The sequence below is a fragment of the Dyella sp. C11 genome, from assembly GCF_003121485.1.
Lineage (GTDB): Bacteria > Pseudomonadota > Gammaproteobacteria > Xanthomonadales > Rhodanobacteraceae > Dyella.
Genome location: NZ_QAVX01000015.1, coordinates 1 through 91,702 on the forward strand (window position 1 = coordinate 1; position 91,702 = coordinate 91,702).

Consider the following 91,702-nt stretch of genomic DNA (forward strand, 5'->3'; position numbering starts at 1 on the left):
TCCTCATGCAAGAGTAGGTCACCGCCAGGGGCTTTATCCCTCAAACGCCTTCCCATCCGGGAAGGCGTTTGTCTTTGCGCGCAAGGAAAATGTCGGCCGCAGGTGTGCTTCGCATGCTGCTTTCCTTCGCTTGTTCGCGCGGGTTTTCAGCCGGAATGTGCGGCGTTTTCCCGGCGCATCGGTCGAGTCGACGCGCCTTTTGAGCCGAACGTCTTCGCTGCAGGCGGCTTTTGCCCTCGCCGCGCAGTGCGATGGCTCCGCGCGCCATGCGCTGTGCAGAAAAACCTTATCGCCTATGATGCAAAGCCATCTGGCCTTCCATCTCGCGGAGCGTTCCTGTGTTTGTCCATGTCGAAACCCGCCGTCGCCAGCACGTGCAGTGGGCCACCGTGCTTCTGGTGGTCGTATGCGTGATCAGCTTCGTGGGTTTGGCGTTGATGCCGGCCCCGCAGCGCATGTCGATGTGGCTCGAGTGGGGCACGGTGCCGGCGAATATCTTCGATGCGAAGGAGCCCATCCTTCCGCAGCTGCATGATCCATCGCTGCTCCGGCTGTTCACCGCGCTTTTCATCCATCTTGCGTGGCTGCACCTGCTGGGCAACCTGCTCTTTCTTGTGATCTTTGGCCTGCCGGCGGAGCGAGCCTTGGGTTCGTTGCGCTTCCTGCTGCTTTTCGTGCTTGGCGGCATCGTGGCCAACCTGGTGGGCGCCCTGTCTCTGGCAGGCGTGCGGTCACCCATCATCGGTTGCAGCGGTGCGGTATCGGCGGTGCTCGGCACGTACATCGCGCTGTTTCCGCGCGCGAAGCTGGGCCTGGTGTTGCCGCTTGGCCTCTATCTCGAATTTGTCCGTGTGCCGGCGTTTCTGCTGATCGGCATCTGGGTGTTGCTGCAATTGCTGTTCAGCTACGCAGGCCCGAGTTACGGCGCGGTGGTGTGGTGGACGCACATCGCGGGTTTCCTGTTTGGCATCGTGTTCGCGCTGTTCTCGCGTGACGACATCGCGCGACGCCTGCGCGGCTAAAATACGGCCATGCGCAACAAGAAACTCTACAAGGTCACCTTTCTCCACCTGGGCAAATGCTACGAGCTCTATGCTCGCCATGTGGCGTCGAGCGGTTTATGGGGATTTACCGAGGTCGGTGAACTCGTGTTCGAGCCCGTTGGCGAAGGCATCCTGGTCGACCCCACGGAAGAAAAGCTTCGCGACGAGTTCAAGGACACGCGCGTGCTGCACCTGCCGATGCAGTCGGTGGTGCGTATCGAAGAAGTCGAAAGCAAAGGTGCGCTGGTGATACGCGATGCCAGTGACGGGCAGAAGATCACGCCCTTCCCGATGCCGCCACGTTCGCGCTGAGCAGCTCAAACGTGCCGGATGACGGCAATGACGATCTCGACGACGATCAGCGCGATGATCGCCAACTCCAGCAGTTCGCCGCGCTTGCTTGAGGCTTCTTCGTAAAGCGCCGCATAGCTGTCCCGGATGATGGCCAGCTTTCGATCCACCGCCTTGCTGACGTGCGGCACGCGAAACAGTTCGAGTGCGGCGGCGTAAACGCGCGCCAGATACACGTCTTCGGTCACCTGCAAGGCGTTGTCCACCTTCTCCGTGATTTCGGTGACTTCGGCCACGAGCGTATAGAGATGGCGTGCCAGGTCGGCGTATCGACGAGCCGCCAGGGGATTGGCGACGTGATGTGTCGCTTCCACCAGGTCGTACATGCGCGGCAGTTCTGCATCGAGCAGTTCGTCGTAGTAACGCAGTTCCAGCAGCTGTGCGTTGGCGACTTCGAGGATATCGACCACATCCGACTCGTCGCGCGGCTCATAGATGAAGGCGCGATCCCACGTGAGTACGGCAAGATCATCGGTGTAATACGAAAAGCGTTGTCGCAGCAGTTCCTGCCTCGCCGGTTCGGACAAGGGGCGCGATTCGCCGGCCAGCATCGGTACAAGATCGAGATCGTCGTGAAGCGTCGCCGTGCTCGTGACACCTTCAAGCGAGTGCACCAATCCAAGCAGATAGTCCTCGTGCAAGGGTTCCTGGCTGGGTCGCAACAATGCGGGGCGCATGATGCCCGTAATCTGCACCACCAGCCGATTCCATAGATCCGTGTCCGAGGCGAGACCAAGCGCCGCATCGACGGCGTTCACCCGCGCGCTGAAATCCATCCACGACAGATCATCCGCCGGCACGCTGATCGAAAACGCTGCCACGCCGAATTCGTAGAGCCTGGCCAGCGCCGTGGCTTGCAGCGCTTGCCCGGCGATATCGATCTGCAGCGCACCCAATGACAGCTCGACGGGTGGAACGCCGAACGTCATCGCTTTGGGCGCTGCTGTGGTCAGCTTGCTGCGGGCCGCTGCCGTGCGCGCCTGGCGCGCCCACAACGACTCAGCTGCGGTCAGGTCGATCGCATTGGCGATGTCGACCAGGCGCATCGCGATGACGGATGCACGGTGCACATGCGGTGCTCGAGTCATCGACTTCATCCCGGTTGCGGTGCTTCGCGTCGTTCGGCACCCATGGGCTGATTCTAGACAGCGACTGTGACAGCGGCGTCAGCCCGCAGCGAGGCCATGGTGTCGCGAGAACTGCCGGAACAGCCGGCGCGCCAACGGTGTGGGCGCCACTTGTTTGAAAGTGTGGTGGGGATCGAACCCTTCGCGCTTCATGTCGTGGTGTTTGCGATGAATATAGGCGCGCATCACATCGGCATTGAACTCGGGGTGGAACTGCGCGCTCATCGCGTTCTTGCCGTAGCGAACGAGATGATTCGGATCGCGCGCGGAACTCACCAGTACGGTCGTTCCCTTGGGCAACTCAAGCACGCTCTGCTCGTGCGTGGCATGTGCGCGAAATTCGGATGGCAGAGCACTGGCAAGCGGATCGTGCTTCGCCGCTTCCAGCACGTTGAGCGACACTGTGCCGATTTCGCGTCCACCGGGAAGGTAGTCGACGCGGCCACCCAGCGCGTGAGACATCAGCTGATGGCCGTAGCACACGCCGAACAGCGGAAGTTCCACATCCATGGCGTCGCGAATCCAGCCCGCGGTGCGTTCGCTCCATGGCGCGCGCTCGGTGACCATGGACGCGGAGCCGGTGATGAGTGCCCCTGCGACATCATTGGGAGGCGGCAGTTCTTCACCCGCCTGCACGTCGACGACGCGAATGCGCGATGGTGAAAGTTGCGCACCCAGGCGGAACCAGTGCGGAAAATCACCGTGCCGCGCGCGAATGGGATCGGGGGCGCGACCGGTGCGGATGATCAATACAGGCTTCATGCGATACGACGACAGGCGATGGTTGAACCCGGTGCCACGTTAGACGGCACCGTGCTCAATGGGAGGAATGACGGTGAGAACTTCCTTGACCGTGGTGACACCACGCGCCACCTGCGCGGCGGCTGAAATACGCAGCGGCTGCATGCCCTCGGCCAAGGCGGCGTGGCCAAAGTGGCCCAGGTCAAGTTGCGATGAAATCAGTCCGCGCAAGCGATGCGATAGCGGCATCATTTCGTAGATGCCGGTACGACCCATGAAGCCGGTATTGCGGCATTCCAGGCAACCCACGGGCTTGAACACCTTCTCCGGCACCGCGAGCGACCAGCCATGCGTCAGTGCGGTCCACTCGTGCGGGTCCTGCGTGGTGGCTTCCTTGCAATGCGCGCACAAGGTGCGCACGAGTCGTTGCGCCACCACACCAGTCAGCGTCGACTGGATCAGATAGTGAGGCACGCCCAGATCGAGCAGGCGCGTGATGGCGCTGGGTGCGTCGTTGGTATGCAGCGTTGACAGCACCAGGTGACCGGTGAGTGATGCCTGCACCGCCATCTGCGCGGTTTCCAGGTCGCGGATTTCGCCGACCATGATGATGTCCGGATCCTGGCGCAGCAGTGTGCGAACACCCGTGGCGAAATCCAGGTCGATCGCCGGCTGCACCTGCATCTGGTTGAACTCGGCGCTGACCATTTCGATCGGGTCTTCCACCGTACAGACGTTCAATTCCGGCGTGGCGAGATGCTTGAGCGTGGAATAAAGCGTGGTGGTCTTGCCCGAACCGGTCGGGCCGGTGACCAGCACGATGCCGTGCGGGCGCTCCACCATCGCGCGCCACGAAGCGTCTTCGTCGGCGGAGAAGCCGAGCTGCGAGAAATCCTTCGCCACGATATCCGGGTCGAAGATACGCATCACCACTTTTTCGCCGAACGCCGTCGGCATGGTGGAGATACGCAATTCCACTTCGCGGCCCGAGGCCGAGCGCGTCTTGATGCGGCCATCCTGCGGACGTCGTTTCTCGGCCACGTCCATGCGCGAAAGAATCTTGATGCGCGCAGTGACGGCGGTCATCACCGGCGGCGGCAGTTCAAACACCTTGTGCATCACGCCGTCGATGCGGAAGCGCATCAAGCCCGCTTCGCGACGAGGCTCCAGGTGGATATCCGACGCGCGTTGCTCGAAGGCGTACTGCAGCAACCAATCGACGATGTGCACGACGTGGCGGTCGTCTGCGCCGACTTCACCACTCTTGCCCAATTCCAGCAGCTGCTCGAAATTGAGGAGGGACGAAGTGCTTTGCCCTTTCGCATCCTGCGCGAGCTGGATGGACCGCTGCACGCCGTAGAACTCGAGCAGATAGCGATTGATGTCGATCGGGTTGGACACCACGCGCTTCACGTCGCGGCGGATCATCTGGGCAAGATCGGCGGCCCAGCTGTTGTCGAATGGCTCGCAGGTGGCAAAGGTCACTTCGCCGGGCGCTACCGCCACCGGCAAAATGCGATGACGTTCGGCGTAGGCGCGGCTGACCACCTGGGTCACCGCGGCCACGTTGATCTTCATCGGATCGATCTTGAGGTACGACAGCTGCGCCTGGCCGGCGAGCCATTCGGTCAGCCCTTCCAGACTCAAGGGCCGGCCCGGATCGCGTTGATTGGGCAGCTTGGCATTGGCCACCAGCACCAGCGGATGCAGTTCCACCGTGGCGCGGCCACTGCGGGTGCCCATGCGAACCTGCTTGGCATCTTCGGCCAACAGATAGCCGTCCACCACCAGCGTGGCCAGCATGTCGTCGAGTGCCAGCCGGTTTCGGCGGCCGAGCAGGGACACGGATTGCGGTGAAGCGGCCATGCGGCGATCTCTCCCGGTAGGCTTTTTTCGCCTCAATTCAGCGAAGAAAGCGGTCCCGGCTATACTAACCCGCTTTATTGAAGCCCACGGAAAGCCATGTCCGCGCGCACCTTCCAGGATGTGATCCAGACCCTTAACCGCTATTGGGCGGCGCAGGGTTGTGTCTTGCTGCAGCCCCTCGATACCGAGGTGGGCGCAGGTACCTTTCACCCCGCGACGTTCCTGCGTTCGCTCGGCCCGGAGCCGTGGTCGGCAGCCTATGTGCAGCCCTCGCGTCGTCCTACCGACGGCCGCTACGGCGAAAACCCCAATCGCCTGCAGCATTACTATCAGTACCAGGTGGTGATGAAGCCCAACCCGGACAACATCCTGGACCTGTATATCGGGTCGCTGAAGGAGCTGGGCCTCGATCCGCTGGTCCACGACCTGCGTTTCGTCGAAGACAACTGGGAATCGCCCACGCTCGGCGCGTGGGGCCTGGGCTGGGAAGTGTGGCTCAACGGCATGGAAGTGACCCAGTTCACCTACTTCCAGCAGGCCGGCGGCCTGGAATGCCGTCCCGTGACCGGTGAGATCACCTACGGTCTCGAACGCCTGGCCATGTACCTGCAGAACGTGGACAACGTCTACGACCTGGTGTGGACCGAAGGCCCGCACGGCAAGGTCACCTACGGCGACGTGTTCCACCAGAACGAAGTGGAACAGAGCACGTACAACTTTGAGCACGCGAACGTGCCCGAACTGCTGCGCTGGTTCGACGTGTGCGAAGGCGAGGCCAACAAGCTGATCGCCGCCAACCTGCCATTGCCTGCGTACGAGCAGGTGATGAAGGCCAGCCACACCTTCAACCTGCTCGATGCACGCCGCGCCATCAGCGTCACCGAGCGCCAGCGCTACATCTTGCGGGTGCGCACGTTGGCCCGCGCGGTGGCTGAAACGTATGTCGCGCAACGCGAAAAGCTCGGTTTTCCGGGTCTGAAGAAGAACGTCAAGGAGCAGGCTGCATGAGCGCCGCCACCAAGCCGCTGTTGATCGAACTGGGCACGGAAGAACTGCCGCCCAAGGCGCTGGACGAACTGGCTGCCGCCTTCCTGCGCGGCATCAGTGATGGCCTGTCCAAGCGCGGCGTGGAAGCCGATCTGGACAAGGCAGCGCTGTACGCTTCGCCGCGTCGTTTGGCCGTCCATATCCCTGCTGTTGCCATCAACCAGCCCGAGCAAAGTGTCGAGCGCCGCGGTCCCGCGGTGAATGCCTCACTCGACGCGGAAGGCAATCCCAGCAAGGCTTTGCAGGGTTTTGCGCAGTCCTGCGGCGTCACCGTGGAACAGCTGGAAAAGCTCGAAACCGACAAGGGTGCGTGGTTCGTGTTCCGCGCGGTGAAGCCGGGCCAGGCGGTTGCTACGCTGCTGCCGGAAATCGTTGAAGAGGCGCTCAAGGGCCTGCCGATTCCCAAGCCCATGCGCTGGGGCAACCACGATTACTCCTTCGTGCGTCCGGTGCACTGGCTGGTGATGCTGCACGGTTCGGACATCGTGGATGGCGAAGTGCTGGGTCTTACCAGCGGTCGCAAATCGCGCGGCCATCGCTTCATGCACACGCAGCCGGTGCACGTGTCCGATGCCGATATCTGGCTGGATTCGATGCGTGCGGCCAAGGTGTTGGCCGATCCGGCCGAGCGTCGCCAGAAGATCCGCGATGAAGTGTCGCGCGCTGCCAGGGAAACCGGTGGCGTGCCGCAGCTGGACAACGCGTTGCTCGACGAAATCGCCAACCTCACGGAATGGCCCGTGGCTGTGGCGTGCACATTCGATCGTGAATTCCTGGCCGTGCCGCCCGAAGCGTTGATCACCACCATGGAGACGAACCAGAAGTTCATCCCGGTGTTCGATGCCGAGGGCAAGCTCACCGAGCATTTCATCGGCATTGCCAACATCGAGAGCAAGCAGCCGTCGGAAATCCGCAAAGGCTACGAGCGCGTGATTCGCCCGCGCTTCGCCGACGCCAAGTTCTTCTGGGATGAAGACCTCAAGACCCCGCTGGCCGGTTATCAGGACCAGCTGAAGAACGTGACCTACCAGCAGGCGCTGGGCACGCTCTGGGACAAGACGGTGCGCGTGGCCGAGCTGGCCCGCATCATCGCCGGCCGCGTCGGCGTGGATGCCGGTGCCGCCACGCGCGCGGCCGCGCTCAGCAAGTGCGATCTGCTCACACGCATGGTCGGTGAATTCCCCGAACTGCAGGGCGTGATGGGTCGTTACTACGCCTCGCGTCACGGTGAATCGGCGGATGTCGCCGATGCGCTCGACAGCTATTACCAGCCGCGCTTTGCGGGTGATGCCATCGCTGCCGGCAAGGTTGGCCAGGTGTTGGCCGTGGCGGATCGCTTTGACACGCTGGCCGGCATCTTCGCCGTCGGCATGAAGCCCAGCGGCAACAAGGATCCGTTCGCGCTGCGCCGCGCTGCGCTCGGCCTGGCGCGCACGCTGGTTGAAGGCGGCCTGGAGCTGGACCTGCGTGGCAGTTTCGTCGAAGCGCTGGAGTTGCTGCCGGAAGCCGCGCTCGCTGCCGGCCTGAAGCCGGGCAAGGACGGCAAGGCACCGACGCTCGACGCCGGCAAGCGTCGTGCGGCGCTCGCTGACGAGCTGGTCGAATTCGTGTTCGATCGACTGCGCGGTTACTACTCCGAGCAGGGTTTCACCGGTGAACAGTTCGAGTCGGTGCTCGCTGTATCGCCGTCCACGCTGGTGGATTTCGACCGTCGCCTGCGTGCCGTCGGCGAATTTGGCCGTCGTCCGGAGGCACTCAGCCTTGCCGCTGCCAACAAGCGCGTGGCCAACATCCTGCGCAAGCAGGCCGAGGAAGCCGGCGCCGCACCGGTGGGTACCACGGTGGACCCGTCGCACTTCGAGGCCGATGCGGAGCGCGCGCTCGCTTCCGCGCTGGATGCGGCCCGCTCCGATAACGCGGCGCCGTTGCAGGCTGGCGATTACGCCGCCGTGCTGACGCGTCTCGCCCAGCTGCAGGCCCCGGTGGACGCGTTCTTCGACAGCGTGCTGGTGAACGCGGAAAACCCGGCCGTGCGCGCCAACCGATTGGCCTTGCTCGGCCAGTTGAAGGCGCAGTTCGGTGCCATTGCGGATATTGCCCGCCTCTGACGGCGGGTCATTGCGCCACAAAAAACGGCAGCCTCAGGGCTGCCGTTTTTTTATGCCTTGCGACGCACTCGCTTACGCAGCGGCGATCTGGCGACCGCGCTTCACGCGCTCGTGCAGGCGCTGGTTGAAGGCCACCATCGCGGTAGCGTCCACATCCGTGCCACCCGGGCCAAGGATCTCGTAGAGGTCGGCCAGCATGTCGGCGTTGTCAGCCAGGGTCAGGCGGCTCTCGGCCAGGTCGAGTTCCGACTGCAGGATGCGCAGTGCCGTGTTCAAGCGATTCGGGTCCATCGCCATGCCGCTGGCATGCAGCGTGTCTGCGGCAGTGCGCAGCTTCGAGCGATGGCGGTTGGCGGCGGTTTCCGCGTTGGTCTGGTCGTCACCCGAGTTCAGGGTGTCGTTGACCTGGATCTGGCCTTCGCCAGCGACCAGCCACACCAGGGAAATGCCCAGGGTCTTGGCCAGCGTGACGCAGCGCGCACGTGACGGGTCGGTGTTGCCATCGCGCCAGCTGCGCACGACGCCTTCGGAGAAGCCGCACATCCGTGCGATCTCCGTGACGCTGCCCACGCGCTGGATGAGCACCTTGATGCGATCCGCGAAGGTGGACGAAGACTCGGTGGTCGAAATTTTTAGCATGTTCATCGCATTTTCCTGGCGGATGGCGACTTGTGAGGGAGCGTGGTCCGAAATTCCGCACGCCCACGTGAAGCAAGCGTTACGAAAGCGTTGACACTCGCAAGAATTTTCACATAAGGTCGTAAGTTCTTGGTAGTCGAAGGCCCCTGGGGAGCAACTTCTACCGAGACCAAGAACGAGACTGTTGCGAATTGGTAATCACGATTACGCCGACTTGTTCAGCTGGCAGACAGCTTTTCCCACGGTGCAACGCCGTTGGGACAGTCACTTGCCACGGCATGACGGCATTTCTGACGTCGGTTGGGGCCGGCGTCTTACTGGGGAGAAACTATGCAGTTCCGCAAGAAAGTTGACAACAAACTTACGGTCGCCGTCCGCCTGGCGCTCTCCGTAGGTACCTTCGCGGCCATGGCACCGGCCTTTGCCCAAGACGCATCCGCCAGCCAGAACGACGCCAAGAAGCTTGAAACCGTCACCGTGACGGGCTCGCGCATTCCGCGCGTGGACATCGAGACCGCCCAGCCGGTGGTCACCATCGACCGCAAGCAGATCGAGAACCAGGGTTTCACCTCGGTCGCCGACATCCTGCAGAACCTCACCGAAGTGGGCACGCCGGCCATCAGCCGCGCCAACGCGCTGTCGTCGGGCGAAGACGTGGGTGGTTACTACGTCGACCTGCGCAACCTGGGTGCCAACCGCACGCTGATCCTGGTCAACGGCAAGCGCCTGGGTGCGAACACCTCGGGCCTGCAGGATCTGGGTCAGATCCCGGTGTCGGTGATTGAGCGCATCGAAGTGCTGAAGGACGGTGGTTCGTCCATCTACGGTTCGGACGCCATTGCCGGCGTGGTCAACGTGATCACCCGCAGCAACTTCACCGGCGCCGAAGCCAACGCTTACGTGGGCGAGTACGACCAGGGCGACGGCAAGGGCCAGAGCTACGACTTCACCATCGGTACGGCGAATGACCGCGGCTCGATCATGGCCAGCGCGCAGTACCAGAAGGACGATCCGGTCTGGGCAAAGGACCGCGAGTTCAGCGCCTACCCGTCGGGTCCGTACCATCCCACCGCCGGCTGGAGCGGCATCAGCCAGTACGGTTCGTTCAGCGGCCCCTGCGGCCCGGGCGGCGCCAAGGCCACCTGTACGCTGAAGCCGGGCACCGACCCGCGCGACATCGCCAACTACCAGCCGCTGACGTCGGACCGCTACGCGAACTCCAACCAGCAGATGACGCTGGCCACAGGCCAGGAGCGCACCTCGCTGTTCGTGGCGGGCAAGTACAACCTTGCCGAGAACATCGCGTTCAAGACGGACTTCCTCTACAACAAGCGCGACACGTTCCAGCAGATCGCGGGCTATCCGTACCAGTCCGCGTCGTTCGGCACGCCGCTGGCAGCTACCAGCTACTTCAACCCGCTGGGCACCACGCTGAACTTCGCGCGTCGTGGCTGGGAAATGCCGCGCACCACCAACAGTGAGCTGGAAACCTATCGCTGGACGGCCGGCTTCGAAGGCTTCTTCGAACTCGGCGGCCGCACCTGGAACTGGGACGTTGGTGCGATGACCAATCGCAACAACATGCTCAAGACCGGCCACGGTGACTTCAACCTGGTGAACGCCGAGCAGGCGCTGGGCCCGTCGTACATGGGTTCGGACGGCAAGGTCCATTGCGGTACCGCCGCCAAGCCGGTCAACGGCTGCGTGGCGTGGAACCCGCTGCTGCCGTACGGCCAGGCCGGCGCCGGTTCGCTGGCTGATCCGGACCTGCAGGCCTTCCTGTTCCCCGAATTCCACGACACCGGCAAGACCACCACCGTCGACTACACCGCCAACATTGCGGGCACGGTCCCGGGCCTGCCGGCCGGTGACATCGGTATCGCCGGCGGCGTGGAACATCGCCAGGAAGACGGCCGCTTCGTGCCGGACGCGTTCAACCAGGCGGGCCTGAGCTCGGGCCTGGCGGCGACCACCACGAAGGGCAAGTACTCGGTGAACGAGGCTTACCTCGAATTCGACGTGCCGCTCCTGAAGGACGTGGTGATGGCGCGCGAGCTGTCCGTCGACGTGGCCACCCGCTACTCCGACTACGACAACTTCGGCACCACCACCAACAGCAAGGCCAGCGTGAAGTGGAAGCCGATCGACGAACTGCTCGTCCGCGGCAGCTGGGCACAGGGCTTCCGCGCGCCGACCATCTCTGACCTCTACGGCGGTACCGGTTCAAGCTTCGAGTCGTACACCGATCCGTGCGATTCCAAGAGCGGTTCGGCCCGGGGCAACCCGGCGGTGGCTGCCCGTTGTACGGGTGGCTTCGGTGGCCAGCCGGCTGTGGCCGGCAACTTCGTCCAGCTCGGCCAGGCGCTGCTGCCCTGCACGACCTATCCGTGCGCGACGAACTACCAGTTCACCAACGGCTCCAACGACAAGCTGACGCCGGAAACGGCCACGACCCGCACCTTCGGCCTGATCTACAGCCCGCAGTACATCGAAGGCTTCGACGTCTCGCTCGACTGGTACAAGATCGACATCAAGAACCTGATCAGCCAGGACTCGGTGCAGGACATCCTGGACGACTGCTACGTGGCAGGCATCACGTCGCGCTGCTCCGGCTTCACGCGTGATCCGAACACGGGCGTCATCACCAACATGTTCTATGGCCTGACCAACAAGGGTTGGGAGAAGACCGCCGGCTACGACTTCGGCGTGAACTACAAGTTCTCGCTGGGCGCCATCGGCAACTTCGCCACGCGCTGGAACACGACCTACGTTGACTACCTCAACGTCAAGTCCGACAACAACCCGGAAACCAAGGTGCATCCGTACACCGGTATCGGCGCCAACTTCCGCGTGCGTTCGAACCTGTCGCTGGATTGGACCAAGGGCATCTTCGGTGCGACGTGGACCATGCGCTACTACTCCAGCATGACGGAGAACTGCGTGGCCGTGGCCATGGGCGAGTGCAACGAGCCCGACCACATCGATCCGTTCAACGGCGCGCAGCCGATGCGTCACGTCGGCAGCACCACGTTCAACGACGTGCAGTTCCGCTGGGCCATGCCGTGGAAGGGCGTGATCTCCGTGGGTGCCAACAACGTGTTCGATCGTGCCGGCCCCATCATGTATTCGAAGCCGAACAGCGCGTTCGTCTACTACGGTGGTTTCGACATTGGTCGCTTCTACTACCTGAAGTATTCGCAGCGCTTCTAAGAGCAGCGTTGCGTTAGCACACGGCGGCCCAGCGATGGGCCGCCGTTTTTGTTCACAGGCCGTTTAGGCGGCTATTTGCTGTTGCATACGCAAGCGCATGGAGCCAACTTTTACAAGGCCTTACGTTTGGGATATGCTGGAATCTTCCCCCGTGTAGAGTCGAGGCGTGTTGGGCGCCTGATGGTTCTCGCGCTTAGCCCTGACAATCGAAAGAGGTTTTCCCATGCGCCGTCTTGTTTGGTCGCTGATGTCGGTCGCTGCTCTGGCTCTCGCCGGCTGCGGCAATTCTTCCCAGTCGTCCGAAGGCGGCACCGAGGGCGGTAATGGCGCTGCCCAGCAGCCGCCGGCCCAGGCCAACCAGATCACCGGCCAGGTGTCCCTGCGCGACGCTGGCGACGTGTCCGCCTCGTCCAAGCTGGACCTGACGCTGATCGACGTTTCCAACGCGGACGCCGCTCCGCTCGCCACCAAGACGATTGAGCCGGCCAACACGCTGCCGATCTCGTTCCAGGTGCCGTTCAACCCGGCCGACGTGAACCCGAACGGCCTGTACGTGCTCAAGGCCACGCTGACCGACGGCGACCGCAAGTACAACCCGCCGCTGCAGACCCAGGTGCTGACCAAGGGCGCGCCGACCCAGGTGAACATCCAGCTCGTCGCCGAGCAGACCCCGGGTGAAAAGGAACTGGCAGCCTTCACCGCCGTGCAGAAGCAGATCGGCGGCATGAAGATCAGCAGCGGCACCAAGCTGGAAGACAAGGTCTCGCGTGGCTGGCAGGTGTTCCGCGAAGCCGGTGAAGTGAAGTTCATCCGCGAAGAAGTCGACTACGGCGACAAGGGCTTCACCAGCACCGATTACGCCTACAAGGACGGCAAGCCGTGGGTGGTCGCCCAGCAGAAGAAGTCCAGCAAGGACGCCAAGCCGACCTCGACCGAGCGCGCTGCGTGGACGGCCGATGGCACGCTGGTGCTGAAGACCAACGACCAGGGCGGCAAGACCTCCCCGCTGTCGGACGACGAAGCCGCCAGCCTGCAGAAGCAGTCGCAGACGATCCTTAACCTGGCGACGAACGGCAAGGGCAAGTAAGTCCTCGTTTCGCCTGGTATTGATTCAAGAGAAAGCCGTCCACGAAAGTGGGCGGCTTTTTTCTTGGGTGATGTTTGGGCGTATGGACGTCCAAATAGAGCGTACGCATCGCGGCGACGCAGTGCCAACTCCCTCTCCCCTTCGGGGAGAGGGTTGGGGTGAGTCCCGATAAGGGGATAAAGGTCGGGTGCTCGCGAGAATGTTTCTATCCCTCGCCGCCGCCTTTGCGATGACGCCTCTATTCTTCACCACTTTCATCGCAATGATGTTTCTACCCCAACCGCCATTCTTGCGATGACGTCCCTACCCCTCACCGTCATTCCCGCGAAGGCGGGAATCCAGTGACTTTGCCTTTTCGCTCTTTTTGGTCCTTTCCTCGACCTGGCTCGCCTGCCGCGGGCTTCCGAACTGCTGCCGCAGTCCGGGTCACTTTTCTTTGCTTGCCCAAAGAAAAGTAACCAAAAGAAAGGGCACCCCCGCTTGGCGCTGGCTGGGCGTTGCCCAGCCAGTCCGTGAGGGGCGGCCGGGCTTTTCGACCGGGCTCCTGCCCGGACGAAAAGGAATCGGCATCCCTGCCGATCCCCCTGTGGGCCTGATCGTCCACCCCTCACCGCCGCACAGGGGGCCCAAGATCAAGAACGGTGCAGACGGCTCGTGCAGCTGCGCTGCACATCGCGTCGCGGCTTGCTGCGGTCAGTTGGAAGTGATTGGAATCTCACCCAACAAAAAAGCCGCCCGCTTACGCGGACGACTTTTCTGCGAAACCAGCGTCTTTCTTAGAAGGCGTACTTCATGCCCAGGTTCACGCTGTTGTACTTCTGGCTGTTGTCGCCGAAACGGCCGCTGTAGCCGACCCAGCCGCTCAGGGCCTGGCTGAACTGTGCGCTCAGGCCGATGTCGCCGGTGCCCCAGTTCTTGTCGGGGGTGAAGCCGGCGAGTTCGAACGAGCCCGGCATGCCGTTGAGGCCGGCGGTGACGAGGCGCTGGTCAGCCTTGCTGTCGTAGTTCCAGGCGAGTTCCGCGTAGGGCGACAGCATGGTGTTGCCGGCCTGCCAGTGACCTTCCAGGCGCCAGCCGAGGGTGTTGGTCTGCGAGTCGCGCTGCTGGCTGCCGTACCACATAGCGGTGGAGTCGCTGCCGCTTTCGTTGTAGCCGTTGACCTTCACCGACTGCCATTCGAACGTGGCGAACGGACCGGTGCGCAGCGTGCCCATGTCGAACCAGTAGCCGCCGGTGATGCCGCCGCCGACGTGATTGCCATCGGCCTTGGCCGTTTCGCTGCGCAGCGCGCTGCCGAGCTGGATGTTGCGCTGGATGTCGGAGAAGTTGTCCTGGCCGAAGTCGACGTAGCCGCCGACGTAGCCACCACCCTGGTGCCACATCATGTAGCCGAGGCCGGACACGTCCTGCAGCTTGTAGCCGCCACCGCCGGAGTAGTCGGCGTTGTGCTGGCCGATGTTCATGCCGATGCCGCCCGACCAGTTGTCGTTGAAGCGCACATCGGCGCCGATGGTCAGGTTGACGTTGTCGCTGGAGGTGCGCGGCGAGGTGGCGCTGGAGTCGAAGCGCTGATCGCCGTAATCAACATTGGCCCACACGCGGGTGTCGCTGCCCTGGCCGTCGGCGAGCATCTGGTTGCGGACGGCGCGGTTCTGGGCCTGGATGGAGGCCAGCGGCGCTTCCGCCAGCAGCGAGGCGTAGCCCGGCGCGCTGAGGATGGAGACGACGTACTGGCCCAGCATCACGTCGGCGGCGGTGGTCGGGTGCACGCCGTCGGCGAACAGGTAGGTCTGGTTGGTGCCGGCCGCATAGGTGTACGGCAGGCCCGAGCCGACCGGACCGCACTGCACCGAACTGGAACCCACGCCGCAGGCTTCGTTGGTCACGTTGGTGAAGCCGTACTTGCCCGGGTTAGCGATCACTTCGTTGAGCAGGCTGAAGGTGTCGACCGGGACGATGCCCTTGCCGAGCTGCGCGATGCCCGCGTTGAGCGTGCCGTTGAACACCAGGCTGAGGCTGGTCAGCGACGAGGCTGCGCTGGCGCCCTGCTCGAGGGCCGACGGGGTCAGGCCGATGTTGGGCAGGTTGAACACCAGGATGTTCTTGGCGCCGGCGGCCTGCATCTGACCGATCAGCTTCACTTCCTGCTGGGCGGCGGCGGCGACGTTGGCAGCGGCCTGGTCGGCGGTCTGGAAACCCGACACGCCGGCAGCGGCCAGCACCTGCTGGGTCACGGCAGCGGTCACGGCCTGGGTGATGGCAGGGAGCTGCTGGGCGATGACGCTGGGCGGATAACCCGCGTTCTGCAGGGCCTGAACCTGCTGGGCCACGTTCGCCTGAATCAGCTGCTGCGCCGTCGCACCAGCACCAGCGGCGGTCGCGGCGTAGAAGATGTCATTGGCGCCGCCCCAGATGGAGTACAGCGCCTTGCTGTCGAACTTGCCGCCAGCGAGGTAAGCGTTGACCTGGGTGGTGATGGTCGGCACGGCGGAAGGCGTGCCCGGCGAGTTGGTCAACACGCCTGCACCACCCCACGCGTAGTCGGTGCCGCCTGTCAGCGAGGCGGTCAGGCCGTAGCCGTAATGGCTGGCCACGTTCTGCACGGTCACGGCACCCGGGTTGGTGGTGAATTCCAGCGGCGGCTGGATGGCCGGGTTGGTGGCCAGCGAAATGTTGCCGGCGTCGCTGAGGCTGTCGCCGAACACGACAACGCTATCGAACTGGGACTTGGCAGCGAAAGCAGGGGAGCTGATCAGCAGCGCGGCGGCGATGGCGCCAGTGATGGTGCGAGTACGAAGCATGTCGGTAACACTCCTTGAACCGGGGCGGTGTTTGTTATCACGGCGTTACGGTAATGCATGCCCATACGTAAGCGCATGCTGCGCCGCACCGCGAAAAAAAGCCTTACATGGCTAGCATTGCTCTTCTTGCAGGAGCGCCCTCGGGCGCGACCGCTGGCCCCGGCCTCGAAGACGGGGCGCTGGTCGCGCACAAGTGCGCTCCTACAGGGTGTCTATCAGCGCTTCAGGGCTTTGGAGAAGGCGTCTGCAAAGGCGCTGTTGCCAGGGGCTGGCGCTGTCGGCTTGGGTGCGCCGCCGCCCGGACGCGGGCCGCGGTTGTCACGCGGGCCGCCACGGGAGGGCTCGCTACCGCCGGCCGGACGTCCGCCACGGACCTGCTGGCCCGGCTCGTCGTCCAGGCGCATGGACAGGCCGATGCGCTGGCGCGGCAGGTCGACCTCCATCACCTTCACCTTCACGATGTCGCCCGCCTTCACGGCGTCGCGCGGATCCTTCACGAAGGTGTGCGAAAGGGCGGAGACGTGCACAAGGCCGTCCTGGTGCACGCCGATGTCCACGAATGCACCGAAGGCCGCCACGTTCGTCACGCGGCCTTCCAGCACCATGCCGGGGCGCAGGTCCTTCAGGTCTTCCACGCCTTCGGCGAAGCTGGGCGCGACGAATTCCGGACGCGGATCGCGGCCCGGTTTTTCCAGCTCCTTGAGGATGTCGCGCACGGTCGGCACGCCGAACGTTTCGTCGGTGAACTGCTCGGCCTTCAGGCTGCGCAGGAAGCTGGTGTCGCCCATGATGGAACGCACTTCGCGACCGCACTGCGCAATGATGCGCTCGACCACCGGATACGCTTCCGGATGCACCGAGCTCGTATCGAGCGGGTTGTCGCCATTGGGCACGCGCAGGAAGCCTGCGCACTGCTCGAACGCCTTGTCACCCAGGCGCGGCACCTTCAACAACGCCTTGCGATTGGCGAACGGGCCGTTGGCATCGCGATGCTTCACCACGTTCTCGGCGACGCTGGCGGAAAGGCCCGCCACGCGCGTGAGCAGCGCCGCGGAAGCGGTGTTCACGTCCACGCCCACGGCGTTCACGCAGTCTTCCACCTTGGCATCGAGCGCGCGCGCCAGCTTCACCTGGTTCACGTCGTGCTGGTATTGGCCAACGCCAATCGCCTTGGGTTCGATCTTCACCAGCTCCGCGAGCGGGTCCTGCAGGCGACGCGCGATGGACACGGCGCCACGCAGGCTTACGTCGAGATCGGGGAATTCCTTGGCGGCGGTTTCCGACGCCGAATACACCGAGGCGCCTGCTTCGCTCACCACGACCTTGGAAAGCTTGTGCTCCGGATGCGTCTTGGCCAGGCCCTTGATCAGCTCGCCAGCCAGCTTGTCCGTTTCGCGCGAGGCGGTGCCGTTGCCGATGGCGATGAGATCCACGCCGTGCTTCTGGCACAGGCGTGCCAGCGCAGCCAGCGATTCGTTCCACTGGCGACGCGGCTCATGCGGATAGATGGTGTCGGTGGCGAGCAGCTTGCCCGTGGCATCGACCACGGCCACCTTCACGCCGGTGCGGATGCCCGGATCGAGACCCATCACGCTCTTCGCGCCAGCCGGTGCGGCAAGCATGAGGTCCTTGAGGTTGTCGCCGAATACGCGGATCGCTTCGTCTTCCGCGCCTTCGCGCACGCGACCGAACAGGTCGAGCGTGAGATGCAGGTGCAGCTTCACGCGCCAGGTAAGGCGCACCGTCTCGCGCAACCACGTATCGGCAGCGCGGCCTCGATCAACAATGCCGCTGTGCGCGGCGACGCGACCTTCGCCTTCGAGATGGCCTTGTTCCATGTCGAGCGCGGGCGACAGTTCCAGTTCGATCACGCCTTCATTGCGTGCGCGCATCAATGCGAGCAGGCGATGCGAAGGAATCTTGCCGATCGGCTCCATGTGGTCGAAGTAGTCGCGGAACTTCGCGCCTTCGTTCTCTTTGCCTGCGACCACTTTCGCGCGAATCTGACCCTTGTCCCATAGCCAGTCGCGCAGTTCGCCGACGAGGCCGGCGTCTTCGGCGATGCTTTCCATCAGGATCGCGCGTGCGCCGTCGAGCGCAGCGCGTACGTCAGCGACACCCTTCTCTGCATCGACATACGAAGCGGCCAAGGCATCCGGTGACTGCGTGGGATCGTCCCGCAGGGTGAGGGCGAGCGGCTCCAGGCCCGCTTCGCGCGCAATCTGCGCCTTGGTGCGACGCTTGGGCTTGTACGGCAGGTACAGATCTTCCAGGCGCGCCTTGGTGTCGGCGGTGAGGATGTCGTGCTTCAGTGCATCGCTGAGCTTGCCCTGTTCCTCGACGCTGGCGAGGATCGCGCTGCGGCGTTCTTCCAGCTCGCGCAGATAGCGCAGGCGTTCTTCCAGCATGCGCAGCTGCGTGTCGTCGAGGCCGCCGGTGGCTTCCTTGCGGTAGCGGGCGATGAAGGGCACGGTCGCGCCGCCGTCGAGCAAATCCACCGCGGCATGAACCTGGTCCGGCTTGGCGGCGATGTCCTGGGCAATACGTTGTTCGATGCTGAGCATGAGGCTGAAACGTTTCCTGAGCGTTCGACAAGGCGACAAGCCGCCACGCGGCCTGCCGGGCTGTCGATCATAGCAAGTCGATGCGTGCTTACCCGCGCGCGGCGGGTGCCTGTTCCGGACGAAGGGTCAGAAAACCCGCGGCACGCAGTTCCGTGGCCGCATCGTCGCGATCGCCGGGATATTCCGTGGCGAGTCGACGGTAGTGGGGCAAGTGCCGCGGATGCATGGGCCGCGTATCCAGTTCGCGGGCCACCGGCATCAGGGCAATCGCCGGTTGAGGCGTCACGCGCGGTTCGGTGGCGTGGTCGTCGGGTGTGCGCCAAAAGCTGAATACGGCAAGGACTGCCACGATCACCGCGAGCGTGATCGCCGCTGCCAGCCAGTGGCGCGGCCGCACGGGTTCATGCGCTGGCTTCTGCGCAGCGAGCACAACGATTTCCGGCGCCGGTGCGAGATCGTCATTGCTGGCGGTATCGGGCAATCGTTCGGGCGAGTATGCGGAGGGCACGCGATGCACATCGCCGATGAAGCGATAACCCAGGCTGTGCACCGTGGCGATGTAGTGGGGTTGTGCGGCGCAATCGCCCAGCGCATGTCGCAATTGCGAGATCACGCGGGTGAGCACGCCGGGCGTGACATGCCGATGCCCCCATGCGGCATCGAGCAGCGCGTCTTTGCCAACGACTTCGCCGGCCTGCTGAAGCAGGACCATCAGCACCGCGTAGGCCTTGGGCTCCACGGATATCGCCATGCCCCCGCGTTCGAGCCGATGTGCGCGCGGATCGATGACGATGTCATCGCACTGATAGATCCAGTCGCATTCAGGGTGGGACTGGGCCATGACCTTGCCTGGTACGTGGCCCCCTGTATCGCAAGCATGCGCTTATTGCGCGGCTACGCGCATCCGCCATAGGTCATAACGCGCAGCGCAAAATTCGCCGCAACGATGGACGTCCATTTGATATGTGCAGCGAACGAATGGCATGTGTCGTGCAGCAATGCACCGCTCATATGCAACGCGTGCGTGAACGCGATGTTCCCGTCGCGTCAGTTCCGCCGTGTTTCCACGGCGGAACGATTCTTCGTGTGTGCAGTGCTCGCGTATCGCGAATCAGGCATTGAACGAGCTGTTGTCGCGCTGCTCGGTGCGCTGCGTCTGCGCGGCGACGTCCTTCGCGCGGCCATTGAGCACCAGCGTCTGCGCGATCAGGTCGTGCAGACCCTGCTTGCGCTGTGTCCATGCCACCATCAGGAAGCCGACGAAGAACGTCAGTACGCTGAGGATCTTCGCGAAATAGCGCCCCGTGGCGCGCAGGAAGCTGATGCGCTTCCCCTCCATGTCCGTGACGCGGATGCCCAGGGCCAGCTTGCCCAGCGTGGCCTGCAGCGACGAGCTTTCCATCAGCGAGAAGTACAGCCACGACAGCAGCGTCTGCGCGAACAGCGCCGGGCCCAGTGCGTGCATGTAGGTGTCCATCGCCTGGATCATCAGCTGCGGATCGCTGTTGGCGGCGTGGATGGCCTGCGTATAAGTCTCCGCAGCGTGATCCGCACCGAGCATGCTGCTCAGGATCATGTTGGGAACCCACAGCACGATACCGTCGATGATGTAGCTGCCTACACGCTTCCAGAAGCCCGCGTAGTCGGTCAGCGAGGCGACGGCGCCGGCATTCGATGCGTATGGCGTGGCGGGCGTGTAGGGCGGTACCGGAGGGGCTGGTGGCGCAACCGATGCCTCGGCGCGTTCGTCAGGGAACAAGGTGGAAAGGGGTGCCCAATCCGTCATGCCTTCATGCCAGCCCAGATCGTCGGGGCTGACCTGGCCGCTGCGCAGCCACTGCCGCACGTCGACTTCCTTGTAAGGGCCATGCCGCTCGCCGTCCCGCCCGATCCAGACTTCCATGGTGTGCTCCGAGATGAACCGTCAGGCCCGCATGATGCCATGCGGGCCTGCCCTCTTGGAGCGCAGGGGAAAGGAAATCAGGCCGCGTCGCGACGCTTCAGGTGCACCAGCAACAGCGAGATGGCGGCCGGCGTGACGCCGCTGATGCGTGAGGCCTGACCGATCGTTTCCGGCAGCGCGCGCTTGAGCTTCAACAGTACTTCGGCGGAGAGGCCGCGCACCTTGTCGTAGTCGAAGCTGGTGGGAATGCTGGTCTGCTCATGACGCCGCTGGCGCTCGATCTCCTCGCGCTGGCGTTCGAGGTAACCGGCGTACTTGGTCTGCACTTCCACCTGGGCAGCGACATCGGCGTCGTCCACGGCGGGGCCGATGCCGTCCACGGTCGTCAGCTTCGCGTAGTCGATCTCGGGTCGACGCAACAGGTCGAGTGCATTCGTCTCGCGGCTCAGGGTGATGCCGAGTTGGCTCGCGATGGTCGCGCCCAGTGCGTTGGCCGGTGCTGCCCAGAGCGCGCCAAGGCGCTGCGTCTCGCGTTCCACGGCGTCCCGCTTGTTGCGCAGCGCGTCGTAGCGGGCCTGTGGCACCACGCCGAGGCGGTGGCCGGTTTCGGTGAGGCGCAGGTCGGCGTTGTCTTCGCGCAGGTACAGGCGGTACTCGGCGCGCGAGGTGAACATGCGATAGGGCTCGATGGTGCCGTTGCTGGTGAGGTCGTCGATCAGCACGCCGATATACGCCTCGTCCCGACGGGGGTACCACGGCGCCTCTCCCTTCACGGTGAGGGCAGCATTGAGGCCGGCGATCAAACCCTGTGCGCCCGCTTCCTCGTAACCGGTGGTGCCGTTGATCTGCCCCGCGAAATAGAGCCCCGGAATGCCCTTGGTTTCCAGCCACGGATGCAGGCCGCGCGGATCGAAGTAGTCGTATTCGATCGCATAGCCCGGGCGCGTGATGTGTGCCCTCTCGAAACCCTTGATGGAATGCACCAGGGCCAGCTGCACGTCGTAGGGCAGGGAAGTGGAAATGCCGTTGGGATACACCTCGAAGGTGTCCAGGCCTTCCGGTTCGATGAAGATCTGGTGCGAGCTCTTCTCGGCAAAGCGCACCACCTTGTCCTCGATGGACGGGCAGTACCGCGGACCGACGCCTTCGATCTGGCCGCTGTACATGGGCGAGCGGTCCAGCGAACCGCGAATCAGCTCGTGCGTGCGTTCGCTGGTATGCGTGATCCAGCAGCTGACCTGGCGCGGATGCTCGTCTCGCGAGCCGAGATACGAGAACACCGGGGCCGGGTCGTCGCCGGGCTGCTCTTCCAGGCCCGTGAAATCGATGCTGCGCAGGTCGATGCGGGGCGGCGTGCCGGTCTTCAGGCGATCGGCGGCCACCGGCAGCTCGCGCAGCTTCTGCGCCAGCGTGGTGGCCGGCGGGTCACCTGCGCGTCCGCCAGCGTATTGCGCCGGGCCGATATGGATCTTGCCGGCCAGGAAGGTGCCGGCGGTCAGCACCACCGCGCGCGCGCGGAAAGCCAGGCCCATCTGGGTCACCACGCCGGTGGCGCGGCCGTTCTCCAGGATCAGGTCGTCCACCGCCTGCTGGAACAGCTCCAGGTTCGGCTGCGTCTCCACCATGCGGCGGATGGCGGCCTTGTAGAGCGAGCGGTCGGCCTGCGCGCGGGTGGCACGTACGGCCGGACCCTTGGAGGCGTTCAGCGTGCGCCACTGGATGCCCGCGAGGTCCGCCGCATGGGCCATCGCACCGCCCAGCGCGTCGATTTCCTTGACCAGATGGCCCTTGCCTATGCCGCCAATGGCTGGGTTGCAGCTCATCTGGCCAATGGTTTCGATGTTGTGGCTGAGCAGCAGCGTACGCGCGCCCGTACGGGCAGCGGCAAGCGCGGCCTCGGTGCCGGCGTGGCCGCCACCGACCACGATCACGTCGTAGGAAATCGGATGAAAGAACATAGGGACTGCCCTGAAAGCGCAGGTTTGGACCAATCTGGACGCATATGGTAACGCCACGCCGTCGCGCTGGCGCTTGGCACGCTTCCTGCTTTAACTTCCATGCACTTTCCACGGGCAGAAGCTGCGCGATACGCGCGCCGAGATCGAACGACAGGGGTTCGATCGCGTGCCGGGGAGAGGAAGCAAGAAGGCGCCCCTCGGGGCGCCTTCGCCTTTTCTGAGCTTTGAAGAGGACCTTCAAGCGCTCTATGGAAGATCTGGCGCCCGGCGGTCTCAGGAACAGGGGGAATCCAGGATGACCGTGTTGCCGGGCGCCAGAAACCGAAACTGGCTGGCAGCAAGTTTGTGCTGCTCGTTGAGAGGGATATTTACGCCTAACGCGTGAACGTGGAGTGACTAAAACGCTTGTTTGTGCCGAGTTTTTTCAACAGGTGACGCACAGCGTCAATGCGTGATCCATCACCAAAATGAATGTGATCGATGTCACGTTGCTGGCACGGCTGTTGCTTTTATCCCCAAGCCAAACAAGGCGACGTTGGGGGACGGAATGTCATGGAACTCAGTAACGATTTCCAGCCGATGTATCAGCACCACGATCTGTTGATTGAACTTGGCCGCGTTGAAATGGCCATGGATGTCCTGGAAGAACGTAGCGAGAACGAGCGTCAGGCCCTGCGCCCGCGCCTGGTTTCGCGATGGAACCGGCTGCGCGACGAACTGGCGCGTCTGGCGGTCTAGTCGTCGCAGTTTTCGCGACGATGGTGGCAAGCGGGTGCGCACCGGGGGGTAGCACCTGCCATCTGCAAGTCCTGCTTTATCAGGTTACATCCTCTCGTTTTATCGCATTACGCCCGGGTGCCCCGTCCAAGGACGGGACGCACTCGGGCGTTTCTTTTTGGACGTCTATCTCAACCGTGCTGCATGCTGCGCACGATCTCGCCCAGGTTGCGTGAAAGGTTGGGCTGCATGGCCAGCATGTCGATGGCCGCGCGTGCGGCAGCATGGCGCATCGGTTCCAGTCGCTGCCATCCATTGAAGGCCGTCGCCAGGCGCGCGGCCACTTGCGGATTGAGCGCATCGAGCTGGTGAAGCCGCTGGGCCAACAGTTGATAGCTCGCACCGTCCGCGCGATGGAAACCATCGGGATTGCCACGTGCCCAGGCGCCAAACAGCGCGTTGATGCGGTTGGGATTCTTCAGCGTGAATGCCGCATCCTTCTCAAGCGTCTGCACGCGTTCAAGCGCGGCGTCACCGGGCAATTGCGTCTGCACCGAGAACCACTTGTCCATGGCCAGCGGGTTGTCGGCATAGCGTTCGCGAAAATGCGCCAGCGCCGCATGCGCCTGCGGGGCGTTGCCGCGCACCAGCACGGACAAGGCGGCGAGGCGATCGGTCATGCTGGGCGCGTTGTCGTATTGCAGTGTGGCCAGCGTATGCGCATTCCACGGATCGACCGCTGCGATCAGTTCCAGCACGCGTCGCTTCAGCCTGCGGCGAGCCTGGCTGGCGGCGTCCAGATCAATGCTGGTGCGCGCGGCGAGCACGTCATAGCGCGCCTGCAGTGATTCCCGGCCGATGCGCAGCGCAAGATGCTCCTGCAATTTCAGGCGCAACGCGTGCACGTGCGATGGATCGACCACGCGTTCGCGCTCGGCCAGTTCGATTTCACCCGGCGGGGTCAGCAGATCGGCGAGCAGCGCGTCGTCAATGGCGCTGTCGCCGAACAGCGCGGCCAGTGCGTCGCACCATGCGTCCAGCGCTTCGGTGCCATCGCCTTCGCGCAAATTGTCGAACGCGCGCGCCGCAAGCTGTTGGCCGGCTTCCCAGCGGTTGAAGCCATCCACATCGTGCCGCAACAGCAGCGCGAGTTCGGCAGGCGAGTAGTCACATTCGAGAATCACCGGCGCGGAAAAGCCGCGCAGCAACGACGGCACCGGCGCCGTGGCCACCTGCTGGAACACGAAGGATTGCTCGGCACGATCAAGCACTACGACACGCTCGGTGGCGCCCGATGTCTCCGCGCTGTCGCTCGTCAAATGCAGTGGCAACAACTGGCCGTCGTGCCCGAACAAGGCAAGCTTCACGGGAATCGGCAACGGTTGCTTGCCGGGTTGATTCGGCGTGGATGGCGTGTGCTGCGACAACGTCAGCGTAAAACTGCGATGCGCCGCGTCGTACTGCCAGCGCGCGCTGAGGCGCGGTGTGCCGGCCTGCGCGTACCACGCGAGGTACGGCGAAAGATCGATGCGGTTGGCTTCGCCAAGCGCGCCCAGGAAATCTTCCAGCGTGGCGGCGCGGCCATCGTTGCGCGAGAAGTAGAGATCCATGCCATGGCGGAAACCTTCCTTGCCCAGGTGGCCCGCCACCATGCGCACCAGCTCCGAACCCTTTTCATACACGGTGGCCGTGTAGAAGTTATTGATCTCGCTGTACTGCGCGGGACGCACGGGATGCGCAAGCGGGCCGGCATCTTCGGGGAATTGCGCACGGCGCAACAGCGCCACGTCTTCGATGCGCTTGAGCGGCGCGGAATTCATGTCCGCCGAGAACTGCTGCTCGCGGAACACGGTGAGGCCTTCCTTCAGCGACAGCTGGAACCAGTCCCGGCACGTGACGCGATTGCCGCTCCAGTTGTGGAAGTACTCGTGCGCCACCACGGCTTCCACCGCGCGGTATTCGTCGTCGGTGCTCGAGTCGGGATCGGCCAGCAGGTACTTGGCGTTGAAGATGTTGAGACCCTTGTTCTCCATCGCGCCCATGTTGAAGTCGTGCGTGGCGACGACATGGAATACGTCCAGGTCGTACTCGCGACCGTAGGCTTCTTCATCCCAGCGCATGGAGCGCTCCAGCGCATCCATTGCGTAGTGGCATCGGCCAATGGCATCCGGCTCGGCCCAGATCACCAACTTCACCGCGCGACCGCTGCCGGTGACGTAGGCCTGTTCGATCTTCTGCAGGCGGCCGGCCACCAGCGCAAACAGATAGCTGGGCTTGGGGTGCGGGTCGACGAAGCGCGCCCAGTGCCGGCCGCCGTCCAGGTCGCCGGCGCCATCGGGATTGCCGCCGGCCAGCAACACGGGGAAGCGATCGCGGTCGGCGCGCAGCGTCACCGTGTAGCTGGCGAGCACGTCCGGACGATCCGGGAAGAACGTGATGTGGCGAAAACCTTCCGCTTCGCATTGCGTCAGCAGAAAGCCCGCCTCGCGCGAACCCGACAGGTACAAACCTTCCAGCGCCGTGTTGGTGGCCGGCTGCACGCGCACGCGTGTCTCGAGAACGCTGCCGTCGTTCACACCATCCACTTCAAGCACGCTGTCGGCGTAGCGCCATGCATCCGCGGCAAGCTCCTTTCCATCCAGCGCGATGGAAAGCAGTTCCAGCCCTTCGCCATCCAGACGCACCGGCGACGTTTGCGCCGGGTCGCGCTTGAAGTGAAGGCGCGAGGTGACCTCGGTGCTGTCGATGCCCAGATCGAACGCCAGCTCGACTTTCGTCACGTGCCAGGCCGGCGCGCGATAGTCGCTGAGCCGAATCAGAGGGGCGGAGACGTCGTTGCGAAGGGTCATGGTAAAGGCCGGAACTACGGAAACGGATGAGTCAGGCTAACATGCGGGCCTTTCCCGGCAGGACAAGGCAATGGCGGAGTATCTTGCGGAACGCGGCCAGGTTGGCGATCACCAGATCGTGGTGCTGACCGACCAGGCAACGGGGCGGCGCGTGCGCATCGCGCGGCGTGGTGCGACGCTGATGAGCTTCGAGGTGCCCACGCCACAGGGCCTGCGCAACATCGCCGACGGCTATCGCGATGCCGGGGAGCTCGACACCCGTCCCAGCTCGCGCTTCGCCATCATGGTGCCGTTCGCCAATCGCATCGCGGATGCCCGCTATGTCTTCGACGGCGAACCGCACGACCTGCAGCCGGGTGTGGAAGGCGCCGCACGTGCCGCGCGCCATGGCTTTGTGCGCGGTGTCGATTTCGACATCGCGGACCTGGTTGCCGATGCGCAGGACGCGCGCGTCACCTTCACCACGCAAGCGATACGACCGGGCGTGCATCCGGGCTATCCCTTCGCCATCGACCTGGCGGTGACTTACGTTCTGGACGAAAGCGGGCTGACGCTCGAAGCGAACATGCGCAACGTCGGCAAGCACGCCGCGCCGTGCTTCTTCGGCTGGCATCCGTATTTCCGGCTGTCCGACACATCCATCGACAGCTGGGAGCTGCAGATTCCCGCCGGCGGCATCGTGCGCACCGACGAGCAGTACATTCCGGTGGCTGGCGAGCATGCGCACGTCGCGATCGACTCGGTACCCGAACTGGATTTTCGCCGCATGCAACCGATCGGTGCGCGCGAGCTCAACCATGCGTTCACCGACCTGCGACTGGATACCGATGGCCGTGCCCGCACGCGCCTGCGCGATCCGGAAAGTGGCATCGGCATCGCCATGTGGCAGGTGACCGGTGTCATGCTGGCCTTTACCGCCGACACCGTGACGCGCGACGTGCGTCGTTCGGTGGCGCTGGAGCCCATGGAAAGCTGGGCGGATGCGTTCAACCGCCCCGATTGTGCCGACACCATCCGGCTGGAGCCGGGCGCAGAGCGTCGCTACACCTGCGGCGTGGAGATCGAAAGCGCATGAGTGCACCGTCGAATCGTGCTGCGTTGCCCACGTTCGCGCAGGTCCGGGAGGCCGCCGAGCGCATCGCACCCTATGCCGTGGTGACGCCGGTTTTGCGAAGCGCGGTGTTGAACGCGTTGAGCGGCGCGGATCTTCATTTCAAGTGCGAAAACCTGCAGCGCGGTGGTGCCTTCAAGTTCCGTGGCGCGTGCAATGCCGTCTGGTCGATGGATGACGAACAGGCCGCGCGTGGCGTGGTGACACATTCGTCCGGCAATCACGGCAACGCCCTGGCGATGGCCGCAGCCACGCGTGGCATTCCTGCGCACGTGGTCGTGCCTGATGGGGCCGTGCGCACCAAGCTCGAGGCCATCGAACGTGCGGGCGCCATCCTGCATCGTTGCGAAGCGACACAGGCCGCCCGCGAAGCCAAGGCCGACGAAGTGCAGCGCGCCACCGGTGCCGAGCTGGTGCATCCGTTTTCCGACACGCGAGTCATGGCAGGGCAAGGCACGGCCGTGCTGGAACTGCTGGAGCAGACGGGCGGCGTAGATATCGTGGTGACACCCATTGGTGGTGGCGGCTTGATCGCCGGCACGGCTATCGCCGCTCACGGTGTTGCACCCAACGTGCTTGTGCACGGCGCCGAGCCCATGGGTGCCGACGATGCATCGCGATCGGTAGCGGCGGGAACGCGCGTGGGGCCATTTGTGCCGGATACGGTGTGCGATGGCCTGCGCACGCTGATCGGCGAGACGAATTTCGAGGCGCTGCTGATGCATCGCGTGGAGGTCACGACGGTGAGCGATGCCGAGGTGATCGCGGCGATGAAGCTGTTGTGGAACGAATTGAAGATCGTGGTGGAGACATCCAGTGCGACGGTGCTTGCGGCGGTGTTGAAGAGGCCGGAGCGGTTCAAGGGGAAGCGGGTGGGGTTGATTCTTAGTGGGGGCAATGTGGATATCGATGCGTTGCCTTGGTAATACCCATGCTTTGCTCCCCGTCCCCGTGTTGGTGAAGTGAGGTCTGCTCTTACTCCCTCTCCCCTGTGGGGAGAGGGTTGGGGTGAGGGGCGGGTGCTCGCGCTAACGTTTCTATCCCTCACCGTCATTTCTATCTCTCACCGCCATCTTGGCGACGACGCCCCTACCCCTCACCGTCATCCCAGCGAAGGCTGGGATCCAGTGACTTTGGTTCTTGGCTCTGTCGCTCGATTGAAGCGATTCCGCGACCTTGCCCGCCTGCCGCGGGCTTCCGACCTCCTGCCGGAGGCCGGGTCACTTTTCTTTGCTTGCCCAAAGATCCCACGGGACTAGCTTTGCGTCGAAAGTAACCAAAAGAAAGGGCACCCCGGATGACCGCGCCTTCCGGGCTTTCAGCCCTCCAGGTCCGCGTGCGGGTTACGGGGTTTGTCGACAGGGCATCCTGCCCTGACGACAAACTGGCCGGCGTCCTGCCGGCCACCCTGCGGGCTGATCCTTCACCCGCACGCCGCTGTCATACGGGGGCCCTGAAGAGCGGAGAGCGGAGAGCCAAGAGCCACTGCCACAGCTCGAATTGGCTGGGCTTTCTCGAGTGCCGGCCCCTCACCCCAGCCCTCTCCCCGAAGGGGAGAGGGAGAAAGCGTGGAGCGCGTGGCTCAAACCTTCTTGATGAAACACGTCTTCAACACCAGCGTCGACTTGCCATCGCGGCATTCGATTTCTTCCGGGTTGTCCTCGTCCACACGAATGGACTTGAACACCGCGCCGCGTTTCAGCGTCTGCGATGAGCCTTTCACTTTCAGGTCCTTGATGACCTGCACGGAGTCGCCGTCTGCGAGCACGGTGCCGTTGCTGTCCTTGACGTTCATGGGATGCCTCCTGGACGTTCATGGGATGCCTCCTGGTTGATGCAAACCGGCCATGTTAGCCGCGCGCGGCGCGCAGGTTGCGCAGGCCCATGCCGCTCACGGCGATCAAGCCGAGCAGGATGAACGCGATACCTGCGAATTCCATGGCGCTGGGTTGCTCGTGCAGGATCATCCATGCCAGCAGCACGCTGACGATGGGAACGCCCAGGCTTGCCACGCTCGCGATGGCGGTGGGCAGGCGATGCAGCACGATCAGCCACAGGCCCCACGCAAGGCTCGACGCCAGCACGACGCTGTAGGCGAGGCCGGCGATCAGATCCCACGTCCAGTCGAACGGTCGTTGCGGCACGCATAGCGCAACGACGATGAGTGCCAGCGCGCCAAACAGCATTTGCCAGGCGGTGAGGTTGAGCGGCGAAGGCTTGTGGCGCAGAAAGGCACGTTTGCTGAGTACGGTGCCGAACGCCCAAGCCAGGCCTGCACACACCGCCAGCAGAGTGCTGCGGGTGCTGCCCAGGCCATGCCAGGGCTCGATGATGCACACGAGTCCAATGGCGGCCAGGCCCAGGCCGATCCAATGCCGACGTGTGATGCGCTCATCCAGGATCACCCGTGCCAGCAACACCGACCAGAACGGCATGGTGTAGGCGAGCAATGCCACGCGACCGGCGCCACCGCTTTCCAGCGCCAGCTGTCCCAGGCCCTGGAAGGCGGTGGTCTGGCACAGGCCGATGGCGAGGGTCGGCAACAGCGGCGGTGGCCGCAGCGACTGGCGCGTGATTGCCAGTGCGGCAAACAACACCAGCGCGCCCAGCGAGTAACGCAGCGCCGAGAAGTTGAAGGGCCCGGCGTGTTGCAGCACCTGCTTCATCACGATCCAGCTGTAGGCCCAGATCAGGATGGTGGCAAGCAGGGCCAGCACGGCGCCGCGGGAAGATGGCTTGATGGTCATGGGTCTGCGGGATGGCCTGATCGAGGCGCCTTGCCCAGCGCATCTCGGTGGGATAGCGTCCTGCTGTCGAAGCAGGGAGCTTAACAAGGGAGGCCCCGTGACTGCAGCGCGCACAAGAAACGTGTTCGTGGCCTGCCTGGGTCTGCTGGCCGTGCTCGCCATGGTCGTGCCGTTGTCGACACTGCTGCCGATGGTGAAGAACGGCGAGCTGCCATGGCTGCGCCTGTTTCCCCTGTTGATCGGCATGCTGCTTCTGTTCCTCGACAGTGTGGCGCTGCTGTTTCGTCGGCCCGAGCATGGATGGGTCTTCGCCCTGGCTGCCATCTTCCTGCTGCTGGGCATGTGGTGGCTGCGGGAAAGTTCGTCCGTGTGGCCATGGTTTGCCGTGATCGCCTCGGCGACAGGCGCGGTGTACGGTTTTCGCAAGGAGCGCGGCGACGAAGCCGTGGATTGATATGGCGACCAAGGCAAGACAGCGCTGCCCCTGGGGCAACAGCGAAGACATGCACGACTACCACGACACCGAGTGGGGTGCGCCGCTGCACGACGACCAGCGACTGTTCGAGTTCCTGTGCCTGGAAGGCGCGCAGGCGGGGCTGTCGTGGCGCACCATCCTGCTCAAGCGTGACAATTATCGGCGCGTGTTCCACGATTTCGACATCAAGCGTGTAGCCGCCATGAAGGAGCGCGAGCTGGAGAAAGCGCTGCTTGATGCAGGCATCGTGCGCAATCGTTTGAAGGTGTATGCAACGCGCGACAATGCCATCGCGGCGCTGGCGGTCATCGACGAATTCGGCAGCCTCGATGCGTACCTGTGGTCGTTCGTGGATGGCAAACCCATCCGCAACGCATGGACGGGTCAGGGCGACGTGCCTGCAAGCACGCCCTTGTCGGACCGCATGAGCAAGGCGTTGAAGAAGCGCGGCTTCCGCTTCGTCGGCACCACCATCTGCTATGCCTTCATGCAGGCCACGGGCATGGTCAACGACCACGTGGTGGGTTGTTTTCGTTACAAGCAGGTCTGATCCGCTACCCGTAACGAAGTGGCGGAGGAGTGGCTCCTCCGCCGGGAAGATCAGTTCATCAGCGTCTTGAAGCGCGGATCGGACACGGCCTTCTTGATCAGGTCCTGCACCGCCGGCCCCAAGGCTTGCGCCGTCTGGTTGCACGCGGTGATCGCATCGAAGCCGCTCTTGAATTCGTACTTGTTCTCGACGGACAACGAGTTGCCGTTGTTGGAATTCAAGGTGAGCGAAAGATCCCACCAGCCGCTCGTCAGGCCGGCGCTGGAAGAAAAGGCGATCTTTTCCATGCGTCCGGTAACGACGGCGTTGTCGCCGTAAACGCCCGCCAGTTTGAATTCGTCGTTGAAGGCCTTCTGCACGAATTGCGGAATGGTGGCGCCGTCGGACGCCTTGATCGGGCCCATCAAGCGGCAGTTCGCGTCGTAGGTGGCCGGTGCGTCGAGCGAGGCCACGTTCAAGGTCTTGCCTTGGTACGTCTTGAGAATCATGTCGTTGTCGACGGACACCGAGTAACGCGCAGGCGTCATCGTCGAACAGCCGGACACGACAAGCATCATGCCTAGAAGGGCAAGCCGAGACTTCTTCATGTTTTCCCCCTGTTGACCCCATGGCTGGACGCGCTCTGAAGGCGCGTTGCAACCGCCGCGGGCGATGGCCGCGGCGAGGAGCACTCTAGCCAAAGGCCATGCCGGAAGCGAGCAGGGTTTCATCGGCTGAAAGTGGGGTTGCGCCACCGTTGTTCCCTGGTGATGCGCCACACGTTGAGCGGCGCCCTTCGACGTCAGCGACGACGCGAGCCCCGCAGGCTGTCGATGGAAAAACTCGCCATCTCGCCACCACCTGCCAGGCGGCGCGACTGCCCCGGCGGCGGACCCCAGGCGTGCGCCGTCACCACTTCCCACGTGGCGGGAATGCGGCCATCGACACGCATGGTTTCGTACGCGGCCAGCATGCGCTGGTAGTGCTTCTTGCCGAGCAGGTGGCGCTCGCGTTCGCGGTCGGCATTGGTGGCGCCCAGGCCTTGCAGCTCCTTGAGCAGCATGCGTGGTTCGCTGTAGGTGAGCGTGTAGCGATCCACGTCGAGCACGGGATCGCGCAGGCCGGCGCTGATCATGGCGTCGCCCAGATCGTGCATGTCCAGGAAGCGGCTCACGTGCGGCTGCTGGTCCGCTTCAGCCCATGCGGCGCGCAATTCCTTCAGCGTGTCGGGGCCGAAGGTGGAGAACACCAGCAAGCCGCCGGGCTTGAGCACGCGTACGCATTCGCCGAACAACGCGGGCAGGTCGTCAATCCACTGGAAACACAGGTTGGAATGCAGCACGTCCACGCTGTGGTCGGGCAGCGGCAGCGACGTGGCCTCCGCGCACACGCGCTGGAACGGCTTCAGCCAGCTGATGTTCTTCTTCGCCGTGCGCAACATCGGCAACGCCATGTCCATCGCGATCACCTGCGATTTCGCGTAACGCTTGCGCAGCAGCGCGGTGCCGCGACCCGTACCCGCGCCGACGTCGATCACGCGTTCGGGCGTTTCCAGATAAAAGCCCAGGCGATCGAGCAGCAGTGTCTGCACTTCACGCTGCAAGGCGTCGTGTTGTTCGTAGCTTTGCGCCGCGCGGCCAAAATTGCGGCGCACCTGCGCGCGGTCGAAATGCGAGTTGGTCATCGAAAGCTGTCCAGCACGGGCGTCAGCGCAGCGGCGACGTCGCCCGCATAACCAAAGAAGGGCGCATGGCCGGCGTGCGCGATTTCAGTGAAACTGCCACGCGCCTGTTCTGCAGACCACGCCATGGCCGGCGGCGGCACGATGCGATCACGGCGTCCAACAATCCATGCGTTGGGCATGGCAAGCGTAGCGAGCTCGGCGCGACGGTCCGCCGTGTCGAGAATGCGGATGCCTTCCTGCAGCACACGCAGATCGGGCTCGCCGCGCTGGAAGATCAAGCTGCGCAGGTGGCGCACTTCCGCCATCGGGTCGCGGCTGCCCATTGCTTCCAGTGCAATGAAGCGCTCCAGCGTGGCGTGGTAATCGGTTTCGAGATCCGTGGCGAGCTGGCGCACCAGTTTGGGATCGCTGCCATGCGGCCAGTCTTCGCTGCGCGAGAACTTCGGCGTGCCATCGATCACGCCCAGGCCGCGCACGTGATGCGGATGCTCGATGGCCCCCGTCATGGCGACGAGGCCGCCGAGCGACCAGCCGATCCAGATGGCTGGTGGCGTCATTTGCGCAATGGCTTGCGCGCAGGCGGACGGCTCCAGCGGCACGCTGCTGTCGCGCGAATAGCCGTGCCCGGGAAGGTCGACCACGTGCAGCGTGCAGCGATCGGCCAACTGTTCCCACAGCGGCTCCATCATGCCGCCGTGCATGGCCCAGCCGTGAAGGATCACCACGGGAATCTCGCCGTGGCCGTGCGTTTCGATGTGCAGCGTCATGCGCCCAACTCTCCCTCTCCCCTCTGGGGAGAGGGTTGGGGTGAGGGGCGGGTGCTCGCCGAGGCGTTGTTCGATGCGAGCTCGTCGCCAGATTGGCCCCTCGCCCCAGCCCTCTCTCCGGAGGGGAGAGGGAGCAAAGGCGACGGCGCTAGCGCCTTGTCCACCGCGCCACGCTCATCGAACACGAAACAATCGCCGTTCCAGTGCGCGCCGTCGGTTTCCTCGAAATATTTCAGGATGCCGCCTTCCAGCTGGAAAACGTGCTCGATGCCGATGTCCTGCATATGCAGTGCCGCCTTTTCGCAGCGAATGCCGCCGGTGCAGTACGACACCACCGTCTTGTTCTCGAAGCGCGCGCGATCGGCGGCGAGTGCCGCGGGAAATTCGGTGAAGCTGGCAATGCGGTAGTCCACCGCGTTCTCGAACAGGCCCACGTCGGTTTCGTAGTCGTTGCGCGTGTCCAGCAACACCACTTCGCGGCCGTCGTCATCGCGGCCCTGCGCCAGCCAGCGTTGCAAGGTCACCGGCGCCACCGACGGCGCGCGCCCGCCTTCCGGTCGAATGGTGGGCATGCGCATGGTGATGATTTCCTTCTTCAGCCGTACGCGCATGCGGCCGAACGGCACCGCGTCGGAGATCGACTCTTTCGGTTCCAGCCCGGCGAAGCGCGGGTCGGTGCGCAGCCAGTCCATGAACGCATCGATGGGTTCACGCGCCCCGGCCAGGAACAGGTTGATGCCTTCGGGCGCCAGCAGGATGGTCCCCTTGAGCGCCAGGGCTTCGCAGCGCTCGAGAACGCGCTCACGCAACGTGGGGAGATCGTCCAGCTGGACGAAGCGGTAGGCGGAAAGATTGAGGATCGACATGGCGGGGATGGGGTACGGCAAGGCGCCCATTATACGGGGCCGGCCGGGATGGCCCGGGAAAGGGCGTCCAGCAGGCGGTCCACGTCGCCTTTCTCGTGGGCGGCCGAGAGCGTGATGCGCAGGCGCGCCTTGCCCTGCGGCACGGTGGGCGGCCGAATGGCCGTGACCAGAAAGCCTTCCCGTTCCAGTGCCTCGGAGACTTCCAGCGCTGTTGTGGCGTCGCCCAGCAGCAGAGGCTGGATGGCGGTGGGCGACGGCATCAGGGGCAGTCCCCGCTGGGCCGCGCCGGTGCGGAATCGGGCGATCAGCGCATGCAGCCTGTCCCGGCGCCAGCCTTCCGCCTGCGCCAGGCGTACCGCGGCGAGCGTCGCCGCCGCCAGCGCGGGTGGCATGGCGGTGGTGTAGATGTAGGTGCGGGCGGACTGCACCAGGCCATCGATGAGGGCGGCGGAACCGGCCACGAACGCGCCGCTGCACCCCAGCGCCTTGCCCAGCGTCGCCATCAACACCGGCACGTCGTCCTGCGAAAGACCGGCATCGAGCACACTGCCCTCGCCACGCTCACCCAGGACACCCAGGCCATGGGCGTCGTCCACCATGAAGGTCGCACTTTCGCGCCGACACAGCGCGGCGAGCTCCTGCAGCGGTGCGATGTCACCGTCCATGCTGAAAACGCCATCGGTGGCGAGCAGCGCCGCGGCATCGGGGCGCATGGCCAGCTGGCGTGCCGCGGCGTCCACATCCGCGTGGGGGTAGCGTTTCAGTTCGGCGCCCGCGAGTTGGGCGCCATCGATCAGGCAGGCGTGGTTGAGTTTGTCCTGCACGCACACGTCGTCGCGTTGCAGCAGCGCCTGCATCACGCCGAGATTGGCCATGTAGCCCGTGGAAAACAGCAGCGCACGCTCGCGCCCGGTCCATGCGGCCAAGGCTTCTTCCAGCGCGGCGTGCGCCGTGCGATGGCCGCTGATGAGATGCGCCGAACCGCTGCCGACCCCGTCATCGGCGGCATGCTTCAGTGCATCGATCAACGTCGGGTGCTGCGCGAGGCCAAGGTAATCGTTGCTGCAGAAGGACAGGAGGCGACGGCCGTCGCGCTCCACCCACATGCCGTCGGCATGCGTGATGGTGTGCAGGCGACGACGCAGCCCGGCCTGTTCACGCTGTTGCGTGTGCAGGGCGAGCCGGTGGAGCAGGTCAGTGCGCATGACAGATCCCGGCCGTTGTAGGAGCGCACTTGTGCGCGACCGCAAAGCCACGGTGTACCTTCGTCAACCGGATCGGGTGCATGTGGATGGCGCTCCGCTTTGGTCGCGCACAAGTGCGCTCCTACAGCGAGGTGGCGCTTACGCGGCGCAGTGCTCCACGATATCCGCGTGCACCGTGCTCGACGTTTCCACCACTTCCAGCGCGTGCAGATCGAGTCGCTTGAACAGCTGGCGATCGTGTTCCACGTCCGGGTTGCTGGTGGTGAGCAGCTTTTCGCCGTAGAAAATGGAATTGGCGCCGGCGAAGAAGCACAGCGCCTGCACGGCGTCGTCCATCTGCTGGCGACCGGCGGACAGGCGGACCATCGACGCCGGCATCATGATGCGGGCGACGGCAATAGTGCGCACGAAGTCGAACGGATCGATGGCCTCGGTGCCATTGAGCGGTGTGCCTTCCACCTGCACCAGCTGGTTGATCGGCACGGACTCGGGATGTTCGGGAAGGTTGGCCAGCGTCTGCAGCAGGCCGGCGCGCTGGTCGCGCGTTTCACCCATGCCCACGATGCCGCCGCAGCAGGTTTTCAGGCCCGCTTCGCGCACGTTCTCCAGCGTGTCCAGGCGGTCCTGGTACTGGCGGGTGTGGATGATCTCGCCGTAGAACTCCGGCGCGGTATCCAGGTTGTGGTTGTAGAAGTCGAGGCCGGCGCCCTTCAGCGTCTTGGCCTGTTCGCCGTTGAGCATGCCCAGCGTGGCGCAGGTTTCCAGGCCCAGGCCCTTCACGGCGCGCACGATCTCGGCCACCTTTTCCACGTCGCGGTCTTTCGGGCTGCGCCAGGCGGCGCCCATGCAGAAGCGGCTGGCGCCGGCATCCTTGGCGGCCTTGGCGCGTTCCAGCACGGCCTCCACGCTCATCAGCTTCTGCGCCTGCACGCCGGTGTCGTAGCGCGCGGCCTGCGGACAGTACGCGCAGTCTTCCGGGCAGCCGCCGGTCTTGATGGACAGCAGGGTGGACACCTGCACGGCGTTCGGATCGTGGTGTTCGCGGTGCACCGAGTGCGCGCGATGCAGCAGCTCGTTGAACGGCAGGGCGAACAGCGCGGCCACTTCGGCGCGCGTCCAGTCGTGGCGGATGAGTTGGGCCATGGCGACAGCTCTGGGGGAAACGGGGAATGGGCGACAGTGTGGCAGTGCGGTTTTTCTTGTCAACTTACGACGGCATGTATCAGTTGACGATGCGCCGACGTATGGCTGCCGCTACCATCAGCCCATCCATCGGGAGGGAGTGGCTGGCATGAGTGAAGGACAAGGCAGTTCGGGCAACGTGCTTGCTGCCATCTGCAGTTTTTTCATCCCCGGCCTGGGCCAGCTGGTGCAAGGCCGTTTCTGGATTGCCCTGGTGATGTTCGTGCTGGCGGCGATCCTGTGGATCGTCTGGCTGGGCTGGATCATCCACCTGTGGTCGATCCTTGACGCCGCGCTGTTCAAGCGTAAAGCCTGATCCGCACCGCGCATGGATGCGCCCGCCTTCTTGCGACCCCTGGCAGGGGCGCTGCAACGTTTCGTGCTTCCGTTCCGCTGCCTGCTTTGTGGAGCAGCGGGCGACGAAGGACGGGATCTGTGCCGCGATTGCGCCCACGAGCTGCCACGCAACCGCATCTGCTGTGCACGATGCGCCTTGCCTCTGCCCGAGCCGGCGGCGCAGTGCGGCCAATGCCAGCGACGGGCGCCGCCGTGGGATGCCGCCTGGGTGCCGTTCCGCTATGCGTGGCCGCTGGATCGCCTGGAATCGCGTTTCAAGTTCAGCGCCGATCTGGCCTCGGGTCGCGTGTTGTCGGCGCTATGGTTGCGCGAGCCGCCGCCGTCTGCGCTGCCAGCGTGCATCGTGCCGGTGCCCCTGCATGCCGGGCGCCTGCGCGAGCGCGGCTATAACCAGGTCGCCGAGCTGGCGAAAGCGCTGTCGCGCCACTTTGGCGTGCGCTGGGACATGAGTGCGCTGACACGCGTGCGCGCCACCTCGGCCCAGACCGAACTCGGTGCACCGGGGCGCCGTCGCAACGTGCGCGGTGCATTCATGGCAGACAGCCGAGAGAGCTGGCCCGCGCATGTGGCCCTGCTCGACGACGTGATGACAACGGGTGCCACCCTTGCCGAATGCACGCGGCAGCTGAAACGCGCCGGCGTGCAGCGCGTGGATGTCTGGGCGCTGGCGCGGGCGCCGCGGCCGGGAGGCTAGGCTTCTCTCGGACGCGGAACGGCTACGTGCCGTAGCCCGGTTCCCCGTCGCAGCCGTCGTCCACCCATTCCTGCATCTTGCCCCGCCACAGGCGGCGGTTGCGCTGCAGCTGCGTGCCGTCCGCGCGCTGGTGGTGTTCGGTCCAGCTGTTGCACGTGGCTTCCACCCGGCTGGTGGCGGCGAATCGCTTGCTTCCCAGCACCGGTGCCAGGCATCGCATGGCGCGGCGCATGTCGTTCAGCGAGCCGCTGCCGAAATGAAACACGAAGATGGCCGGCCCGTGTTGCGGCGGAAATCGGTGGGAGTCGAGAAATCCCGGGTTGCAGGTGAGCAGCGACAGCTTGCGGTCGAAGGCATACGCCGCATGGGCGTCGTCCGTTTGGCCAACCAGGCCTGTATCCGACGAAGTGCGCACCTGGGCGCCAGCCGAGCGCAGCAATTCGACGGCGCGCGGGGGAAACGAGGCATCCACGAGAAAGCACGCGCGGCTTTCCATGCTGCCTTCGTCAGGCAGGCTGCGATTGCTGGAGCCTTCCAGTTCCCGCCACATGAGCTGCACGACTCCGTTGGATCAGGGACGCGGCAGGCCACCTTGTATGGCTCGGTGGCGACGTGGAATGTCGAGCGCTGTCATGCCAGGCAGCCATCGCCACTCGCGGCATGAATTGCGCGGAATACGAGATTCCCCGTGGCTTTTCTATCGGTCCCCTGCGCGGCGGGCAATAGGACCTTTGGGGCATACCCGGTTGCGACGGCGTCAGCGGGGGCTGCGCGCCTCGATGGCGATGCGGATGGCGTCCGCGCTGCTGTGGGCGCCAAGACGCTTGAGCAGGCTGGCGCGGTGCATCTTCACGGTCTTTTCCTCGATGCCCAGCAACTCGCCGATCTGCTTGTTGCGCAGGCCGCGCGACATGTGTTCGAGCACCTGTTTTTGCCGTGGCGTCAGGCTGTCCACCAGGGCGGAAGCATGGGAAATGCGCAGGGTCTGCGCGCGTTCGGGCGCGTCGGTCACGTCCATCTGCGAGCCGATGAAATATTCGATGGAACCGTCGGCACCGAACAGCGGCGCGATCATCACCGCATTGCGGAACAGCGTGCCGTCCTTGCGGTAATTGCTGAGCACCATCAGCACCGGTTTCCCTTTCGCAATGGCGTCGCGCAACAGGGAGCGTTGCTCGGGCTCAGTGCCGTTGCCCTGCAAAAAACGGCAGTTACGGCCCAGAACTTCACGTTCCCCGTAACCCGTGAGCGCGCAGAACGCAGCGTTCACGCACACGATGGGGTTATCCGGCAAACGCGGATTGGTCACGATGGTCGCGAGGGGAGACAGGCCGATGGATGTGAACAGGGCGCCTTCAAAACCAGGTTGATGCATCGTTTCTTTCCTCAGTCACCTTCTGCGCATACGCGTCAGATTCGAACAGAACACGTCGTTCATACCAAGCCCGACCTTGGCAGGGCGCGGCAGCAGTCACTGTCCTGCAAAAGATGGGCCGTCGGGCCTCGAACCATCGTGGTATTCACGTTGATGCGGCATGAAGCGCAGCATCGAAGGGTCGTGCCTGGACAGGGGCGGGTGCGATCCCATCATCAGGAGACGCCCCATGCTGAACTGGCCTGAATACCGCAAGCAGCTGATGAATCGCATCGGCATGATCGGCAAGCTGAGCCCGGATACTGTCGCTGGATATCAGACGCTGAGCAATGCCGGAAGCAAGACCGGTCACCTGAACGCGAAGACGCGTGAACTCATTTCGCTCGCGGTAGCGGTAACAACGCGCTGCGATGGTTGCATCACCGTGCACACGGCCGAAGCGCTGAAGCAGGGGGCCACGCACGAGGAAATCGCCGAAGCACTTGGCGTGGCCGTGGCGATGAATGCTGGCGCGGCGCTGGTTTACTCGGCACGCGTGCTCGATGCCGTGCACGCCTATGAATCAACCGCTCCCGCATAACGCGTCGCGCGATACGAATCGCCCACCACCCAGGCGCCGCACGCGATGGCCGCGGAAATCACCAGTGCCGTCCACGCGGTGCGGTCGCTTGGGTTCGCCGCGATGGCGGGCCCCCAGACGAGCAAGGTGATGATCCACAACATGGCCGCCTCCAGTCGCGCAGCGAGCGGTGCCAGGACACCGAACAGCACCGCCAGACAGGCGACGATGCTGCACGCGCCCGTGAAATACACCCAACCCAGGCGGAACGGCAGCCACGCCGGCACCAGCGCTTCGGTCTGTGCGCTGTAGAAGAAGTGCGCCAAACCGATCATGGGCAACGACAACGCGAACAGCACGCGCGCCGCACGCACGCCGTGAAGGCCGGTAACGCGGCGAAGCCAGTCGTTCCGTTCACCGATGTGAAGAGCAGACAGCACCCAGGCGCCAGCGAGCATCACCGCAATCTCGCCAAACCCAAGCCACGTGGCCTCCATTGTCGGCACCACCACGACGGCAGGCAGTTTCAACAGCACCACCCATGCCAGCAGGAAAACCGTAAGCAGCGCAGATGCCGCCTTCGCCCATGCCCTCAACAGCAGGCCCACGCCGCAGGCAAGCTCGATCAGCGCGAAGACATAGGCAATGGCCGTGGCGCCCGGCATGTGCTCGATGGGCAGATGCTGCCAGACCAGGGCGACGTCGCCGTAGATGAAACCGAGCACGCCCAGGCCGATCATGCAGAGTGCGAAAAACTGCTGCGAAATGCGGGTCTGCGGCAGCGCGAAAGCGTCGATGGTGCTGCGTGATCCGATATCACCGTCAGCCAGTACGGCCGACGATGCGTGGTGCGAACGTTCCATGCCTTGCTCCTTCACGATGGACGGACAGGGGAACAACGGTTCTTTGCAACGTGGCGGCCTGACCCGCGAGACGATGCGTGCGGTGGGCATGCCGGCCATTTAAACGGCTGGCTGGTCGTGGTGCAATCGCACTCGCCAAGAGCCGCAAGGAGCGCCCATGTATCGCCCACGACCCATCGTGAATCTGCCGCGCGACACCGACCCCGACGGCATCAAGGTGTACGCCATTTCGGCGCCGGGAAAAGCGGTGGATGTCTCGCATTACCTGCCACGCCTGCAGGCCATGAAGCAGGTGCGGCCGATAGCGTGGCGCAGCACGCCGGCGTTTGCGATCTTCCACGAGGGTGCCAATGCTCGCTATCTCGTGCTTGGCTGGTGGGGCAACGACAACGAGATGTTCATCGCGGTGGCTGCGGAAGATGCCTCCGGCTGGGTCGAGGACATGTCGCGCTACTCGTTCTGCCTGTGGGACATGGAAGTGATGTGGTACGAGCGCAACGCCTTCGTCGAGTGCATGTACGGTGTGGTGCCCAGCCTGGATGCGTATCGCGCCAGCATGCTGTGCAAGTCCTGACATGAACAGGGCATGGTGGGCCGCCAGGGGCATCGCGCGACTGGTGTTCGTGGTGCTGGTGAGCCTGCTGCTGGCGGGCCTTGGCTATCTCGCCATACTTGCCGTGATCATGCAGTTCCCGCCGCACGCCATCCGCTGACGCCATTCACGCGCGGCTGCTGTCTACGGCGCGGCGCAACAGCAGTTCGCGCTCGCGTTCGTTGCGCGTCATGGCGGCGGCACGCTCGAATTCCTCGCGCGCCTCGCCATGACGCCCCAACCTGACCAGCAGCTCGCCGCGCACGCTGGGCAACAGGTGATAGTGACGGAGCAGAGGCTCTTCACGAAGTTCGTCCACCAGCGACAAACCCACGTCCGGGCCAAAGGCTTGCGCATGCGCCACGGCGCGGTTGAGCGCCACCACCGGCGATGGCATGCGTCGGGCCAGCGTGTCGTAAAGCGCGGCGATGCGTGGCCAGTCGGTTTCCTGTGCCGTGTGGGCGCGTGCGTGGCAGGCGGCAATGGCGGCCTGCAACGTATACGGTCGTTCGCCTCCGCCCAGTTGCTCCGCGCGTTGCAACGACGCAAGCCCGCGACGTATCAGCAACTGGTCCCATCGTGCGCGGTTCTGGTCGTTCAACAGGATCGGCTCGCCATTCGGCCCTTGCCGTGCCGCGGTGCGCGACGCCTGGATTTCCATCAGCGCTACTAGACCATGCACTTCCGGTTCGGCCGGTGCGAGCCCCGCGAGCACCCGGCCCAGGCGCATCGCCTCGTCGCACAGTTGCGGACGCATCCAGTCGCGGCCGGACGTGGCGGCGTATCCTTCGTTGAAGATCAGGTAGACGACTTCGAGCACCGACGCCAGGCGCACCGACAACTCGTCGCCACGCGGCACTTCGAATGGCACCCTGGCGTCGCTGAGCGCACGCTTCGCACGCACGATGCGTTGCGCGACGGTGGGCTCCGGCACCAGGAAGGCGCGCGCAATCTCCACCGTGGTCAGGCCACCCAGCAGGCGCAGCGTGAGCGCCACGCGCGCCTCGGTGGACAACACCGGATGGCATGCCGTGAATATCAGGCTGAGCAGATCGTCACCGACCGGATTATCGAGCATGGCATCCGGGTCTCCCACGGATTGTTCAAGCTGATCCTCGATCTCGCGCGTGAGCTGGTCTTCCTTGCGTCGATGCAGGGCGTGGCGGCGCATCTGGTCAATCGCCCGATGCTTGGCCGTGGTCATCAGCCACGCACCGGGATTGCGCGGCACACCCGTCTGCGGCCATTGCTCCAGCGCCGTGACCAGCGCGTCCTGGGCCAGCTCTTCCGCCAGGCCCACGTCGCGCACGATGCGGGCAAGCCCGGCGATCAGTCGCGGCGCCTCGATGCGCCAGACCGCGTCAATGGTGCGATGGATGTGGTCGGTGGCCGTCATGGCCGTCGATGACAACACCACGCCCGATGCCGCGCAAGTTCATGCGCAGCACCGCCGCGTTGCCTCACGGAGGCGACATCACCATCCAGTGCACGCCAAAGCGGTCGCGCAACATGCCGAAGCTGGAGGCGAAGAACGTCTTCGACAGCGGCATGGCCACCGATCCACCGTCTTCCAGCAGCGCGTTGAAGTGTTTGGTCGCCTCGGCGTCATCCTTGGCGTTGAGCACCAGCGAAAAGCCGCGGAAATCCGGCTGGCCACCGCATTCGCCATCGGAAGCATTCACCAGTGACTCGCCGACCTTGAACGACGCATGCATGATCTTTTCACCGTTCGGCGGACGAGGGCCGGCGGCCTGGTCGCCCGGCTGTTCGGGATTGTCCTTGAAGCGGATCAGCGTTTGCACCTGCGCGTTCACGGCCTTGCCGTAGAAGGCGAGGGCCTCCTCGCAGCGGCCATCGAAGAAGAGATAAGCCTGGACAAGCATGTCGCGGTCTCCCGTGATGTTCAGTGGTGTTCGCCCAACGTGGCCCGCTGCTGTGCTTCCTGTTCGCGCAGCTCCGGCGTGAACTGCTCGCCGAAATCGTCGGCGTCGAACACGCGGCGAATCTCGATCTCCGAAGCCCCTTCCTCGAAGGGATTGGGGCAGCGCTTCATCCATTCGATGGCCTCTTCCAGCGAGCCCACCTGCAACAGCCAGAATCCGGCGATGAGTTCCTTGGTTTCGGCAAATGGTCCATCAATGACGGTGCGCGTGTCGCCTTCGTAGCGGATGCGTGCGCCGTTGCTGCTGGGGTGCAGGCCTTCGCCGGCCAGCATCACGCCGGCCTTCACCAGCTCTTCGTTGAAGCGGAGCATGTCGGTGAGCATCTTCTCGCTCGGCATCTCGCCGGCCTCGGAAGCCCGCGTGGCGCGGACCATGGCTACGAATCGCATGGGTATCACTCCTTGTCGGTGTCGTGGGCCGTAGAAAGGCGGCCTTCATGCACACGACGAACGACCTTGCCGGGAATCGACAGGGTAGCGGAGGGAATTTCTACGCGACGTGGAAAACCCGTCTTTATGTAGGAGCGCACTGGTGCGCGACCGGTTCCTGCCAGGTCGTACTAGCCGAAGGCGAGTGGTCGCGCACAAGTGCGCTCCTACAAAGGGGATGCCGTGTTTGGGCTTTACCTGAACGCCAACGCCAGCACGATGCCGATCCACACCGCCATGCCCAGCCAGTTGTTGTTGCGGAAGGCCCACAGGCAGGCGGCGCGGTCGTGCGTGCGAATGCGCCACAGCTGCCACCCGAACAGGCCGGCAGCGGCCAGCAGGCTCAGCCAGTAGGGCCAGCCCAGCGAGGCGCGCTGGCCCACGAACAGCATGGCCAGCAGGAACGTGGCCATCAGAATGCCCAGGATCGGCAGATCGGCATCGCCAAACAGGATGGCCGTGGACTTGGCGCCCGCCTTGATGTCCTCGTCGCGGTCCACCAGCGCGTATTGGGTGTCGTAAACCACCGACCAGATGATGTTGGCGATGAACAGCAACCAGCCCACCGGCGGCACGGTGTTCATCACCGCGGCGAACGCCATGGGGATGGACCAGCCGAACGCCGCGCCCAGCACCACCTGCGGCAGATGCGTGTAGCGCTTGGTGAACGGGTAGATGGCGGCCAGGGCGGCGCCCGCGAACGACATCTCGATGGTCAGCTTGTTGGTGAACAGCACCAGGATGAACGAGAACACCAGCAGGCTGGCAAACACGATCAGCGCCTCGCGCGGCGTCACGCGCCCGGCGGCGATGGGTCGGCCCGCGGTGCGCTCCACTTGCGGGTCCAGCTTGCGGTCGGCGTAATCGTTGATGGCGCAGCCGGCAGCACGCATGGAAAACACGCCCAGTGTAAAGATCACCAGCATCTTCACCGGCGGGAAGTCCGATGCCGCCAGCCACAGCGCCCACCACGTCGGCCACAGCAACAGCAGCGCGCCGATGGGGCGATCCATGCGGGTCAGCACCAGGTAGTCGCGCGCCTTGCTGCGATAGGCCTCGGGCAGCTTCTGCAGCAGCCAGTCCAGCACTCGCGTGGCGCGCGTGGAACTGTCCGCCGGCTGCGCCGTGCGCGCGGTTTTCGGCGCCACGCCGGGGCGCGGACGCGGGGCACTGGTGGTCGGCAGGTTGCGCCGCTGGCGCTTGCGTGAAGTGGGAGCCATTTGCCCAGTTTAACGTGGGCCATCGTCATGGGTGGCGTGACGGATGACCTGTTTCCCCTGCGCGCCGTGTCGCAACACCGTCACAAAGGGGCCTAAACTCGCGGTCTACCCGCATGGAATCACGCCGATGCCCAAGGCCCTCAGTCACATCGCCCTGATCGTCGCCCACCCCACCCGCACCGCACACCTGCTCACGGGCGTGTTCGACGACGCGCGTATCGTGCAGGAAGAAGACCCGGACCACGCGCACCCCGAGGTCATCGTCTCCGTGGGTGGCCTGGAGTTCGCCCTGATCCGCGGGCAGGGGCCGGTGTCACGCAATGGCGATCACATCGCCTTCGCGGTGACCAAGCAGGAACAGCTCGAATGCGCGCGCCGCATGGACGAGCTGGCGCTGGATTACCAGATGGCCCGCGAAGACACGGCGCTGTATTTCAGCGATTACGACAACCATGTGTTCGAGCTGGAAGTGATGGAATCGTAGACCGCTGTCGCGCACAAGTGCGCTCCTACAAGGTCTCGTTTCTGTAGGAGCGCACTTGTGCGCGACGGGACTCGCCTTACCGCAGCAACAAGCGATACGCCGGATTCTCGCTCTCATCCCGGAACGGATAACCCAGCGTATCCAGGAAGGCCTGGAACAACGCCCGCTCATCCGCCGGCACCTGGATACCGACAAGAATCCGCCCGTAATCCGCACCCTGGTTGCGGTAGTGGAACAGGCTGATGTTCCAGTCCGGATGCATGTGGCCCAGGAAGCGCGTCAGCGCACCGGGCCGCTCCGGAAACTCGAAGCGGTAGAGCAGCTCGTCGCAAGCCAGTGGTGAGCTGCCGCCGATCATGTGGCGCAGGTGCAACTTGGCCAGTTCGTCGTCGGTGAGGTCGAGCACGCCAAAGCCATGGGCGCGGAAGGCGTCGATCAACGTCTGGCGTTCGTCCCGGTGCGTGGTCTGCACGCCCACGAAGATGTGCGCTTCGCTGGCGCTGCCGATGCGGTAGTTGAATTCAGTGATGCTGCGCTGATCGAGCGCCGCGCAAAAACGCCGGAAGCTGCCGCGCTCCTCGGGAATGGTGACCGCGAACACCGCCTCGCGCTGCTCACCCACTTCGGCACGCTCGGCCACAAACCGCAGCCGGTCGAAATTGAGATTGGCGCCGGACACCACCGCCACCATCGGCTGCGCCGACGCATCATGCGTTGCGATGTACTGCTTGAGACCCGCCAGCGCGAGCGCGCCTGCCGGCTCGGGCACGCTGCGCGTCTCGTGGAATACATCGCGAATGGCTGCACAGATGGCGTCGGTATCCACGCGCACCATGCCATCGGCGTAGCGCTGGCACAGATCGAAGGTCAGGTCGCCCACGCGTTTCACCGCGGTGCCGTCGGCAAACAGGCCCACTTCGGACAGTGTCACCGGCGCGCCGGCATCCAGCGATTGCGCCATGGCATCGGAATCGCAGGTCTGCACGCCGATGACCTTGATCTCGGGGCGCAGCGCTTTCACGTAGGCGGCGATGCCTGCCAGCAGGCCGCCGCCACCCACCGGTACGAAGATGGCATGCAGCGGTCCGGGATGCTGGCGCAGGATCTCCATGCCCACCGTCGCCTGGCCGGCGATAACAGCCGCATCGTCGAAGGGGTGCACAAAGGTGTAGCCGTGTTCGGCCTGCAGCCGGGCCGCTGTTGCCTGGGCGTCGCTGTACGAATCGCCGGCCAGCACCACTTCCACGTGCGTACCGCCAAAGCGGCGCACGGCATCTACTTTCACCTGCGGCGCCGTTACGGGCATCACGATTACCGCACGAACGCCAAGCCGGGCTGCCGCAAGGGCAACACCCTGCGCGTGGTTGCCTGCGGAAGCGGCAATGACGCCGCGCGCGCGTTCGGCTTCGCCAAGCTGTGCCATGCGGTTGTAAGCGCCGCGGAGCTTGAACGAGAACACCGGCTGCTGGTCTTCCCGCTTGAGCAACACGGGTTGCCCGAGTCGCGCGGAAAGCAACGGTGCTGCTTCGAGCGAGGTCTCGCGTGCGACGTCATAGACACGCGCACCCACGGTCATGCGCAGCAGGTCATGTCCGCTTGGCGATGCGTCCGACACGCTGCGGGCAGCAAGAGCGTTCATGGCAGGGCGGCGGGATGGGTCACGTCGATCACGTCCACCAGCTTGCGGGTCTGCTTGATGATCTGCTCCACCGTATCATCCGCACCTTCCATCACCAGCGTGAGCTGCGAGACGGCGGGATCTTCCGTGGCGGCCACGGTGAGCGAGTCGATGTTGCAGTGACGTGCGGCGAACATGCCGGCGACGCGCATCAAGGCGCCGGATTCGTTTTGCAGAAGAATGGAAAGCGTGTGTTTCATGGCCACTCCGTAGTCCCTACCTATCCGTCATTCCGGCGCAGGCCGGAATCCAGTCGCGACCACCTGACACCATCGGCACTGGATCCCGGCCTTCGCCGGGATGACGAGCTTTGAACTCTCCACGGGGATGGCGAGCGTCAGAACATGTCGCTCGTCGCATCTCCCGACGTTTCCTGCGCCACGCGCGAGGGAATGAAATCCCCCGTGATCATCTGCGCATACGTCGAACCCGGCCCCACCATGGGATACACGCCGGCATCCGGATCGATCATCACTTCGAGGAACGCCGGACCATCGAAGGCAAGAAAATCGGCGATGGTGTCCGCGAGCTTGGCCTTGTCTTCCAGCCGCTGGGCCCACTCGAAGCCATCGGCCTGCGCGGCCTTGATGAAATCCTTCTTGTGCAGGCTCTTGTCCGACGAGGCAAACCGCCCGCGGAAGAACAGCTTCTGCCATTGGCGCACCATGCCGTCGCCAATGTTGTTGAGCACCACCACCTTCACGGGCAAGTGATAGGTGGTGACGGTTTCCAGCTCGCCGAGATTCATGCGGATACTGGCATCGCCATCGATGTCGATGACCACCGCATCGCGCCGCGCGAACTGCGCGCCAATGGCCGCCGGCAAGCCGAAACCCATGGTTCCCATGGAGCCGGAGGTGAGCCAATGGCGCGGTTCGCGGAAATCGAAATATTGCGCAGCCCACATCTGGTGCTGGCCGACGCCGGTGCTGATCACCGCGCGACCTTGCGTGTGCTGGTTGATGGCTTCGATCACCGCCTGCGGCTGGATCAGCGTACTGTCGCGATCGTAATTCAGGCCGTGGTCGCGCTTGAGCGCGGCGATATGGGCATGCCAGTTCGCGTAACGGCCTTCCGCTGAGAAATTCAGTCCGTGACGCAGGCCGTACTGGTGCAGCCGCGACAAGGTGGCGTCGAGATCGCCGTGATGATGCCAGTGCACGGACTTCACCTTGCCGATCTCGGCAGGGTCGATGTCGATCTGCGCGATGAAGCGTGCGTGCGGCGCGAACTTGTCGGGCACGCTGGCCACGCGATCATCGAAGCGCGCGCCCAGTGCCAGCAGGAAGTCGCAATCTTCCACGGCATAGTTGGCGTGCGCCGTACCGTGCATGCCCAGCATGTGCAGCGCGAGCGGCTCGGTGGTGTCCATCGCGCCGATACCCATCAGCGTGGTGGTCACCGGCAGCCCGAATTGCTTGACGAAAGCGCGCAGCGTGGCAGAGGCCTCGCCCGCGATGATGCCGCCGCCCGCATAGATCAGCGGACGCCTGGCCTTGGCCAGCGCGTCGAAGAAAGCTGCGCATTGCGCGTCGTCCACGCGAGCGTTCTGGATGGCGTGCTGGCGCGCGCGATAACCGGGGATCGGCAGCGTGCCTTCGCCGGCAAACGTGAGTGCGCTGTTCTGCACGTCCTTGGGGATGTCGACCACGACAGGGCCGGGTCGTCCGCTGCGGGCGATTTCGAACGCGGTGCGCAACGTCTCTTCCAGCCGCGACGGATCAGTGAGCAGGAACACGTGCTTGGCGCACGGGCTCATGATGTTGCTGACCGGCGCTTCCTGAAACGCGTCGCTGCCCAGCGCCGCGGTGGGCACCTGGCCGCAGATGACCACCATGGGCACGGAATCGGACATCGCGTCGCGCACCGGCGTCACCATGTTGGTGGCGCCCGGACCGGAGGTAACGATGGCCACGCCCACTTTGCCGGACGCACGCGCGTAACCGGCGGCCATGAAGCCCGCACCCTGCTCGTTGGCGGGCACGATCAGCGGCATCGGCTCGCCGCCCAAGGGCGACAGATGTGTCGCGTTGAAACGGAAAACCGCGTCATACACGGGCAGGATCGCGCCGCCCGAATAACCGAACAGCACATCGACGCCTTCATCGGCCAATACCTGCACCACCACTTCTGCGCCGCTCATGGACTGGCCGGCGAGAGGGTGTGTCGTCAGTGGCGTGGGCACGTCACGATCTTCGATGGCGCGGTGCAGAGGCATATTCACGGTGATCGGCTTTCCCGGTGCATCGCCGAAACGTCGGCGAGCGGCATGTCGGTTGGAAAATCCCCTCCCCTGAAAACCAGGGGAGGGCCAGGGAGGGGTAATGCGTGCGGGATGAGCACCCCTCGAGTCGAGCAAAAACGTTTGATGCTTGCGAAACCTTTCCTGCTCGTCATCCCTGCGAAAGCAGGGATCCAGTGCCTTTTGTGATCCAGCCTGCACGTTGAAAGACACTGGATTCCTGCTTTCGCAGGAATGACGAGCCAAAATACTTAACCCACTTTCTTCAACGGCTCGGCAGCAGCCTTCGGCGCATTCGCCTGCAGCCACGGCATGCGCTCGCGCAGCTTCGCGCCGACCTGTTCCACCGGATGCTCCAGGTCCGCCTGCTTGAACTTCTTGTAGTTCGGCAGGCCGGCTTCGTATTCGGCAATCCAGTTCTTGGCGAAGGTGCCGTCCTGGATGTCCTTGAGCACGCCCTTCATGCGCTCCTTGGTGGCCGCATCGATGATGCGCGGGCCGCTGACGTAGTCGCCGTACTGCGCGGTCTCGGAGATGAACTCCAGCATGCGGGTGATGCCGCCTTCGTAGAACAGGTCCACGATCAGCTTCAGTTCGTGCAGCACTTCGTAGTACGCGATTTCCGGCTGGTAACCGGCTTCCACCAGCGTTTCGAAGCCGGCCTGTACCAGCGAGCTGGCGCCACCGCACAGCACGGCCTGTTCGCCGAACAGATCGGTCTCGGTCTCTTCCTTGAAGTCGGTCTTGATCAGCAGCGCGCGACCGCCGCCGATACCGTCGGCATACGCCTTGGCCTTGGCTTCGGCGTTGCCGCTGACGTCCTGGTGCACGGCCCAGATGCTGGGCACGCCACGACCGATTTCATACTCGCGACGCACCAGCGCGCCCGGACCCTTGGGCGCCACCAGCACCACGTCGATGTCCGTGCGCGGCTCGATCCGCTTGAAGTGCACGTTGAAGCCGTGCGCGAACAGCAGCGCAGCACCGGGCTTGATGTTCGGCTCGATGCTTTCCTTGTACAGCTTGGCCTGCACCATGTCGGGCGTGAGCACGGCGACCAGGTCGGCGTCCTTCACCGCATCGCCCGGTTCGGCGACGTTGAAGCCTTCGGCGCGGGCTTTCTCCCACGAGGGGCCACCCTTGCGCAGGCCGACGACGACGTCGAGACCGGAGTCGCGCAGGTTGAGTGCGTGGGCGCGGCCCTGGCTGCCAAAGCCCAGGACGGCGATGCGGGCGTTGGCCAGCGTGTCGTTGTTGTTGCTCATGCGGTGACTCCTGCGTTCGTGTCTTCGTTGACGTGTGTGGAAGCGTGGGATGCGGATGTACTGCGTGCTGCAATGGGTTGCGTGGTGGCACCTTCGGAAGCGGAGCCCACCAGGGAGACGTACTTGGCCAGCGCGCCGCGCGTGACCTTGGGTGCTGGCGGCTGCCAGGCGGCGCGACGCGGGGCGAGGTCGGCGGTGGTGCTGATCTCGCGCGTGTCGGCATCGATGCGGATGCGGTCGCCTTCGTGCAACAGGCCGATGGGGCCGCCACGTGCGGCTTCGGGTGCGATATGGCCCACCATGTAGCCGTGCGTGGCGCCGGAGAAACGGCCGTCGGTAATCAACGCGACGTCGTCGCCCAGGCCGCGGCCGATCAGTGCGGCGGTGACGCCCAGCATTTCGCGCATGCCCGGGCCACCGGCCGGACCTTCGTTGCGGATGACGATGACGTCACCCTTCTCGATGGTCCCACCCTGCACGGCGGCGAAGGCCTGCTCCTCGCTTTCGAACACGCGCGCACGGCCTTCGAAATGGCTGGCGCCCTTGCCGGCGAGCTTGAGGATGCAGCCTTCCGGCGCGAGGTTGCCGTAGAGGATGGAGTAGCCACCACGCGGCTTCAGCGGCTGCGAGATCGGATGCACGACATCCTGGTGTTCCGCACGGGGTGCGGCGGCAGCTTCATCGAACAGGCTGCGGCCGGTGACGGTCGGCGTGTCGGTGAGCATGTCGGCGGCGATCAATTCCTGCGCCACGCGCGCGCTGCCACCGGCGCCGAACATTTCCACGGCGGTGTAACGGCCACCGGGCAGAAGATCGGCAATCACGGGCGTGTGCCTGGAAGCCGGTTCGAAATCCTCCAGCGTCCAGCGCGTGCCCGCTTCGCGCGCGATGGCGAGCAGATGCAACACCGCGTTGGTAGAACCCGCCGTGGCGGCGACCATGCGCGCGGCGTTGCGGAATGCGGTTTCGCTCAGCAGCTCGCGCGGCGTGCGGTTCTCCCTGAAGCACTCCATCACCAGCTCGCCACAGCGACGTGCGGCGGCGGCCTTGGCCGGATGCGTGGCGGGAATGTCGTTGAAACCCATCGGCGACAAGCCGAGCGTGGTCAGCACCATCGCCATGGTGTTGGCGGTGAACTGGCCGCCGCAGGCACCTGCGCCCGGGCAGGCATCGCGTTCCACGGAGGTGAGTTCGTCATCGCCGATCTTGCCCGCGCCATGCGCGCCGACGGCTTCGAACACCTGCTGGATGGTGATGGGGTGGTTGTCGTGCGTGCCGTGCGCAATCGTGCCGCCGTACAGCGCCACGCTCGGGATATTGAGTCGCGCCATCGCCATCGCGGCGGCGGGAATGGTCTTGTCGCAGCCGCACAGCACCACCATCGCATCCAGGCAGTGACCGTCCACGGCCAGCTCGATGGAGTCGGTGATCACTTCGCGACTGATCAGCGACGCGCGCATGCCGGGCGTGCCCATGGCAATGCCGTCGGTCACTGCGATGGTGTTGAATTCCACCGGCGTGCCGCCGGCGGCGCGAATGCCTTCGGCCACGTGCTCGGCGAGCTCACGCAGGTTGAGGTTGCACGGGCTCACGTTCGACCACGTGTGCACCACGGCCACGAGCGGCTTGGCGATGGCTTCGTCGTCCATGCCGGTGGCGCGCAGCATGGCGCGTGCCGGTGCGCGGTCGGGGCCGGTCTTGATCAGGTCACTGCGCATGCGTGGGTTCCGGTGAAGAAGTGAACATGAAACTTGCGGACGCTTTCAAAGACACCGTCATCCCCGCGTAGGCGGGGATCCAGCGTCTTTCGGACCGCGCAAAGGCACTGGATGACCAGCCATACGGCTGTTGGAAAAGCGCCTCCCGCCTACGCGGGAATGACGTTGCAGGAGAGGCTGAGGGTGTGGCTGGACTCAACCGCATGCGCGCCCCCAGCGAAGAAAAGCCGCCGCGTTGCAGGCGTGTTCGTCGACGGCGGCAAGCACCGCTTCCAGCACGTCCTTGGTACCTGCGCTGCCACCGATGTCGCGTGTGTGCGGGCCGCGCTCCAGCACTTCGGCCACGGCTGCTTCCACGGTGCTGGCTTCTTCTTCCAGGCCCAGCGAATGACGCAACAGCATGGCGGCGGAAAGAATGGCGCCGATGGGATTGGCCACGCCCTGGCCAGCGATATCCGGCGCGGAACCGTGGATGGGTTCGTACAGGCCACCCTTGCCTTCACCCAGCGACGCTGACGGCAGCAGGCCCAGCGAACCGGCGAGCGCGGCGGCTTCGTCGGTGAGGATGTCGCCGAACAGGTTTTCGGTGACCACCACGTCGTACTTGCCCGGCTGCGTCAGCAGCAGCATGGCCATGGAATCGACCAGCTGGTGCTCCAGCTTCACGTCCGGATATTCGGCCGCGATGCGCTGCACCGTGGTGCGCCACAGGCGCGACGTTTCCAGCACGTTGGCCTTGTCGACCGACGTGACGTGCTTGCGGCGCTCGCGTGCGAGTTCGAAGGCACGACGCGTGACGCGTTCCACTTCGGCAACGGTGTACTTGCACTCGTCGATGGCGGTGTCGATGGTGCGCGTCTTCGCGCCGAAGTAGGCGCCTCCGGTGAGTTCGCGCACGAACAGCACGTCGACGTTCTTCAGCTTCTCGTTCTTCAGCGGCGACAGCGAGGCCAGCGCCGGATGCACTTGCAGCGGACGCAGGTTGGCGTAGACGCCGAGTGCCGCGCGCAGTGCCAGCAGGCCCTGTTCGGGGCGCACCGGCGCGTTCGGATCGGACCACTTCGGACCGCCTACTGCGCCAAGCAGTACCGCATCGGCGGCCTTGCACGCTTCCAGCGAGGCTTTTGGCAACGGTTCGCCAGTGGCATCGATGGCGCAACCGCCGATCTGATGTTCTTCGAAGTGGAAGTGATGATCGTAATGCGCAGCGACCGCATCGAGCACGGCCACGGCCGCAGCAGTGACTTCCGGGCCGACGCCGTCGCCGGGCAGGGTGACGATATGCGCTCTCATAGGGTGACTCCGGCGGTGCGAGGCTCTTGTTGAGGAGTGCGGCCATGGATGGCCGCTTCTTGACCTTCGCGTTCATGGATGAACGCATCAATCAATGGCATGTGTTGCTGGAGATAACCCAGCTGGTCGACGCCGTTGAGCAGGCAGTGACGGGCAAACGGTTCGAGCTGGAAGCGGATGTGGCCGCCGTCAGGCAGGGCGATCACCTGTTCCTTCACGTCGATGGACAGCTCAATGCCCGGGTGTTCGATCAGCCAGCGGTGCTCGGCTTCATCCAGCACGATGGCGAGCAGGCCGTTCTTCAGCGCGTTGTTGCGGAAGATGTCCGCGATCTCGCTGCACAGCACCGCCTGGATGCCGTAATCAAGCAGGGCCCACGGCGCGTGCTCGCGCGAGGAACCGCAACCGAAATTGCGACCGGCGACCAGGATGTGGCATCCACGCGCCTGCGGCTGGTTGAGCGGGAACGCCGGGGTGTCGCTGCCGTCGGCCTGGTAGCGCCAGTCGTTGAAGCACAGCTTGCCCAGGCCAGCGCGCTCGGTAGTGGTAAGGAAGCGCGCCGGGATGATGCGGTCGGTGTCGATGTTCTCGTCCGGCAGCACGGCAGTGCGGGAGTGGAGGCGGGTGATGGGGCGCAGTAACGAACCTCCGAAGGACAACACGATGCGAAGCGCTTAACTCCCTCTCCCCTCCGGGGAGAGGGTTGGGGTCAGGGGCGGGTGCTTGCGGGCACGCCTATCGAAGCGTCGCTTGAAGAAGCAGTGAGGCCAGCGTGGGCCCGCTCCGGAGGCCCCGACCCGGCGCGGACCGGCAGTACACCCTAGGGCTTCATGCCGGCCCCAGCTCCCTGGTCTCACGCCGGGCGGCGATGCGACCCGCCACGGCAGAGGCTGCCGCCGTCGCCGGACTCGCCAGCACCGTGCGCGCCCCCTTGCCTTGGCGTCCTTCGAAATTGCGATTCGAGGTGCTCACCACCAGCTGCCCCGGCTGCGCGAAATCGCCATTCATCGCGATGCACATCGAGCAACCCGGCTCGCGCCACTCGGCACCGGCAGCCTTGAACACGTGATGCAGGCCTTCGCTCTCCGCGTCGCGACGCACCGCTTCGGAGCCTGGCACCACCAGCATGCGCACGCCATCGGCGACGCGACGACCGCGCAGCACATGCGCCGCCTCGCGCAGATCCGACAGTCGCGAATTAGTGCAGCTGCCGACGAACACCACGTCCACCGGCGTGCCCTGCATGGGCTTGCCCGCTTCGGCCTTCATGTAGTCGAGCGCGCGCTTTTCCTGCGGATTGCGTGCGGCCGGTACCGGCTTGTCCATGGCGATTGCCATGCCCGGATGCGTGCCGTAGGTGACGGTGGGGCGGATCTTGCCAGCGTCGATGCGTACTTCGCGGTCGTACTCGGCGCCGTCGTCCGTGCGCAAGGATTTCCAGCGTGAAACGGCTTCATCCCATGCCTCGCCCTGCGGTGCGCGCGGACGACCCTTCAACCACGCGAAGGTGGTTTCGTCCGGCGCGATCAAGCCAGCGCGTGCGCCGGCTTCGATCGACATGTTGCACACCGTCATGCGCTCTTCCATCGACAGCTGTTCGATGGCCTTGCCGCGATATTCGATGACGTAGCCAGTGCCGCCGTCCACGCCGATCTCGCCGATGATGTGCAGGATCAGATCCTTGGCGCCCACGCCAGCAGGCAGGTCGCCATCGACATGGATCGCCAGCGTCTTGGCCTTGCGCTGGAGCAGGCACTGCGTGGCCATCACATGGCCCACTTCCGTGGTGCCGATGCCGAACGCCAGTGCGCCGAACGCGCCGTGTGTGGAGGTATGGCTGTCGCCGCACACGATCGTCATGCCAGGCTGCGTCGCGCCCAGTTCGGGGCCGAACACATGGACGATGCCGCGGTCGCTGCTGTTCCAGCCATGCAGTTCCACGCCAAACTCTCTGCAGTTGGTTTCCAGCTGCGAGACCTGCGCTTTCGCCTCGGCGTTGGCGTAGGGACGCTCGCCATCGGTGCCCGGCGGCAGCGTGGGGGTGGAGTGGTCCAGCGTGGCCAGCATGCGATCCGGGCGACGCAGCTTCAGGCCGCGTTCGCGCAGCTCGCTGAAGGCCTGCGGCGAGGTGACTTCGTGCACCAGGTGCAGATCGATATAGAGAATCGCCGGCGTGTCGATGGATTCCGCAGCAACGACGTGGGCATCCCACACTTTCTCGAACAGGGTCTTGGCGGTCATGCCGTGGCTCCCAACGAAGCAGGCTGCTGGTGAGGAGTGCGGCCATGGATGGCCGCTTTTTGATCTTCGTGGTCAGGGATGACCACATCGGATACGGGCGTGAGCCAGCCCCACTGGTCAGTGGTGGTGCCATCAAACAAGCCGAAGACCGCCTTCTGCAGCGCGCGGGTGACATCGCCCGGACGACCCGCGCCCACCTGCTTGCGATCCACCGCGCGCACCGGCGTGATTTCCGCCGCGGTGCCGGTCATGAAGATTTCGTCGGCGGTGTACAGCGCTTCGCGCGGCAGGTCGCGTTCTTCCACCGCCATACCGAGCTCGCCAGCGAGCGTGATGACGGATTCGCGCGTGATGCCAGCCAGGATGCCCGCGCTCGTCGGCGGCGTGAGCAGCTTGCCGTTCTTCACCAGGAACAGGGTTTCGCCGGCGCCTTCGCTCAGCAGGCCGTTGTGGCCCAGCGCGATGCCTTCGGCGTAGCCGCCGCGACGCGCTTCAAGCGCGATCAGCTGGCTGCTGAGGTAGTTGCCGCCGGCCTTGGCCCAGCTGGGAATGGTGTTGGGTGCGGGGCGATGCCACGAGGACACGCACACGTCGGCGCCGTGCTCGATCGCATCGCCGAGATAAGCGCCCCATTCCAGCGCCATGATGGCCACGTCCACCGGCGAATCCGTTTTCGGCAGCACGCCCAGGCCACCCGCGCCGCGGAACACGATGGGACGCACGTAGGCGGACTTCATGCGGTTGGCGCGGATCACTTCGTGACAGGCGGCGTTGATCTCGTCTTCGGTGTAGCCGACGTCGATCTCGTAGACGCGCGCGGATTCGAACAGGCGGCGCGTGTGGTCGGCGAGGCGGAAATAGGCGGGGCCCTGCGGCGTGGCGTAGACGCGTTCGCCTTCGAAGACCGAGGAACCGTAGTGCAGCGCGTGGGTGCTGACGTGGACCGTGGCCTCGGTCCAGGGTTTGATCTGGCCGTTGTGCCAGAGGAATGGCGTGGTCATTACATAACTCCTTGGATCACAGGCTCGCGACCGCAGCCCGTTGTTGCACGGGTTGTTGTCGTTCGATGCGGTTGACGATGGCGAGCGCGGCATGCGCGGTCGCTTCGATGATGTCGGTGGAGATGCCCTGGCCACGCCAGTCGCGCTCGGCATGGCGCGCGGTGAGGTTGGCCTGGCCTTGCGCGTCGCCGCCCTCGCTCACGGCGCGCACCTGGAACTGCGTGACATCCAGCGTGGTGCCGGTGGCGCGTTCGATGGCGCGCAGCACGGCGTCCACCGGGCCATCGCCAATGGCGGCTTCGCCCACTTCGTGGCCGTTGTCGTGCGTCAATTTCACCGATGCGGACGCGCTGCCGCCCAGGTGCGAATTGGTGTTGAGCTGCACGATGCGCCAGGGGCCGGTCGCTTCCGGGTCCATGCCCAGCGCGATGGCTTCCAGGTCTTCGTCATGCACTTCACGCTTCTTGTCGGCCAGCACCTTGAAGCGGGTGAAGATGCTGTCCATCGCGGCGTCGTCCACCTCGTGGCCCAGGCCCTGCAGGCGCTGGCGCAACGCGTGGCGGCCGGAATGCTTGCCCAGCACCAGGCGCGTTTCGCCCATGCCGACATCCTGCGGACGCATGATTTCGTAGGTGCCGCGATGCTTGAGCATGCCGTGCTGGTGAATGCCGGACTCGTGCGCGAACGCGTTCTCGCCGACCACGGCCTTGTTGCGCGCCACGGATTGCCCCGTGAGCTGCGTCAGCAGGCGCGAAGCGGGATAGAGCTTGCGTGCATCGATGCCGGTGTCGACGCCGAAGTAAGCACCGCGCACTCGCAGCGCCATGACGATTTCTTCCATCGACGCATTGCCGGCGCGTTCGCCGATACCGTTGATGGTGCATTCCACCTGACGCGCGCCAGCGGCCACACCGGCGAGGCTGTTGGCCACCGCCATGCCCAGGTCGTCATGGCAGTGCGTGGAGAAGATCACCTTGTCGGCGCCGCGCACATGCTGGCGCAGGTAGGTGATGCGTTCGGCCATTTCCACCGGTGTGGTGTAGCCCACGGTGTCCGGCACGTTCAGCGTGGTGGCGCCCGCGGCAACGGCGGCGCTGAATACTTCGACCAGGAACTCCGGTTCGGTACGCATGGCGTCTTCGGCGGAGAACTCCACCTCGTGCGCCAGCTTTCTCGCCCGTTCGATGGCGGCGCAGGCCGTATCGATCACCTGCTGTTTGCTCATGTTGAGCTTGTGCTCGCGATGCAGAGGGCTGGTGGAGAGGAACAGGTGCAGGCGCGAATGACGCGCCGGCTCCAGCGCGCGGCCGCAGGCGTCGATGTCGCCATCGTTGCAGCGGGCGAGGCCGCACACCGTCGGGCCGCGCAACACGCGGGCGATTTCGTTGACCGAGGCGAAATCATCCGGCGAAGCGCTGGGGAATCCCGCCTCGATGATGTCCACGCCGAGCGCTTCCAGCGCATGCGCCATGCGGAGTTTCGCGCGGCGATCCATCGAAAAGCCGGGCGCCTGCTCGCCGTCGCGCAGGGTGGTGTCGAAAATGCGCACGCGTTCGGCGGCTACGTCGCCCACGTCGCTGCTCTCGTTGCTGGATTGATCGGGGGTCATCTTTGGCTCCATTGGCACGCGCCGTTGGGGCAACAAAAAACCCCGCATCCGTTTCCGGGTGCGGGGTTTTGAGTTGGGTATCTAGGTTGGTTTTGCTTTACCTGGACACACGCCCTCAGCCCGCACCTCCGTTGGTAATAAGGAGTACGAGTACAAGGGCAAGAAGGAGGTTGTTGCGAAGGCGCAGCACGCCGACGTTGGTCGGGGGACCAATGGGTTCGGCGATGCGATCGTGGCTGTTGCGCTGCGACATGCAGACGAACCTAACGGCCCGTCCGACAGGTTGTCAACAGTTTCTTTTGAAAATGTTTAAATCGTGTGTCGAACCACGCATTCGGACGTCCAGATGGCTGGACGTCTTACGCGCGCACAACACGCACGCGCACGGCGTAGCGACGATCAGCGCGAAGAGAGTGCGCCGAGATACAGCGAAAGTGCCTGTTGCAGCTGGTTTTGAGCGGATTTACGCAGGGTGGCCGGTTGCTCGCTGTCGAGCGCGACTGCTGCTTTCATGAACTGCTGAACCACCATCGCTGCGGGGCGCAGTTCGCCAGCCGCGATGCCGGGCGCGTGAATCGCTACGATCTGGCTCAAGTAATCGCGCATGCGCTGGCGAATGGTGCGACCCAGCATGGATGGCAGCGACGGCGCCATCTCGGCCAGCACGGCGAAGGCCGGATGCTGTTTGCGGTAATCGACGAATGTGCGCACCAGCTTTGCCGCAAGTTCTTCCGTGGTCCAGTCCGGTGTCTGCGCCACCAGGCGTTCCATGCGCTCGTTCAGGCCGTTGGCGAGATTGGTGATCAATGCCTCGGCCAGCGCTTCCTTGGTGGGGAAAAACTGGTACAGCGAACCGATGGAAGCCTCCGCGCGGGCGGCGATCTCGGTCATGGTGGTGGCGTCGTAACCTTTTTCGACAAAGCAGTCGGAGGCGGCCGAAAGCAGCGCCGCCACGCGTTCGTGGCCACGGCGACGGCTGGGCGCGCGGGCGCCCGGGGTTGTGTTTTGTGAGGCCACCCTCATAAACTCCAATGTGAGGTTACCCTCATATATTAGAGGTTTTCCGGACGACGTTGGGCGGTGCTTCGACCGGCCATCTTGCCTCACCGTCATTCCCGCGAAAGCGGGAATCCAGCGACTTTTTCCGGCGTCCCTGCGCGTTGAAAGACACTGGATTCCCGCTTTCGCGGGAATGACGATGAGGGGAATACCCGTCGCACAACGCCTGACCGCACGGCCCATCCCTACGTTTTCAACCCCGCACTCGTGGAGCTTCCCCATGGAAAAGCTAGATCCCCGCACCACCGCTCTTGTCCTGATCGACCTGCAGAAGGGCATCGCTCCCTTTGCTGGCGGCCCGCACACCAGCGCCGAGGTGAACGAGCGCGCCGGCCGCCTCGCCGCCCGTTTCCGTGAACTGAAGGCGCCGGTGGTACTGGTGCGCGTGGGCTGGTCGAAGGATGCCGGCGACATGCTGCATCCGGTGACCGACGAGACGCCGCGCAACTTCACGCTGCCCGACAACTGGATGGAGTACGCCGACGAGCTCAACGTGACCGATGGCGACATCCATATCGTCAAGCGCCAGTGGGGCGCGTTCCATGGCACCGAGCTGGAACTGCAGCTGCGCCGTCGTGGCATCACGCAGATCGTGCTGGGCGGCGTGTCCACCAACATTGGCGTGGAATCGACCGCGCGCAACGCCTTCGAGCTGGGCTTCAACCAGGTGCTGGTGGAAGACGCCATGAGCTCCAGCGACGCCGATCACCACCGCTTTGCCGTGGAAAACATCTTCCCGCGCCTGGGCCGCGTGCGCTCGACCGAGCAGGTGCTTGCCGCGCTGGCCTGAAGAGGCTTCGACGAAAAAGTGGGGCGGGCGTTCAGCGGCCCGCCTCGCTTGGTTCGCGGCTGCAAAGGCCGTTACTCTCCGGCGAACGGACAAGCGGGAGAGCGAACATGGTGATGAAGCGCGCGGGTTGGTTGGCGGCCGTGATGCTGCTGGGCATGGTCTCGGCATCGCATGCGTCCGACGCACACTTCGTCGCCAGCGAGGTGACGGTGAACGGTCACCGCTATCCCTTCCAGGTGTTCGTGCCCCGCGACTGGACGGCGAATCGTTCGTGGCCGGTGGTGCTGTTCCTGCATGGCAGCGGCGAGCGGGGCAACGACAACGAAGCCCAGCTCAAGCAAGGCCTGCCGCCGTGGCTCGACAAGCATGGCGCGGATTTCCCCGCGGTCGTGGTGGCCCCGCAGGCACCGGACGACACGGTGTGGAGCGGCGAGGTGGAACGCGCTGCCGTGGCCGCGCTCGAAAAGAGCATCGCCACCTACCACGGCGATCGTTCGCGGCTTTACCTCACCGGCCTCTCGATGGGCGGCTACGGTGTGTGGCAGGTCGCGGTGGACCATCCGGGCATGTTTGCCGCCGCTGCGCCCATTTGCGGCGGCATTGTCGGGCTGGACGACATGCCGGAGCTGAAGGTTTACGGTGTGCCCAAGGGTGCCGACCCGTACGCCTGGGTGGCCAGCAAGGTGAAGCCCACGCCGGTGTGGATCTTCCATGGCGCTTTGGACGACCAGGTGCCTCCGGCCGATTCGCGCGCGATGAACAAGGCGCTCACCGCTTCCGGCGACGAAGTGCGTTACACGGAATTTCCGGGTGTGAACCACGGTTCCTGGGTGCCCACTTACGATTCGCCGGAGCTCTGGCCCTGGATGTTTTCGCACACGAAGGACGGCGCAGGCTGACGTCAGCTTCACTTCGCTAACCCTTTCCCTACCGAAATTTTAGCGATCGATGTTGCACTGCCGTATGGCCTGATGCTGCGTCGACCGCTTTACCGTGCGCGGCTACGGCAAGTTCTTCCGTCGTTGGCTTTTGCGGTGCAGCGAAAAACCGCCGAAAACGTCCCTTTACAAGTTTTGATGAAAACGTTTACGTTCCGCCGCAACGCGCTGGGGGAGCGCCGCTGATTGCCGTGTCCCGGGAGCTGATGTGACCACCAAGAAGGCCACCATCAAGGATGTGGCGCGCGAGGCGAAGGTCTCGATCGCTTCGGTGTCGCGCGTGCTCAACGGACTGGGTGGCGTCACCGCGGAAACGCAGGCCGCCGTGCGCAAGGCGGCTGCCCGCCTGCATTACGTGCCCGACAGCGCCGCGCGCAGCCTCATCACCGGTCGCACCCACACCATTGGCGCCGTGCTGCCCGACCTGTATGGCGAGTTCTTCTCCGAACTCATCCGCGGCATCGATCTGGCCGCGCGCGCCAAGGGCCTGCACCTGCTCGTCTCCAGCTCGCACGACGGCGTGGAAGATGCCGCCGCGGCCGTGCGTACCATGCGTGGCCGGGTGGACGGCATGATCATCCTGTCCGAGTTCGTCGACGGCGACTTCCTCGATCACAACCTGCCGTCGGATTTGCCCGCGGTGTTGCTGGACAGCCCGGTCGACAACCCGCGCTATCCGTCGATCAACATGGACAACGTCGCCGGTGCACAGGCGATGGTGAAGCATCTTCTCGATACCGGCCACGCATCGGTGGCCTTCATCAACGGTCCCGCCGGCAACTACGACGCACAGCAGCGCGAGAAAGGCTATCGCGCGGCGATGGGCCAGCTCGCGCCCAAGGCGAAGCTCAACATCGTGGCCGGCGACTTCAGCGAAGAATCGGGCTATCGCGCCGGTCGCGAACTGCTGGCCCAGGCCAAGCGTCCGCGCGCCGTGTTCGCCGCCAACGACATGATGGCGGTGGGTTGCCTGTACGCCTTCAAGGAAGCCGGCATTCGCGTGCCCGAAGACATCGCGATCGCCGGTTTCGACGACATCCTCATCGCACGGTACGTCTCGCCTTCGCTCAGTACCGTGAGCGTCAGCATTGCGGATTTGGGCAAGAGCGCGCTGCTCCTGCTCACCGAGCTCATGGAAGGCAAGGGCCACGCCGGCTCCAACACCCGCACCTTGCGTTGCGACGTTGTCGTACGCGAATCGTGCGGTGCACATCAGACCAACGTTGCAACGAAACATCCTCCGGCGCTCGTCTGAGCGGCGGCCTTTTGTGGGAGGGGAGATCCAGATGACTAATCAAACTCAGAAAAGTAAACGTTTACTTGCCGCTGCCATCGCTGTTGCCATGGCTTCCACCGCACCGGCCATCAGCTGGGCGCAGAGCTCTGACGCGACCATTCGCGGCCAGGCTCCCGCCGACACCGACGTGGTCGCCAAGAACACCGCGACCGGTGCTTCCCGTCGTACGCACTCGGACAAGAGCGGCAGCTACGCGCTGGTCGGCCTGACGCCAGGCACCTACCAGGTGGATGCCGGCCCGGGCACCGAGCGCACGGTCACCGTGACCGTGGCCTCCACGTTCCAGTTGAACCTCGCCGCCCCCGCCGCGGCAGGCGCGGCAACGTCGGCCAGCGCCGCCAATGCCCAGAACCTGGGCGGGGTCACCGTCAACGCCACCACGCTGCAGGAAGTGAAGACGTCCGAAGTGGGCCAGCTGGTGTCGCTGCGCCAGATCGAGACCACGCCGGCTGCCTCGCGCAACTTCCTCGAGTTCGCCGATACCGTGCCGGGCATGGTGTTCACGCGCGATGCCAACGGCAACACCAGCCTGCGCTCCGGTGCACAGGCCAGCTCCAACATCAACGTCTACATCGACGGCGTGGGCCAGAAGAACTACGTGCTGCCCGGCGGCGTCACTGGCCAGAACAACAGCCAGGGCAATCCGTTCCCGCAGCTGGCGGTGGCCGAGTACAAGGTCATCACGTCCAACTACAAGGCCGAATACGACCAGCTGTCCAGTGCGGCGGTCACGGCCGAAACCAAGTCGGGCACCAACGAATTCCACGGTGACGTGTTCGGTAGCTTCACCAACACCGCCATGCGTGCGGAAACGCCGGCCGAACAGGCTGACGGCAAGAAAGTGCCTTCCAAGGAGAAGGACTACGGTTTCGACATCGGCGGCCCGATCCTGAAGGATCAGGCGCACTTCTACCTCGCCTATGAAGGCAAGGAATTCGACAGCCCGATCACCGTGTCGCCGACCGGCGATTCCACCCTGTGGGCCAACCTGCCGCAGAGTGCGAAGGACGGCATCGGCCCTGCCGCGTTGCCGTTCAAGGAAAACAACTGGTTCGGCAAGGTGGACTGGGAGCCGACGGACCGCGACCGCATCGAAGTGAGCGGCAAGTACCGCGACGAAACCGCCATCAGCGGCATCGGCGGCGCCAGCACGGCGAACTCGGCGCTCGATACGCGCAACACCGACAAGCGCTTCGACATCCGCTGGGATCACAGCACCGACAGCTGGTTCAACCGCCTGCAGGCCACCTACGAGGACGCGGTCTACAACCCCACGCCCATCACCACGGGCTACGGCGCGGCCTACACGGCTTACAACGACCAGAACCAGACCATCCTGACGGATGGCTCCTCGCCGCTGTCGTACCAGAACAAGGGCCAGAAGGGTCCGGCCATCTCCGACGACTTCACCCTCAACGACGTGCAGTGGCACGGTGACCACGTCATCAAGATGGGCGTGAAGTTCAAGTCGGTGAAGCTGACCGCGCAGGACGCGGGCGACACCAACGCGCTGTACACCTACGCCGTGGGTCCGGATGGCACCGAGTCCATTCCGTACAAGGTGCAGTTCGGTTCCCCGGTGCCGGGCGAGAGTCCGGTGGCGACCAGCCGCGACAAGCAGTTCGGCACCTACATCCAGGACGACTGGCAGGTGGACGACCACTGGACCTTCAACCTGGGCGTGCGTTGGGACTACGAAAAGACGCCGTCGTACCTCGACTACGTCACGCCGGCCGACGTCGTGTCCGCACTCTACTCGCAGGACCCGAACGCACCCGCGGGCCAGACCTACGCACAGACGCTCGCCAAGGGCGGCGTGAACATCAACGACTACATCTCCACCGGCAACAACCGCAAGGCGAAGAAGAACGAAATCCAGCCGCGCCTGGGCTTCTCCAACGACCTGTTCGGCGACGAAGAGCACGTCATCTTCGGTGGCTGGGGCCGTTCGTACGATCGCAACCTGTACGAATCGCTGCAGGTCGAGCAGACCAAGTCGGTGCTGTCGCAGCCCACGCTGAACTTCAACACGCCGCTGGTGCCGTGCGCGCTCGGCCCGTCGTGCCTGGACTGGAACCCGGCGTACCTGAACATCGCTGCGTTGCAGGCACTCGTCGCAGGCACCACCGCCGGCAAGGAAGTGGACCTGGTCAACAACAACCTGAAGGCGCCGTATTCCGATCAGATGAGCATCGGCATGCGCAACAAGATCGGTGACTGGAATACCAGCGTCAGCTTCGTGAACATCAAGAGTCACGACGGCATCGTGTACACGCTGGGCAACCGCTATCCGGACGGCAGCTTCTGGCAGAACGGCAGCCAGCCGTGGAGCTACGGCATCCCGGGCTTCGGCAGCCTGATCATCGGCAACAGCGGCCTGAAGACCAAGACCAACCAGTTCCTGATCTCCGCCGAGAAGCCCTATACGGTGGATTCGCACTGGAGCGCATCGTTCGCGTACACCTACACGAACGCCGTGCAGAACAACGACAACAACGATCCGACCGACCAGTACGCGTTCGACTTCTCCAGCATCGGCGCCTACCCGTACACGGGTGCCGGCGTGGCGCGTCACCGCCTGGTCGCCACCGGCTCGCTGGATGGTCCGTGGGGTTTCGTGTTCGGCAGCAAGCTGACGTTGGCCACGCCGATCCCCGATCTCAACCTGGCGTGCTACGGCCTGCCGGCCACGGGTGAGGAAATCGGCAGCGTGAACGGTGCCGGTTGCCAGTCCGTGTCGATCCATCCGCCCGGCGAAGGCAAGTTCCTGATCGGCGGCAAGGTGTTCGGTTACCGCGACCTGGACCTGCAGGCGACGAAGAACTTCAAGATCTGGGGCAACTTCAACGGCTACGTGCGCATCGATCTGCTCAACGCGTTCAACTGGAACAACTACGCCACCTATATCGAGAGCTGGGGTTCCAACGGCGTGTTGAACAAGCGTGCCGTGATCTACAACCCCACCGGCGACATCACCGGTTACACGCGTACCCTCAAGGTCACCGCTGGTATCAATTTCTAAGTGGCACCCCCCCAAGCCATCAGGACGATGGCATTTCATGAGGCCCGCATTTTGCGGGCCTCTCTTTGAGAGCATCATCGGCACCTGCGTGGAGGTATCGGTCATGCGTCAGGACAAACGAATCATGAGCAAGCGACTTCTGCGCGCCGTCCTGTTCGGCGCACTCACCCTCGCCGTCGGCACGGTCACGGCGGCACCCACGGCCAGTGACGCACCCAGCCTGAAGTACGGCGCATTGCCACAGGACCAGCGCGCCGCCATCGACGAGCTGGAGCAACGCACTTTCCAGTGGTTCTGGGACAGCGCCGATCCAAAGACCGGCCTGGTGCCCGATCATTGGCCGGGCGACTCGTTCGCCAGCATTGCCTCGGTGGGCTTCGCACTCACCGCCTATGGCGTGGGCGTGGAACGAGGCTACGTGACGCGCGAGCAGGCGGTGGATCGCACGCTGGCCACCTTGCGTTTCTTCAACGACGCCGCGCAGAACGACAGCGAAGACGACGCCACCGGCTATCACGGCTTCTTCTATCACTTCCTCGACATGAAGACCGGCAAGCGCTACGGCCGCGGCGTGGAACTGTCGAGCGTGGATACCACGCTGCTGCTTGGTGGCGTGCTGTTCGCGCAGACCTATTTCGACAAGCACGACGCGAAGGAAAAGCAGATCCGCGACCTGGCCGACACCATCTATCGGCGCGTCGAATGGACCTGGATGCAGCCCAAGGCGCCGCTGATCAGCATGGGCTGGACACCGGGCGGCAAGTTCATTCCGGCGAACTGGAAGGGTTACGACGAAGGCATGCTGGTGTACGTGCTGGCGATGGGCTCGCCCACGCACCCGGTGAGCGACGATGCGTGGCAGGCATGGGCCAGCACGTATCCCAAGCAGTGGGGCGAGTTCCAGGGACGCACGTTCCTCAACTTCGCACCCATGTTCGGCCACCAGTACAGCGAGTCGTGGATCGATTTCCGCGGCATCCGTGATCAATGGAGCCGCGACCACGACATGGACTACTTCGAGAACAGTCGCCAGGCGACCTACGCGCAGCGCAGCTACGCCATCGCCAACCCCAACCATTGGGAGGACTACGGCGAGAACATCTGGGGCCTCACCGCATGCAATGGCCCGGGCGACGCCGTGGTGAAGCGCGACGATGGCAGCACGCGTGCATTCTACGGTTACACCGCGCGTGGCGCAGGCCTGGATTACATCTCCGATGACGGTACCATCGCGCCGACAGCCGCTGGCGGTTCCATCGCGTTTGCGCCGGAAATCGTGGTACCGGCGTTGCTGGAGATGAAGAAGCGCTACGGTGACGCGGTGTATGGCAAGTACGGTTTCGTCGATGCCTTCAACCCGAGCTACGACACCGGCACAACGCCGAAGGAAGGTCGTGTAGTGCCAAACATGGGCTGGGCCGACGACAAGCAGATTGGCATTGACCAGGGCCCCATCGTGCTGATGATCGAGAACTGGCGCAGCGGTTTCGTATGGAACGTGATGCGCAAGAACCCGTACGTCCGCAAGGGCCTGGAGCGCGCCGGCTTCACCGGCGGCTGGCTGGATCACAAGAAGTCGTAATCGATGCCTGAACCATCCCGCCCCGGCAGCACCGTGACGAACCGGACAGTGCGCTGTCTGCGGGTTCTCGCTGTGCTGTTGCTGGCGGGTTGCTCATCGTCGAACGATTCGCGCACGCTGACCTTCTGGACCATCGGCCGCGAAGGTGAGGCCGTGGTGAAGCTGCTGCCTGAGTTCGAGCGCGAGCACCCGGACATCCACGTCAAGGTGCAGCAGATGCCGTTGAGCGCAGCGCACCAGAAATTGCTCACGGCATTCGCGGGCGATTCCACGCCGGACCTCAGCCAGCTCGGCAACACGTGGCTACCCGAGTTCGTGGCGTTGCGCGCCATCGACCCGCTGCAGCGGCGGGTCGATGCATCAACCATCGTGAAGCCGGACGACTACTTCGCGCACATCTGGTCCACCAACCTGGTGGATGGCGAGCTGTATGGCATCCCGTGGTACGTGGACACGCGCTTGCTGTTCTATCGACGCGACCTGCTGAAGGCCGCCGGGTTCGACACGCCACCACAGGACTGGGCGCAATGGCGGCAGATGCTGGCGGCGTTGAGCCACCCGGATCGCGGCATCTACGGCATCCTGCTGCCGACCAACGAGTACGAACAGCTGATGTCGCTGGCGCTCCAGCAGCCCGAGTCCATGCTTCGCGACGGCGGACGCTACGGCAACTTCCGCAGCGAAGGGTTCAAGCGTGCGTTGGCGTTCTACGTGGATACGTTCCACCAGCGCCAGGCGCCGGCCATAACGGCGGTGGAAGCCGGTAACCCGTGGGAAGAATTCGGGCGCGGGGTTTACGCGTTCTACTTCTCCGGGCCGTGGAATATTGGCGAGTTTCGACAGCGATTGCCTGCCGACGAGGGCGAATGGGCGACGGCGCCGCTGCCTGGCCCCGACAGTGCCGGCGTCGGTGCAGCCGGTGGATCGAGCCTCGTGGTGTTTCGCCATTCAAAGCACAAGGACGACGCTTGGGCCCTGATCGAATACCTCTCGCGGCCCGACGTGCAGCAACGCTTCTACGATCTGCTGGGCGACATGCCGGCACGCCGCAGCGCGTGGGATGGCGGCAGCCTGCGTACCGATCCGAAAGTGCAGGCGTTCCGGGAACAGCTGGAACATGTCAGGGCCACGCCATCCGTGCCCGAGTGGGAACAGATCGTCAACGAGATGCAGCTGGTGGCGGCACAGGCTGTCGCGGGTGAACTGACGGTGGATCAGGCCGCCGAGGAAATGGATCGCCGCGCCGATCGCATCCTGGAGAAGCGCCGCTGGATACTCGATCATCCGCGCGCCGCGAAGGCCGCACCATGAACCGCCAGCACGCGGCATGGTGGTTCCTGACACCGGCGCTGCTGGTGCTCGGCATCTTCTTCCTGTTGCCGGTGATCGCGGCATTGGGCCTCAGCCTGACCGATTACGACCTGTACGCGCTGGCGGATATTCGCCACCTGCGTTTCGTCGCACTGGGCAACTATTGGGACCTGCTGCACCAGCGCAAATTCTGGTCGGCGCTGGGCCATACGTTCTACTTCGTGCTCGTGGGCGTGCCGCTGTCGATCGCGGTGTCGCTGTGCGCGGCGCTGCTGCTCAATTCACCGCTTGTCCGTTTCAAGACGTTCTTCCGCACCGCACTGTTCGCGCCGGTGGTTACCACCGTGGTCGCCGTCGCGGTGGTATGGCGCTACATCTTCAACACCAAGTACGGGTGGTTGAACTACGTGCTCGGCCTGGTGGGGATTCACCCAGTGGACTGGCTGGGTGATCCTCACTGGGCCATGCCCTCGATCATCCTGTTCGCGGTGTGGAAGAACTTTGGCTACAACATGATCATCTTCCTGGCCGGCTTGCAGGCCATTCCACGCGACCTGTATGAAGCCGCGCGCATCGATGGCGCCTCGGCATGGCAGCAGTTCCGGCACATCACGCTGCCCATGCTCGGGCCTACCTTGCTGATGGTCGCCATCCTCACCGTGTCGGGCTATTTCCAATTGTTCGCCGAGCCCTACGTGATGACGGAAGGCGGTCCGCTGCAAAGCACCACCAGCGTGCTCTACCTGATGTACAACGAAGGCTTCAAATGGTGGAACTTCGGCAGTGCATCCGCGGTGGCGTTCCTGCTGTTCGTGATCATGTTCGTGGTCACCGCGCTCATGTTGCGCATCGGGCGTCGGGGTGAGGCGGCATGAGTCCTCGCATGGCAAAGGCACTTGTCCATGGCCTGCTGATCGGCGGCGCACTGGTCGCGATCTTTCCGTTGCTGTGGATGCTGGCGGTGTCGTTCATGCGGCCGGGCGAGGCAGGCAGCCTTCCGCCGCCGCTGTGGCCTGCGCATCCCACATGGAATAACTACGAAGTGTTGTTCCTGCGCGCGGGCGTTGGCCACTACCTGTTCAACAGCTTTGCGATAGCCACGGCCATCACCGTGTTGTCGCTCGCGTTCAACCTGATGGCGGGCTATGCCTTTGCCAAGCTGCGCTTCGCCGGGCGCGAACGTCTTTTCCAGCTCATGCTGGGCATGCTGGTGATTCCCGCGCAGGTCGCCATGATGCCGCTGTTCCTGATGCTCAAGTACCTGCATCTGGTGAACAGCTACGCCGCCGTGATCATGCCCGCCATGGCCACGGCATTCGGTGTGTTTCTCGTGCGCCAGTACGCGCGTGGCATTCCCGACGAACTGCTGGAGGCGGCGCGCATCGACGGCGCCAGCGAATGGCGCATTTTCGCCCGCATCGTGTTGCCCTTGCTCAAGCCCATCATGGTGACGCTGGCCATCTTCACGTTCCTCACCGCGTGGAACGACTTCATGTGGCCGCTGATCGCCCTGACCGGGCAGGAGCACTACACGCTGCCGCTGGGGCTTGCCTCGCTGGCGCGCGAACACGCGCAGGACAGCGAGTTGATGATGGCCGGTTCCGTGGTCACCGTGGTTCCCGTGCTGGCGCTGTTCCTCGCCATGCAGCGCTACTACATCGAAGGGTTGCTGATGGGCAGCGTGAAAGGCTGATGCGCAGCTCAGGCCAGTCGTATGCCGGAGGTCGGATCAAACATATGCAGTCGATCGAGCGCCAACGCGAAGTGCATCACGCTGCCCGCGTCGGGCAGGGCAGCGGGCGGTACGCGCGACACCAGTGTCTGTCCGTTGCGGCGAAGGTTGAGGAACATTTCGTTGCCCACCGGCTCGACAACCTCAAGCGTGGCGCTCAGCATGGCGTTTGCTTCATCGCACGGGCGAAGGTCTTCCGGGCGAACGCCAAGTACGATCTCGCGATCGATCCAGCCCAGCAGCTCCTGGCCCTGCATGGCGAGCGTACCCAGGCGCATCTCGCCGTGCGGTGTGTCGAGCAGCCAGCCGTCGCCGTGACGCAGATGACCACGCAGCAGGTTCATGGCCGGCGATCCCAGGAAACCCGCGACGAACAGGTTGGCGGGTTTCTCGTAGAGCCGCATGGGCGTGTCGATCTGCTGGATCTGGCCGCCGTTGAGCACCACGATGCGCTGCCCCAGCGTCATCGCTTCCACCTGGTCGTGCGTCACGTAGATCATGGTGGCACCAAGTTGCCGATGCAGTCGCGCGATCTCCACGCGCATGGACAAACGCAGCTTGGCGTCGAGATTGGACAGCGGCTCGTCGAGCAGGAATACCTTTGGTTCGCGCACCAGGGCGCGTCCAAGCGCCACGCGCTGGCGCTGGCCGCCGGAGAGCGCCGCCGGCAGCGCATCCAGTCGATGTTCCAGTTCCAGCTGCCTGGCCGCCTGGTGAATGCGCTGGTCGATCTGCGCCTTCGTCTTGCCGCGCAGGCGCAATCCGAACGCGAGGTTCTCGGCGACGGTCATGTGCGGATACAGCGCGTAGTTCTGGAACACCATCGCGATGTCGCGGTCCTTCGGCGACACGTCGTTCACCACGCGACCGTCGATGCTCAGCGTGCCGGACGAAATGGTTTCCAGGCCGGCGATCATGCGCAGCAGCGTGGTCTTGCCGCAGCCCGACGGGCCCACCAGCACGAGCAGTTCGCCATCGGCGATATCGAAGGTGGCTTCGGCCACACCGACGTGGCCATTGGGGTACACCTTGCTGACGCGATCCAGATTCACCGTGGCCATCAACGCGCTTCGCTCCGTTTCTCTGGTGGCTTCATGGCTCACCGTATCCGAATGTGTGCGCCACCGCTGCACATGCGTGGCGCGCTCGGCTATTCTCAGCATGTAATCGTTTACATCAAGCCGCACTGCGGCATAGGGGATCTTTCACAATGACGCAGAGCTATCGCTTTCCCCAAGGCTTCCATTGGGGCGCCGCGACCTCGGCCTATCAGATCGAAGGCTCTCCCCTGGCCGACGGTGCGGGTCCGAGCATCTGGGAGCGCTTCGCGCACACGCCCGGCATGATGGCCAACGGCGACACCGGCGACATCGCCTGCGATCACTACAACCGCACCAAGGGCGACGTGCAGCTGATGCGCGCGCTCGGCCTGCAGGGTTACCGCTTCAGCATTGCGTGGGCGCGCGTGTTGCCCGAGGGCACTGGCCGCATCAACCAGAAAGGCGTGGACTTCTATTCGCGCCTGGTGGACGAGCTGCTCGAGAACGGCATCGAGCCGAACGCCACGCTGTTCCATTGGGATCTTCCCACTGCACTGGATGATCGTGGCGGCTGGCTCAATCGCGACATCGCGAACTGGTTCGCCGAATACGCCGGTGAGATGTTCAAGGCGCTGGATGACCGCGTGAAGCGCTGGACCACGCTCAACGAGCCGTGGGTGGTCACCGATGGCGGTTACCTGCACGGCACGCTGGCGCCGGGTCATCGCAGCAAGTACGAAGCGCCCATCGCCGCGCACAACCTGATGCGCGCCAGCGGCGCCGGCATCCAGGCATATCGCGCGCTGGGCAAGCACGAGATCGGCGTGGTGTTCAACATCGAGCCGAAATATCCGGCGTCGAACAGTCCTGAAGACATCGCTGCCACGCGTCGTGCGCAGGCGTACATGAACGAGCAGTTCGCCGATCCCGCGCTGCTGGGCAGCTATCCGCCGGAACTGAAGGAAATCTTCGGGCCGGCGTGGCCGGATTTCCCCGAGGACGATTTCAAGCTGACCAGGCAGAAGGTGGATTTCGTCGGCTTGAACTACTACACGCGCGCCGTCGTGAAAAACGACCCCAACGCGTATCCGCTGAAAGCCGTGCCGGTGAAGCAGCCCAACACCACGCACACGGAAACCGGCTGGGAAGTGCACGAGCAAGCCTTCACCGACATGTTCACTTGGTTCAAGGACCGCTACGGCGACATTCCGCTCTACGTCACCGAGAACGGCTCCGCGTTCTACGACGCGCCCGTGGCCGAAGGCGATGTGGTGCAGGACCCGCTGCGCACCAGCTACCTTCGCAAGCACCTGAAGGCCATGCACCATGCCATCCAGCAGGGCGTGAACGTCAAGGGCTACTACGCGTGGTCGTTGATGGACAACCTGGAATGGTCGCTGGGTTTCGCGAAGCGCTTTGGCCTCTACCACGTGGATTTCGCCACGTTGAAGCGCACACCCAAGGCAACGGCGAAGTTCTACGCGAGTGTGATCGAGACGAACGGCGCCGTGCTGGACGATTGACGAAGCGAAACCTTGTGGGAGCGCACCCTGTGCGCGACTGTCATGCGATGCGCCATCCCATAGTCGCGCACAGGTGCGCTCCCACAGAAGGCGATGAGGAGCGACTGAGTCGATGGCAGTGTAGGAGCGCACTTGTGCGCGACCACGCCACGTTTTCAGGATGCGGTAACGGTGGTCGCCCACAAGTGGGCTCCTACAGGCACCGGGACTGCAATCCTTGTGGAGCTCACCCTGTGCGCGACTGCCAGACAACGAAATGCCTCGCCTGTCGCGCACAGGGTGCACTCCCACAGGAGGCGATGAGGCGCGACTGAACCGACGGCAGTGTAGGAGCGCACTTGTGCGCGACCATTCCACGTTTTCAGGATGCGGTAATGGTGGTCGCCCACAAGTGGGCTCCTACAGACACCAGGACTCCAATCCTTGTGAGTTTGCTCCCACAGAAGTTGTCGTGCCGCTCAGCCCGTCACGGTGTCGATGCTTTTCTGGTGCTGTTGAAGCCATGTCTTTAATGCAGCCTCGCTTGCGGCCATGGGCTCTGCATGGGCGGGTCGATTGAGCATGGCCTGGAGCGCTGGCGGCACATCGAGCTGCCGACCGATCAACGGCTCCACCACGCTGTCGAACTTCGCCGGATGCGCCGTGGAGACAATCGCCCACGGCAGGCCGGTCACACTCATGCTGTCGAGCAGGTGGGCCGCCGTCGCCGTATGCGGGCAGAACACTTCTCCGTGGTCGCGCGCGTGGCGCACGATGGTTTCGCGAATGGTGTCGTCATCCACGCTGGTGGCGTGCAGCTGAAGTCGCAGTTCGTGGTCGTGCGGGAAGGTCCAGCGCAGGCGCTCGAAATTGCTGGGTGCACCTACATCCATCGCGTTTGCCAGCGTGGCGATGGCCGGTCGCGGTGAATACGGCGAGCCGTCGAAATAATCACTGAGCGTGGCGTTGGCGTTGCATGCGAGGTGGATTTCACCCACCGGCAAGCCCATGTCGCGCACCCACACACACGCAAGCGCGTTGCCGAGATTGCCGGTAGGCACGATGAAGTTGAGCGGTACGCGATGGTCGCGCCACCATGCCAGCGAGGCATGCGCGTAATAGCTCATCTGCGGCAGCAGGCGTCCAAGGCTGATGCTGTTGGCCGACGACAGCGGCACGCGCTGCTGCAGTTCCGCATCGTTGAGCGCGGCCTTCACCATGCGCTGGCAGTCGTCGAAGGTGCCGGCCACGCGCAGTGCCTGCACGTTGTCGCCGAAGCATCCCAGTTGATGCGCCTGCCGGGGCGATACGCGTCCATCGGGATAAAGGATCACCACGCGAACGCCGGGCTGCCGGTGGAAGGCTGCTGCCACGGCAGCGCCGGTATCGCCCGAGGTAGCCACGAGTATGGTGAGTGGCGCTTCCGCGTCGCGACGCAAACGCCGGAAACAGGCGGCGAGGAAACGTGCACCCACGTCCTTGAACGCAGCGCTGGGCCCATGGAACAGCTCAAGTACGGATGCATCGTCGCGATACGCCAACGGGCGCAGCGGTACATCGAAATCCAGTGCTTCGCGGCAGATGGCCGGAAGTTCGCGGGCCAGCGATGACCCACGGAAGAACGGATCGAGCAGCGTCGTGGCGGTATCGGCCAGCGAACCTTCGGGATCGAAGTCGGAGGCATCCAGTTGGGGCAGTGCTTCGGGTACGTAAAGGCCCCCATCGGGTGCAAGCCCCGCGGCGATCACGTCTTCGATGCGCGCCGCGTGTCTTGCGCCACGGGTGCTGCGGTATTGCAACGGCTCACTCATGCCGTTTCCTCGTCGACCAGCGCGGCAGCCGGTCCATTGATGGGTGATACCAGCACGTCGCTGGCCAGGCCTTCTTCCGCGAAGGCAGCCGCCATGGCTGCCGCGGCGCGTTCGGCATCCGCACGATGCTCGTACCAGCCGAAGACACTGGGACCGGCGCCGGAAATGCTTGCGCCGAGCGCCGCGTGATCCAGAGCCGCCTGTTTCACGCGCGCGAATCCTGGGACCAGCGGCGCGCGCCTTGGTTCCACCAGCACGTCCTTCAGGCCTTCGCGTACCAGCTCCGCGTCGCCGCGCTGGCAGCCGGTGAGGAACAGGGCGAGGTTGGCGTGTTGCGCCACGACGTCGTGCAGGTCGAAACCCTTGGAGAGCACGGCGCGAGCCTCGCGCGTTTCGAGTACCACGTGTGGATGCACCAGTGCGCAATGCCAGTGCTCGGGCACAGACAAACGCAGCAGGCGATCGCGGGTGGACAACACCAGACCACCCAACAGCATGGGACCCAGGTTGTCGCCATGGCGGCTGCCGCTGGCCACGGCCTCACCATCCAGCGCGAAGCCGTAGAGCGCTTCGCGCGGCAGCGAACGTTCCAGCAAGGCATTCGCAGCCACCAGCGCGGCAACGCAGGAGGCAGCGGAACCGCCCATGCCGGAGCCGAGCGCGATGCCCTTGTGCAGTTCCACTTCGAATCCGTGGCGCAGCCCCAGTGCGCGGCGCAACGAAAGCAACGCGGCGCCGGCCGTATTGGCGGCGGCATCGAGCGGCAGGTTCGTCACGCATCCGTGGATCGCCGCGATGCGCACGGTGGGTTCGTCGATGCGGCGCACGATGGCGCGATCGCCGGCACCGGCCACGCTGTGGCCAAGAATGTCGAAGCCCACGGCCACGTTGCCGACGCTGGCATAAGCCATCGCTTGTGCGCTCAGCGCGCGTTGCGGTGCCATCACAGGTTCCATCAGTTGAGCATTCATCCGCGCATCTCCAGTGACTCGGCGATGCGCAACAGGTCGGCGAACACGCCCGCTGCCGTCACTTCCGGACCGGCACCGGGCCCTTGCACCAGCATCGGGTTCTCGCGATAGCGGTGGGTGGTGAACTGTACGACGTTGTCGGTGAGACGCGTGTGCGCGAAGGGGTGCGAGGACGGCAGCAGGGCCAGGCGCACGCTGGCATGGCCCTTGGCGTCCAGGCTGGCGACATGGCGCAGCACGCAGCCTTGCGTCTGCGCATTCGCCACATGGCGGGCCATGGAGGCATCGAGCAGATGCAGATGATCCATCACTTGATCGGCGGGCAGCTCGGCCAGTTCGCGCGGCACCAGGCTTTGTACGTCCACGTCGTCCAGCGAGAGCGACCAGCCCGCTTCGCGCGCCAGGATCACCAGTTTCCGGGCCACGTCCAGGCCGGAAAGGTCGTCGCGCGGATCGGGTTCGGTGTAACCCAGCGCGTGTGCTTCGCGCACCAGTGCGGAGAACGGACGGTTGCCGTCATGGCGATGGCACAGCCATGCGAGCGTGCCGGAGAACATGCCTTCCACCGCGAGCAATTCATCACCGGTGTCGAGCAGGTCACGCAGTGTCTGCACCACGGGCAGGCCGGCGCACACCGTGGCCTCGTAGCGGAAGCGGGCGCCGCCGCTGCATGCGGCGCGAATGGCGTGCAGGCGAGGCAGGGAACCGCTGCTGGCGAGTTTGTTGGGCGTGACGACGTGCATGCCGCTGGCCAGCCATTCGGCGTAACGCGAGGCTACGGCCTCACTCGCGCTGCAATCGATCACCAGCGCATGGCGGCCATCGTCGCCACGCACGTGCGCGGCAAATTCGTCGAGGTTGCTCGGACGCCAGGTTTGCGCGCTGTCATGGCGGCCATTGAGCTCGGGATCATCGGCATCCAGCCACATGCGACGGCTGGCGGCCACGCCGCACAACCGAAGGTCCAGGCCTGCACGCAGCAGTCGAGGCTGTGCGGTTCGCAGCTGGTCCAGCAGGGCGCTGCCGACACGACCGGGACCGACCAGGCCCACGGCGAGGACGCGCTGGCGCGCGGTGGTCGTCGGCAGCGCCATGGCATGTGGCGGTAGCGACGGTTGTTCGAGCGAAGGTGATGCGACAGCGTTCACGATGGCCTCTCCGGTTGGATGGCCCGTGCTCGCGGAGGGGAGTCGGAGTGTGCGCCGGCCCGCCTCATCGAGGGCGGGGCCGTTTGCGTCAGGAACTTATTCGCGCACGGTAACCCACCCCGACCCGGTGGTAATAGTGGTCGTGGTGGTGGTCATGGTGGCGATGGTCGTGGCGTCGGCGGACAGCAGCACAGCCCCGGCGTTGGCCGGGTTCAGGTACGTGCGTGCTGGCGCGATAAGCAGCGACATGGCATCGACGTTATGTCGATTGCTGCACCGCAGTCAACAGGTTCGTTTGAAACCTTTTGGACGTCCGGGGAACCTGTTTCAGGAATGTCACGCTCAGTCGCTGTCACCCGAGCGCCAGCGCGGCGGCTCACCCTTCAGCCAGCACACCAGCATGAGCAGGGCGGTAAGCAGCGCGGCATAGAGCACGAACAGGCCGTTTTCGTGGGTATGCACCAGCCACTTCATGCCGCATCCCAGCAACGCCGCATAGGCGATGAAAACCAGCACGCCCTGCCAGGTGGTGGGAAATCCCCAGCCCCAGCCGTAGCGTTTGGCGGGAAACCAGTACTTTCTTTCGCCCTGCATCGGTTGTCCTCAGTGAGGTGCTTGGAAAGGCGGCAATGGGCCTGCCGTCGGGGGGTGCGGTGGAACCAGGCCTACTGCAGGCAGGCCCACCCCTGGAGCCCTTCCATTATATTTCCTTGTCCACAGGGGTGATCCAGAAGGGCGCATAGATGCATCGTTTCCTCGCTGCTCGAGGTCAAGGACTGACTTATGGCCAGTGCTTCCTTCTGTATGTCGCGATGTTCCTTGTGGCGTTTTCACAGGCGATGACGGGCGGCAAGGTGATTTCGCCCAGCCGCCAGGAGGCATTCCTGGCGGTTCAACCGGCGGTGCAGAGCCATCGCAAGGAAAACTACAAGTTCAGCGACTTTACGCTGGTGCATGTCACGGAAAGCAAGGTTTTCCTCGAAGGACAGCGTTCGGGTTGGTTGACCACATGGACGCCCTACAACGAGCTGGGAAGACCTACCTCGCACATGTCGGACCTCAGTCCGGCTTACCTGCCCAATGCGATCATTTCGCTGCTGACCAAGGACGCGTTCACCTATGTGACGCTCATAGCGTTGCTCGCCGCGTTTCTCGCCGGCAGCTTCGCGTTTCTTCTGGCGCGGGAGTTGGCCCTTTCACCGCCCGCTGCACTGCTGGCTGCCCTGGGGCTGGGTGTTTCTCCCTCCCTGATCTACTGGGTCACCTTTCCCATGTTCGCCGCGGCCTACGGATGGACCATGGCCGCGCTGTACGGCCTTGTGCGATACGTGCGGAAGCCAGACTTGCTGTCGTGGGCCATCATCGCGTTCTCGGTCTACAGCCAGGTCATGTCGGCGTATCCGGTCATGGTGGTGTATCACGTCTACCTGGCTGCCGGCTTCCTTGTTTACCTCTATTGGCGGCTACCTGAATTTCCCCGACGTGGGCGGGACATGGTCCGCTTGTCTGCAGGACTGGCATCTGCCGCATGCGTCGGTTGCCTGGCAGCGTTTCCTGCCGTCATGGATACCTGGATAGCCACGGCGCAGTCGGCACGCATGCACCCGAGTGTTGAATTCCTCCGGGCAAATCTTCCACCCATGGCAAGTGCATGGGATTGGAGCCGCTTCGTGGCGTTCTGGACGTTTCCGCAAGTCATGGGGGACCCGATCGCAACCGATTTTTCTCCCCTGTTCAATGGGCGCAGCCTGGCGCCCTTTGTGGTGTTTCTGCTCTGCGCGGCGCCGTGGCGGCGCACATGGGGATGGTGGCTTGCCGTATTGGCCATGGTTCTGGCGGATGCATCAGCACCTGTTTTTGCCTTTGGCGCGGAATATCTGGGGCTGGGGCTTTCCCGCTCTGTCCCCAGCGTGCATGCCATCGTGCCGCTGGTGATGATCGCCGCGATCAGCATGGATGCCTTGCTTGCCCCAAAGGTGGCCTCGTCGTCGGGCGATGCGGCGGGCGGGCAACGCGCCCGGTTCATTCGGCTACTGCTGGCCACCGTTCTTTATGGACTTCTTCTGGCCAACGCGGTGGCGGTGTCCCATCATTTGAACGGCGTTGCCTCATATCGTACGACGCTTCTTTTTGCGCTCTACGCGCCCGTCATGTGGGTCGCGCTGCAACGGCGATGGATCGTGCTCTACGTCCTGGTCGTCCTGTTTCATCTGAGCGTATTCGATCGAACCGAACTGCTGGTTCAGTCGCGCAAGGCTATCGTGCAATCCTCGCCGTTGACGACCGAGTTGCAGCACCTGCTGTCGGATGGATCGCGTTACGCGGTGCTGAAATCTGCCGACGATTTCATGCCGGCAAACATGAATGCACAAATGCTCCTGCGATCCGTGCATACCTATGACAGCCTCTCGCCAGTCCGCTATCAGGAACTCATTCGACGGCTGGGTGGCGAGAGCGCCAACTACGGTCGAACGAATCGGGCGATTGATGCGGGCAGCGTGGGGTCGATGGATTTCATGCTGTCCAACATTGGTGCCCTGGTCACCAGGGAGCCGGTGAACTCACCGCTGGTCGAATGGGATGGGAGCTTCAATGGGTTATTGGTGTACAGCGTAAAGCATCGTTGGGGTTCCTTCGTGCGCGTGCCGATGAGTCGGGTCCGGCAAGAAGGCGATGCCGTGACGCTAGCTGACCCTTCGGCCATCACGCCGCAGGCGGCCTCCCTGGTTCGAGACCGCGGGGATGATGTCGAATTGGCGTTGCGCGATCACCTGGATACGCCATCCGTCCTTGTCATGAGCCAGAGCTACAACGCGCAGTGGCGCATGCAGGTTCGTGTACGTGAAACGTGGATAAGCGCAAGGCCGGTGTTGGTCAATGGCGCTTTCCAAGGCATCGTGTTGCCGCCGGAAGCCGACAGGGTGAAGGCCACGTTCCGTCCCTGGATTCGTTGGGCATGGCTTGGCCATGCCATGTTCGGTGCCATCGCCCTGCTGCTAATGCTCGTGGCACTCAGGAACACGTTCCGGCGCGGCACGCCCGTGCGGCACAATGGTCATACACTCGAGCCTTGAACCGCTTGCAAGCGATCTTTGATGGATCGCGTCGCCATCTTGTCGTAATTGAACCCGCCGATGACCCAGGAATCGTTCAAACCCATCTCCGTGAAGGCCCCCTCCGACAGTCGGTGGATGTTTGCCATTCGCTGTCTGGTCGATCTTCAAATGAAGACCATCGCCGAGTATTTGCGCCCGGCCATGGCCACGTTGCGCGGGCGCGTGCTGGATGTTGGAGCAGGGGAATCACCGTGGCGGGAATGGCTTCCTGCCAATGCCACGTATCACGGGATTGACGTGGGCAATGCCGATGATTTCGGCATGCAGGCGCAACGCCCCGACATTACCTACTACGACGGTCGCACGATCCCGTTCGGCGACGGCGAGTTTGATGGCGTCATCTGTATCGAAGTGCTTGAGCATGTGGAGCAGCCTGATGCGCTCATCACTGAAATTGCGCGATGCATGAAGCCCGGTGCCACGCTGCTGCTCACCGTGCCGTGGTCAGCACGACGCCATCACATACCCCACGATTACCACCGGTTCACGAGAGAACGCCTGCTTGACTTGTTCAGGGCGGGCGGCTTCTCGCAAGTCGATGTACGGGAGCGGGGAACGGACATCCTGGTCATTGCCAACAAGCTGATTGTCCTGAATGCCCGATTGATGCCGAGCCGAAACCTTTTGAGGAGCTTGTGGACGTTGCCGCTGTTCATAGGGCTTGTGCCGGTGACGCTCAGTTTTCTGTGCGTGGCGCACATCGCTGACGCTGTCGGTGCGGGCGCCAAGGAAGACCCCCTGGGGTATTTCGTGCGAGCGACCAAGGGCTGATGCCCGGCGCTTCGGCCTCATTCCAGGGGCTTGCCTCGGTATATGTGATAGGTCGGATCGTTGGTATATCCGCTCAGTTCTTCATAGTTGTTCTTGATGTATTGATCCATCAGCGGATGCGTATTCTGGTAACGCAGTTCATCGCGACCATCGAGCGGGACATCCATGATCATCAGAAAGCCGGGATTGGCGGCCTTCAGGCGATCCAGTTCCTGTTGCTGGAAATTCTGCGAACGTTTCCACGCGGTATAGCTTTCCATGGTCGGCGACCTTGCCCCGAGCACGGCATACGCGCCGGGCATCAGCGGTGCGACAAACAGGTTGCGCCCGGCGGGCGCAAGGTCAGTCTTGAGCCTGCCCAGCAGCGTGACATTGGAAACCACGCCAGGGTCCACGGAAAGTACGTCGTTACCGATGACAAGGTCAGTGCAATGGCCCGATACGCGGCATTGCCAGCCCGGGTGCTGGGGCATGACGGCAAATACGCTGAGCGCGCAGATCGCTAACGGTAACCCATATTTTGCCAAGCCTTTCGCTGTGGCAGACATTGCCAGTACGCCAATCAATGCGGGGAAAATGCCCTGTGCCAGATGACTGACGTCCGCTCGCGAATACGCGTAATGCGTATAGGGGATGGCGCAGAGTGCGCTGGCCACCACGAGAGGATGAAGGGGTTTGCCTTGCCAGCGCCGAAGAAAGACGATGGCCGACGCGACGAAGCAAAAGGCAGGCAAGAAAAGAAAGATCAGTCCAATGACAAAAGCGCGTGTCGATTCCACCAGGGCCGCGCTTTCGAAGTGCACCTTCCAGGGCCAGGGAAGCGGGAGCGGAAGATTGGTGCTCTTCACTTCGAAGATCAGCCTGACGCTGTCTATCAGGGAGGCCGTGAAATGCGGGACGAAGAGCATCGTGGCGAACATCGGGATGTACCCGACGATAACGCCTGAGAAATACGCGCCCACGTGCCGGAGCCAGAGTGCCCGTGTTGGCCGGTCCAGCATCAGGTAGATAAGTGCACCGATACCTGCCGCGAGTCCGTAGATACCGTGATTTCGGCCGAAATAGGCAGCCAGGCCGGTAAACGCCCCGGCCAGGAAGGATCGCCTGGTTGTGGGATGGGTGATCCACCAGGCCAGTGCGCAGACGAAGCCGATGGAAATCGAAATGTCGTACAACTTGTGTCGCGGAACCATCCAGATCGCGAGCGTCACAGCGCATAGCACGAGGTAGGGAAGCATGCCTCGTCGATCGTGGACTCGTGCCAGCCACGCCAGTGCGAAGCTGAGCGCGATGGCCTGGAGCAAGGCGATGGTGTAACGAACGGCGAGGATGCCGTGCGTGCCGGTCAAATGAAGCAGCCCTGCGCTGAAGTAGTACCTGCCAGGGTCATACGCCTGGTAGTCGCGTATGGGGACCTCTCCGAAACCTATGCGCTGAATGCCGTACCAGAGGTAGCCTTCATCCCCCAGGTTGAAACCCGTCCGAACCTCCCACGCAAGGCAGGCAATCGTCGCGGCAATGCCGAGCAATATGGCCCAGGAAGCTGGACTGGTCAGGTATCTACGCATGGTCTTTTGACAAGATCAGTCCTTCCCATCACTGCTTTGCACCCCAGGTGAGGGAGTTCTGTCCTGGGCAAATACAAATCGCGACTGCAGCAGATAGTTGAGGATAGCCATGAAAGGCGTGAGCAGCACCTGGCTTGTTACGGGGCCCAGATGCATGCGCACAAGCACCGTAATTGCCAGGTAGTTGAGCACGTAGCACAACAGGTAAATGGACACGAAGCTTGGGAAGCGATTCGTGCCGCGATGGGAGAAAGCGAACTTGCCGGTGGTGACGTAGTTGAATGAAACGCCCGCTATGTTCGCCGCGATGAGTGCCGCCCATACGGGAAGACCCAGGCGGATCAGCAGCGCATAAACACCAAGCCCGAACGCCGAATTGAATATCCCGACGATGACAAAGCGGACGAAGCGCCGGCCATGATTCATCGGGCGCTGCCCGCGGTCTCCGTTGGCCGAAAACCGGTCACCATGGTGTTGCCAACGTTGAAGGCAAGCCGCCACTGGCCGAGTCCGGTCGCGTTCTGGGCCTTGATCAGGCGCCGCTTCATGCCTGCGGGGATCGGAAGCAGTCGTGTCCAGTAGGACAGTGCGTAGCGATTGGCAAATGCTTTGGCGTGTACGTCCGTGTAGCCCGCACGCGTGTACAACTCAGTGATGCTGCGAGGCGAAAACAGCTGCATGTGTTCTACGTCGATGATCGGCGATCGCCGGCCCAGCGCACGATTGACGATGCTTCGGTAATCGTGGGTGACCGTGACGAAGGCGCCGCCGGGCCGGAGCAGGCGAAGCACGGACTGGGCAATGTCCAGTGGATCGCGAACGTGTTCCATGGTCATGAAACAGCACACGAGATCGAAGGACTCGGGTTCGAAATCCTTCTCATGGAAAATGCCTTCCCGAATCCATGCGCGGCGATACGGTGGAGCCGCCGCGACGGCGGACGCGGACGGCTCCACGCCTGCAACGCTGGCGAAGCCCGCGGCCTTCAGGCCATCGAGAAGAATGCCGGTGCCCGTGCCGATTTCGAGTGCTGCCCCCTGGTGCAGGCGTGCCATGAGCGACTGCATCTCGCGCAGGTACGAGGTGGCCGCATCAACGGCCTCCTCGGCACTGTCATAGTCGGCGACGTGGTAGGCATCGGCCAATGCCTCTTGAGACGGAGGCTGATCGACATACACAAGGTCACACGTGGCGCACTGGACCATGTGGTAGTTGAGAAATTCGGGTTCTTTGCGCGACGCGAAACTGAATGTATTGAGACGCGTGGGATCAATCTGCTCGGCAAGGAACTCGCGGGCATGTTCCGGCGATGCCCCGCAAACGGGGCAGGAGCGGGACAAGCGTTCCGAAAGGTGCATGCCTTGTTTCTGCGGTTCCGTTGTCATGGGGTGATTCACGGGTCGGATGAGTGGCGTGGACGTCGGTGTTCGGTGCAGGCTGATGCTTCGCGCTCATCAAAGATGAGGCTTCTGCTCCGTCACAACGCCATGCCTGATAAGCCCTGAACGGATCAGTCGCGGTCGCCCCTTCACCTCGAGCATGATTTTCCCAATGTATTCGCCGACCAGCCCCAGGCCAAAAAGGTTGAGCGAGCCGAACATCAGGATGGTGATCAGCAGCGTGGTTATTCCGCGGGGAGCGATATCGGGCCAGACGAGCCTTAGCACAGCGACAACCACCGCAGCGATGATGGACAGCACCAGCAATGTCAGGCCCGCTGTCGTGAGCATCGTCAGTGGCACATTGCTGAAGGAGAAGATTCCCTTCTTGGCCCAGTCGATATTCTTGGAAAACGTGTTGGTTGTTCGTCCGAACATTCTTTCCGGGCGAACGTAATCGACACCCGTTTGACGAAAGCCGACATAGGCGCGCAGGCCACGCATGAACAGGTCCCGTTCGGGGCAGGAAAGCAGCCACTGCACGACCTTTCGGTCAATCAGCGAGAAGTCGCCGGCATCCAGCGGTATGTTGACGTAGCTGAAGGCAGCGAAGACGCGGTAGAACGCCTTGTACAACAGTCCCCAGTGCCAGGGCATCTCGCGTTGCACGCGTCGCCCATAGACCACGTCGAAGCCTTCCTCCCACTTCTGGTAGAACTCGGCGATAAGTTCCGGCGGGTCTTGCAGGTCGCCATCCAGAAGCACGACGGAGTCCTTGGAGGACAGCTCCATGCCGCTGCGAAAGGCCATCTGCGAACCGAAGTCGCGCGAGTGCGAAATGCCGATGACGTGCGGGTCCTGCTCGGATAGCTGGCGGATCACTTCGGCGCTGTTGTCCGGACTGCAATCATTGACGAAGATGATTTCGTGATCGACGCCGAGTCGAAGGAAGGTCTCCTTCAACCGTTGGTACATGATGGGAATGGCGGGCTCGTCCTTGTAACAGGCGATGATGGCCGAGATGATGCGGCGGCGCTTGTTCGATACCTGCTTGGAGCGCTGCTTGAGATCGTCCTCGGTCAGCGTCGAAACCCAATCTGCAGTGGTACGCAATCCGGTGGCCAGGGGAATGCTGGCCTGCCATCCCAGCATGCGGGCCGCCTTGGCCGGATTGGCAAACCAGTCGGCGAGATCCCAGGTTCTTCCTTCCATGGCGCCGAATTTGGGTTCCTCCTGCACATGGAAGACGTCACGGGTCAGCTGGGCGAGTTCGGCGATGGTCGTGCACTGGCCCGACCCGATGTTGAAGCTTTCGCCGTACAGGTCCGGATTCATCTTGACCGCTGCCAGGATGAATGCCGCGCTGACGTCATCGACGTGCACGAAATCACGCGACGTCTTGGGATCGACGAACGGCGGAAGCGATCCCGACAACGCCTTGTGCAACAAATTGGGAATCAGGCGCGAGCCGTCTTCCAAAGGGCCGTAGACGGAGTACAGGCGGAGATTGACGCATGGGAAGCGATGATGCTTGCCCATGTAGCGAAGATATTCCGACGTGGCCACCTTGGATACCGCGTAGTGGCTGTTCGGCAGGCACGTAGCGTCTTCGTCGGGCGCGGCACTGTTGTTGCCATACTCGGACGACGTTCCCGCATGCACAAAGGCAGCGACGCCACGTTCCTTCAGCAAGGTAGTCAGGCTGACGATGGACTGGAAATTAGTCTCGTAGATGAGCCCCGGGTCCCGCTCGAAAGAATAGGCGCCGTAGGCGACACAATCGAAGACGGTCTGCGGTGCGACCTGGTCCAGCAGGTGCTTCAGCGCAGCCGAATCGTTGACGTTGGCGCCGATGATGTTTGCGTCGGGAATGCCTTCAAGGCGCCAGTTGCGCACGGTCTGTACGACGGCGTGGACATCCTGGCGCTGCTCGAAGATCTTTCGAAACAGGTTGGCTCCCACGAATCCTGCAGCGCCCGTGACGAGAATGGGGCCCTTCAGCGCGCGAATGTGCTGGGTCAAATCAGTCATTGGGTTCAGATACCTTCAATGGCGTCCAGAAGGCTTTGCGGGTCAAGGCCGGACTGCGCGCGCAGATATGTTTGAGACCCGTACCTGTCGTAGTGATGGGCCTTGGCATGGAGGTGCAGCATGCGAGCGGCCACGCCGTTTCGCATCAAGTACAGGCTCAGCTCGGATGCAAAGCCACCACGCGCGACGTGTTCCTCGGCGACACAGACTTTTCCGTGTGCCTTGATCGCGTCCATGAGTGCCTCGGGCAATCCCTGGGAACCCAGCGGCAGCTCCGCTATCGCCCACAGGCTGGGGCGCTCCTGCTCGGGGAGCGCCTGGAGTGCGGCTATATAGGTGGTGGCGAGCGGTCCAACCGCAACGACCGGCATGCCATGCCCATGCACCAGTCGCCGCCAGGGTGAATAGTCCGGGACGGCATAGTCGGCAGGTTGCTCGCCGCGGCCGAGTCTTAGGTAGACGGCGCTGGCCTCCTGGCCGATGCGCTCGATGACGGTGGGCACGTCTTCATCGAACACCGGCACGAAAACGCGCAGGTTGGGCAGCGTCAACAGGACGCCGTAATCCTCGATGGCGTGATGCGTAGGACCCATCACGCCGTAACCGTAGCCGCCACCATTGCCGATCAGCCGGACCGGTAGATTGTGGAACGTGACGTCGTTGCGGATTTGCTCGAAAGGGCGGGCGTAACAGAACGGCGCGATGCTATACACCCAAGGCTCCAGTCCCTGGCGTGCCATGGCGGCGGCAACAGAGACCATGTTCTGCTCGGCAACACCGGCATTGATGAACCGCTCCCCCAGTGCCGCCTGCAAGGGCTCCAGGGCCATGAAGCCCAGGTCGCCCGTGAGAAAAATCATTTGCGGACTGCTTGCGCGTGCAACCAGCGCATCACACAACTGCTTTCTCATACGCGGTTGAGTTCCTCGATCGCAAGGGAATAGTGCGGCTCCTTGAGCGGCAGGTAATGCCATTCCATGCGGTTTTCCATGAACGACACACCCTTGCCTTTGGTGGTTTCGAGCACGATGACCTTCAGGCGGTCTGCCTTGGCATTCAGGGCGGATCGCATGGCCTCGAGGTCGTGACCCGACACCACATGCAGATCGAGATCAAAACCCTTGATTCGCTCGAAGAGAGGAAACATCGAAGCCACTTCCTGGGTGTGCCCAAATCCCTGAAGACCGTTGTGGTCCACCATGACGGTGAGATTCGTGAGCTTTTGATGCACGGCGAAGATCAAGGCTTCCCACGTGGAACCTTCCTGCCATTCGCCGTCCGACGTCAGGCAGAAGGTGTGCCCTTGCTGGCCTTTCAGGCGCGTCGCCAAAGCGGTTCCTGCCGCCAGGGACAGACCATGGCCAAGGCTGCCCGTGGCAAACATGATCTCCGCAATGCCTGTCGCGGGAGGGTGACCCGCGAGCAAAGTGTCGTCCTTGTGGAAGGTGCGCAGGTCTTCTTCCTGCAGCTTGCCCGCGCTCCAGAGCGCGATGTAGAGCGCCCCCGCGGAATGTCCCTTGGAAAGTACGAAAGAGTCCTGTTCACCGATGTGTTCGTTGAACAGCAGTGCCAGCGCATCGATGGAAGAAAGATTCCCCCCGATGTGTCCCACGCCGCTTTCGTGGTGCATCTGCAGCAATCGTCGACGTATCGCTGCCAGCTGCTTGGTGTCCAGCAAGGACTTCATGGCCGTTCTCTGCATGTCTGCTTACGTTGCACAGGCTATTCCCTGCGTGGAATAACCTGCGCGCGCGGCCGGTCCCTTGACGCACAGGGCGTGCCACGCGGACGAAACCCGCTGAAGGGTAATAAAGTCGTTAAACAAGGGCGCCCCGGCAGAGTTTACCGAGAGCGCCCGCCCGACAGTGAGACTATTTTGTCAGGGCCGATCCTTAGTGCGACAGATCGATGGCGTATTCGGCCGTGCCGTCGCCGTTGTCCTTCAGCTGGCGGATGTTCTTCAGGCCGGCTTCGCGTGCCACGTCCTGCTTGTTGACGGCAGCCTTGAACACGACGTCGCCGTGCGTCTTCACCGGCACGAAGTGCCAGGAAGCGGCGGGCAGGTCCTTCGCGGTGAGCGTCTGCTTCTTCTGCAGCCACTTCGCGAGGATCTCGCGGGCACCATCGGGCGCGGCCAGCACGATGTTGTTGCCGTCCAGGCCCGGGAAGTTGCCGCCGCCGCTGGCGCGGTAGTTGTTGGTGGCGACGATGAAGAGCTGGTCCGGCTTGATCGGCTTGCCCTTGAAGGTGAGCTTGACGATGCGCTCGCCGGCGGGCTTGGTCACGTCGATCTGATAGCTCAGGTCGCCCTGGATCTGGTCGAAGTTGTAGCCGGGCAGTCGGTCGCCGATCAGCTGTTGTTCGCCGGTCTTGGACGGGTCGATCTGGTTGAAGCGTTCGGCGGCCTTTTCCAGCCACGCCTTGAGGCCGGCGCCATCCACTTTCACGGCCGAGAGCGTGTTCGGATAGAAATACAGGTCCGCCGCGCTGCGCAGCGTGAGCGGGCCCACGGCGACGTCGGTGTAGTCATCCGGGCCGCCAAAGCCGGTGCGGAACGCGGCAGCGGCGGAGAGCACCGGCAGCTTCGCCAGTTCCGGATGCAGCTTGGGCAGTTCGCTCTGCACGTAGTCGCGCATGGCCGCGTTGATCGGCGCGAGTGCAGTCATGTTGCCTTCGTCGGCAAAGTAGCTGCTCAGGTGCACGCGCGTTTCGCCGATGGGCGTGTTCACGTACTGCACGGCCGCTTCGTGCGCCTGCTGTACCAGCGGCGCGATGGCCGGATCGGCCGGCACGCAGTCGTTCTTCTTCGGACAGATGGGGCGCACTTCACTGTGCGTCTGGCCGTCGTCGATCACCCAATGGCCGTCCTTGCGCTGCAAGGCCAGGTCGATCACGCCGAGGTCCTTGCCGAAGAAGCCGCCCATCACGGCCGGCTTGCCGCGCACGAAACCGCGCTCGGCGTCCACGTCCTTCATGCCCTTGTAGTGCGGGCCGGGGAATTCGGTGTGCGAGTGACCGAGCAGCAGCACGTCGATGCCGGGCACGCCGGCCAGATGCCAGCCGCCGTTTTCCATGTCGGACGTATAGGGCGCCGTATTGAGGCCGCCATGCAGCACGGCGACGACGAGGTCCGGATGCTGCGCTTCCAGTTCCGGCAGGTATTTCTGCGCGGCTTCCACCACGCCCGTCACGGTGACCTTGCCGGCCAGGTTCTGCTTGTCCCATTCCAGGATCGGCGGCGGCGTGAAGCCGATGATGCCCACCTTCAGCGGCACCTTGTGCGTGCTGCCGTTGGGCTCGGTGACGGTGATGTCCTTGGTCACCACGGTCCACGGCTTGAAGATCGGTGCGCCGTCGCGGGCGCTGTACACGTTGGAAAGCACCAGCGGGAAATGCGGGCCGGCGCAGCGGTCCGTGTGGCCGCCGTCCACGTTCATCGGCGTGCCGGTGACCTGGGACAGGAAGCCCAGGCCGTAGTTGAACTCGTGGTTGCCGGCGGTGCCGCCGTCGTAGCCCATGGCGTCCATGGCGCGGTAGATGCCCAGTTCTTCCTGGCAGCCCACCGGCTTCACCTGGGCCTGGTAGTCGGCCAGCACGCTGCCCTGGATGGTGTCGCCGCTGTCGAACAGGAAGCTGTTCGGGTACTGCTCACGGGCGCGGCGGATCAGCGTGGCCACGCGCTCGTAGCCCACCGAGCTGTCCTCGCGCTGCTTGTAATAGTCGTAGCTCAGCACATTGGAATGGACATCCGTGGTTTCCAGGATGGCCACCTGGGCGTGGCTGCCGTCAGGCAGGGCGGCGCCGGAATGGCTGGTCGACTGGCTGGCGCAGCCCGCCAGGACGGCGGCGGCCAGGGCGGCGAGGGGAAGGAGACGGTGGGTCATGGCCTGTCCATGGGGGATAAAGCGGGAAACCTAGCAGATCGGCATGTCGCCTTGCCGGCGCAACGGCCGCTGAACCCCATGAGGGCGCCGTTTGTCCGTTGCCTGCCATTGTGCATGTGACAGTGGCGAGAACGTAGAATTGCACCCAGATGACACACCGGGCCGAACAGGGGGCCTTCGCTTCATATGCCGCAACAACCGCTTCGCTTCCTGCGAAAGAGTGGACCCTGGCTGGTGGCCACGGCCTTCTTCCTGTTTTGCGTGAACATGACCGCCATGCGCGAGCCTGCGCTGTTGCAGCAGGCGTTCGTGATCGCGTTGATGGTCTGCGCGTTCGGCGTGCTGCTGTCGGCCTTCGCGCGCCCCGCCACGGCGCTGGTGGTGAGTGGCGGCCTGTTCCTCGGGCTGAACTTCCTTTCGGTGATGAAGCTGCGCTATCTGGATTCGCCGCTGATGCCGGCGGACTTTGTCTATTACGCGCGCAGCAGCCTGCTCGAAACGCTGGGCCACTATCCGCATCTGTGGATGCTGTCGGTGGTGGTGTGCATCGTGACGCCGCTGGCGCTGTGGGCGGTGTGGCGCTTTGATCGTCGCCTGTTTGCGAACGTGAAGCCGAGCCGCGCGTGGACCATGCGCCTGAGCGGCATGGCCGTATGGGCCATCGCATTCTGGGTGTGCCTGCTTCCCAACGGGCCGTTCGCCGAAGTGCATGCGAAGAACGTGTGGGAAAAACTTTCCGACGACGCGCAGATCACCAACTTCTTCGTCAACTTCAGCGACTCGGACATCCGCATGCCCGAGATGGGTGACGACGCGCAGGCCGAACAGGACTGGGGCGCCACGGCATCGGGCGAACCGGCAGCCATTCCGCGTTCGCCGGAATCGTATCCGGACATCGTGCAGGTGCTGGAAGAAAGCACCTTCAACCCGTCCAACTTCACTCAGTGCAACATCCCCGAGTGTCGCGTGGCGATGTTCAATACCGACCCGCGTACGCGTTCGACTGGCCCGATGCGCGTGCATACCTTCGGCGGCGGCACGTGGGTGAGCGAGTTCGCCACGCTTACCGGCATGCCGCAGGACATCTTCGGCCCCGGCGGCATGTACGCACCGTACGTGCTCGCACCGCACGTGCAGGATAGCCTGCCACGCCAGCTGCAGCGCCTGGGTTACCTCACGGTGGCGATCTACCCCACCAACGGCGCCTTCCTCAACGGTCGCAACGCGTACAAGGCTTACGGCTTCGATCAGTTCTACGACGCCAGCCAGCTTGGCCTGGAAGAGTGGGAAGAAACCGACAAGCAGATGTTCGACGCCGCCAAGCGCGTCTACGACAAGGTGAAGAAGCCGGGCCAGCCGGTGTTCGTGATGATCCTGACCTTGGCGCAGCACGGCCCGCACGACACCGATCCGATGTCGTCGTTGCCGGCGCCGTTCAACAAGGGCGTGCTCAAGGGCCTGCCCACGCGCGAGTCGCTGAACTTCAACACCTACCTGTCGAACCTGCACAATTCCGATATGGCCATGCACGGACTGGAGCACGATTTCCTCGATCGCGCGCAGCCCACGGTGATCGTGCACTTCGGCGATCACCAGCCGTCGTTCAGCGGCCTGATCAAGGAGATGCCGCGCACGTGGCCGGATGGGTTGTCCTCGTACAAGGACTACCTCACCTACTACATGATCAAGAGCAACTTCCAGGCGGCGCCCATGCCGCACTACCCGATGCTCGACATCGCCCTGTTGCCGAGCATGGTGCTGCAGGCGGCCGACCTGCCGACCGATCCGTACTTCTCGGCAGCCATTTCATTGCGCACGCGCTGCAATGGCCTGTACACCGATTGCGCGCAGCCGGATCTGGTGAAGTCGTACCACGCGTGGATCTTCAATCGACTGCACGTGTACGAGTAAGGCAGGCGTCCGTGCTGCAAACAAGAGCCCGCTCCCCGTGAGCGGGTTTTCGTTTTCTGTAGGAGCGCACTTGTGCGCGACCGCCACGTGATGGCGTTCCACGCCGTTGGAAGGTCGCGCCCAAGTGCGCTCCTACATCCGCGTGGCGTGGATGCTTCCGTGTGGGAGCGCACCCCGTGCGCGACAACCTGACGGAGCGATACCGGCGAGGCGCTGCAGTCGCCCACAGGGTGGGCTCCCACAAGGTCAGCGCGCTGCTCGGGTGCAGCGAGGAAGAATGCCCGAGATCCAGAGCAAAGGCCGTTCCTTATGAGCGGCCTTTGGTTTTGTAGGAGCGCATTTATGCGCGACCGTCACGTGAGGGAGTGCCGCTCCGTTGGATGGTCGCGCCCAAGTGCGCTCCTACATTCGCGTGGCGTGGATGCTTCCGTGTGGGAGCGCACCCTGTGCGCGACAACCTGACGGAGCGATACCGGCGAGCTGCTGCAGTCGCCCACAGGGTGGGCTCCCACAAGGTCAGCGCGCTGCACGGGTGCAGCGAGGAAGAATGCCCGAGATCCAGAGCAAAGGCCGTTCCTTATGAGTGGCCTTTGGTTTTCTGTAGGAGCGCATTTATGCGCGACCGTCACGTGAGGGAGTGCCGCTCCGTTGGATGGTCGCGCCCAAGTGCGCTCCTACATTCGCGTGGCGTGGATGCTTA

General features: G+C 63.9%; 78 protein-coding genes and 1 pseudogene. 29 read left to right on the forward strand and 50 right to left on the reverse strand.

The features are described from left to right. Positions 1-338 precede the first annotated feature (338 nt). Positions 339-1,022 (forward strand): rhomboid family intramembrane serine protease, encoded by a 684-nt coding sequence (locus DK366_RS14225; protein WP_109126220.1) that lies wholly within the window; start codon positions 339-341, stop codon positions 1,020-1,022. Between the two features lie 9 nt (positions 1,023-1,031). Next, positions 1,032-1,355: a DUF1820 family protein gene (locus tag DK366_RS14230; protein ID WP_109126221.1), complete on the forward strand. Its 324-nt coding sequence runs from the start codon at positions 1,032-1,034 to the stop codon at positions 1,353-1,355. Positions 1,356-1,360: 5 nt separating this feature from the next. Here the strand turns inward: DK366_RS14230 and DK366_RS14235 are convergent, their stop codons facing one another. From DK366_RS14235 to DK366_RS14245, 3 genes are all read right to left on the reverse strand, one after another. After that, positions 1,361-2,482: a hypothetical protein gene (locus DK366_RS14235; protein WP_232821057.1), complete on the reverse strand. Its 1,122-nt coding sequence runs from the start codon at positions 2,480-2,482 to the stop codon at positions 1,361-1,363. Positions 2,483-2,560: 78 nt separating this feature from the next. Next, the gene (locus DK366_RS14240; protein ID WP_109126222.1) at positions 2,561-3,283 is read right to left on the reverse strand and encodes a glutamine amidotransferase; all 723 of its coding nucleotides are present in this window, start codon (positions 3,281-3,283) and stop codon (positions 2,561-2,563) included. A 39-nt stretch (positions 3,284-3,322) separates the two neighbouring features. Beyond that, positions 3,323-5,128, reverse strand: coding sequence for a GspE/PulE family protein (locus tag DK366_RS14245; RefSeq protein ID WP_109126223.1), 1,806 nt, complete (start codon positions 5,126-5,128; stop codon positions 3,323-3,325). 96 nt (positions 5,129-5,224) lie between these two features. Between DK366_RS14245 and glyQ the strand changes: the two genes are divergently transcribed. Continuing rightward, complete coding sequence (gene glyQ, locus DK366_RS14250) at positions 5,225-6,136, forward strand: glycine--tRNA ligase subunit alpha (RefSeq protein ID WP_109126224.1); 912 nt, start codon at positions 5,225-5,227, stop codon at positions 6,134-6,136. Then, complete coding sequence (gene glyS / locus DK366_RS14255) at positions 6,133-8,283, forward strand: glycine--tRNA ligase subunit beta (RefSeq protein WP_109126225.1); 2,151 nt, start codon at positions 6,133-6,135, stop codon at positions 8,281-8,283. Before glyQ ends, glyS begins: the two co-directional genes overlap by 4 nt. A gap of 72 nt (positions 8,284-8,355) precedes the next feature. Here glyS and DK366_RS14260 read toward each other — a convergent pair whose 3' ends face one another. Beyond that, entirely contained in the window at positions 8,356-8,928 is a 573-nt protein-coding gene (locus DK366_RS14260) for a helix-turn-helix transcriptional regulator (RefSeq protein ID WP_109126226.1), read from the reverse strand. 324 nt (positions 8,929-9,252) lie between these two features. On the opposite strand from DK366_RS14260, the gene DK366_RS14265 reads away from it, so the two are divergent. Both DK366_RS14265 and DK366_RS14270 read left to right on the forward strand, forming a co-directional pair. Beyond that, positions 9,253-12,132 carry a TonB-dependent receptor gene (locus DK366_RS14265; protein WP_109126227.1) on the forward strand — a complete coding sequence of 960 codons (2,880 nt, stop codon included), beginning with the start codon at positions 9,253-9,255 and terminating at the stop codon, positions 12,130-12,132. 223 nt (positions 12,133-12,355) lie between these two features. Beyond that, a complete protein-coding gene (locus DK366_RS14270) occupies positions 12,356-13,219 on the forward strand; it encodes a DUF1481 domain-containing protein (RefSeq protein ID WP_109126228.1) in 864 nt (287 codons plus the stop codon). Between the two features lie 776 nt (positions 13,220-13,995). Here DK366_RS14270 and DK366_RS14275 read toward each other — a convergent pair. The 5 genes from DK366_RS14275 to mnmG all read right to left on the reverse strand — a co-directional run bounded on the left by DK366_RS14275 (position 13,996) and on the right by mnmG (position 22,445). Beyond that, positions 13,996-16,020 (reverse strand): autotransporter domain-containing protein, encoded by a 2,025-nt coding sequence (locus tag DK366_RS14275; protein WP_109126229.1) that lies wholly within the window; start codon positions 16,018-16,020, stop codon positions 13,996-13,998. Between the two features lie 215 nt (positions 16,021-16,235). Next, positions 16,236-18,584 carry a Tex family protein gene (locus DK366_RS14280; protein ID WP_109126230.1) on the reverse strand — a complete coding sequence of 783 codons (2,349 nt, stop codon included), beginning with the start codon at positions 18,582-18,584 and terminating at the stop codon, positions 16,236-16,238. Between the two features lie 88 nt (positions 18,585-18,672). Beyond that, positions 18,673-19,425: a winged helix-turn-helix domain-containing protein gene (locus DK366_RS14285; protein WP_109126231.1), complete on the reverse strand. Its 753-nt coding sequence runs from the start codon at positions 19,423-19,425 to the stop codon at positions 18,673-18,675. Between the two features lie 270 nt (positions 19,426-19,695). Continuing rightward, positions 19,696-20,487, reverse strand: a complete 792-nt coding sequence (locus DK366_RS14290; RefSeq protein WP_109126232.1) for an RDD family protein — start codon at positions 20,485-20,487, stop codon at positions 19,696-19,698. A gap of 77 nt (positions 20,488-20,564) precedes the next feature. Then, complete coding sequence (gene mnmG / locus DK366_RS14295; protein WP_109126233.1) at positions 20,565-22,445, reverse strand: tRNA uridine-5-carboxymethylaminomethyl(34) synthesis enzyme MnmG; 1,881 nt, start codon at positions 22,443-22,445, stop codon at positions 20,565-20,567. 552 nt (positions 22,446-22,997) lie between these two features. Between mnmG and DK366_RS14300 the strand changes: the two genes are divergently transcribed. After that, entirely contained in the window at positions 22,998-23,183 is a 186-nt protein-coding gene (locus DK366_RS14300) for a hypothetical protein (protein ID WP_109126234.1), read from the forward strand. 170 nt (positions 23,184-23,353) lie between these two features. Here DK366_RS14300 and pepN read toward each other — a convergent pair whose 3' ends face one another. Further along, positions 23,354-26,011, reverse strand: a complete 2,658-nt coding sequence (gene pepN, locus DK366_RS14305; RefSeq protein WP_109126235.1) for an aminopeptidase N — start codon at positions 26,009-26,011, stop codon at positions 23,354-23,356. A 70-nt stretch (positions 26,012-26,081) separates the two neighbouring features. Between pepN and DK366_RS14310 the strand changes: the two genes are divergently transcribed. Then, complete coding sequence (locus tag DK366_RS14310; protein ID WP_109126236.1) at positions 26,082-27,086, forward strand: aldose epimerase; 1,005 nt, start codon at positions 26,082-26,084, stop codon at positions 27,084-27,086. After that, positions 27,083-28,048: a pyridoxal-phosphate dependent enzyme gene (locus tag DK366_RS14315; RefSeq protein ID WP_109126237.1), complete on the forward strand. Its 966-nt coding sequence runs from the start codon at positions 27,083-27,085 to the stop codon at positions 28,046-28,048. Before DK366_RS14310 ends, DK366_RS14315 begins: the two co-directional genes overlap by 4 nt. Before the next feature lie 656 nt (positions 28,049-28,704). On the opposite strand, the pseudogene DK366_RS14320 reads toward DK366_RS14315, so the two are convergent. Then, positions 28,705-28,911, reverse strand: a pseudogene (locus tag DK366_RS14320) (alkylphosphonate utilization protein); the annotation flags it as partial. A gap of 61 nt (positions 28,912-28,972) precedes the next feature. Beyond that, a complete protein-coding gene (locus DK366_RS14325; RefSeq protein ID WP_198651561.1) occupies positions 28,973-29,869 on the reverse strand; it encodes an EamA family transporter in 897 nt (298 codons plus the stop codon). A gap of 97 nt (positions 29,870-29,966) precedes the next feature. Here DK366_RS14325 and DK366_RS14330 point away from each other — a divergent pair, with 97 nt between their 5' ends. Beyond that, on the forward strand, positions 29,967-30,323 hold the full coding sequence (locus DK366_RS14330; RefSeq protein ID WP_157956548.1) for a hypothetical protein: 357 nt from the start codon (positions 29,967-29,969) through the stop codon (positions 30,321-30,323). A 1-nt stretch (position 30,324) separates the two neighbouring features. Beyond that, entirely contained in the window at positions 30,325-30,894 is a 570-nt protein-coding gene (locus tag DK366_RS14335; RefSeq protein WP_109126240.1) for a DNA-3-methyladenine glycosylase I, read from the forward strand. A gap of 50 nt (positions 30,895-30,944) precedes the next feature. Here the strand turns inward: DK366_RS14335 and DK366_RS14340 are convergent, their stop codons facing one another. The 6 genes from DK366_RS14340 to bioB form a co-directional block, all read right to left on the reverse strand. Next, on the reverse strand, positions 30,945-31,481 hold the full coding sequence (locus DK366_RS14340; protein ID WP_157956549.1) for a hypothetical protein: 537 nt from the start codon (positions 31,479-31,481) through the stop codon (positions 30,945-30,947). Between the two features lie 194 nt (positions 31,482-31,675). Continuing rightward, positions 31,676-32,557 (reverse strand): malonyl-ACP O-methyltransferase BioC, encoded by an 882-nt coding sequence (gene bioC, locus DK366_RS14345; protein WP_109126242.1) that lies wholly within the window; start codon positions 32,555-32,557, stop codon positions 31,676-31,678. After that, entirely contained in the window at positions 32,554-33,324 is a 771-nt protein-coding gene (gene bioH / locus DK366_RS14350; protein ID WP_109126243.1) for a pimeloyl-ACP methyl ester esterase BioH, read from the reverse strand. The genes bioC and bioH overlap by 4 nt, the downstream gene beginning before the upstream one ends. Continuing rightward, on the reverse strand, positions 33,321-34,211 hold the full coding sequence (locus tag DK366_RS14355; RefSeq protein ID WP_232821058.1) for a sulfurtransferase: 891 nt from the start codon (positions 34,209-34,211) through the stop codon (positions 33,321-33,323). Before DK366_RS14355 ends, bioH begins: the two co-directional genes overlap by 4 nt. 8 nt (positions 34,212-34,219) lie before the next feature. Further along, positions 34,220-35,395 (reverse strand): 8-amino-7-oxononanoate synthase, encoded by a 1,176-nt coding sequence (gene bioF / locus DK366_RS14360; RefSeq protein ID WP_109126244.1) that lies wholly within the window; start codon positions 35,393-35,395, stop codon positions 34,220-34,222. 138 nt (positions 35,396-35,533) lie between these two features. After that, positions 35,534-36,538, reverse strand: coding sequence for a biotin synthase BioB (gene bioB / locus DK366_RS14365; RefSeq protein WP_109126245.1), 1,005 nt, complete (start codon positions 36,536-36,538; stop codon positions 35,534-35,536). 148 nt (positions 36,539-36,686) lie between these two features. On the opposite strand from bioB, the gene DK366_RS14370 reads away from it, so the two are divergent. Beyond that, complete coding sequence (locus DK366_RS14370) at positions 36,687-36,893, forward strand: hypothetical protein (protein WP_109126246.1); 207 nt, start codon at positions 36,687-36,689, stop codon at positions 36,891-36,893. Positions 36,894-36,905: 12 nt separating this feature from the next. Continuing rightward, entirely contained in the window at positions 36,906-37,628 is a 723-nt protein-coding gene (locus DK366_RS14375; RefSeq protein ID WP_109126247.1) for a ComF family protein, read from the forward strand. A gap of 22 nt (positions 37,629-37,650) precedes the next feature. Here the strand turns inward: DK366_RS14375 and DK366_RS14380 are convergent, their stop codons facing one another. Both DK366_RS14380 and DK366_RS14385 read right to left on the reverse strand, forming a co-directional pair. After that, positions 37,651-38,178: a DUF5615 family PIN-like protein gene (locus DK366_RS14380; RefSeq protein WP_109126248.1), complete on the reverse strand. Its 528-nt coding sequence runs from the start codon at positions 38,176-38,178 to the stop codon at positions 37,651-37,653. A gap of 207 nt (positions 38,179-38,385) precedes the next feature. After that, positions 38,386-39,003, reverse strand: coding sequence for a LuxR C-terminal-related transcriptional regulator (locus tag DK366_RS14385; protein ID WP_109126249.1), 618 nt, complete (start codon positions 39,001-39,003; stop codon positions 38,386-38,388). Between the two features lie 229 nt (positions 39,004-39,232). Here DK366_RS14385 and DK366_RS14390 point away from each other — a divergent pair, with 229 nt between their 5' ends. After that, complete coding sequence (locus DK366_RS14390) at positions 39,233-39,583, forward strand: carboxymuconolactone decarboxylase family protein (protein WP_109126250.1); 351 nt, start codon at positions 39,233-39,235, stop codon at positions 39,581-39,583. On the opposite strand, the gene DK366_RS14395 is transcribed toward DK366_RS14390, so the two are convergent. Then, positions 39,559-40,425 (reverse strand): hypothetical protein, encoded by an 867-nt coding sequence (locus DK366_RS14395; RefSeq protein ID WP_198651562.1) that lies wholly within the window; start codon positions 40,423-40,425, stop codon positions 39,559-39,561. The genes DK366_RS14390 and DK366_RS14395 overlap by 25 nt on opposite strands. Before the next feature lie 157 nt (positions 40,426-40,582). Here DK366_RS14395 and DK366_RS14400 point away from each other — a divergent pair, with 157 nt between their 5' ends. Together DK366_RS14400 and DK366_RS21260 are read left to right on the forward strand one after the other, a co-directional pair. Beyond that, positions 40,583-40,999: a hypothetical protein gene (locus DK366_RS14400; protein WP_109126251.1), complete on the forward strand. Its 417-nt coding sequence runs from the start codon at positions 40,583-40,585 to the stop codon at positions 40,997-40,999. A 1-nt stretch (position 41,000) separates the two neighbouring features. After that, positions 41,001-41,138, forward strand: a complete 138-nt coding sequence (locus DK366_RS21260) for a hypothetical protein (RefSeq protein WP_157956550.1) — start codon at positions 41,001-41,003, stop codon at positions 41,136-41,138. Between the two features lie 6 nt (positions 41,139-41,144). Here the strand turns inward: DK366_RS21260 and DK366_RS14405 are convergent, their stop codons facing one another. The 4 genes from DK366_RS14405 to ubiA form a co-directional block, all read right to left on the reverse strand. Further along, a complete protein-coding gene (locus DK366_RS14405; protein WP_109126309.1) occupies positions 41,145-42,413 on the reverse strand; it encodes an RNA polymerase sigma factor in 1,269 nt (422 codons plus the stop codon). A gap of 64 nt (positions 42,414-42,477) precedes the next feature. Continuing rightward, entirely contained in the window at positions 42,478-42,900 is a 423-nt protein-coding gene (locus tag DK366_RS14410; protein WP_109126252.1) for a glyoxalase/bleomycin resistance/extradiol dioxygenase family protein, read from the reverse strand. Between the two features lie 20 nt (positions 42,901-42,920). Continuing rightward, positions 42,921-43,349, reverse strand: coding sequence for a YciI family protein (locus tag DK366_RS14415; protein WP_109126253.1), 429 nt, complete (start codon positions 43,347-43,349; stop codon positions 42,921-42,923). 233 nt (positions 43,350-43,582) lie between these two features. Beyond that, positions 43,583-44,608: a 4-hydroxybenzoate octaprenyltransferase gene (gene ubiA / locus DK366_RS14420; protein WP_232821059.1), complete on the reverse strand. Its 1,026-nt coding sequence runs from the start codon at positions 44,606-44,608 to the stop codon at positions 43,583-43,585. Between the two features lie 127 nt (positions 44,609-44,735). Here ubiA and DK366_RS14425 point away from each other — a divergent pair, with 127 nt between their 5' ends. Further along, on the forward strand, positions 44,736-45,092 hold the full coding sequence (locus tag DK366_RS14425; RefSeq protein ID WP_109126254.1) for a hypothetical protein: 357 nt from the start codon (positions 44,736-44,738) through the stop codon (positions 45,090-45,092). Between the two features lie 76 nt (positions 45,093-45,168). Here DK366_RS14425 and ilvA read toward each other — a convergent pair whose 3' ends face one another. From ilvA to DK366_RS14480, 12 genes are all read right to left on the reverse strand, one after another. Continuing rightward, positions 45,169-46,731, reverse strand: coding sequence for a threonine ammonia-lyase, biosynthetic (ilvA, locus tag DK366_RS14430; protein WP_109126255.1), 1,563 nt, complete (start codon positions 46,729-46,731; stop codon positions 45,169-45,171). Further along, on the reverse strand, positions 46,728-46,970 hold the full coding sequence (gene ilvN, locus DK366_RS14435; protein WP_109126256.1) for an acetolactate synthase small subunit: 243 nt from the start codon (positions 46,968-46,970) through the stop codon (positions 46,728-46,730). The genes ilvA and ilvN overlap by 4 nt, the downstream gene beginning before the upstream one ends. 137 nt (positions 46,971-47,107) lie before the next feature. Continuing rightward, positions 47,108-48,988, reverse strand: coding sequence for a biosynthetic-type acetolactate synthase large subunit (gene ilvB, locus DK366_RS14440; protein WP_109126257.1), 1,881 nt, complete (start codon positions 48,986-48,988; stop codon positions 47,108-47,110). A gap of 275 nt (positions 48,989-49,263) precedes the next feature. Beyond that, on the reverse strand, positions 49,264-50,277 hold the full coding sequence (ilvC, locus tag DK366_RS14445) for a ketol-acid reductoisomerase (protein WP_109126258.1): 1,014 nt from the start codon (positions 50,275-50,277) through the stop codon (positions 49,264-49,266). Next, complete coding sequence (gene ilvD / locus DK366_RS14450; RefSeq protein WP_109126259.1) at positions 50,274-51,995, reverse strand: dihydroxy-acid dehydratase; 1,722 nt, start codon at positions 51,993-51,995, stop codon at positions 50,274-50,276. Before ilvD ends, ilvC begins: the two co-directional genes overlap by 4 nt. Positions 51,996-52,190: 195 nt before the next feature. After that, entirely contained in the window at positions 52,191-53,288 is a 1,098-nt protein-coding gene (leuB, locus tag DK366_RS14455; protein ID WP_109126260.1) for a 3-isopropylmalate dehydrogenase, read from the reverse strand. After that, positions 53,285-53,926, reverse strand: a complete 642-nt coding sequence (gene leuD, locus DK366_RS14460) for a 3-isopropylmalate dehydratase small subunit (RefSeq protein ID WP_109126311.1) — start codon at positions 53,924-53,926, stop codon at positions 53,285-53,287. The genes leuB and leuD overlap by 4 nt, the downstream gene beginning before the upstream one ends. A 190-nt stretch (positions 53,927-54,116) precedes the next feature. After that, a complete protein-coding gene (gene leuC, locus DK366_RS14465; RefSeq protein ID WP_109126261.1) occupies positions 54,117-55,529 on the reverse strand; it encodes a 3-isopropylmalate dehydratase large subunit in 1,413 nt (470 codons plus the stop codon). Next, positions 55,526-56,530 (reverse strand): branched-chain amino acid transaminase, encoded by a 1,005-nt coding sequence (locus DK366_RS14470; protein WP_109126262.1) that lies wholly within the window; start codon positions 56,528-56,530, stop codon positions 55,526-55,528. The genes leuC and DK366_RS14470 overlap by 4 nt, the downstream gene beginning before the upstream one ends. Positions 56,531-56,546: 16 nt before the next feature. Continuing rightward, entirely contained in the window at positions 56,547-58,139 is a 1,593-nt protein-coding gene (locus DK366_RS14475) for a 2-isopropylmalate synthase (protein ID WP_109126263.1), read from the reverse strand. Between the two features lie 115 nt (positions 58,140-58,254). Next, entirely contained in the window at positions 58,255-58,392 is a 138-nt protein-coding gene (locus DK366_RS21265; RefSeq protein WP_157956551.1) for a hypothetical protein, read from the reverse strand. A gap of 146 nt (positions 58,393-58,538) precedes the next feature. Continuing rightward, on the reverse strand, positions 58,539-59,156 hold the full coding sequence (locus DK366_RS14480; RefSeq protein ID WP_198651563.1) for a TetR/AcrR family transcriptional regulator: 618 nt from the start codon (positions 59,154-59,156) through the stop codon (positions 58,539-58,541). Between the two features lie 262 nt (positions 59,157-59,418). On the opposite strand from DK366_RS14480, the gene DK366_RS14485 reads away from it, so the two are divergent. The 8 genes from DK366_RS14485 to DK366_RS14520 all read left to right on the forward strand — a co-directional run bounded on the left by DK366_RS14485 (position 59,419) and on the right by DK366_RS14520 (position 69,831). Further along, positions 59,419-59,988, forward strand: coding sequence for a hydrolase (locus DK366_RS14485; RefSeq protein WP_109126265.1), 570 nt, complete (start codon positions 59,419-59,421; stop codon positions 59,986-59,988). 107 nt (positions 59,989-60,095) lie between these two features. Continuing rightward, positions 60,096-60,887 carry a prolyl oligopeptidase family serine peptidase gene (locus DK366_RS14490; protein ID WP_232821060.1) on the forward strand — a complete coding sequence of 264 codons (792 nt, stop codon included), beginning with the start codon at positions 60,096-60,098 and terminating at the stop codon, positions 60,885-60,887. Between the two features lie 247 nt (positions 60,888-61,134). Further along, the gene (locus DK366_RS14495) at positions 61,135-62,181 is read left to right on the forward strand and encodes a LacI family DNA-binding transcriptional regulator (protein WP_109126266.1); all 1,047 of its coding nucleotides are present in this window, start codon (positions 61,135-61,137) and stop codon (positions 62,179-62,181) included. Between the two features lie 31 nt (positions 62,182-62,212). Next, positions 62,213-65,245, forward strand: coding sequence for a TonB-dependent receptor (locus tag DK366_RS14500; RefSeq protein ID WP_232821061.1), 3,033 nt, complete (start codon positions 62,213-62,215; stop codon positions 65,243-65,245). Positions 65,246-65,369: 124 nt separating this feature from the next. Further along, entirely contained in the window at positions 65,370-66,827 is a 1,458-nt protein-coding gene (locus tag DK366_RS14505; protein WP_109126313.1) for a glucoamylase family protein, read from the forward strand. Between the two features lie 3 nt (positions 66,828-66,830). Next, positions 66,831-68,138, forward strand: a complete 1,308-nt coding sequence (locus DK366_RS14510; RefSeq protein ID WP_109126268.1) for a sugar ABC transporter substrate-binding protein — start codon at positions 66,831-66,833, stop codon at positions 68,136-68,138. Then, a complete protein-coding gene (locus DK366_RS14515) occupies positions 68,135-69,013 on the forward strand; it encodes a sugar ABC transporter permease (protein ID WP_109126269.1) in 879 nt (292 codons plus the stop codon). Before DK366_RS14510 ends, DK366_RS14515 begins: the two co-directional genes overlap by 4 nt. Continuing rightward, positions 69,010-69,831: a carbohydrate ABC transporter permease gene (locus tag DK366_RS14520; RefSeq protein ID WP_109126270.1), complete on the forward strand. Its 822-nt coding sequence runs from the start codon at positions 69,010-69,012 to the stop codon at positions 69,829-69,831. The genes DK366_RS14515 and DK366_RS14520 overlap by 4 nt, the downstream gene beginning before the upstream one ends. A gap of 8 nt (positions 69,832-69,839) precedes the next feature. Here the strand turns inward: DK366_RS14520 and ugpC are convergent, their stop codons facing one another. After that, positions 69,840-70,931, reverse strand: a complete 1,092-nt coding sequence (gene ugpC / locus DK366_RS14525; protein ID WP_109126271.1) for a sn-glycerol-3-phosphate ABC transporter ATP-binding protein UgpC — start codon at positions 70,929-70,931, stop codon at positions 69,840-69,842. A gap of 149 nt (positions 70,932-71,080) precedes the next feature. Here ugpC and DK366_RS14530 point away from each other — a divergent pair, with 149 nt between their 5' ends. Continuing rightward, positions 71,081-72,433: a GH1 family beta-glucosidase gene (locus DK366_RS14530; RefSeq protein WP_109126272.1), complete on the forward strand. Its 1,353-nt coding sequence runs from the start codon at positions 71,081-71,083 to the stop codon at positions 72,431-72,433. Between the two features lie 458 nt (positions 72,434-72,891). On the opposite strand, the gene thrC is transcribed toward DK366_RS14530, so the two are convergent. The 5 genes from thrC to DK366_RS14550 all read right to left on the reverse strand — a co-directional run bounded on the left by thrC (position 72,892) and on the right by DK366_RS14550 (position 76,936). Next, on the reverse strand, positions 72,892-74,223 hold the full coding sequence (gene thrC, locus DK366_RS14535; RefSeq protein ID WP_109126273.1) for a threonine synthase: 1,332 nt from the start codon (positions 74,221-74,223) through the stop codon (positions 72,892-72,894). After that, the gene (locus tag DK366_RS14540) at positions 74,220-75,194 is read right to left on the reverse strand and encodes a homoserine kinase (protein WP_109126274.1); all 975 of its coding nucleotides are present in this window, start codon (positions 75,192-75,194) and stop codon (positions 74,220-74,222) included. Before DK366_RS14540 ends, thrC begins: the two co-directional genes overlap by 4 nt. Next, complete coding sequence (locus DK366_RS14545) at positions 75,191-76,288, reverse strand: homoserine dehydrogenase (RefSeq protein ID WP_109126275.1); 1,098 nt, start codon at positions 76,286-76,288, stop codon at positions 75,191-75,193. The genes DK366_RS14540 and DK366_RS14545 overlap by 4 nt, the downstream gene beginning before the upstream one ends. 150 nt (positions 76,289-76,438) lie before the next feature. Continuing rightward, entirely contained in the window at positions 76,439-76,591 is a 153-nt protein-coding gene (locus DK366_RS21270; RefSeq protein WP_157956553.1) for a hypothetical protein, read from the reverse strand. Positions 76,592-76,684: 93 nt separating this feature from the next. After that, on the reverse strand, positions 76,685-76,936 hold the full coding sequence (locus tag DK366_RS14550; RefSeq protein ID WP_109126276.1) for a hypothetical protein: 252 nt from the start codon (positions 76,934-76,936) through the stop codon (positions 76,685-76,687). A gap of 149 nt (positions 76,937-77,085) precedes the next feature. Here DK366_RS14550 and DK366_RS14555 point away from each other — a divergent pair, with 149 nt between their 5' ends. Further along, a complete protein-coding gene (locus DK366_RS14555; protein ID WP_157956554.1) occupies positions 77,086-79,416 on the forward strand; it encodes a hypothetical protein in 2,331 nt (776 codons plus the stop codon). A 60-nt stretch (positions 79,417-79,476) separates the two neighbouring features. Continuing rightward, positions 79,477-80,229, forward strand: coding sequence for a class I SAM-dependent methyltransferase (locus tag DK366_RS14560; protein WP_109126278.1), 753 nt, complete (start codon positions 79,477-79,479; stop codon positions 80,227-80,229). 17 nt (positions 80,230-80,246) lie between these two features. On the opposite strand, the gene DK366_RS14565 is transcribed toward DK366_RS14560, so the two are convergent. From DK366_RS14565 to DK366_RS14595, 7 genes are all read right to left on the reverse strand, one after another. Continuing rightward, a complete protein-coding gene (locus DK366_RS14565) occupies positions 80,247-81,797 on the reverse strand; it encodes a hypothetical protein (protein ID WP_157956555.1) in 1,551 nt (516 codons plus the stop codon). A 15-nt stretch (positions 81,798-81,812) separates the two neighbouring features. Then, positions 81,813-82,223: a GtrA family protein gene (locus DK366_RS14570; protein WP_109126280.1), complete on the reverse strand. Its 411-nt coding sequence runs from the start codon at positions 82,221-82,223 to the stop codon at positions 81,813-81,815. Continuing rightward, complete coding sequence (locus tag DK366_RS14575; protein ID WP_232821062.1) at positions 82,220-83,182, reverse strand: class I SAM-dependent methyltransferase; 963 nt, start codon at positions 83,180-83,182, stop codon at positions 82,220-82,222. The genes DK366_RS14570 and DK366_RS14575 overlap by 4 nt, the downstream gene beginning before the upstream one ends. A gap of 69 nt (positions 83,183-83,251) precedes the next feature. After that, entirely contained in the window at positions 83,252-85,207 is a 1,956-nt protein-coding gene (locus tag DK366_RS14580; protein ID WP_109126281.1) for an NAD-dependent epimerase/dehydratase family protein, read from the reverse strand. A gap of 5 nt (positions 85,208-85,212) precedes the next feature. Then, positions 85,213-86,118 (reverse strand): transketolase, encoded by a 906-nt coding sequence (locus DK366_RS14585; protein WP_109126282.1) that lies wholly within the window; start codon positions 86,116-86,118, stop codon positions 85,213-85,215. After that, the gene (locus DK366_RS14590) at positions 86,115-86,894 is read right to left on the reverse strand and encodes a transketolase (RefSeq protein ID WP_109126283.1); all 780 of its coding nucleotides are present in this window, start codon (positions 86,892-86,894) and stop codon (positions 86,115-86,117) included. The genes DK366_RS14585 and DK366_RS14590 overlap by 4 nt, the downstream gene beginning before the upstream one ends. 205 nt (positions 86,895-87,099) lie before the next feature. Continuing rightward, entirely contained in the window at positions 87,100-89,091 is a 1,992-nt protein-coding gene (locus tag DK366_RS14595; RefSeq protein ID WP_109126284.1) for a bifunctional 2',3'-cyclic-nucleotide 2'-phosphodiesterase/3'-nucleotidase, read from the reverse strand. 186 nt (positions 89,092-89,277) lie between these two features. Here DK366_RS14595 and DK366_RS14600 point away from each other — a divergent pair, with 186 nt between their 5' ends. After that, positions 89,278-91,002 carry a sulfatase-like hydrolase/transferase gene (locus DK366_RS14600; protein WP_109126285.1) on the forward strand — a complete coding sequence of 575 codons (1,725 nt, stop codon included), beginning with the start codon at positions 89,278-89,280 and terminating at the stop codon, positions 91,000-91,002. Positions 91,003-91,702 lie beyond the last annotated feature (700 nt).

Coding starts and splice junctions, on each gene's coding strand:
- DK366_RS14230 (WP_109126221.1), top strand. CDS start 1,032: ATGCGCAACAAGAAACTCTACAAGGTCACCTTTCTCCACCTGGGCAAA.
- DK366_RS14235 (WP_232821057.1), bottom strand. CDS start 2,482: ATGACTCGAGCACCGCATGTGCACCGTGCATCCGTCATCGCGATGCGC.
- DK366_RS14240 (WP_109126222.1), bottom strand. CDS start 3,283: ATGAAGCCTGTATTGATCATCCGCACCGGTCGCGCCCCCGATCCCATT.
- DK366_RS14245 (WP_109126223.1), bottom strand. CDS start 5,128: ATGGCCGCTTCACCGCAATCCGTGTCCCTGCTCGGCCGCCGAAACCGG.
- glyQ (WP_109126224.1), top strand. CDS start 5,225: ATGTCCGCGCGCACCTTCCAGGATGTGATCCAGACCCTTAACCGCTAT.
- glyS (WP_109126225.1), top strand. CDS start 6,133: ATGAGCGCCGCCACCAAGCCGCTGTTGATCGAACTGGGCACGGAAGAA.
- DK366_RS14260 (WP_109126226.1), bottom strand. CDS start 8,928: ATGAACATGCTAAAAATTTCGACCACCGAGTCTTCGTCCACCTTCGCG.
- DK366_RS14265 (WP_109126227.1), top strand. CDS start 9,253: ATGCAGTTCCGCAAGAAAGTTGACAACAAACTTACGGTCGCCGTCCGC.
- DK366_RS14270 (WP_109126228.1), top strand. CDS start 12,356: ATGCGCCGTCTTGTTTGGTCGCTGATGTCGGTCGCTGCTCTGGCTCTC.
- DK366_RS14275 (WP_109126229.1), bottom strand. CDS start 16,020: ATGCTTCGTACTCGCACCATCACTGGCGCCATCGCCGCCGCGCTGCTG.
- DK366_RS14280 (WP_109126230.1), bottom strand. CDS start 18,584: ATGCTCAGCATCGAACAACGTATTGCCCAGGACATCGCCGCCAAGCCG.
- DK366_RS14285 (WP_109126231.1), bottom strand. CDS start 19,425: ATGGCCCAGTCCCACCCTGAATGCGACTGGATCTATCAGTGCGATGAC.
- DK366_RS14290 (WP_109126232.1), bottom strand. CDS start 20,487: ATGGAAGTCTGGATCGGGCGGGACGGCGAGCGGCATGGCCCTTACAAG.
- mnmG (WP_109126233.1), bottom strand. CDS start 22,445: ATGTTCTTTCATCCGATTTCCTACGACGTGATCGTGGTCGGTGGCGGC.
- DK366_RS14300 (WP_109126234.1), top strand. CDS start 22,998: ATGGAACTCAGTAACGATTTCCAGCCGATGTATCAGCACCACGATCTG.
- pepN (WP_109126235.1), bottom strand. CDS start 26,011: ATGACCCTTCGCAACGACGTCTCCGCCCCTCTGATTCGGCTCAGCGAC.
- DK366_RS14310 (WP_109126236.1), top strand. CDS start 26,082: ATGGCGGAGTATCTTGCGGAACGCGGCCAGGTTGGCGATCACCAGATC.
- DK366_RS14315 (WP_109126237.1), top strand. CDS start 27,083: ATGAGTGCACCGTCGAATCGTGCTGCGTTGCCCACGTTCGCGCAGGTC.
- DK366_RS14325 (WP_198651561.1), bottom strand. CDS start 29,869: ATGACCATCAAGCCATCTTCCCGCGGCGCCGTGCTGGCCCTGCTTGCC.
- DK366_RS14335 (WP_109126240.1), top strand. CDS start 30,325: ATGGCGACCAAGGCAAGACAGCGCTGCCCCTGGGGCAACAGCGAAGAC.
- DK366_RS14340 (WP_157956549.1), bottom strand. CDS start 31,481: ATGAAGAAGTCTCGGCTTGCCCTTCTAGGCATGATGCTTGTCGTGTCC.
- bioC (WP_109126242.1), bottom strand. CDS start 32,557: ATGACCAACTCGCATTTCGACCGCGCGCAGGTGCGCCGCAATTTTGGC.
- bioH (WP_109126243.1), bottom strand. CDS start 33,324: ATGACGCTGCACATCGAAACGCACGGCCACGGCGAGATTCCCGTGGTG.
- bioF (WP_109126244.1), bottom strand. CDS start 35,395: ATGCGCACTGACCTGCTCCACCGGCTCGCCCTGCACACGCAACAGCGT.
- bioB (WP_109126245.1), bottom strand. CDS start 36,538: ATGGCCCAACTCATCCGCCACGACTGGACGCGCGCCGAAGTGGCCGCG.
- DK366_RS14370 (WP_109126246.1), top strand. CDS start 36,687: ATGAGTGAAGGACAAGGCAGTTCGGGCAACGTGCTTGCTGCCATCTGC.
- DK366_RS14375 (WP_109126247.1), top strand. CDS start 36,906: ATGGATGCGCCCGCCTTCTTGCGACCCCTGGCAGGGGCGCTGCAACGT.
- DK366_RS14380 (WP_109126248.1), bottom strand. CDS start 38,178: ATGTGGCGGGAACTGGAAGGCTCCAGCAATCGCAGCCTGCCTGACGAA.
- DK366_RS14385 (WP_109126249.1), bottom strand. CDS start 39,003: ATGCATCAACCTGGTTTTGAAGGCGCCCTGTTCACATCCATCGGCCTG.
- DK366_RS14390 (WP_109126250.1), top strand. CDS start 39,233: ATGCTGAACTGGCCTGAATACCGCAAGCAGCTGATGAATCGCATCGGC.
- DK366_RS14395 (WP_198651562.1), bottom strand. CDS start 40,425: ATGGAACGTTCGCACCACGCATCGTCGGCCGTACTGGCTGACGGTGAT.
- DK366_RS14400 (WP_109126251.1), top strand. CDS start 40,583: ATGTATCGCCCACGACCCATCGTGAATCTGCCGCGCGACACCGACCCC.
- DK366_RS21260 (WP_157956550.1), top strand. CDS start 41,001: ATGAACAGGGCATGGTGGGCCGCCAGGGGCATCGCGCGACTGGTGTTC.
- DK366_RS14405 (WP_109126309.1), bottom strand. CDS start 42,413: ATGACGGCCACCGACCACATCCATCGCACCATTGACGCGGTCTGGCGC.
- DK366_RS14410 (WP_109126252.1), bottom strand. CDS start 42,900: ATGCTTGTCCAGGCTTATCTCTTCTTCGATGGCCGCTGCGAGGAGGCC.
- DK366_RS14415 (WP_109126253.1), bottom strand. CDS start 43,349: ATGCGATTCGTAGCCATGGTCCGCGCCACGCGGGCTTCCGAGGCCGGC.
- ubiA (WP_232821059.1), bottom strand. CDS start 44,608: ATGGCTCCCACTTCACGCAAGCGCCAGCGGCGCAACCTGCCGACCACC.
- DK366_RS14425 (WP_109126254.1), top strand. CDS start 44,736: ATGCCCAAGGCCCTCAGTCACATCGCCCTGATCGTCGCCCACCCCACC.
- ilvA (WP_109126255.1), bottom strand. CDS start 46,731: ATGAACGCTCTTGCTGCCCGCAGCGTGTCGGACGCATCGCCAAGCGGA.
- ilvN (WP_109126256.1), bottom strand. CDS start 46,970: ATGAAACACACGCTTTCCATTCTTCTGCAAAACGAATCCGGCGCCTTG.
- ilvB (WP_109126257.1), bottom strand. CDS start 48,988: ATGCCTCTGCACCGCGCCATCGAAGATCGTGACGTGCCCACGCCACTG.
- ilvC (WP_109126258.1), bottom strand. CDS start 50,277: ATGAGCAACAACAACGACACGCTGGCCAACGCCCGCATCGCCGTCCTG.
- ilvD (WP_109126259.1), bottom strand. CDS start 51,995: ATGCGCAGTGACCTGATCAAGACCGGCCCCGACCGCGCACCGGCACGC.
- leuB (WP_109126260.1), bottom strand. CDS start 53,288: ATGAGAGCGCATATCGTCACCCTGCCCGGCGACGGCGTCGGCCCGGAA.
- leuC (WP_109126261.1), bottom strand. CDS start 55,529: ATGACCGCCAAGACCCTGTTCGAGAAAGTGTGGGATGCCCACGTCGTT.
- DK366_RS14470 (WP_109126262.1), bottom strand. CDS start 56,530: ATGACCACGCCATTCCTCTGGCACAACGGCCAGATCAAACCCTGGACC.
- DK366_RS14475 (WP_109126263.1), bottom strand. CDS start 58,139: ATGACCCCCGATCAATCCAGCAACGAGAGCAGCGACGTGGGCGACGTA.
- DK366_RS21265 (WP_157956551.1), bottom strand. CDS start 58,392: ATGTCGCAGCGCAACAGCCACGATCGCATCGCCGAACCCATTGGTCCC.
- DK366_RS14485 (WP_109126265.1), top strand. CDS start 59,419: ATGGAAAAGCTAGATCCCCGCACCACCGCTCTTGTCCTGATCGACCTG.
- DK366_RS14490 (WP_232821060.1), top strand. CDS start 60,096: ATGGTGATGAAGCGCGCGGGTTGGTTGGCGGCCGTGATGCTGCTGGGC.
- DK366_RS14500 (WP_232821061.1), top strand. CDS start 62,213: ATGACTAATCAAACTCAGAAAAGTAAACGTTTACTTGCCGCTGCCATC.
- DK366_RS14505 (WP_109126313.1), top strand. CDS start 65,370: ATGAGCAAGCGACTTCTGCGCGCCGTCCTGTTCGGCGCACTCACCCTC.
- DK366_RS14510 (WP_109126268.1), top strand. CDS start 66,831: ATGCCTGAACCATCCCGCCCCGGCAGCACCGTGACGAACCGGACAGTG.
- DK366_RS14515 (WP_109126269.1), top strand. CDS start 68,135: ATGAACCGCCAGCACGCGGCATGGTGGTTCCTGACACCGGCGCTGCTG.
- DK366_RS14520 (WP_109126270.1), top strand. CDS start 69,010: ATGAGTCCTCGCATGGCAAAGGCACTTGTCCATGGCCTGCTGATCGGC.
- ugpC (WP_109126271.1), bottom strand. CDS start 70,931: ATGGCCACGGTGAATCTGGATCGCGTCAGCAAGGTGTACCCCAATGGC.
- DK366_RS14530 (WP_109126272.1), top strand. CDS start 71,081: ATGACGCAGAGCTATCGCTTTCCCCAAGGCTTCCATTGGGGCGCCGCG.
- thrC (WP_109126273.1), bottom strand. CDS start 74,223: ATGAGTGAGCCGTTGCAATACCGCAGCACCCGTGGCGCAAGACACGCG.
- DK366_RS14540 (WP_109126274.1), bottom strand. CDS start 75,194: ATGAATGCTCAACTGATGGAACCTGTGATGGCACCGCAACGCGCGCTG.
- DK366_RS14545 (WP_109126275.1), bottom strand. CDS start 76,288: ATGGCGCTGCCGACGACCACCGCGCGCCAGCGCGTCCTCGCCGTGGGC.
- DK366_RS21270 (WP_157956553.1), bottom strand. CDS start 76,591: ATGTCGCTGCTTATCGCGCCAGCACGCACGTACCTGAACCCGGCCAAC.
- DK366_RS14550 (WP_109126276.1), bottom strand. CDS start 76,936: ATGCAGGGCGAAAGAAAGTACTGGTTTCCCGCCAAACGCTACGGCTGG.
- DK366_RS14555 (WP_157956554.1), top strand. CDS start 77,086: ATGCATCGTTTCCTCGCTGCTCGAGGTCAAGGACTGACTTATGGCCAG.
- DK366_RS14560 (WP_109126278.1), top strand. CDS start 79,477: ATGACCCAGGAATCGTTCAAACCCATCTCCGTGAAGGCCCCCTCCGAC.
- DK366_RS14565 (WP_157956555.1), bottom strand. CDS start 81,797: ATGCGTAGATACCTGACCAGTCCAGCTTCCTGGGCCATATTGCTCGGC.
- DK366_RS14570 (WP_109126280.1), bottom strand. CDS start 82,223: ATGAATCATGGCCGGCGCTTCGTCCGCTTTGTCATCGTCGGGATATTC.
- DK366_RS14575 (WP_232821062.1), bottom strand. CDS start 83,182: ATGACAACGGAACCGCAGAAACAAGGCATGCACCTTTCGGAACGCTTG.
- DK366_RS14580 (WP_109126281.1), bottom strand. CDS start 85,207: ATGACTGATTTGACCCAGCACATTCGCGCGCTGAAGGGCCCCATTCTC.
- DK366_RS14585 (WP_109126282.1), bottom strand. CDS start 86,118: ATGAGAAAGCAGTTGTGTGATGCGCTGGTTGCACGCGCAAGCAGTCCG.
- DK366_RS14590 (WP_109126283.1), bottom strand. CDS start 86,894: ATGAAGTCCTTGCTGGACACCAAGCAGCTGGCAGCGATACGTCGACGA.
- DK366_RS14595 (WP_109126284.1), bottom strand. CDS start 89,091: ATGACCCACCGTCTCCTTCCCCTCGCCGCCCTGGCCGCCGCCGTCCTG.
- DK366_RS14600 (WP_109126285.1), top strand. CDS start 89,278: ATGCCGCAACAACCGCTTCGCTTCCTGCGAAAGAGTGGACCCTGGCTG.